The organism is Corynebacterium provencense, from assembly GCA_900049755.1.
Taxonomy (GTDB): Bacteria; Actinomycetota; Actinomycetes; order Mycobacteriales; family Mycobacteriaceae; genus Corynebacterium; species Corynebacterium neomassiliense.
The window spans coordinates 1,233,683-1,349,025 of sequence record LT160593.1 but is presented as its reverse complement, the minus strand read 5'-3'; the positions used below and the strand labels follow the sequence as shown (position 1 = coordinate 1,349,025).

101 protein-coding genes, 1 tRNA gene and 4 pseudogenes (1 of these 106 cut by a window edge) are annotated in these 115,343 nt (G+C 66.9%); 79 read left to right on the top strand and 27 right to left on the bottom strand.

Features of this window, described 5'->3' with window-relative positions:
• The 8 genes from BN3906_RS12485 to murC all read left to right on the top strand — a co-directional run.
• Positions 1-403, top strand: the 3' end of a protein-coding gene (locus BN3906_RS12485; RefSeq protein ID WP_261797016.1) for a peptidoglycan D,D-transpeptidase FtsI family protein. It extends 1,478 nt beyond the left edge of the window; 403 of the gene's 1,881 nt are visible here — the last part of the coding sequence; its start codon lies off the left edge, out of view; the stop codon is at positions 401-403.
• Entirely contained in the window at positions 400-2,127 is a 1,728-nt protein-coding gene (locus BN3906_RS12480) for a Mur ligase family protein (RefSeq protein WP_066588990.1), read from the top strand. The genes BN3906_RS12485 and BN3906_RS12480 overlap by 4 nt, the downstream gene beginning before the upstream one ends.
• A complete protein-coding gene (locus BN3906_RS12475; RefSeq protein WP_078057433.1) occupies positions 2,124-3,782 on the top strand; it encodes a UDP-N-acetylmuramoyl-tripeptide--D-alanyl-D-alanine ligase in 1,659 nt (552 codons plus the stop codon). The genes BN3906_RS12480 and BN3906_RS12475 overlap by 4 nt, the downstream gene beginning before the upstream one ends.
• Before the next feature lie 12 nt (positions 3,783-3,794).
• Complete coding sequence (mraY, locus tag BN3906_RS12470) at positions 3,795-4,895, top strand: phospho-N-acetylmuramoyl-pentapeptide-transferase (protein ID WP_066588985.1); 1,101 nt, start codon at positions 3,795-3,797, stop codon at positions 4,893-4,895.
• Between the two features lie 9 nt (positions 4,896-4,904).
• Positions 4,905-5,921 (top strand): Mur ligase family protein, encoded by a 1,017-nt coding sequence (locus BN3906_RS12465; RefSeq protein WP_261797015.1) that lies wholly within the window; start codon positions 4,905-4,907, stop codon positions 5,919-5,921.
• A gap of 119 nt (positions 5,922-6,040) precedes the next feature.
• Positions 6,041-7,669: an FtsW/RodA/SpoVE family cell cycle protein gene (locus tag BN3906_RS12460; RefSeq protein WP_066588982.1), complete on the top strand. Its 1,629-nt coding sequence runs from the start codon at positions 6,041-6,043 to the stop codon at positions 7,667-7,669.
• Positions 7,636-8,775, top strand: a complete 1,140-nt coding sequence (gene murG / locus BN3906_RS12455; RefSeq protein ID WP_390620353.1) for an undecaprenyldiphospho-muramoylpentapeptide beta-N-acetylglucosaminyltransferase — start codon at positions 7,636-7,638, stop codon at positions 8,773-8,775. Before BN3906_RS12460 ends, murG begins: the two co-directional genes overlap by 34 nt.
• Positions 8,776-8,911: 136 nt before the next feature.
• Complete coding sequence (murC, locus tag BN3906_RS12450) at positions 8,912-10,402, top strand: UDP-N-acetylmuramate--L-alanine ligase (RefSeq protein ID WP_066588978.1); 1,491 nt, start codon at positions 8,912-8,914, stop codon at positions 10,400-10,402.
• Here murC and BN3906_RS14620 read toward each other — a convergent pair.
• On the bottom strand, positions 10,386-10,571 hold the full coding sequence (locus BN3906_RS14620; protein ID WP_147592973.1) for a hypothetical protein: 186 nt from the start codon (positions 10,569-10,571) through the stop codon (positions 10,386-10,388). The two genes, murC and BN3906_RS14620, sit on opposite strands and share 17 nt — an antisense overlap.
• A gap of 89 nt (positions 10,572-10,660) precedes the next feature.
• Positions 10,661-10,963: a cell division protein FtsQ/DivIB gene (locus BN3906_RS12445; protein WP_261797014.1), complete on the bottom strand. Its 303-nt coding sequence runs from the start codon at positions 10,961-10,963 to the stop codon at positions 10,661-10,663.
• A 54-nt stretch (positions 10,964-11,017) separates the two neighbouring features.
• Here BN3906_RS12445 and BN3906_RS12440 point away from each other — a divergent pair, with 54 nt between their 5' ends.
• The 11 genes and pseudogenes from BN3906_RS12440 to BN3906_RS12395 all read left to right on the top strand — a co-directional run bounded on the left by BN3906_RS12440 (position 11,018) and on the right by BN3906_RS12395 (position 24,404).
• Positions 11,018-11,635 (top strand): cell division protein FtsQ/DivIB, encoded by a 618-nt coding sequence (locus tag BN3906_RS12440; protein ID WP_261797013.1) that lies wholly within the window; start codon positions 11,018-11,020, stop codon positions 11,633-11,635.
• 186 nt (positions 11,636-11,821) lie between these two features.
• A complete protein-coding gene (ftsZ, locus tag BN3906_RS12435) occupies positions 11,822-13,081 on the top strand; it encodes a cell division protein FtsZ (RefSeq protein WP_066588975.1) in 1,260 nt (419 codons plus the stop codon).
• Positions 13,059-13,826 carry a peptidoglycan editing factor PgeF gene (gene pgeF, locus BN3906_RS12430; RefSeq protein WP_066588972.1) on the top strand — a complete coding sequence of 256 codons (768 nt, stop codon included), beginning with the start codon at positions 13,059-13,061 and terminating at the stop codon, positions 13,824-13,826. The genes ftsZ and pgeF overlap by 23 nt, the downstream gene beginning before the upstream one ends.
• Before the next feature lie 50 nt (positions 13,827-13,876).
• A complete protein-coding gene (locus BN3906_RS12425; RefSeq protein ID WP_130839087.1) occupies positions 13,877-14,428 on the top strand; it encodes a cell division protein SepF in 552 nt (183 codons plus the stop codon).
• A 5-nt stretch (positions 14,429-14,433) separates the two neighbouring features.
• Complete coding sequence (locus BN3906_RS12420; RefSeq protein WP_066588961.1) at positions 14,434-14,733, top strand: YggT family protein; 300 nt, start codon at positions 14,434-14,436, stop codon at positions 14,731-14,733.
• 424 nt (positions 14,734-15,157) lie between these two features.
• A pseudogene (locus tag BN3906_RS12415) lies at positions 15,158-16,238 on the top strand (DivIVA domain-containing protein).
• 21 nt (positions 16,239-16,259) lie between these two features.
• Positions 16,260-16,418 carry a hypothetical protein gene (locus BN3906_RS14860; RefSeq protein WP_174217110.1) on the top strand — a complete coding sequence of 53 codons (159 nt, stop codon included), beginning with the start codon at positions 16,260-16,262 and terminating at the stop codon, positions 16,416-16,418.
• 289 nt (positions 16,419-16,707) lie between these two features.
• Positions 16,708-19,923, top strand: a complete 3,216-nt coding sequence (ileS, locus tag BN3906_RS12410; protein ID WP_066588959.1) for an isoleucine--tRNA ligase — start codon at positions 16,708-16,710, stop codon at positions 19,921-19,923.
• 187 nt (positions 19,924-20,110) lie between these two features.
• On the top strand, positions 20,111-21,574 hold the full coding sequence (locus BN3906_RS12405; RefSeq protein ID WP_066588953.1) for an amino acid permease: 1,464 nt from the start codon (positions 20,111-20,113) through the stop codon (positions 21,572-21,574).
• A 14-nt stretch (positions 21,575-21,588) separates the two neighbouring features.
• A pseudogene (locus BN3906_RS12400) lies at positions 21,589-22,713 on the top strand (amino acid permease); the annotation flags it as partial.
• A gap of 86 nt (positions 22,714-22,799) precedes the next feature.
• The gene (locus tag BN3906_RS12395) at positions 22,800-24,404 is read left to right on the top strand and encodes a DNA polymerase IV (protein ID WP_315969049.1); all 1,605 of its coding nucleotides are present in this window, start codon (positions 22,800-22,802) and stop codon (positions 24,402-24,404) included.
• Here the strand turns inward: BN3906_RS12395 and BN3906_RS12390 are convergent.
• Both BN3906_RS12390 and BN3906_RS12385 read right to left on the bottom strand, forming a co-directional pair.
• Positions 24,337-24,807 carry an L-asparaginase family protein gene (locus BN3906_RS12390; RefSeq protein ID WP_261797012.1) on the bottom strand — a complete coding sequence of 157 codons (471 nt, stop codon included), beginning with the start codon at positions 24,805-24,807 and terminating at the stop codon, positions 24,337-24,339. The genes BN3906_RS12395 and BN3906_RS12390 overlap by 68 nt on opposite strands.
• Positions 24,804-25,763, bottom strand: coding sequence for a hypothetical protein (locus BN3906_RS12385; RefSeq protein ID WP_227870983.1), 960 nt, complete (start codon positions 25,761-25,763; stop codon positions 24,804-24,806). Before BN3906_RS12385 ends, BN3906_RS12390 begins: the two co-directional genes overlap by 4 nt.
• A gap of 50 nt (positions 25,764-25,813) precedes the next feature.
• Here BN3906_RS12385 and lspA point away from each other — a divergent pair, with 50 nt between their 5' ends.
• From lspA to rarD, 4 genes are read left to right on the top strand one after another with little or no spacing between them, the layout of a single operon-like run.
• Complete coding sequence (gene lspA, locus BN3906_RS12380) at positions 25,814-26,407, top strand: signal peptidase II (RefSeq protein ID WP_078057431.1); 594 nt, start codon at positions 25,814-25,816, stop codon at positions 26,405-26,407.
• Positions 26,404-27,339: an RluA family pseudouridine synthase gene (locus BN3906_RS12375; RefSeq protein WP_130839092.1), complete on the top strand. Its 936-nt coding sequence runs from the start codon at positions 26,404-26,406 to the stop codon at positions 27,337-27,339. The genes lspA and BN3906_RS12375 overlap by 4 nt, the downstream gene beginning before the upstream one ends.
• Positions 27,339-28,082 carry a hypothetical protein gene (locus BN3906_RS12370; protein ID WP_066588943.1) on the top strand — a complete coding sequence of 248 codons (744 nt, stop codon included), beginning with the start codon at positions 27,339-27,341 and terminating at the stop codon, positions 28,080-28,082. Before BN3906_RS12375 ends, BN3906_RS12370 begins: the two co-directional genes overlap by 1 nt.
• Positions 28,079-29,008, top strand: coding sequence for an EamA family transporter RarD (gene rarD / locus BN3906_RS12365; protein ID WP_066588940.1), 930 nt, complete (start codon positions 28,079-28,081; stop codon positions 29,006-29,008). Before BN3906_RS12370 ends, rarD begins: the two co-directional genes overlap by 4 nt.
• Before the next feature lie 26 nt (positions 29,009-29,034).
• On the opposite strand, the gene BN3906_RS12360 is transcribed toward rarD, so the two are convergent.
• Together BN3906_RS12360 and BN3906_RS12355 are read right to left on the bottom strand one after the other, a co-directional pair.
• Positions 29,035-30,387, bottom strand: a complete 1,353-nt coding sequence (locus BN3906_RS12360; protein WP_436834823.1) for a D-arabinono-1,4-lactone oxidase — start codon at positions 30,385-30,387, stop codon at positions 29,035-29,037.
• An 8-nt stretch (positions 30,388-30,395) separates the two neighbouring features.
• Entirely contained in the window at positions 30,396-31,610 is a 1,215-nt protein-coding gene (locus BN3906_RS12355; RefSeq protein WP_066588938.1) for an alanine racemase, read from the bottom strand.
• Positions 31,611-31,671: 61 nt separating this feature from the next.
• Between BN3906_RS12355 and nadA the strand changes: the two genes are divergently transcribed.
• The 3 genes from nadA to BN3906_RS12340 all read left to right on the top strand — a co-directional run bounded on the left by nadA (position 31,672) and on the right by BN3906_RS12340 (position 34,358).
• On the top strand, positions 31,672-32,790 hold the full coding sequence (gene nadA / locus BN3906_RS12350) for a quinolinate synthase NadA (RefSeq protein ID WP_187119935.1): 1,119 nt from the start codon (positions 31,672-31,674) through the stop codon (positions 32,788-32,790).
• A gap of 41 nt (positions 32,791-32,831) precedes the next feature.
• Positions 32,832-33,767, top strand: a complete 936-nt coding sequence (nadC, locus tag BN3906_RS12345) for a carboxylating nicotinate-nucleotide diphosphorylase (RefSeq protein ID WP_066588935.1) — start codon at positions 32,832-32,834, stop codon at positions 33,765-33,767.
• Positions 33,768-33,833: 66 nt separating this feature from the next.
• Positions 33,834-34,358 carry a hypothetical protein gene (locus tag BN3906_RS12340; protein ID WP_147592968.1) on the top strand — a complete coding sequence of 175 codons (525 nt, stop codon included), beginning with the start codon at positions 33,834-33,836 and terminating at the stop codon, positions 34,356-34,358.
• Here the strand turns inward: BN3906_RS12340 and BN3906_RS12335 are convergent.
• Positions 34,343-35,518 (bottom strand): ATP-binding protein, encoded by a 1,176-nt coding sequence (locus BN3906_RS12335; RefSeq protein ID WP_066588929.1) that lies wholly within the window; start codon positions 35,516-35,518, stop codon positions 34,343-34,345. The genes BN3906_RS12340 and BN3906_RS12335 overlap by 16 nt on opposite strands.
• 124 nt (positions 35,519-35,642) lie before the next feature.
• On the opposite strand from BN3906_RS12335, the gene dnaE reads away from it, so the two are divergent.
• From dnaE to BN3906_RS12315, 4 genes are read left to right on the top strand one after another with little or no spacing between them, the layout of a single operon-like run.
• Complete coding sequence (gene dnaE, locus BN3906_RS12330; RefSeq protein WP_066588926.1) at positions 35,643-39,209, top strand: DNA polymerase III subunit alpha; 3,567 nt, start codon at positions 35,643-35,645, stop codon at positions 39,207-39,209.
• Positions 39,210-39,875: an IMPACT family protein gene (locus tag BN3906_RS12325; protein WP_066588922.1), complete on the top strand. Its 666-nt coding sequence runs from the start codon at positions 39,210-39,212 to the stop codon at positions 39,873-39,875.
• Positions 39,876-39,890: 15 nt separating this feature from the next.
• Entirely contained in the window at positions 39,891-40,115 is a 225-nt protein-coding gene (locus BN3906_RS12320) for a hypothetical protein (RefSeq protein WP_066588919.1), read from the top strand.
• Positions 40,116-40,121: 6 nt separating this feature from the next.
• Positions 40,122-40,490 (top strand): RNA-binding S4 domain-containing protein, encoded by a 369-nt coding sequence (locus BN3906_RS12315; RefSeq protein ID WP_066588917.1) that lies wholly within the window; start codon positions 40,122-40,124, stop codon positions 40,488-40,490.
• A gap of 70 nt (positions 40,491-40,560) precedes the next feature.
• Here BN3906_RS12315 and BN3906_RS12310 read toward each other — a convergent pair whose 3' ends face one another.
• The 5 genes from BN3906_RS12310 to BN3906_RS12295 are packed head-to-tail and all read right to left on the bottom strand — an operon-like array spanning position 40,561 to position 43,897.
• A complete protein-coding gene (locus BN3906_RS12310; protein WP_066588913.1) occupies positions 40,561-41,550 on the bottom strand; it encodes a GTP pyrophosphokinase in 990 nt (329 codons plus the stop codon).
• Positions 41,551-41,555: 5 nt separating this feature from the next.
• The gene (locus BN3906_RS12305) at positions 41,556-42,128 is read right to left on the bottom strand and encodes a hypothetical protein (protein ID WP_227870980.1); all 573 of its coding nucleotides are present in this window, start codon (positions 42,126-42,128) and stop codon (positions 41,556-41,558) included.
• A gap of 46 nt (positions 42,129-42,174) precedes the next feature.
• Positions 42,175-42,402, bottom strand: coding sequence for a BRCT domain-containing protein (locus tag BN3906_RS15250; protein WP_261797010.1), 228 nt, complete (start codon positions 42,400-42,402; stop codon positions 42,175-42,177).
• A complete protein-coding gene (locus BN3906_RS15245; protein WP_261797009.1) occupies positions 42,399-43,187 on the bottom strand; it encodes a hypothetical protein in 789 nt (262 codons plus the stop codon). The genes BN3906_RS15250 and BN3906_RS15245 overlap by 4 nt, the downstream gene beginning before the upstream one ends.
• Complete coding sequence (locus BN3906_RS12295) at positions 43,184-43,897, bottom strand: TetR/AcrR family transcriptional regulator (protein ID WP_147592964.1); 714 nt, start codon at positions 43,895-43,897, stop codon at positions 43,184-43,186. The genes BN3906_RS15245 and BN3906_RS12295 overlap by 4 nt, the downstream gene beginning before the upstream one ends.
• A 118-nt stretch (positions 43,898-44,015) precedes the next feature.
• Here BN3906_RS12295 and BN3906_RS12290 point away from each other — a divergent pair, with 118 nt between their 5' ends.
• The 3 genes from BN3906_RS12290 (at position 44,016) to BN3906_RS12280 (ending at position 45,233) form a co-directional block, all read left to right on the top strand.
• On the top strand, positions 44,016-44,333 hold the full coding sequence (locus BN3906_RS12290; protein ID WP_066588898.1) for a hypothetical protein: 318 nt from the start codon (positions 44,016-44,018) through the stop codon (positions 44,331-44,333).
• An 88-nt stretch (positions 44,334-44,421) separates the two neighbouring features.
• The gene (locus tag BN3906_RS12285) at positions 44,422-44,730 is read left to right on the top strand and encodes a hypothetical protein (RefSeq protein WP_066588895.1); all 309 of its coding nucleotides are present in this window, start codon (positions 44,422-44,424) and stop codon (positions 44,728-44,730) included.
• Complete coding sequence (locus tag BN3906_RS12280) at positions 44,727-45,233, top strand: hypothetical protein (protein ID WP_066588892.1); 507 nt, start codon at positions 44,727-44,729, stop codon at positions 45,231-45,233. Before BN3906_RS12285 ends, BN3906_RS12280 begins: the two co-directional genes overlap by 4 nt.
• Positions 45,234-45,308: 75 nt before the next feature.
• On the opposite strand, the gene BN3906_RS12275 is transcribed toward BN3906_RS12280, so the two are convergent.
• Entirely contained in the window at positions 45,309-47,057 is a 1,749-nt protein-coding gene (locus BN3906_RS12275) for a hypothetical protein (RefSeq protein WP_066588889.1), read from the bottom strand.
• A gap of 94 nt (positions 47,058-47,151) precedes the next feature.
• On the opposite strand from BN3906_RS12275, the gene hisD reads away from it, so the two are divergent.
• The 17 genes from hisD (at position 47,152) to BN3906_RS12190 (ending at position 64,008) form a co-directional block, all read left to right on the top strand.
• Complete coding sequence (gene hisD / locus BN3906_RS12270) at positions 47,152-48,504, top strand: histidinol dehydrogenase (protein WP_066588887.1); 1,353 nt, start codon at positions 47,152-47,154, stop codon at positions 48,502-48,504.
• A gap of 9 nt (positions 48,505-48,513) precedes the next feature.
• Complete coding sequence (locus tag BN3906_RS12265; RefSeq protein WP_066588885.1) at positions 48,514-49,713, top strand: histidinol-phosphate transaminase; 1,200 nt, start codon at positions 48,514-48,516, stop codon at positions 49,711-49,713.
• Positions 49,710-50,315 carry an imidazoleglycerol-phosphate dehydratase HisB gene (gene hisB / locus BN3906_RS12260; protein WP_066588881.1) on the top strand — a complete coding sequence of 202 codons (606 nt, stop codon included), beginning with the start codon at positions 49,710-49,712 and terminating at the stop codon, positions 50,313-50,315. Before BN3906_RS12265 ends, hisB begins: the two co-directional genes overlap by 4 nt.
• Entirely contained in the window at positions 50,312-51,625 is a 1,314-nt protein-coding gene (locus tag BN3906_RS12255; RefSeq protein WP_066588878.1) for an MFS transporter, read from the top strand. The genes hisB and BN3906_RS12255 overlap by 4 nt, the downstream gene beginning before the upstream one ends.
• Positions 51,626-51,671: 46 nt before the next feature.
• Positions 51,672-52,322 (top strand): imidazole glycerol phosphate synthase subunit HisH, encoded by a 651-nt coding sequence (gene hisH, locus BN3906_RS12250; RefSeq protein ID WP_066588875.1) that lies wholly within the window; start codon positions 51,672-51,674, stop codon positions 52,320-52,322.
• A 93-nt stretch (positions 52,323-52,415) separates the two neighbouring features.
• Complete coding sequence (priA, locus tag BN3906_RS12245) at positions 52,416-53,171, top strand: bifunctional 1-(5-phosphoribosyl)-5-((5-phosphoribosylamino)methylideneamino)imidazole-4-carboxamide isomerase/phosphoribosylanthranilate isomerase PriA (RefSeq protein WP_066588864.1); 756 nt, start codon at positions 52,416-52,418, stop codon at positions 53,169-53,171.
• Entirely contained in the window at positions 53,168-54,190 is a 1,023-nt protein-coding gene (locus BN3906_RS12240) for an inositol monophosphatase family protein (RefSeq protein ID WP_078057427.1), read from the top strand. The genes priA and BN3906_RS12240 overlap by 4 nt, the downstream gene beginning before the upstream one ends.
• The gene (gene hisF, locus BN3906_RS12235; protein WP_066588862.1) at positions 54,187-54,963 is read left to right on the top strand and encodes an imidazole glycerol phosphate synthase subunit HisF; all 777 of its coding nucleotides are present in this window, start codon (positions 54,187-54,189) and stop codon (positions 54,961-54,963) included. The genes BN3906_RS12240 and hisF overlap by 4 nt, the downstream gene beginning before the upstream one ends.
• Complete coding sequence (hisI, locus tag BN3906_RS12230; protein WP_066588860.1) at positions 54,960-55,322, top strand: phosphoribosyl-AMP cyclohydrolase; 363 nt, start codon at positions 54,960-54,962, stop codon at positions 55,320-55,322. The genes hisF and hisI overlap by 4 nt, the downstream gene beginning before the upstream one ends.
• A gap of 1 nt (position 55,323) precedes the next feature.
• Positions 55,324-56,871 carry an anthranilate synthase component I gene (locus tag BN3906_RS12225; protein WP_066588858.1) on the top strand — a complete coding sequence of 516 codons (1,548 nt, stop codon included), beginning with the start codon at positions 55,324-55,326 and terminating at the stop codon, positions 56,869-56,871.
• 101 nt (positions 56,872-56,972) lie between these two features.
• Positions 56,973-57,599 (top strand): TIGR02234 family membrane protein, encoded by a 627-nt coding sequence (locus tag BN3906_RS12220; protein ID WP_066589956.1) that lies wholly within the window; start codon positions 56,973-56,975, stop codon positions 57,597-57,599.
• 33 nt (positions 57,600-57,632) lie between these two features.
• Positions 57,633-58,436 carry an indole-3-glycerol phosphate synthase TrpC gene (gene trpC, locus BN3906_RS12215; protein WP_066588855.1) on the top strand — a complete coding sequence of 268 codons (804 nt, stop codon included), beginning with the start codon at positions 57,633-57,635 and terminating at the stop codon, positions 58,434-58,436.
• Positions 58,437-58,521: 85 nt separating this feature from the next.
• On the top strand, positions 58,522-59,826 hold the full coding sequence (gene trpB / locus BN3906_RS12210) for a tryptophan synthase subunit beta (protein WP_066588844.1): 1,305 nt from the start codon (positions 58,522-58,524) through the stop codon (positions 59,824-59,826).
• Complete coding sequence (trpA, locus tag BN3906_RS12205) at positions 59,823-60,596, top strand: tryptophan synthase subunit alpha (RefSeq protein WP_066588841.1); 774 nt, start codon at positions 59,823-59,825, stop codon at positions 60,594-60,596. Before trpB ends, trpA begins: the two co-directional genes overlap by 4 nt.
• A 24-nt stretch (positions 60,597-60,620) precedes the next feature.
• The gene (gene lgt, locus BN3906_RS12200) at positions 60,621-61,613 is read left to right on the top strand and encodes a prolipoprotein diacylglyceryl transferase (RefSeq protein ID WP_078057425.1); all 993 of its coding nucleotides are present in this window, start codon (positions 60,621-60,623) and stop codon (positions 61,611-61,613) included.
• A 49-nt stretch (positions 61,614-61,662) separates the two neighbouring features.
• Positions 61,663-63,093: a pyruvate kinase gene (gene pyk, locus BN3906_RS12195; protein WP_066589952.1), complete on the top strand. Its 1,431-nt coding sequence runs from the start codon at positions 61,663-61,665 to the stop codon at positions 63,091-63,093.
• 6 nt (positions 63,094-63,099) lie between these two features.
• Positions 63,100-64,008: a patatin-like phospholipase family protein gene (locus BN3906_RS12190; protein WP_066588836.1), complete on the top strand. Its 909-nt coding sequence runs from the start codon at positions 63,100-63,102 to the stop codon at positions 64,006-64,008.
• Here the strand turns inward: BN3906_RS12190 and BN3906_RS12185 are convergent.
• Both BN3906_RS12185 and BN3906_RS12180 read right to left on the bottom strand, forming a co-directional pair.
• On the bottom strand, positions 63,990-65,225 hold the full coding sequence (locus tag BN3906_RS12185; protein WP_066589954.1) for an amidohydrolase: 1,236 nt from the start codon (positions 65,223-65,225) through the stop codon (positions 63,990-63,992). The two genes, BN3906_RS12190 and BN3906_RS12185, sit on opposite strands and share 19 nt — an antisense overlap.
• Before the next feature lie 16 nt (positions 65,226-65,241).
• Positions 65,242-66,606 (bottom strand): DUF4921 family protein, encoded by a 1,365-nt coding sequence (locus BN3906_RS12180; protein WP_066588833.1) that lies wholly within the window; start codon positions 66,604-66,606, stop codon positions 65,242-65,244.
• A gap of 72 nt (positions 66,607-66,678) precedes the next feature.
• Between BN3906_RS12180 and BN3906_RS12175 the strand changes: the two genes are divergently transcribed.
• Together BN3906_RS12175 and BN3906_RS12170 are read left to right on the top strand one after the other, a co-directional pair.
• The gene (locus BN3906_RS12175; protein WP_066588831.1) at positions 66,679-67,056 is read left to right on the top strand and encodes a hypothetical protein; all 378 of its coding nucleotides are present in this window, start codon (positions 66,679-66,681) and stop codon (positions 67,054-67,056) included.
• 179 nt (positions 67,057-67,235) lie between these two features.
• A complete protein-coding gene (locus BN3906_RS12170; RefSeq protein WP_066588826.1) occupies positions 67,236-67,430 on the top strand; it encodes a DUF8730 family Cys-rich protein in 195 nt (64 codons plus the stop codon).
• 96 nt (positions 67,431-67,526) lie between these two features.
• Here the strand turns inward: BN3906_RS12170 and ehuA are convergent, their stop codons facing one another.
• From ehuA to BN3906_RS12155, 3 genes are all read right to left on the bottom strand, one after another.
• Positions 67,527-68,306, bottom strand: a complete 780-nt coding sequence (ehuA, locus tag BN3906_RS12165) for an ectoine/hydroxyectoine ABC transporter ATP-binding protein EhuA (RefSeq protein WP_066588823.1) — start codon at positions 68,304-68,306, stop codon at positions 67,527-67,529.
• Entirely contained in the window at positions 68,306-69,277 is a 972-nt protein-coding gene (locus BN3906_RS12160; RefSeq protein WP_066588820.1) for an amino acid ABC transporter permease, read from the bottom strand. Before BN3906_RS12160 ends, ehuA begins: the two co-directional genes overlap by 1 nt.
• Before the next feature lie 67 nt (positions 69,278-69,344).
• Positions 69,345-70,382, bottom strand: coding sequence for an ABC transporter substrate-binding protein (locus tag BN3906_RS12155; protein WP_078057424.1), 1,038 nt, complete (start codon positions 70,380-70,382; stop codon positions 69,345-69,347).
• Between the two features lie 322 nt (positions 70,383-70,704).
• Between BN3906_RS12155 and BN3906_RS12150 the strand changes: the two genes are divergently transcribed.
• Both BN3906_RS12150 and BN3906_RS14270 read left to right on the top strand, forming a co-directional pair.
• Complete coding sequence (locus tag BN3906_RS12150) at positions 70,705-71,835, top strand: Cj0069 family protein (protein WP_390620349.1); 1,131 nt, start codon at positions 70,705-70,707, stop codon at positions 71,833-71,835.
• A 116-nt stretch (positions 71,836-71,951) separates the two neighbouring features.
• Complete coding sequence (locus BN3906_RS14270) at positions 71,952-72,656, top strand: tyrosine-protein phosphatase (protein ID WP_187119934.1); 705 nt, start codon at positions 71,952-71,954, stop codon at positions 72,654-72,656.
• Here the strand turns inward: BN3906_RS14270 and BN3906_RS12145 are convergent.
• On the bottom strand, positions 72,573-73,886 hold the full coding sequence (locus tag BN3906_RS12145) for an ISL3 family transposase (protein WP_025253818.1): 1,314 nt from the start codon (positions 73,884-73,886) through the stop codon (positions 72,573-72,575). The genes BN3906_RS14270 and BN3906_RS12145 overlap by 84 nt on opposite strands.
• Positions 73,887-74,023: 137 nt before the next feature.
• Between BN3906_RS12145 and BN3906_RS12140 the strand changes: the two are divergent.
• Together BN3906_RS12140 and BN3906_RS15535 are read left to right on the top strand one after the other, a co-directional pair.
• A pseudogene (locus BN3906_RS12140) lies at positions 74,024-74,338 on the top strand (tyrosine-protein phosphatase); the annotation flags it as partial.
• Positions 74,339-74,645: 307 nt separating this feature from the next.
• A complete protein-coding gene (locus BN3906_RS15535; protein WP_066588814.1) occupies positions 74,646-75,089 on the top strand; it encodes a DUF6968 family protein in 444 nt (147 codons plus the stop codon).
• Positions 75,090-75,172: 83 nt separating this feature from the next.
• Here BN3906_RS15535 and BN3906_RS14265 read toward each other — a convergent pair whose 3' ends face one another.
• The 3 genes from BN3906_RS14265 to BN3906_RS12125 form a co-directional block, all read right to left on the bottom strand.
• Positions 75,173-75,574, bottom strand: coding sequence for a DUF805 domain-containing protein (locus BN3906_RS14265; protein WP_187119933.1), 402 nt, complete (start codon positions 75,572-75,574; stop codon positions 75,173-75,175).
• Between the two features lie 200 nt (positions 75,575-75,774).
• Positions 75,775-75,851 (bottom strand) — tRNA-Leu (locus BN3906_RS12130).
• A gap of 46 nt (positions 75,852-75,897) precedes the next feature.
• Complete coding sequence (locus tag BN3906_RS12125) at positions 75,898-76,572, bottom strand: TetR/AcrR family transcriptional regulator (RefSeq protein WP_261797008.1); 675 nt, start codon at positions 76,570-76,572, stop codon at positions 75,898-75,900.
• A gap of 155 nt (positions 76,573-76,727) precedes the next feature.
• On the opposite strand from BN3906_RS12125, the gene polA reads away from it, so the two are divergent.
• From polA to BN3906_RS12105, 4 genes are all read left to right on the top strand, one after another.
• Positions 76,728-79,460, top strand: coding sequence for a DNA polymerase I (gene polA, locus BN3906_RS12120; protein ID WP_066588811.1), 2,733 nt, complete (start codon positions 76,728-76,730; stop codon positions 79,458-79,460).
• Positions 79,461-79,493: 33 nt separating this feature from the next.
• A complete protein-coding gene (locus tag BN3906_RS12115) occupies positions 79,494-80,657 on the top strand; it encodes an isocitrate/isopropylmalate family dehydrogenase (RefSeq protein ID WP_078057420.1) in 1,164 nt (387 codons plus the stop codon).
• Between the two features lie 299 nt (positions 80,658-80,956).
• Complete coding sequence (rpsA, locus tag BN3906_RS12110) at positions 80,957-82,417, top strand: 30S ribosomal protein S1 (RefSeq protein WP_066588808.1); 1,461 nt, start codon at positions 80,957-80,959, stop codon at positions 82,415-82,417.
• Positions 82,418-82,590: 173 nt separating this feature from the next.
• A complete protein-coding gene (locus BN3906_RS12105; RefSeq protein ID WP_066588805.1) occupies positions 82,591-84,591 on the top strand; it encodes a glucose PTS transporter subunit IIA in 2,001 nt (666 codons plus the stop codon).
• A 92-nt stretch (positions 84,592-84,683) separates the two neighbouring features.
• On the opposite strand, the gene BN3906_RS12100 is transcribed toward BN3906_RS12105, so the two are convergent.
• Together BN3906_RS12100 and BN3906_RS12095 are read right to left on the bottom strand one after the other, a co-directional pair.
• A complete protein-coding gene (locus tag BN3906_RS12100; protein WP_187119932.1) occupies positions 84,684-85,625 on the bottom strand; it encodes a MaoC family dehydratase in 942 nt (313 codons plus the stop codon).
• Positions 85,626-85,633: 8 nt separating this feature from the next.
• Positions 85,634-86,999: pseudogene (locus BN3906_RS12095) on the bottom strand (3-oxoacyl-ACP reductase).
• A gap of 282 nt (positions 87,000-87,281) precedes the next feature.
• Between BN3906_RS12095 and BN3906_RS12090 the strand changes: the two are divergent.
• The 4 genes from BN3906_RS12090 (at position 87,282) to BN3906_RS12075 (ending at position 91,988) form a co-directional block, all read left to right on the top strand.
• The gene (locus BN3906_RS12090; RefSeq protein ID WP_066588795.1) at positions 87,282-88,598 is read left to right on the top strand and encodes an acetyl-CoA C-acetyltransferase; all 1,317 of its coding nucleotides are present in this window, start codon (positions 87,282-87,284) and stop codon (positions 88,596-88,598) included.
• Positions 88,599-88,650: 52 nt separating this feature from the next.
• Positions 88,651-89,244 (top strand): dephospho-CoA kinase, encoded by a 594-nt coding sequence (coaE, locus tag BN3906_RS12085; protein WP_066588791.1) that lies wholly within the window; start codon positions 88,651-88,653, stop codon positions 89,242-89,244.
• Between the two features lie 76 nt (positions 89,245-89,320).
• Positions 89,321-91,474, top strand: coding sequence for an excinuclease ABC subunit UvrB (gene uvrB, locus BN3906_RS12080; RefSeq protein WP_066588788.1), 2,154 nt, complete (start codon positions 89,321-89,323; stop codon positions 91,472-91,474).
• A gap of 79 nt (positions 91,475-91,553) precedes the next feature.
• A complete protein-coding gene (locus tag BN3906_RS12075; RefSeq protein WP_066588784.1) occupies positions 91,554-91,988 on the top strand; it encodes a universal stress protein in 435 nt (144 codons plus the stop codon).
• Positions 91,989-92,031: 43 nt separating this feature from the next.
• Here BN3906_RS12075 and BN3906_RS12070 read toward each other — a convergent pair whose 3' ends face one another.
• The gene (locus BN3906_RS12070; protein WP_078057419.1) at positions 92,032-94,482 is read right to left on the bottom strand and encodes a HelD family protein; all 2,451 of its coding nucleotides are present in this window, start codon (positions 94,480-94,482) and stop codon (positions 92,032-92,034) included.
• 34 nt (positions 94,483-94,516) lie between these two features.
• Positions 94,517-95,266: an MBL fold metallo-hydrolase gene (locus BN3906_RS12065; protein ID WP_066588782.1), complete on the bottom strand. Its 750-nt coding sequence runs from the start codon at positions 95,264-95,266 to the stop codon at positions 94,517-94,519.
• A gap of 286 nt (positions 95,267-95,552) precedes the next feature.
• Here BN3906_RS12065 and uvrA point away from each other — a divergent pair, with 286 nt between their 5' ends.
• A complete protein-coding gene (uvrA, locus tag BN3906_RS12060) occupies positions 95,553-98,417 on the top strand; it encodes an excinuclease ABC subunit UvrA (protein ID WP_066588780.1) in 2,865 nt (954 codons plus the stop codon).
• 35 nt (positions 98,418-98,452) lie between these two features.
• On the opposite strand, the gene BN3906_RS12055 is transcribed toward uvrA, so the two are convergent.
• On the bottom strand, positions 98,453-100,393 hold the full coding sequence (locus BN3906_RS12055; RefSeq protein ID WP_066588778.1) for a hypothetical protein: 1,941 nt from the start codon (positions 100,391-100,393) through the stop codon (positions 98,453-98,455).
• Positions 100,394-100,763: 370 nt separating this feature from the next.
• Between BN3906_RS12055 and infC the strand changes: the two genes are divergently transcribed.
• The 14 genes from infC to argH all read left to right on the top strand — a co-directional run.
• Positions 100,764-101,285 (top strand): translation initiation factor IF-3, encoded by a 522-nt coding sequence (gene infC / locus BN3906_RS12050; protein WP_078057418.1) that lies wholly within the window; start codon positions 100,764-100,766, stop codon positions 101,283-101,285.
• A gap of 60 nt (positions 101,286-101,345) precedes the next feature.
• Positions 101,346-101,540 (top strand): 50S ribosomal protein L35, encoded by a 195-nt coding sequence (gene rpmI, locus BN3906_RS12045; protein WP_066588773.1) that lies wholly within the window; start codon positions 101,346-101,348, stop codon positions 101,538-101,540.
• Between the two features lie 58 nt (positions 101,541-101,598).
• Complete coding sequence (rplT, locus tag BN3906_RS12040; RefSeq protein ID WP_066588769.1) at positions 101,599-101,982, top strand: 50S ribosomal protein L20; 384 nt, start codon at positions 101,599-101,601, stop codon at positions 101,980-101,982.
• A 102-nt stretch (positions 101,983-102,084) separates the two neighbouring features.
• Positions 102,085-103,020 (top strand): TrmH family RNA methyltransferase, encoded by a 936-nt coding sequence (locus BN3906_RS12035; RefSeq protein ID WP_078057417.1) that lies wholly within the window; start codon positions 102,085-102,087, stop codon positions 103,018-103,020.
• A 100-nt stretch (positions 103,021-103,120) separates the two neighbouring features.
• On the top strand, positions 103,121-104,143 hold the full coding sequence (gene pheS, locus BN3906_RS12030; protein ID WP_066589942.1) for a phenylalanine--tRNA ligase subunit alpha: 1,023 nt from the start codon (positions 103,121-103,123) through the stop codon (positions 104,141-104,143).
• Positions 104,144-104,253: 110 nt separating this feature from the next.
• Positions 104,254-106,830 (top strand): phenylalanine--tRNA ligase subunit beta, encoded by a 2,577-nt coding sequence (gene pheT / locus BN3906_RS12025; protein WP_066588765.1) that lies wholly within the window; start codon positions 104,254-104,256, stop codon positions 106,828-106,830.
• A 71-nt stretch (positions 106,831-106,901) separates the two neighbouring features.
• Positions 106,902-107,924: an N-acetyl-gamma-glutamyl-phosphate reductase gene (gene argC / locus BN3906_RS12020; RefSeq protein ID WP_066588761.1), complete on the top strand. Its 1,023-nt coding sequence runs from the start codon at positions 106,902-106,904 to the stop codon at positions 107,922-107,924.
• A 47-nt stretch (positions 107,925-107,971) separates the two neighbouring features.
• Complete coding sequence (gene argJ, locus BN3906_RS12015) at positions 107,972-109,150, top strand: bifunctional glutamate N-acetyltransferase/amino-acid acetyltransferase ArgJ (protein WP_066589940.1); 1,179 nt, start codon at positions 107,972-107,974, stop codon at positions 109,148-109,150.
• Positions 109,151-109,168: 18 nt separating this feature from the next.
• The gene (gene argB, locus BN3906_RS12010) at positions 109,169-110,104 is read left to right on the top strand and encodes an acetylglutamate kinase (RefSeq protein WP_066588753.1); all 936 of its coding nucleotides are present in this window, start codon (positions 109,169-109,171) and stop codon (positions 110,102-110,104) included.
• On the top strand, positions 110,097-111,269 hold the full coding sequence (locus tag BN3906_RS12005) for an acetylornithine transaminase (protein WP_066588750.1): 1,173 nt from the start codon (positions 110,097-110,099) through the stop codon (positions 111,267-111,269). Before argB ends, BN3906_RS12005 begins: the two co-directional genes overlap by 8 nt.
• Positions 111,270-111,277: 8 nt before the next feature.
• The gene (argF, locus tag BN3906_RS12000) at positions 111,278-112,186 is read left to right on the top strand and encodes an ornithine carbamoyltransferase (protein ID WP_066589938.1); all 909 of its coding nucleotides are present in this window, start codon (positions 111,278-111,280) and stop codon (positions 112,184-112,186) included.
• Positions 112,171-112,701, top strand: coding sequence for an arginine repressor (gene argR / locus BN3906_RS11995; RefSeq protein WP_066588747.1), 531 nt, complete (start codon positions 112,171-112,173; stop codon positions 112,699-112,701). The genes argF and argR overlap by 16 nt, the downstream gene beginning before the upstream one ends.
• Before the next feature lie 41 nt (positions 112,702-112,742).
• Positions 112,743-113,945, top strand: coding sequence for an argininosuccinate synthase (locus BN3906_RS11990; protein ID WP_066588744.1), 1,203 nt, complete (start codon positions 112,743-112,745; stop codon positions 113,943-113,945).
• A gap of 17 nt (positions 113,946-113,962) precedes the next feature.
• Positions 113,963-115,343 (top strand): argininosuccinate lyase (argH, locus tag BN3906_RS11985; RefSeq protein WP_066588742.1); only part of this gene is annotated, 1,381 nt, incomplete at its 3' end.

Below are 115,343 nucleotides of genomic sequence, written 5' to 3'. Positions count from 1 at the left end.
GGAGACCAGGGTCGTGTCCCCGGCGACCGCCCGTTCTGTCGTGGACATGTTCCGGGCCGTGAACCAGAGTGACCCGACCGGGGTACAGCAGGGAACCGCCCCCAGCGCGGGCATCGAGGGCTACCAGACAGCAGGAAAGACCGGCACCGCCCAGCAGATCGATCCGGAGACGAAGGCGTACTCCAACTCGAACTACTGGATCACCTACGCCGGCATCGCCCCCGCCGACGACCCCCGGTTCGTCGTCGGGATCATGCTCGACAACCCCAGGCGCAGCTCGGACGGCAGCGGTGGTCAGTCCGCGGCACCGCTGTTCCACGACATCGGGTCCTGGATGCTGGACCACTACAATGTGCCGCTGTCCGCTACCGCGGCACCCCGACTCATCCTGGAGGCACAGTGACGGACAGTTACCCCACACCGACACTCGGAAGGCTGGCAGAGCTCACCGGGGGACGCCTGGTGCATCCCGACGGGACCCCGGTCACCGGGGAGGACACCCGGCAGACAGTGACCACGGCGGCGATTGACGCCCGTGACGTCCCCACCGGCGGAATGTTCATGGCAGTGCCCGGCACACGGGATCACGGTGCCCGCTTCGCCTCCCAGTCGGCGGGGAACAGTGTCCTCACCGACGCGGAGGGACTCGGCGTCCTCAGGGACCGGGGGTCAGGCACAGTGACACTGGTCGTCGACGACTGCCGTCGCTGGCTGGGACCGGTGGCCGCGGAGATCCACGGTCACCCTTCCCGGTCCATGACGGTCATCGGGGTCACCGGCACCAGCGGCAAGACGACGACGACGTACATGATGGAGAGTGCGCTGCTGGACCACCGGCAGGTCGGACTCATCGGAACCACCGGTACACGTATCAACGGCCGGAGCATTCCGACGTCACTCACCACACCCGAAGCTCCCACACTGCAGGCACTGTTCGCACGCATGCGTGACGAGGGCGTGACCCACGTGGTCATGGAGGTCTCCTCCCACGCACTCGTCCTCGGGCGGGTCAGGGGCGTCGACTTCGATGTCGCCGTGTTCACCAACCTGTCGCAGGACCACCTCGACTTCCACCCGACGATGGAGGACTACTTCCGGGCGAAGGCGATGCTGTTCACCGAGCCCCAGGACCCGGCGGGACACCTGCCCACCCCGGTCGTCTGTGTCGACGACAGGTGGGGCCGGCGCCTGGCGGACCAGCTCAGCGCAACTCCGGGGCCTGCCGGCTCCACTTCCGGAACACCGGCCGGAGAACCCGCCGGAGGTCCTGTCACCGTCTCCACGGACGGCGGGAACGCCGACTGGAGGGTCGACGGTATCAGTATCGGCGTCGACGGTACCCAGCACGTGGAGGTGACTCATGCCGGTGACACCACGCTTGCCTTCGACCTGTCCGTCCCCGGTGCCTTCAATGTCGCGAACGCCACCCTCGCCCTGGCGGGACTGGTTGCGGCCGGGGAGGACGCTTCGATCGCCCGGAGGTTGGCTGACGTACAGGTTCCCGGGAGGATGCAGAGAGTCACGGGGCACCGCGGCCACGGTTTCCTGGCCCTGGTGGACTACGCGCACAAACCGGGCGCCGTCACGGCGGTGCTGGAGACACTGAACGGCCAGCTGGACCGGGCTGCGGTCGTCACCGGCGCGTCCCCGGGTGACGACGGTTCACCGACCCGGGAGCGGGTGCGTGGCAGCCGGGGACGCCTGGGAATCGTCATCGGGGCCGGCGGAAACCGTGACCATGAGAAGCGACCGAAGATGGGTGCCGCAGCAGCACTCGGTGCAGACCTGGTCATCGTCACCGACGACAACCCGCGGGACGAGGATCCCGCGACCATCCGCGCCGCGGTACTCGCCGGTGCGGAGGAGGCTGCAGAGCAGCTGGACATCTCGCGCCGGCCCGACATCCGGGAGATCGGTGACCGTGCCGAGGCCATCCGGGCGGCCGTGCGGTGGGCACACCCCGGTGATGTCGTTGTGGTCGCGGGGAAAGGCCACGAGACCGGTCAGATCATCGGTGACCGGGTCCTCGAGTTCGATGACCGGACAGTTCTCGCCGCCGCACTTGACGATCTGTCCGACACAACACCTGACACACTTTCCGGTGACGATGAGGAGCCTGACGCATGATCGAGATGACAGCAGCCGAGATCGCGACCGTGACGGGTGGCGAACTTGTCGACGGAGCGGAACCGGGGACGCCGGTGACGGGACCGGTGGAGTTCGACTCCCGTCGTGTCACACCGGGTTCCGTGTACATGGCCCTGCCCGGGGCCAGGGTCGACGGACACGACTTCATTCCCTCGGCCCTGCAGGCGGGGGCCGCCCTCGTCTTCGAAGGCCGCCCTACCGGAAGTCCCGCTCTGCTGTGCCCTGAGGTCGACGACGAGCCCGGGACCCAGCGCAACTCCTCCTACCTTGAGCACGACCCTGACGGACTGGGTGAACGGGTGGTGGCCGCAGTGTCCCGTCTCGCCCGTCACAACACGGACGTCCTCGTCTCGGACAACGGACTCACCGTGGTCGGAGTGACGGGTTCAGCCGGAAAGACCTCCACGAAGGACCTTCTCGGCGCTGTGCTGTCGGCGGCGGGGGAGACTGTCGCGCCCCCCGGCAGCCTGAACAACGAGATCGGTCACCCCTACACCGTGCTCAAGGCGGGACGGTCGACCAGGTACCTGGTCGCCGAGATGTCCGCCCGGGGCAGGGGGCATATCGCCCACCTTGCCCGCATCGCACCCCCACGTATCGGGGTCGTGCTCAACGTCGGCACCGCACACCTCGGCGAGTTCGGTTCCCGCGAGGGGATCGCCCGGGCGAAGGGGGAGCTCGTGGAGGCCCTTCCCACCGCCGACAGAGGCGGAATCGCCGTCCTCAACGCCGACGACGACCTCGTCTCCGGCATGGCCTCCCGTACCACCGCGCGGATCGTCCGCTTCTCCGCCGACCAGGGAGCTGACGGGGACGCCGACTACCGTGCATCACAGGTGACGCTCGACGACATGGCCAGGGCATCTTTTCTGCTGCACCATCCCAAGGGAGATCCGGTGCGGGTCAGCCTCGGGGTCTTCGGCGCCCACAATGTGGGCAATGCCCTGGCAGCCGCAGCAGTGGGTATCGAGTGCGGACTTGACCCGGCCGTGGTCGCGGCGTCCCTCACCGGTCACACCGCCGACAGTGTCAACCGGATGGACGTGTGGACCAGGAATGACGGCGTCACCGTCATCAACGACTCCTACAACGCCAACCCGGACTCCGTGCGCGCCGGCGTCGACGCCCTGGTCCAGACGGCCTCCCGAAGGGGACGGGCGCGGTCCTGGGCGGTCCTCGGTCACATGGCCGAACTGGGTGACGACACCGTACGCGCCCACTCGGCGACGGGTGACTATCTCGCCGACCATGGGGTGTCCAGGGTCGTCGTGGTCGGGGATGGCCCCGGTCAGCGGGCGTTGGCCGGGGCGGCACAGGGCCGTGGGCTGTGGACGCGAACCGTACCCGACGTCACCGCCGCCGTGGAACTGCTCACCGGTGCCGACTCCGGAGTACACCCCGGGGATGTGGTCCTGGTCAAGGCGTCCTATTCTGACGGTCTGTGGCGGGTGTCCCAGGGTCTCGACCGGGGACTCCCGCAGACTCTCCCGGAACGTGGCCCGGAACGTGGTCCGGTACGTGGTCCGGACCCGGTTCCTGTACCGGGGGCGGAGGCCACAGGCAGAACCACGATCGAGACCCCCGACAAGACCTCCACCGAGACCTCCACCGAGACCCCCACCCAGACAAGGTAACCGGCACATCCCATGATGCAGATCATCATCGCGGCGGCAGTATCCTTCTTCGTCGCCATCTTCCTCACACCGGTTCTGATCCGACGGTTCTCCGCGGAGGGGCTCGGCCAGGAGATCCGTGAAGAGGGACCGAAATCACACCTCCGCAAACGCGGCACCCCGACCATGGGCGGTATCGCCATCCTCGCCGGAATCACCGTCGGCTACCTGGCGGCGGTCCTCGTGGGAGTGGCGACCAACGGTACAGGACCCGGAGTGTCCGGCTGGCTGGTACTCGGACTCACCCTGTCACTCGGCGCGGTAGGTTTCGCCGACGACTACATCAAACTGGTCATGGGGAGGAACCTGGGTCTGAACGCCCGGGCGAAGCTGGCGCTGCAGCTGGTGATAGCGGTCGTCTTCGGCGTCCTGGTGCTCCAGTTCCCGAACTCCGCCGATCTCACACCGGCGTCGACCAAACTGTCTTTCATCCGTGACATGAACACCTTCGACCTGAAGATCGGCGGCGCCGTCATCGGGATGCTGATCTTCCTGCTGTTCATCTACCTGGTGATCTCAGCCTGGTCGAACGCCGTCAACCTCACCGACGGGCTCGACGGGCTGGCAGCCGGGGTGACCGCCCTGGTGATGTCCGCCTACGTGGTGATGACCTTCTGGCAGTTCCGCAACTCCTGCTCCGCGGCGGCGTCAGTCAACTGCTATGCGGTTCGTGACCCCCTCGACCTCGCGCTTCTCTCGGCCGCCGGTCTCGGTGGCTGTCTCGGGTTCCTCTGGTGGAATGCGGCTCCGGCGAAGATCTTCATGGGGGACACCGGTTCGCTGGCGCTCGGCGGACTTGTCGCCGGCCTGTCGGTGACCTCCCGGACAGAGCTGCTGATGATCTTCGTGGGCCTGCTCTTCGTCATGGAGGCCGCCAGTGTCGTCATCCAGGTGGTCTCCTTCAAGACCACCGGACGACGGGTGTTCAGGATGGCACCCTTCCACCACCACTTCGAGCAGGGAGGATGGGCGGAGACTACTGTCGTCGTCAGATTCTGGCTGCTCTCCGCACTCTTCGCCATGGGCGGGGTCGCGCTGTTCTACAGCGAGTGGCTCCGCGGCGCCGGCCTCTAGGAGCACACAGTGACCACAGATCCCGCAGAAGTCGCAGGGGCCGCAGGACCCGCCACGGCAGCTTCCGGCACGGCAGTTTCCGGCACGGCAGAGACGACCCGGGCGCTCCGGTCCGGACGGGTACTGGTCGCTGGCGCAGGTGTCGCCGGGGCTGGCGCGGCCCGTATGCTGGCTGCACTGGACTGCACCGTCACCGTCGCCGACGACGCCGGGGACAGGGCGCGGACCCTCGCCGCACAGACCGGAGCGACACCGGTCGGTGTCACCGTTGCGCGGCAGTCACTGGAACAGTTCGACCTCGTGGTGACTTCACCGGGATGGAGGCCCGACACCCCCCTGCTGGTCGAGGCGGCCGACGCCGGAATCCCGGTCATCGGCGACGTCGAGGCCGCATGGCTGGCGGACCGGGCAGGATTCTTCGGTGAACCCCGGACCTGGCTGGCGGTGACGGGAACCAACGGCAAAACGACCACGACCGCCATGCTCGCCGCCGTTCTCGCCGAGGACGGCAGATCCGTCGCTGCGGTGGGGAACATCGGTACGCCCCCCGGCGACGCGCTCCTGGCTGACCCGCGTGTCGACGTCCTCGCCGCCGAAGTGTCGAGCTTCCAGCTCCACTGGGCGCCCGGATTTGCCCCGGACGCCGGGTGTGTGCTCAATCTCGCCGACGACCACCTCGACTGGCACGGCTCCTTCGCCGCCTACGCCTCCGACAAGGCACGGTGTCTGCGGGGAGCGAACCCAGTCCTCGCCGTCGACGAGCCTGCGGTGCTCGCCGCGGCAGGGGACGCCGGCGCCACCGTCCGTCCGCACCGAGCGGTCACCCTCGCCGACCCGACGGAGACGCCTGACCCTGACCGCACCGGGGCGACGGTGGTCACCGGCGTCCACGGTGGACGGATCGTGGAGTTCGACAGGGCCACCGGGACGGTCACCGACCTTGCCGCGGCGACCGGGATCTCCCCGGCCGGTCCCGCGGGTGTGTCGGACGCGGTCGCCGCTGCGGCACTGGCACGCNGTCTCTGAGACCGAGCTGAAGGAGGATGAGAGCCGGACACCGCCCCGGGCGGCAGGGACACCGTGATCGGCGACGGGCGAGACGGGCGACTCGGTCGAGACGGGAGATACCGGAGATGAGGTCCACGATGAGGAGTGACCGGACCACGGACATGCGGGGCGGCACGGGCGGTCAGGGGCGGCGTCCTGCCGGAACTGTCACCGCCCGCGGGACCTCCGAGGTGTCACCCTGGGCGGGCCTGCGGGAGAAGTGGCAGCGGTTGCTGGCGTCCCCCCAGCTCGACTACAAGGTGATTCTCCTGGTCACCGGCGTCCTCGTCGCCCTCGGCCTCATTGTCGCACTGTCGTCGTCCATGGTCTCCTCCCGCTCACAGGAGGGCGGGACGGTGTTCACCGAGTTCTTCAAGCAGGCCCGGATGGTCCTGGTCGGTCTGGTCGTGATGTGGGCGGCCCTGTGGATCCGCCCGGCGAAGGTCCGGGCCTGGGCACCGGTCCTCCTGTTCATCGCACTGCTGTTCCTGGTGCTCGTCCTGTTCATCGGTTCGGGTGACGAGATCGGCTCCAAGTCCTGGATATCTCTCGGTCCGCTGTCGTTCCAGCCGTCCGAGATAGCCAAGCTTGCGCTCGCGGTGTGGGGTTCAGCAGCCGTGGCGATGCACTCGCGGCGCAGTCCGACCGTCAGGGGTGGCCTGGGTGCCTTCCTCATCGTGTCCGGACTGGTCCTGGCACTGGTGCTGGCGCAGAAGGACCTGGGGATGATGTTCTCCCTCGCCCTCGTGATGCTGTCACTGCTGTTGTTCAGCGGCGTGGCGGGATCCGTGCTCGGGCTCATCGTCGGAGCGGTCGCGGTGCTCGGTGCGCTGTCCATCGCGGCGCTGAGCTACCGGTCCGACCGGATCAGCACCTGGCTGAGCGCGCTGCGTCTCCGGTTCGACGGGACCTCCGCCCAGGACGCCGCATTCCAGGCGAAACAGGGAATGTACTCCCTCGCTGACGGCGGGCTGACCGGTCAGGGTCTGGGCCAGTCCCGCGCCAAGTGGAACTACCTGCCCGAGGCGACCAACGACTTCGTCTTCGCCATCATCGGCGAGGAGCTCGGTCTCATCGGTGCCGGTGCGGTGATAGCACTGTTCGCGTTGCTCGGCTGGTTCGGTATCCGTACCGCCACGAAGCAGTCCGACCCCTTCCTCCGTCTGCTCGCCGCGACCCTCACCGCCGGAATCGTCGGCCAGGCCTTCTACAACATCGGGTATGTCGTCGGGCTTCTGCCGGTCACCGGTGTCCAGTTACCCCTGTTGTCGGCAGGGGGCACCTCGGCGGTGATCACCCTGGGTACCCTCGGTCTACTGGCCAACTGTGCCAGACATGAGCCGGAGACGGTTTCCTCGATGCAGCATGAGGGGCGTCCGTTCATCGACAGGCTGCTCATGCTGCGGGAACCCGATGTCCCCGACGCCGGTTCCGAACACCGTGAACAGGTCCGTCCCCGCCCCCGCAGGTACGGCACCCCGGTGACCCACCGTCCGGCGCCCCGGTCATCTGACCTGCGCGGAGATCCGGTGCTGCCGGGTGACCGGCCACGGTTCCGGCGCAGTACCGACAGCTACCGGGAGGGTCCGGACTCCGGCTACCCGGGTGACCTGGACCGACGGAGATCGGTCCGGTCGGAGCACCGGGCCGGTGCCCGGACAGAAGCCGGAGAAAACCCCGGAAGAAACCCCAGATCTGCCCAGCGCAGGAGGCGCTACAACCCGTGAACCAGTCACCTGAGACTCTGTCGGTCGTCCTCGCAGGAGGAGGCACCGCAGGACACATCGAGCCAGCTCTCGCCGTCGCCGAGGCACTGACCGCCCGCGATCCCGGGATCCGGGTCACTGCGCTGGGCACGGAACGCGGCCTGGAGACCAGACTGGTCCCGGCCCGTGGAGTGGCACTGTCACTCATCCCTCCGGTGCCGGTCCCGCGCAAGTTGGACAGGGCACTGTTCACCTTCCCGTTCCGGCTGGTCCGGGCTCTGCTGCGGACCCGTGCGACGTTAAAGGATCTGGACGCGGACGTGGTCGTCGGCTTCGGCGGCTATGTCTCCGGCCCCGCCTACCTGGCGGCGAAGTCCGCGGGGATTCCGGTGGTCATCCATGAGGCCAATGCCCGTTCCGGTCTGGCGAACCGCCTCGGTGCATTCCTCGGTGCCCGGGTACTCGCGGCGGTGCCCGGCTCGGGTCTGAAGGACGCGGAGGTCGTCGGCGTCCCGGTCCGCAGGTCGCTGCTGGAGCTGGACCGTCCTGCACTGCGGGCGGAGGCCCGGAAGTTCTTCGGGCTCGACCCCGACGCGCCTGTGCTTCTCGTCACCGGGGGCAGTCAGGGGGCGGCCTCGATCAACGACGCCGTGAGCGGGGCCGCCCGCACCCTGGGAGACGCCGGTATCGGCGTCCTCCACGCCTACGGGCGCAGGAACAGTGTCGAGGTGGAGCAGCAGGAGGGTGCGCCCGCCTATGTCGCGGTGCCGTACATCGACCGGATGGATCTCGCGCTCTCTGCGGCGGACATGGTCCTGTGCAGGGCCGGTGCCATGACCGTGGCGGAGATCTCGTCCTGCGGTCTGCCCGCGGTGTACGTCCCTCTTCCTCACGGCAACGGGGAGCAGGAGCTCAACGCCCGGCCGGTTGTCGAGGCCGGTGGCGGGGTGATCGTGCCGGATGCTGAACTGGACCCGGGCAGGGTTGTCCGGGAGGTGGTTCCACTGCTGCGGGACAGAGCCAGGCTCGATGCCGCAGGTGCCGCAGCCCGTGGTGCCGGTCACCGGGACGCCGCGGCCCGGATCGCCGAGGTTGTCGTCGAGACGGCGCGCCAAGCAGGCCGGTGATGACGGCGAGGGACACGGAGAAGGTGGCACCCGGGTACTGCTGGAGCGGCAGGGACGGCAGGGACGGCAGGGACGTCCGGGGCAGACGCCACGACCGAGCCGGAGAAACAGGGACCGGAGAACAGAAGGACTGAAAATGAGTGACGTCACAATCAGCTCGGCTGCACAGCTGCACCGGGTACACATGGTGGGAATCGGCGGTGCCGGGATGTCCGGCATCGCCCGGATACTCCTCGACCGTGGTGTGAAGGTCAGCGGTTCCGACATGAAGGAGTCCAGGGTGGTCCTGGCCCTGCGGGCTGCCGGGGCCCGGATCGAGGTCGGGCACCGGGCAGGGAACCTCACGCTCTCCGGTGGCACGCCGGACGCCGTGGTCACCTCGTTCGCGGCGATCCCCGAAGACAATCCGGAGCTGGTCGCGGCACGCGAGCAGGGTATTCCCCTGCTGCGCCGCAGTGATGTGCTGGCACTGCTCATGGTGGACCGGCGGGCGGTTCTCCTGGCAGGCACCCACGGCAAGACCTCGACGACCTCGATGACGGTCGTCGGGCTCCAGTCAGCCGGGCTGGACCCCTCCTTCGCGATCGGAGGCCAGCTCAACCGGGCGGGAACCAATGCCCATCACGGCACGGGGGACGTTTTCGTCGCGGAGGCCGATGAATCGGACGGGTCGTTCCTGTCGTATTCGCCGGAGGTCGCCGTGGTGACGAACATCGAGGCGGACCATCTCGACTTCTACGGGACCGAGGAGGCCTACCACCGGGTCTTCTCAGAGTTTGCCGGCCGCGTCGTGCCGGGCGGGGCCCTGGTGCTGTGCCTGGAGGACCCGGGGGCGGCAGCTCTCGCCGAGGGTGCTGTCGACGGGTCTGTCGAGCTTGCCGGGGGAGTCAGGGTCCTGGGGTACGGCACCCCGGAGGCTCTGGCGGCGCACCCCGGCGTCCCTGTCGGCGCAGAGATCCTGTCTTTTGCCGCTGATCCGGAGGGGGGGTCCCGTGCACGGGTACGTTTCGCGGGTCTGCCGGAGGCACCGGTGGAGACCGTCGTCGTGAGGACGCCGGGACGTCACATGCTGCTCAACGGGACTGCGGCAGTTCTGGCCGGCTGTCTTGTCGGCGCCGACCCTGACGGGATGACCGCAGGGGTGGCGGACTTCGACGGCGTGCGTCGCCGGTTCGAGTACCACGGCACCGCGGCGGGGGTGGAGGTCTACGACGACTACGCCCACCATCCCACCGAGGTCAGGGCTGTGATCACCGCGGCGAGGGAGAAGGTCGCGGCGAGGGCGGAGGCGACCGGGCGGTCCGGGCGTGTCATCGCGGTGTTCCAGCCCCATCTCTATTCGCGGACCATGAGGTTTGCGGGCGAGTTCGCCGGCGCACTGTCCCTGGCGGATGCTGCCGTGGTCCTCGACATCTACGGTGCCAGGGAGGATCCGGTCGAGGGCGTGGACAGCAGGATCATCACCGGGAGGATGACGGTTCCGGTCGTCTACGAACCACGTTTCAGTGACGTCCCCGACCGCGTCGCCGAGCTTGCCGGCCCGGGTGACCTGGTCCTGACCCTGGGGGCGGGTACGGTCACGATGCTGGCGGACGAGATCCTGCACCGTCTCAGTGAGCCCCGCTGAACATCGGCGGGGGAGTTTTCCGCACAGGCAGAGTCATTGACAGGGAGGTGAGCCGGGTGGGCAGGACGGACAGTACCGGTACAGGCAGGTCGGGGCAGACGCCCGCGTCTCCGGCGTCGGCGGGGCCGACGTCGGGGACGCGTGCGGGCAGGGCCCGGCTCTTATACACATCTGGGTGTGTATAAGAGAAAGGTCTGGGCCCGTCCCCCGCCCAGTGGGACTACCTGCCCGAGGCGACCAACGACTTCCGCTTTGCCCTCATTGGAGGTCGGGAGGGAGGCGCGTGGGGNCGTCGGTATCGACCACGACCGGGGTATCCCCGTCGTCGAGCACCCCGACCGGAGTGTGCTCGGTCACCGTGATCTTCACCGTCGTCGGCCATCCCCTCGACACAGTCACGGTCTTCACCCACGGAAGGACGGACACCGAGGATGCCGCGGCCCCGGTGTCGACCGTCACCATGCGGTCTCCCTCGGAGACACCCGACGCGGTACGGACCTCCCCGGGATCCTGGTTGACCGTCCCGGAGACCTCGACACTGCTGACGGTGAGAAACTGCACCGCAGCCGGTCCGGCCGTCGTCGGCGCCCTTCGCGGCTCACCGTGGTCCTGGGGGTGCTTCTTGTGCTCGTGGTGGCGGGAGCGGCTGTGGTGCAGTTTCTCACCGTCAGCAGTGTCGAGGTCTCCGGGACGGTCAACCAGGATCCCGGGGAGGTCCGTACCGCGTCGGGTGTCTCCGAGGGAGACCGCATGGTGACGGTCGACACCGGGGCCGCGGCATCCTCGGTGTCCGTCCTTCCGTGGGTGAAGACCGTGACTGTGTCGAGGGGATGGCCGACGACGGTGAAGATCACGGTGACCGAGCACACTCCGGTCGGGGTGCTCGACGACGGGGATACCCCGGTCGTGGTCGATACCGACGGTGTGCAGTTCCTCCGGGATGTCAGGCCGGACGGTCTCACCCCCATGAAGGTGGCGTCCTCGGATGATGCGGCGGTCAGGGCCGCGGCAGCGGTGCTCGCGGCACTTTCCCCGGAGGTGAAAGGTCAGGTGCGTGAGATCTCCGCTCCAGCGGCAGACAGCGTGACTCTCCGATTCGACGGGGACCGGGAGGTTTTCTGGGGTACGGCGGACCGGGCAGCGGAGAAGGCGGAGGCCACCCGGGTGGTGCTGACGCGTGACGGTGCGCGGTGGAATGTGTCGAATCCTGCACTGCCGTCGGTCCGGGGCTGACCCCGGTCCGGCGACTGCCGGGAATCAGACAGGCATCATGCCGGCCGTGCCCGCAACCCTCAACCTCACCTTGAGACATACGACACGCCACGGAAAATGTTCCGTGAATTTGCGGCGCCGTCCTCCAAGATTGGATGCACGAGCGACCGCCTTGAACAGCCGAAGAGCACAGGGAGAACATGCAACATGAGCGACTTTGACAACCACATCGCCAAGATCACCGTTGTCGGTGTGGGTGGCGGCGGCGTCAACGCCGTCAACCGCATGATCGAGGCGAATCTCCAGGGGGTGGAGTTCGTCGCGATCAACACGGACGCACAGGCGCTGATGTTCACTGACGCGGACGCCAAGCTCGACATCGGCCGGGACGAGACCCGTGGTCTGGGAGCGGGGGCGAATCCAGAGGTCGGGAAGAAGGCGGCGGAGGACAGCCGGGACCAGATAGAGGAAATGCTCGAGGGTTCCGACATGGTCTTCGTGACCTGCGGTGAGGGCGGCGGCACCGGAACCGGCGCAGCACCTGTGGTCGCCCAGGTCGCCAAGAAGCAGGGCGCGCTGACCGTCGGCATTGTGACCCGCCCGTTTAGCTTCGAGGGGCGTAAGCGGACCAAGCAGGCACTCGAGGGAATTGAGGCGCTCAAGGACGTCTGTGACACGCTCATCGTCATCCCCAATGACAGTCTCCTGAAGTCAAGTGATCCTGACCTGCAGCTCATGGAGGCGTTCCGGCTCGCGGACGAGGTGCTCCACTCCGGTGTCGAGGGAATCACGAAGCTGATCACCACCCCGGGCATGATCAACGTCGACTTCGCCGACGTCCGCTCCGTCATGACCGACGCAGGGTCTGCGCTGATGGGCGTCGGTGTCGCCCGCGGTGAGAACCGTGCCAAGGAAGCGGCCCAGGCGGCGATCAATTCTCCGTTGCTCGAATCCACGATGGAGGGGGCGACGGGGGTCCTGCTGTCCTTCGCCGGTGGAGGAGATCTCGGACTGTTCGAGGTCAACGAAGCGGCGTCGCTGGTGGAGAGCCTTGCCGACGAGGACGCCAACATCATCTTCGGCACCATCGTGGATGACTCGCTCGGTGACGAGGTCAGGGTCACCGTGATCGCCACAGGTTTCGACGATTCGGCGAATGTCGCGGCCGTTCCCAGCCGGGGTGCGCACCGTGCTCCGGAACCCGTTCCCGCCGAGCAGACCGTCGAGCAGCCGTCCGTGCCTTCCGCGGCTGAGCCCCCCTCAGCGGACCGTCAGGCCGCCCCCACCCCCTCCTACCAGGGAATTTTCGGTGAGGATGCCGCTCCCAGACGTGCCCGTCCGGTCCGCGACCTTCCCCAGGATTCCCGTACCGGCGCCCGCGACGGGCTGTTCACCAGCTCGCGCGAGGAGTCCCGGGACCGTCGGCGTGAGGAGGACGACGACCTTGAGCTCCCCGACTTCTTCTGATCCGACCCCTGCGCAGTCAGCCACCACCCGACGTGTGCGCAAGGTCGTGACCGACCGTAACGGCGGCGTCTCCGTCGGCCCCTACGGGTCCTTCAATCTCGGGGACCATGTCGGGGACGACCCCGACGCAGTCGCGGCCAACCGGGCACGGCTGGCGGGGCTGCTCGGTCTTCCGGCGGAGCACATGGTCTACATGGAGCAGATCCATTCCCCGAACGTCACCGTTGTGACAGGGGAACTCCTGGACGAGCTTCGTGGAGCTCCCGTGGAGACCACCGACGCCCTGGTGACCACCCTGCCTGAGGTCGCGCTCGTCGTACTCACCGCTGACTGTGTGCCGGTGCTGCTCTCCGACGGGGAGGCGGGGATCGTCGCCGCGGTCCACGCCGGTCGTGTCGGCGCCCGCAACGGCATCGTGGCGCGGACGGTGGAGAAGATGGTGGAGCTCGGGGCGTCCCCGGCGAGAATCCATGCTCTGCTGGGGGCGGCCGCAGCAGGTGAGGACTACGAGGTTCCGGCGGCGATGGCGGCGGACGTGGAGTCGCGACTCCCCGGCTCCCGGACCACGACCCGGACCGGCACCCCCGGGCTGGACATCCGGGCCGGAATCACCCGGCAGCTGCTGGGGCTCGGTGTGCGCTCGATCGACGCCGATCCGCGCAGCACGGTCAGCGAACCCTCGTTCTTCTCCTACCGCAGGGAGGGGACCACCGGACGGCAGGCCTCGGTGGTCTGGATGTCCTGACACCGGTATCTTTGAGCCGGGACCGAAGAGCAACGAAAGTGAGAGAGACCATGGCAGAGGGATTCATCGAGAAGACCAAGGACTTCTTCGGTTTCGGTGCCGTCGAGAGCTACGATGACGCCGCCTACGACCGGGACGAGTTCAACGACTACCGGGCGGACGACGACCGCCGGACCGGTGGTGAAACGGCCACCGGGCGTCACAGTCACAGTCGTTACGCCGCGGACAACCCCGTCGACCGCCGGTCGACCGCAGTCCCGCCGGTCGAGGACCGTCGCCCCTCCTCCTACAGCCGCCCGGCGGTGGAGAGGGAGCCGGAACTGGTCGTCGTGAGCGTCGACTCCTACCGGGACGCAGGCAAGGTGACCCCCGAGGCCAGGCGTGGTGACATCGTCGCCTTCAACCTGGGAAACCTTGACAAGGCTGACGGCAACCGATTCCTCGCTTTCGTCATGGGGGTCGCGTCCGCTCTCGACGCCCGGGTCGAGAAACTTGACGGTGTGCGCAACTTCGTCCTGCTGCCCGAGGGCACCCGTCTGACCATGGACATCCGGGACGCCCTGTCCGCGCGACTGTCCGGGCGACTGTCCGGGGAGCGGTAGCACCCGTGGCAACTGCGCTCTACGTTGTCGCCCTGGTCCTGCGTGTCTACTGGTTCGTTCTCCTCGGCCGGGTGATCATCGAGATGATCCGTTCGTTCTCCCGCCGGTGGTCCCCACCCCGGTGGTTCGCGGTGGCCGCCGAGCCGCTGTTCGTCCTCACCGACATCGCGGTCAAGCCTCTGCGCAGGCTGATCCCGCCGCTCCGGCTCGGGGGAGTGGCACTGGACATTTCGGTGCTGGTGCTCTTCTTCGGACTGTCCCTGTTGAGCACCATCGTGCTGTCGGTCGCCAGCGGTGTCGGCTGAGGACCCGGGCTTCACCGCCCCGAAACGCCTGTGTCCGTTGTGCGGAAGACTTTCGGCAGTTACACTTGACGGGTCTTCGTGGCACTGAGTCCACGGAGATGTCGTGTGTAGTGACTGAGACCGTCGTCTCGTCCGGAATGTGGGTCTGGGCGGGTCGGCGGTCTCTTCACGCTCCGGGTACAGGGGCAGATGCGGGAGAAGTGGCGCCGGGGGAGCAGCGGGGCCGGCAAGGTAACTGCCCGACACCGGGGTGCAGGATGTTGCTGCTGTTGCCCATGAGGTTGAAGTTGCGGTATAACTTTGCTGATAGATTGCACTTGAGGTTGAGTTTGAAACTCTCGTTTGCGGTCCCTGCTAGGATCTGACCTGAAGTGGCACTGGTGACATCCAGTGGTACATACACCGACTGTGAAGGGAACTACCGATGCCGTTGACTCCCGCTGACGTTCACAACGTGGCCTTCAGCAAGCCGCCGATCGGCAAGCGAGGCTACAACGAGGACGAGGTTGACCAGTTCCTCGATCTCGTCGAGGACACGCTGGCTGAGCTTGAGGACGAGAAGGAAGAGCTCCGGGCGAGGCTCGAGTCCGGCGCAGCTGCCCCGGCCACCGGTGCCGCGCCTGCCGTCGACCTGTCTCTTTTTCACATCTAGGTGTGTTTCAGAGACAGGTCTAGGTGCCGCACTCGACCGGGCCACCGCCGCCGCCCGTGCCGCTGAAGAGGCGAAGAACCGTGCCGAGGCACGGGTGAAGGAACTTGAGCAGGAGCTCAAGAACGCCCAGATCGCCGTCCGCACCGCCGAGGACCGCGCCACCAAGGCGGAGCACGTCGCAGCAGAGGCAGAGAAGAAGGCGGCCGCGGCCACCGTCGCCCCGGCGTCCTCCACCCCCCAGCAGGTGGCTTCGACCGGGAGCACCAGCTCCTCCGCAGCGGAGAACTCCATGCAGGCCGCACGCGTTCTGGCGCTGGCACAGGAGACCGCCGACCGTCTCACAGGGGACGCCAGGCAGGAATCCCAGACCATGCTGGAGGAGGCCCGCGCCGAGGCGAAGAAGACACTCGACTCCGCGAACACCACCTCCCGCAACCAGCTCGCGGACGCCAAGCAGCGTGCCGAGACCCAGCTGACCGAGGCCAGGCAGACCTCCGAGAAGCTTGTCGCCGACGCCCGCCAGAAGGCGGACACCCTCGTCGCCGACGCCCGCCAGAAGTCGGACACCATGCTCGCCGACGCCACCGCCCAGTCCGAGGCCCAGGTCCGTGCAGCGCAGGAGAAGGCTAACGCCCTGGAGCAGGACGCCGAGCGCAAGCACTCCGAGATCATGGCGACGATCAAGAAGCAGCAGACCACCCTTGAGGCGCGGATCGACGAACTCCGCACCTACGAGCGTGAGTACCGCACCCGCCTGAAGACCTTCCTCGAATCCCAGCTCGAGGAACTCAACAGCCGCAGCACTGCCGCTCCCTCGGGCAACGGCAACATCGGTTTCAACGGCGGCAAGTAGCCCGGGACGGTCTGACCCGACATGCTCGCACTCGCGCTCGTACTGTCCCTCATAGGGTTCATCGCACTGCTGGTGGCCCTGTATCTGGGGTCAGTGCTGTGGGCGTGGGTGTGCGTCGGAATCGCAGCAGCAGGGATCATCCTCTTCGTCACTGACCTGGTCGTGTCGAAGAGAAGATAGGGGTCTATACTTGACCCGCAGTGGACCCCGTACCGCCGTACGGGGTCGTCACGTGCAGTGATCCGGCCATCACCGGGGAGCACTTCCGGAAGAAAAGGACACCGCCGACCGTCACCGGTCGCCCGGTGTCCCCGGTAGAACCGGACGGGCGCGCGGCACGATACGCCGCAAGAGGAGTGGACCACTCCGGAACCGGCGGTCGGGGTGGTCAAGCGGGGTGGTACCGCGTGACCGGTCGACGGGAGCGTCCCCGCGGACTTGAGACGTATCAACCTTCAAGGAGTCCGCGATGACCACCCCAGCCGGCGGCGCATACCCCCGCACCGACATGACCGACGGGTCCAGTTCCTTCCCCGTGATGGAGGAGAACGTCCTGAAGTACTGGGAGGAGGACGGGACCTTCCGCGCCTCCCTGCAGAACCGGGACGGTGCTCCGGAGTACATCTTCTACGACGGGCCGCCCTTCGCCAACGGACTGCCGCACTACGGTCACCTCCTCACCGGGTACGTGAAGGACATCGTGCCGCGCTACAAGACCATGCGCGGTTACAAGGTTCCCCGGGTCTTCGGCTGGGACACCCACGGCCTTCCCGCCGAGCTTGAGGCGGAGAAACAGCTGGGGATCAAGGACAAGGGCCAGATCGAGGAGATGGGCCTGGCGGCCTTCAACGACTACTGCGCGAAGTCGGTGCTGCGGTACGCCGGTGAGTGGAAGGACTACGTCACCCGGCAGGCCAGGTGGGTGGACTTCGAACACGGGTACAAGACCATGGACCTGACCTACATGGAGTCCGTGATCTGGGCCTTCAAGACCCTCTACGACAAGGGCCTCATCTACCAGGGATTCCGGGTGCTCCCGTACTCCTGGGCCGAGCACACACCCCTGTCCAACCAGGAGACACGCCTCGACGACTCCTACAAGATGCGCCAGGACCCGACACTCACCGTGACCTTCCCGGTGACCGGTGCCTTCCCCGGGACACCGGCCGTGGACACCGTGTCCGCGCACCCGGAACTCCTCGACGCTGCCGCTCTGGCCTGGACCACGACGCCGTGGACCCTGCCGTCGAACCTGGCGCTCGCCGTCAACCCCTCGGTGAACTACGTGCTGGTCAGTGTCTCCGACGACGGGGCGGACGCGATCGCGGGGAAGAAGGTGCTCCTCGCCGAGGACCTGCAGGGCAGCTACGCCAGAGAGCTGGGCGAGGACGCCACCGTCACCTCGACATTCACCGGTGCGCAGCTCGTCGGTCTGACCTATGAGCCGGTCTTCGGCTACTTCGCTGAGCGGGGTGACGCCCGGGTCCACGGTGAACACACCGCTTTCCGCGTCCTCGGTGCCGACTATGTCACCACCGAGGACGGCACGGGTATCGTCCACCAGGCCCCGGCCTTCGGTGAGGACGACATGGCCACCTGCCGGGAGGCGGGTATCGACCTGGTGATCCCGGTGGACATGGACGGCAGGTTCACCTCTCTGGTGCCCGACTACGAAGGCCAGCTGGTCTTCGACGCGAACAAGGACATCATCCGTGACCTCAAGGCGGCGGGAAGAGTTGTGCGTCACCAGACCATGGAGCACTCCTACCCGCACTCGTGGCGCTCCGGTCAGCCGCTGATCTACATGGCACTGCCCAGCTGGTTCGTCTCGGTGGCGAAGTTCCGGGACCGGATGGTCGAACTCAACCACAACGAGATCGAGTGGATCCCCGAGCACATCCGCGACGGGCAGTTCGGGAAGTGGCTGGAAGGTGCCAGAGACTGGAACATCTCCAGGTCCCGCTACTTCGGTTCTCCGATCCCCGTCTGGGTCTCCGACGACGACAACTACCCGCGTATCGATGTCTACGGCTCGTTGGACGAGCTGGAGGCAGATTTCGGCGTCCGTCCGACGAACCTCCACCGCCCCTACATAGACGAGCTCACCCGCCCGAATCCGGACGATCCGACAGGTCGTTCCACCATGCGTCGGGTACCCGACGTGCTCGACGTGTGGTTCGACTCCGGGTCGATGCCGTTCGCCCAGGTCCACTACCCCTTCGAGAACAAGGACTGGTTCGAGACCCACAGTCCGGCGGACTTCATCGTCGAGTACATCGGGCAGACCCGCGGCTGGTTCTACCTGCTCCACGTGCTGTCCACCGCGCTGTTCGACCGCCCTGCGTTCAAGAAGGTCGTCTCCCACGGCATCGTCCTGGGCGACGATGGTCTGAAGATGTCGAAGTCGAAAGGCAACTACCCCGACGTCAACGGGGTGTTCGACCGCGACGGTTCCGACGCCATGCGCTGGTTCCTCATGAGTTCCCCCATCCTGCGCGGGGGCAACCTCATCGTCACCGAGAAGGGCATCCGTGAGGGCGTCCGCCAGGCGATGCTTCCGATGTGGAACGCATACTCGTTCCTGCGCCTGTACGCGCACACTCCCGCGGAGAGGTCGACCTCCTCGACGAATGTGCTGGACCGCTACATCCTGGCGAAGCTCCACGACACCGTCACCGAAGTGACCGCCTCACTGGACGAGACGAACATCGCCGCCGCGACCGACGAGATCCGCCAGTTCTGTGACGCACTGACCAACTGGTATGTCCGTCGTTCCCGTGACCGGTTCTGGGCAGGGGACGGCGAGTACCCTGAGGCGTTCAACACGCTCTACACGGTTCTGGAGACCCTCTGCAGGATCGCCGCACCGCTGCTGCCCATGACCACCGAGGTGATCTGGAGGGGACTGACCGGGGAACGGTCGGTCCACCTGACCGACTGGCCGGACGCCGCGGAATTCCCGGCGGACCCGGATCTGGTCGCGGCCATGGACGAGGTCCGCAGTGTCTGTTCCGCGGCGTCCTCCCTGCGCAAGGCACACAAGCTGCGCAACCGTCTGCCGCTTCCGTCTCTGACGGTGGCCCTGCCGGGCTCGGGCAGACTCTCCGGATTCACCGGAATCATCGGTGACGAGGTGAATGTCAAGGAAGTTGTCCTGACCGATGACGTGAAGTCGGTGGGCAGATTCGAGGTGGTGGTCAACGCCCGCGTCGCCGGTCCACGTCTTGGCGGGGACGTCCAGAAGGCCATCAGAGCGGTGAAGGCGGGGGAGTACACCGTCAACCCCGACGGCACGGTGAGCGCCGGAGGGGTCACCCTCACCGACGGTGAGTTCTCCCGCCGGCTCGTCGCTGTCGACCCGGACCGTACCGCCGAAATCCCGGGCACCGAGGGACTGGTCGTGCTGGACATGACCCTGACCGAGGAACTGGAGTCGGAGGGGTGGGCCGCCGACCGTATCCGGGGGATCCAGGACGCCCGCCGGGCCGAGGACTTCGATGTCTCCGATCGCATCAGCCTGGTCCTGTCTGTCCCGGCCGAGCGCCGGGGGTGGGCTGAAGAACACATTGACACAGTTGCCCGGGAAGTTCTCGCCACTTCCGCTAAGGTCATCACCGGCGAAGTGCTCACCCATGACACCGGTGACGGTTGCACTGTCGACGTGACCCGGGTCTCCGGGGTCTGACGGGTACCAGCCTTCCCGGACAATTCAAGAGGGATAGTTCAGGAGAACGTACGCACACCGACGGAAGACCGCCGGGACTGCGCCGGGAGGTCCACCGGGCCGGCCCGGCGCAGCCCCGGCGGGGGCTTCTGAAGGGCCCGGTGAGCCGAGATTTCACCGGGTTGACGATGAAGGAAGGTCGCCCACGGTGACAGAGAACAACCAGACCCAGGAGTCGGCGTCATTCCTGACAGCTGACCAGCAGGGGTACCGCAAGGGCCTCAAACACCGTCACATACAGATGATGGCCATCGGCTCCGCGATCGGAACCGGCCTCTTCCTCGGCGCAGGCGGTCGACTGCATGATGCGGGACCGTCCCTGTTCATCGCATACGCGGTGTGCGGATTCTTCGGATTCCTGGTCCTCCGGGCCATCGGAGAACTGGTCATGCACCGGCCGAGCTCCGGCGGAGTGGTGTCCTACGCCCGGGAGTTCTTCGGCGAGCGTGCCGCCTACCTCATCGGATGGAACTACTTCCTCCAGTGGGCCATCACCGGTATCGCGGACGTGACCGCCTTCGCCCTCTACCTGAAGTTCTGGCCGCTCTTCGACGACGTACCGCAGTGGGTCCTGGCGCTGGTGGCGCTGGTGGTGGTCGTGGCCTTCAATGTCATCGGTGTCGCCGTCTTCGGCGAGCTGGAGTTCTGGTTCAGCTTCATCAAGGTCGCGGCAATCGTGATCTTCCTGGTGACCGGCATCATCTTCATCCTCACCGGTCACCAGCTCGACGGGGTGACTCCGGGCTGGTCGAACATCGCCGACCACGGGGGAATCTTCCCCGAGGGCGTCGTCCCGCTCGCCGTCGTCACCTCCGGCGTGTTCTTCGCCTACCTCGGAATCGAGGTCATCGCGACCGCCGCAGGAGAGACCGAGAACGCCCGCAGGGAGATGCCGCGTGCAGTGAACAACGTCGTGTGGCGCATCCTGGTCCTGTACTGCGGTTCAGTCCTCGTCATGTCCCTGCTGCTGCCGTACACCGACTATGACAAGGACACCAGCCCGTTCGTGACCGTGTTCTCCAAGGTCGGAATCTCCCAGATGGGCGACATCATGAACCTCGTCGTCATCACCGCGGTGCTGTCCTCCCTGAACGCCGGTCTGTACTCCACGGGCCGGGTGGTGCGCACCATGGCCCACGCCGGTTCCGCACCGCACTCGCTCGGTGAGCTCAACAACCGTGGCGTCCCCTTCGGCGGCATCGCCCTGACCAGTGTGGTCATCATCATCGGTGTGGTCATCAACTATGTCGCCCCCGGCCGTGCCTTCGACATCGCCATGAACCTCACCGCCGTGACCCTGGTTCTGACCTGGGGTTCGATGATCATCGCCCAGATGAAGCTGCAGAAGCGGGCTGAGGCGGGGGAGTTCGAGCGTCCCTCCTTCCGTATGCCCCTGGCACCGTACTCGAACTGGCTGACCCTGGCCTTCCTGCTGCTGGTGGTCATCCTCGTCGCCTCAGGTGACTCGATCGGTTTCTGGACCATCGTCATCTCTGTCCCCCTCATCCTCATCGCCTGGTTCTCCTGGCGCTGGGTTGAGCCGAGTGTGGAACGTCGTCGGGCGGAGTACGAGCTGAAGGTCGACCGCGCACACGTGGATCCTGCCAGGTAAGGGCAGACAGGACCTCAGACACCACCGCCATCGCGATGTACCTGAAGTTCTGGGGACTGTTCGAGTCAGTCCCCCAGTGGGTGCTCGCACTGGTCTCACTCATCGTGGTCCCGGCGCTCAACACCATCTCGGTGAAAGTCTTCGGTGAGATGGAGTTCTGGTTCTGTCTCATCAAGATCGCGGCGATCTGCGCCTTCCTCGTCGTCGGCATCGTCTTCATTGTCACAGGCCACGAGGTCGGTGGTCAGTCGCCGGGAATCTCGAGCATCGTCGACCACGGTGGACTGTTCCCCGAGGGGACCATGCAGCTGGCCCTGGTGACCTCCGGCGTCATCTTCGCCTACTTCGGCATCGAGATGGTGGCCACCGCCGCGGGCGAGACAGAGAACGCCCGAAAGGAAATGCCGCGTGCGGTGAACAACGTCGTGTGGCGCATCATCGTCTTCTACTGCGGTTCGGTGCTCCTGCTCAGCCTGCTTCTCCCGTACACCGCATACTCGGCGGACGAGAGCCCCTTCGTGACGTTCTTCTCTGCGGTCGGGGTGGACCACATGGGTGACATCATGAATCTCGTGGTCATCACCGCCGCACTGTCCTCCCTGAACGCCGGGCTCTACTCCACCGGCAGGATCGTCCGCACCATGTCCCTGGCAGGCTCCGCTCCGCTGCGTCTCGGCGTCCTCAACTCCCGGGGTGTTCCCTTCGGAGGGATCCTACTGACCAGTGCCATCATCGTCGTCGGCGTGGTGATCAACTACGTGAGCCCCGGAAGGGCCTTCGATATCGCGATGAACCTCGTCGCCATCACCATCGTCCTGGTCTGGGGCTTCCTCGTGGTCTGCCAGATGAAGCTGAAGGCGAAGGCCGACCGGGGAGAGCTGCAGCGCCCGGGATTCCGGATGCCTCTGGCACCGTGGTCGAACTGGCTGACCCTGGTGTTCCTCGCCTCTGTCGTGGTGCTCATGACCTACGGTGACGACCTCGGCTTCTGGACGGTCATGGCCGCGATTCCGGTGCTCGCGCTGATCGCCGCCGGCTGGTACCTGGTCAAGCCTGCCACTGAACGGCGCAGGGCCGAGCACGCGGTCACCGCGGAGACCGGCAGACAGAACCTGCGGGTCGACGTGACCGAACGCTGAGATCGTCCGGGTGGGGCGGGCCGGGCCGGGTGGGCCCGGCTGCCCCGGCTCCCGGACGGTTCCCCGGCACCCTATGATGAGGGACCGTGGAAGAGACGGCGACAGGTTCCGGACGCCGATGGGTGGTTCATGTCGACATGGACGCTTTCTTCGCCTCTGTCGAACAGCTCACCAGGCCGACCCTGCGTGGCCGTCCCGTCCTCGTCGGGGGAATGTCCGGCAGGGGAGTGGTAGCCGGGGCGTCCTACGAGGCCCGGGTGTACGGGGCCAGGTCGGCGATGCCGATGGTCAGGGCCGTCCGGTTGTGCCGGGGGCGGGCGGTCGTCGTCCGTCCCCGTTTCGAGGTGTACAGCGCAGCCTCGGAGCGTATCTTCGGCGTCCTGGAGAGGGAGGCCGGGTTCATCGAGAAGCTCAGTGTGGACGAGGGGTTCGCGGAGCCGGTGGAACTGGTCGGCGCGACCGCGGAGAAGGCCGGACAGTGGGCGTTGCGGATCCAGGACGCCGTGATGGAGGAGACCGGTCTGGTGTGCTCTGTCGGGGTGTCGGTCGGCAAGTTGCACGCGAAGATGGCGTCTGACCTCAACAAACCCCACGGTGTCGCGGTGGTGGGGGCCGAAGACCTCGACCGGATCTTCGGACCGCGTCCTGTCGGTGAGATCGGGGGGATCGGGCCGGTCGCGGTGTCACGGCTGGCATCGGCGGGCGTGACCACCATCGGGCAGTTCACACAGATGGACGAGTTCGACCTGAAGAGTCTCCTCGGCTCGGTCGGAGTCCAGCTGCAGCACTATGCCAGAGGTGACGACCCGCGTCCCGTCGCCCCACGCTCCCGGGCCAAGCAGGTTTCCGCGGAGCGGACCCTGCAGGTGGACGCCGTGACGACGGCGGAGGTCGACCCGGTCCTCGTGGCCACCGCGACTGCCGCACACACCCGGCTCCGCCGGGACGGGCGCGCCGCGAGGACGGTGACGGTGAAGACGCGGACCTCTGATTTCCGGTCGCACACCAGGTCTGTGACCCTTGCGGTGCCCACCGACGACCTTGACGAGATCATCGCGGCCTCGCGGTCGGTGATGCCGCACCCTGAGCGCTCCGGTGCAGTCCGCCTGGTCGGGGTCAGCCTGTCGGGACTGACGGCGGAACGTCAGGTCGCACTCTTCCCGGAACCCGGTGCGGATCCGGTGGGCGGCCACGGCCGGGTCGAGGGCCCGGGCGCCGACATGGCTGGAGACGGTGACGGTGACATTGCGGGTGACATTGCGGGTGACGGTGCCGGTGACGGGGTGGAGTCCGACCTGGTCGGCGACACTGCGGACGGCGGGGCAGAAGACCCCGGAACCGAGGACGCCGGGGAAGTTGCGGCCCAGGGAGAGACAGCAACCGCGCGGGGCCACGGCCCCTGGCTGCCCACACAGGATGTCCACCACCGTGAACTGGGGCACGGGTGGGTGCAGGGCACTGGGGCGGGGGTGGTCAGTGTGAGATTCGAGACCCGGGCCACCGGCCCCGGCAGGACGCGCACCTTCGACGTCGACGACCCTGACCTCAGCCCGGCTGACCCCCTGGACTCCCTTGCCTGGCAACCTGATACGTCACCTGACGGGCCACCCGACGGTCAGGCCCTCACCGGTCGGCCTGACGGGACACCGCCAGCTGACACAGAAGTTCCGTCCGGGCCTGGGCCGGGCTGAGGGTTCCCCCGGACCTGACACCGAGGGAGGCGAGGGTCGCTCCACCACCCGGACCGCCGTAGACGGGGCTCACCGGACCTGAAGGCACCCTGGTGCACATGACCACCGGAATACCGGACTGTCTTGCCCGGTGAATCCCGGGTGCCAGACCTCCGGCATTGCCCGAGCCGAAGGCGGCGATCACTAGACCGTCGGCCCCCGCCGAGAGCGCGGCGTCCACCAGGGTGCTGTCTGCCCCCTGGTAGGCGGTGACGATGTCCACCCTCAGCCCCTCCAGCGGTGCGGGTGCCGCACCTTCCCGGCTCAGGCACGCCGGGCGCAGGGCGGTCACGGCCCCGGACGACAACAACAGGCAGGAGGCCCGACCCGGGCCTGCCCCGGCCAGGGTGGACGCCGGGCTCACTGCCCGGCGGCGTCCTCCCCGCTCCAGGTCAGGGTGGTCTTCGATTCCTGCACCACGCTGACCGGGGAACCCGGCTGACCGTAGGTCACCACCGTCCGAGTCCTCACCGAACCCCCCACCGGAACGGGACGCCGCAGATCCAGGGTGAGGGAACCGCCGGACTCGCTGGTCGAGTCCATCACCTGGAGCTCCGTCCCGGCCATCTGCCTCACCGCCGGTGTGCGCGAAATGTCCACACCCAGGCTGATCACCGAATCACTGCGCGACGTGAGTGTGTAGGTCACCACCTGCTTCATGGACGCACCGGCGGCGACGTCGTCGATCTGACCGGTGACGGTCCACCGGGCACCCGCCCCGACCGGTTCAGCCGGGAACACGAGAGGAAGGTCGGTCATCAGTCCGAAACCCTGCTCCACGCTGGCGCGGGCCGAATCCGTCGCAGATTCGGGGGATGAGAAGCTGCGCGTGGCGACCTTCCCGTCGTCGCTGTACTTCTGGACCATGCGGAAACCCTCCGCAGTGGCGATGTCGGAGTTCCGGGCCTCATTGTCACCGGTCGGCGTACCCGCCGTGACCGTGGACTCGAGATCCTCTCCGTCCGTGGAGACTGTCGCGCTCAGGGGAATCTCCATGGTGACCTCCGAGTAGGGGAGTTCCCCCTCGGCGGTACCTTCGGCGTCCCCGCCCTCGGTGTGCTGGCCAAGCCCTGTCGTCACCCGGAACTTCCCGGACTGGGTCCCCTCATCACTGAACCACGCCAGAGGGGCAGTCGGGGCGGCACCGACCTCGAGGAGCTTCACGGCGACGCCGTCGACCGTGGTCTCGACCGGGTCCGACATGGTCCGGCCCTCCGTGGAACCTGACGAGGAGCACCCTCCCAGACCCAGGGCCGCTGCCAGAGTCACGGTGGTGAGGAGAACGGCCACTGCCGGGGGAAGGGTACGTCGTCTGTGCACGACTGCCAGGTTACCAACCCGCCCCGGTGCACCCGCTAGGATGGACCTCCGTGACTCCGGACCACGCCTCCCCGACAACTTCCCGCCCCTCGGGCGACAGCCGCACTGCCGTCGGAAAGCGGGCAGTTCCGTGGGCCCTGGTCGTGCTCGCGGCGGTGGTGGGCCTGGACCAGCTGACCAAGTGGCTGGTAGTGGAGAATCTCCGACCGGCGACGCCGTACCCGGTGATCGGTGACGTCGCACGCCTCTACCTCATCCGGAACCCGGGAGCCGCCTTCTCCATGGGGGAGGAGGCCACACCCTTCTTCGCGGTGATCCAGCTGGCGGCGGCCCTCCTGTGCATCTACCTGGCTTTCCGCACCACCAGTCCGTGGGCCTTCACCGCCGTGGGGCTGATCGGAGGTGGTGCCGCCGGAAACTTCATCGACCGGGTGTTCCGAGACCCGGGCGGACTGCACGGCCATGTCGTCGACTTCATCTCGGTGGGTGACTTCGCGATCTTCAACATCGCGGATTCCGGGATCACCGTCGGCGTGGTCGTCTACCTCTTCTACGCACTGTTCATCGAACCGCGGCAGTCCCGTGACAGTGCAGGTGACAGTGCCCGTGACATTGCCGGTGACAGAAACGGGGAGGTCCGGTGAGCGGGCGCGAATCGAGGATGCTGCCGGTACCGGGAGGACTCGCCGGAATGCGGGTGGACGCCGGCCTGTCGCGACTGCTCGGCCTGTCCCGCACCGTCGTCGCCGAACTCGCGGAGGCCGGCGACATCGTCCAGGACGGGCGCACGGTCGGCAAGTCCGACCGCCTGGTCGACGGAGCCTGGATCGACGTCACTCTCCCGGAACCTCCCCGGGACCTTGCCGCGGAACCTCCCCGCGCCGTTGAGGGGATGGAGATCCTCTACTCCGACGATGACGTCATCGTGGTGGACAAACCGGTCGGAGTGGCGGCACACCCCACCATCGGGTGGGAGGGGCCGACCGTCACCTCAGGACTGGCCGCGGCCGGGTTCCGGATCTCCACCTCGGGCCCCCCGGAGAGGAAAGGTATCGTGCACCGGCTGGATGTCGGTACCTCAGGAGTCATGGTGGTCGCGGCGTCGGAACGTGCGTACACGGTACTCAAGCGTGCCTTCCGTGACCGCACGGTGGACAAGACCTACCACGCTCTCGTCCAGGGGCATCCGGACCCGACCGACGGCACCATCGACGCACCTGTCGCCAGGCATCCCGGCCACGGGTGGAAGTTCACCGTCCGGGAGGACGGCCGCCGGGCGGTCACCCACTACGAGACCATCGAGGCGTTCCGTGAGGCGACACTGGTCCGGGTGCATCTGGAGACCGGCCGGACCCACCAGATCCGGGTGCACTTCTCTGCACTGCACCATCCTTGTGCCGGCGACCCCATGTACGGGTCCGATCCCGCCCTTTCCCGGCGGCTGGGACTGTCCCGACAGTGGCTCCATGCCGTCCACCTCGGTTTCCCACATCCCGACGGACGGTGGATGGACATCGATTCGCCCTACCCGGCCGATCTGCAGGCGGCCCTGGACCGGCTGCGTGAGACGAACTGATGCCCGCGCTGCCCACCCCCGAGAGGATTCCGGAGGACCGACGGACCAGGCGCAGGCTCGAGTGGCAGGACACCCGCCGACCTGCGTGGGTCATGTGGTTGTCCGTCGCCTGTGTCATTCTGATGGGTGTCGCGCTGGTCGCCCTGTCGAACTCGGAGCGGATGTCCCGACCCACGGCGGTCAACGGGGATTCTCTCGGCCCGGAGTCCGGTGAGAGTCTGCCGGCATATGCGGTTCGGGCGTCTGAGACCCTGACCGACGGTGAAGCAGGTCCGGCCGATTCTGTGAGGTGGGCACTCGTCACACCGGAGGAACCTCTCGACGTCGCCGGACTGACCACGTTGTTCCGCCCTTTCGCCGGGGTGGCGGACCTGCGGGTCAGCACCCTGCTGGTCGGTGGAGTGCAGTGGCCGGTACCGGAACCTGCGGTGGGCCACCGGCGCGAGGATGTCTTCATCGCCGTCCGTGACCGGGCCGCGGCCTCCGCGGGCGTGGGTGTGGAGGATCCGTCGCTGAGGGTGACAGGTGTGATCGTGCACGCCCGGGTGCCGGTCCTGCAGGACCTCGCTGCGGCCCGTGGCGTCCTCGCCGTGGAAGCTCTGCCGGCCGACGCCGTGTTCGGACGTTTCGGCGTCCGCCCCGCGCACACCGACGGGCACACCGACGGGGACACCGGGCGCACCGGTGGCACCGTCGGCACAGACGGTGCAGAGCGTGCCGGCGGCACGGGCGGTGCCGCATGATCTGGGGTGTCGCCTGCTACCTGATGTGGGGGTTCTTCCCCGCCTACTTTCCGCTGCTCGAACCGGCGGCACCCCTGGAGATCCTCGCCCACCGGTTCGTGTGGACCCTCCTGTTCGTCCTCGCGGTGCTCATGGTCCCGTTCCCGGGACGCGGACGCGGTGGACTGGGGTGGCTGCGTGACATCGGCGCAGCCCAGTGGTGCAGGATCGCCGCAGCGGCTGTTCTCGTCGCCGGGAACTGGGGACTGTACATCTACGCGGTGAACAACGGCCACGTCGCTGACGCCGCACTCGGGTACTTCATCAACCCGCTGGTCAGCGTGCTCCTCGGCGTCATCGTCCTGAGGGAGAGACTGCGGACACTGCAGTGGCTCAGCGTAGGCGTGGCAGCGGCGGCCGTCGTGGTGCTCACGGTGGCACTGGGATCTCCGCCGGTGGTGTCACTGGCACTGGCGGTCACCTTCGCGCTCTACGGTCTGATGAAGAAGAAGGTGACGCTCTCACCGGTACGGTCGTTGACCGCAGAGACTCTGGTGCTCGCCCCGGTCGGTGTCCTGTACCTGGCGTGGCTGCAGGTCCAGGGGACGAACACGATGCTGCAGGGAGGGCACGGCACCGGCCACGTGCTGCTGCTGGTGCTCTCCGGCGTGGTGACGGCCCTGCCGCTGCTGTGTTTCGCCCGTGCCGCCCACGAGCTTTCCCTGACGACCCTGGGGATGCTGCAGTACATCACCCCGGTCCTCCAGATGCTCTGGGCGGTCTTCGTCGCCCACGAACACATCGCTCCGGCACGGTGGTTCGGATTCGCCCTGATCTGGCTGGCGGTGACCGTGTTCACGGCCGACACACTGCTGAACTCGTCCCGCCGTCAGCGGCTCACCCGTCCGCGGCTCACCCGCCCCGCCCCGCCTGCAGGCGACGCCTGACAGGGCCGCCCCGATACACCGGACACTCAGGCGGTGCCGAAGATTCTGTCGGTGTAGGGGTTGCGGAACATCCCCTCCGGGTCCACGGTCGCGCGTAACGCTCCCACGGCGTCCAGGTCCGGGTGCACGGCGGCGAGCCGGTCATGGCCGAGACTGTGCAGTTTTCCCCAGTGCGGGCGACCCCCGGCTGCCACGAGTACCGGTTCGACCACCGAGAAGAGCTCACGCCAGTCGTCCCGGTGGTACCGGTGGACGGCGACATAGCAGGAGGGTCGTCCTTTCGCGGTGGACAGGGGAACGTCGTCGGCGGCAGCGGTCCTCACCTCGACGGGGAAGCCCACCGGTATCCCGCTGGAGTCGATGACCCTACGGACCTCGGCGAGCACCTCCCCGGCATCGGGGAAGGGAACCGCGTACTCCATCTCGTTGAACCGGACCCGTCGGGGGGAGACGAAGACACGGTCGGCGGTGTCGGCGTACCTGCGTTGCGCAAGCGCCGCGGCGGACACCCGGTTGACCGCCGGGGTTGTCCCGGGAACAGCGTGCATCACCTCGCACATGGCCTCGAAGGCGACATTGTTGACCAGTTCGTCCTCGATGAACGACCGCCACCGGGGCACCGGGCCGGGAAGACCGGACCTGTCGGACAGGGGGTGACGGGTGTTGAGTTTGACATGCGCGGTGTCGGTCCCGGGGAACCAGTAGTACTCGAAATGGTCCGTCTGCCGGGCCAGCTGTCCGAAACCCGCGACCACCGTGTCCAGCGGCTCCGCCCGTTCCACGGCAGACAGCAGGAAGCCCTCCACGACAGACATGGTCACCTCGGTGAGGACGCCGAGAGCCCCGACAGCGACCCTCCCGTACCGGAACAACGGGTCACCGGGGCCGGCGTCGTGCACCGTCGCGTCGGCGGTGACGATACGCAGGTGCCGGACCATGCCCGCCAGACCGGTGAAGCCTAGTCCGGTGCCGTGGGTCGAGGTCGACACCGCCCCGGCCAGGGACTGCGGGTCGACGTCGCCCTGGTTCGCCAACGCCAGTCCGTGGGGGCGCAGCAGGGCCGGGATGTCCCTCAGCCGGGTACCGGCGAGGAAGGTGACCTCCATGGCGTCCTTGTCGACGTTCACCACACCGGACAAGCGGTCAAGGTTGACCAGGACGCCGTCTGTCACCGCCGCCCCTGTGAAGGAGTGGCCGGCCCCGACGGTCCTGACCCGCAGGCCACGGTCTGCGGCGTCCCTGATGACGGCGATCACCTCCTCCTCGGTGGCGGGCTGCACGACAGCCACAGGCTGTGCGGTCTGCACCCCCGACCAGTTGCGCCATGAGCTTCCGCGCAACCTCTGCACCGGTCCCCGGAGCGCGGTCCGGGACCTCACCCAGCTGTTCACACGAACACCTTCCCTTCTCCACGGTAGGTCGGCCACCGGCCGACGACACCTGTCCCGCCGACACCGTCCGCACCGGCGGTGCGGGCCACGACGACAACCTCGTCAGTCCATTCCGCCTGTTCGCCGGCCTTGGCGTGCCGGAACCACACCTGGTCGCCCGGCCTGAGCCGCCGCGCAGCCTCCCCGCGCAGCGGAGTCTGCACCTCCCCGGCCCCTTCCGTCGACATGAAGGAAAGTCCGGCGGGATAGTCCACCACCGGAAGCCTGTCGGCACCGGGACTGCCGGAGGCCACCCGTCCACCACCGGCGACGGTGACGATGTCCGGTGCCGGTCTGCGCACCACGGGAAGGACGAACCACCCGGCCGCGGTCGGCCGGAACCTCCGGTAGTGGTCGAACAGTCCCGGTCCCATGATCCCCGAGCCGGCGCCGATCTCGGTGACCGCGGCTTCCGCCGCCGTGGTCTCGACGGATCCGGTGCCTCCGCCGTTGACGAACTCGAGGTGTCGCCCCCGGGCGGCCAGGACGTCACTGACCGCGGTGACGACTGCGGCGCGCCGGGCCGCCAGCTCCCGGACGGACACGGCCTTGACTGCGGCCACCGCAGGGGAGGTGTCCGTGGTGCCGGCGATCTGACCCTCGTAGGCCATGATCCCGACGAGGTCCACGCCGGGCCGGTCGCAGATCTGTGCGGCGAGTGCGGCAGCGTCCGCGACCGTGTGCACGGGCGAACGGCGGGCGCCCAGGTGCACCGGTCCGAGAACCAGGGAGGCGTCGACGTCGAGGCATACGCGCACCCGTCCGGCGCGCGTGTCCGGTGGGCTGACGGCGTCGATCAGGTCGAGGTGGGTGGTGCTGTCGACCGTCAGGGTCACGGTGTCCAGGTGGCGGGTGTCGGAGGTCAGATGTCGCAGCAGTGACGCCGAGACGCACGGGTAGGCGACGAGGATGTCGTCGCACACGCCTTCGTCGGCCAGCCAGAGGGCTTCCCCCAGGTCGTAGGCCAGCAGTCCGCGTATGCCGTCGACCCGGAGCAGGCGGGAGATCAGTTCCCGGATGCGGACGGATTTGGTGGCCAACCTCACCGGGGTGCCGCTGGCGCGGTCGACGAGGTCTGCGGCGTTGGCGAGGGCGGCGTCCAGGTCAAGGACACTGAACGGCGGTTCAAGGCCGGCGACGGCCGTACGGACCGCCGGACGTGGGATTCCCATGTCCGGATAATTCCACATCCGGCACTGTGCTGCCGGGCAACCGCCGTTATGATTGTCCGACATGACTGTGACGAAGACCACCGTGCCGGTAGACGAGCCGGCGGGGCGCTCGCTCGACCCCCTGGACAGCCCACTCCTGTCCACGGTATTCCGCGCACCCGGACACCAGGGACCCGAGGGACCGGTCGGCCGCTGGGAAGGGGTGCCCGGTGACGACACCTGGGCCGCGGAGATCCGACGCCTCAAAGAAGCCCGCAACGCCGTCATCCTCGCCCACAACTACGAACTTCCCGAGATCCAGGACATCGCCGACCACACCGGAGACTCACTGGCACTGTCCAGGATCGCCGCCGAAACCGACGCCGACGTCATCGTCTTCTGCGGAGTGCACTTCATGGCCGAGACGGCGAAGATCCTGTCCCCCGCGAAGACTGTCCTCATCCCGGACGCTGCGGCCGGCTGCTCACTCGCAGACTCCCTCACCGCCGACGAACTGGCGGAATGGAAAAGTGAACACCCCGACGCCCTCGTCGTCAGCTACATCAACACCTCGGCCGCGGTCAAAGGTCTCACCGACGTCTGCTGCACCAGCTCCAATGCCGTCGACGTGGTCGCCGGACTGCCCGGGGACCGTGAGATCCTCTTCGGCCCCGACCAGTTCCTCGGCGCCCATGTCCGTCGCAGGACAGGACGGGACAACATCCACGTCTGGGCGGGCGAATGCCACGTCCACGCAGGGATCTCCGGGCCGGAGCTCGCCCGGCGCGCCGAGGAGAACCCGGACGCCGACCTGTTCATCCACCCGGAGTGCGGTTGCGCGAACTCGGCGATCTACCTCGCCGGAGAAGGAGTCATCGACCCGGCCCGGGTCCACATGCTCTCCACCGGTGAGATGCTCACCTCGGCCCGGGAGGCGTCACGCTCAGGCAGGGGCAGGGTTCTCGTCGCGACGGAGGTGGGCATGCTGCACCAGCTCAGGGGGGTGGCCCCGGACGTTGACTTCGCCCCCGTCAACGAGCGTGCCTCCTGCCCGTACATGAAGATGATCACACCGGCGGCACTGCTGCGCTGTCTCGCCCTGGGCACCGACGAGGTTGACGTGGCCCCGGAGGTCGCGGAGAAGGCCCGGAACGCCGTGGAACGCATGATCGCTGTCGGGACGCCCGGCGGCGGGGAGTAACTTGATCCGCCGTGACTGCTTCCAGGACTGCACTGCCGCAGATGTTCCCAGGTGACCCGCGTTTCCCCTACACCTCACCGTTGGGACAGGACTGCGTACCCTCGTCGTTCACCGCACTGGCCCGCGCCGCACTGGCCGAGGACCTCGCCGACGGGGACGCCACGACCCTGGCCACCGTTCCGCGGGGAGCCACCGGTCGTGGCGTCCTCGTCGCCAGGGCAGGGGGAGTGGTCTCCGGTGTCGACGCAGCCCGCGCGGTACTGGTCGAGGCCGCGGAACCGGCGTTCGCAGCCGTGCTGGGAGGCACAGTGGCACTGACCGGGACGGTGTCCAACGGCACCGTTGTCGCGCCGGGCGACGTGGTCGGTGAACTCACCGGACCGGTTCGTGCGGTACTGCAGCTGGAACGCACGGTGCTCAACATGCTCACCCACGCGTCCGGGGTCGCGACACTGACGGCGGCGTGGGTTGCGGCCGTGGACGCCGCGGCACCGGAGGGACACCACGTCGCCGTGCGGGACTCCCGGAAGACACTTCCGGGGCTGAGACTGCTGGAGAAGCGTGCGGTGGTCCACGGCGGTGGAGTTCCCCACCGCTACAACCTGTCGGACCAGGCGATGGTCAAGGACAACCATGTGACCGCCGGAGGCGGCGTGGTGGACGCCTACCGTGCCCTGCGGGCCGCCCGCCCGGAACTGTGGTGCGAGGTGGAGGTGGATGACCTGGCGCAGCTGCGGGCGGTGCTCGCGGTGAAGAATCCCCCGCAGCAGGTGCTGCTGGACAACTTCACGGTGGAGGACACCGCGGAGGCGGTGGCGTTGCGCGGTGCACAGGCACCGGGGGTGCTGCTGGAGTCCTCCGGCGGTCTGACCCTGGATGTGGTCGGTTCCTTTGCATCCACCGGGGTGGATTCGGTCGCGGTGGGGGGTCTGACCCACTCCGCTGCGGCACTGGACATCGGACTCGACCTGGTCTGAGGGTCGGAGCCGTCCGGGTGTTCCGGGGCCGACTGCCGGCAGCGGTTCCTCGTGTATCCTGAGAGAATGGGAAGAGGCGGGGGAAGCGGCACGGTGAACGGCGGGGAGGAGTCCGCGGTGTTCGTGGTCAACGTACCGGGCGACATGCGTGTCATCCCGTTCGTCGTGATGCTGCCGTTGTGGGTGATGGTTCTCGCGGTACGTGAGTGGTCTCTGGTCCTGGTGGCTGCGGTGGTACTGGTGTGCCTGATCGGGTTGTTGTTCTTCGCCGTTGTCCGCGTCCGTGTCGGTGGTGGGACGGTGGAGATCACCGGCCCGTTCTACCGGCGCCGGATTCCGGTGGACCACATCGGGTCCGTGACCGTCGCCCCCGATGACGGCATGAACCACGGCCTGGTCAACTGGCCGGTCATCGGTAGGGCGACGTCGCCGGAGGGGGTCCGGCTCAACCTCGGGGGCAGTGCGGCAGTGCGGGTCACGACGGTGACAGGGGAGAGGTACACGGTCGTCTTCCCGACCGACGCGGATGCCCTGGCCTGCCGGGACGCTGTGGCCGGGATGACGGCGAACCCGTCTCATCCGGTCGTGTGACGTCTCACCCACGTGCCCATGCCGGGCGTGATGAAGTGCAGGCCACCCGCCCCGCTCCGGTAGATCGTCCCCTTCTTTATCAGTCGGTCGCGCAGGTAGGAGACCTTCCGGGTCTCCTCGCCCATCGCCTGTGCCACCTGCCCTCCGTTCGGTTCCCTGACGGTGGACTGCACGGCTGCCAGTGCGGTGAGGTACTCGCGTTCACGGCCGCTGGCGTCCTCCCAGCGGCCGAGGAACAGCTGTTCCAGGTCGGCGGTGATCCGGGGGAGTGCGTCCCCGGCGTGTCCGGCGGTGATGCGGTCACTGCCGTGGGAGGCACGCCATGCGAAGTGCCCGGCGACCTGGATCGCGTAGGGGTAGCCACCGGTCCGGGTGAGGAGGAGGTCGGCGGCGTCAGGATCCATCGGACGTCCGGACTGCCCGGCGGGTCCGGTCAGTGCTTCCCTGGCGTCGTGGACCGGGAGGGACTCCAGAGGGTGCCATTCCGCCCGTTCGAGGTAGGTCGGCAGTTGACTTCCGCGCTTCCCGCGCAGGGAGGGGAGAGCGGCGACGGCGATGACCAGCGGCCAGTTCTCGGGCACCGTCTCCTGGAGGACGCCACCGAGTTCATGCATCTCTGCAGGGGTGGAGTTCTGCAGTTCATCGAGGGTGACGAGGAGCCCGGAGCCCCGGGCCGCGGCAGCTGTCATCGTCGAGCGGAGTGTGTCGCCCAGCGACTGCGGTGAACTGTCCTCTCCCCGCGACACTTCGACACCTCCGCCGATCCCGAGTACCGACGCCTGGATCCTGGCTCCGGTCAGCCGCGTCCGCCTCCCCGTTCCGGGGCCGCCGGGAGTGGTCCCGTCGAACAGGGCTCGTGCCGCGCGGAGCCTGGTGGTCAGCTCCCCGACCAGGTCAGACCTTCTGGCCTCGACGTGCACGGTCGGCCATGAATGCTGTTCGGCCGCGGCACGGGAGATCTCCCCGAGAGTCACCGTCTTCCCCACTCCCCGTGGGCCGACGAGGATCAGGGGGCGTGGCGTCCTCCCGTCGAAGGCGGCGACCTCGAGTGCCTCGTTGGCGGCGTCCAGTACATCGGTGCGGCCGGCGAACACCAGGGGTGCCTGGTTGAAACCCGGACGGTAGGGGTTCGGCTGGCGGGCGGGGTGTCCGGTGTCCATGTGCGAAGTATAGCGCGTATAGCAGATACGGACACGTATGGCGAAAAAGGCAACATAGAGCACCGTATAGCAGGACATGCGTCGCGTGTCGGGGAGATCCTGTGCCAACGGTAGACTGTCCGCCATGAAGAAGTCCTCCTTCGTCCACCTGCACAACCACACCGAGTACTCCATGCTCGACGGCATGGCGAAAGTGGACCTGCTCGCCCGGGAGGTGACCCGGCTGGGAATGCCGGCCGTGGGAATGACCGACCACGGCAACATGTTCGGATCGGACGCCTTCTACCACGCGATGACCAAGGCAGGGGTCAAGCCGATCATCGGGATCGAGACCTACATGGCCCCCGAGTCCCGGCTGTTCAAAGACCGGATCCGCTGGGGCGAGCCGGGGCAGAAACGTGACGACGTCGCCGGCGGCGGCTACTACCTGCACCAGACGATGATGGCGGAGAACGCCACCGGACTCCACAACCTCTTCCGCCTGTCCTCCCTCGCCTCCTATGAAGGCCAGGTGTCGAAATACCCGAGGATGGACGCCGAAATTGTCGCCGAACATTCCGAAGGCATCATCGCCACCACCGGCTGCCCCTCCGGGGACGTGCAGACCAGGCTCCGCCTGGGCCAGTTCGACAAGGCCCTGGAGGCCGCGGCGATGTGGCAGGACATCTACGGCAAAGACAACTACTTCCTCGAGCTCATGGACCACGGACTCGACATCGAGAAAAGGGTCCGCGACGATCTGCTCGAGATCGGCCGCCGTCTCGAGCTCCCTCCGCTGGTCACCAACGACTGCCACTATGTTCTCCAGAAACAGGCCAAGCCCCACGAAGTGATGCTCTGCGTGCAGACCGGTGCCACCCTCGACGAGCCCACACTCGACGAAGGCGGCAAGCGGTTCGCCTTCTCCGGCGACGGCTACTACGTGAAACCCGCGGAAGTGCTGCGCGAATACTGGGACCCGATCGTCCCCGACGGCTGTGACAACACCCTGTGGATCGCCGAACGGGTACAGGACTACGGGGAACTCTGGGAGGAGCACCCCCTCGACCGGATGCCGAGATACGACGTGCCCGAAGGCCACACCCCCGTGTCCTGGCTGCGGCATGAGGTGGCTGAAGGTCTCAAGGCGCGCTTCCCCGGCAGGGAGGTCCCCCAGGAGTACCTGGACCGTGCGGAATATGAGATCGGTGTCATCGACATGAAGGGATACCCCTCCTACTTCCTCGTCGTCGCCGACCTGATCAGGCATGCCCGTTCCATCGGGATCTCCGTGGGACCGGGCCGTGGCTCCGCCGCCGGGGCACTGGTGGCCTACGCCCTGACGATCACCAACATCGACCCCATCGAGCACGGGCTCATGTTCGAGAGGTTCCTCAACCCGGAACGCCCCTCCGCCCCCGACATCGACATCGACTTCGCCGACGACCGTCGCGGGGAGATGATCCGCTATGCGGCGGAGAACTGGGGGGAGGACAAGGTCGCCCAGGTGATCACCTTCGGCACGGTGAAGACCAAGCAGGCCATCAAGGACGCCGCCCGTGCCCACCACGGTCAGCCCGGGTTCCAGATCGCCGACCGGATCACCAAGGCCCTCCCGCCGGCGCAGGCGGCCAAGGACATCCCCCTGTCAGGGATCATGGACCCGGAGCACCCCCGTTACGCCGAGGCCGCGGAGATCAGGACCCTCATCGAGACCGACCCGGTGGTCAAGGAGATCTACGACGACGCCCTGGGCCTGGAGGGCGTCGTCCGGCAGGCCGGGGTGCACGCATGTGCGGTGATCATGGCGTCCGTCCCGCTGATGGACCACATCCCGATGTGGAAACGCCCCCAGGACGGTGCCTACATCACCGGCTGGCCCTACCCCGCCTGTGAGGCGATCGGGCTCCTGAAGATGGACTTCCTGGGACTGCGCAACCTCACCGTCATCGCCGACTGCATCGAGAACATCCGGCGCAACAGGGGTGAGGACGTCGACCTGGAGAACCTCTCCACCGACGACCCGGCCTCCTACGAGCTCCTGGCACGCGGGGAGACCCTGGGGATCTTCCAGCTGGACTCCGGCGGCATGCAGGAGCTGCTCAAGCGGATGAAACCTACGGGCTTCAACGACATTGTGGCGTCGCTGGCACTGTACCGTCCGGGCCCGATGGGGGTCGGCGCGCACTGGGACTACGCAGACCGCAAGAACGGCCGCAAACCCATCGAGCCGATCCACCCCGAACTCGCGGAGTCCATCAGGGACATCCTGGAGGAGACCTACGGTCTGATCGTCTACCAGGAGCAGATCATGAGGATCTCGCAGAAGGTGGCCAACTACACCGCAGGCGAGGCAGACGGGTTCCGTAAGGCCATGGGCAAGAAGAAGCCCGAGGTGCTTGCCAAGGAGTTCGACAAGTTCTCCGCGGGCATGAAGACCAACGGCTACTCCGACGATGCCGTCAAGGCGCTGTGGGACACGATCCTGCCGTTCGCCGGGTACGCGTTCAACAAGTCCCACGCTGCCGGCTACGGTCTGGTGAGTTTCTGGACCGCCTACCTGAAGGCCCACTACACCGCCGAGTACATGGCGGCCCTGCTGACCTCTGTGGCCGACAAGAAGGACAAGTCCGCCATCTACCTCGCAGACTGCCGGCACCTCGGAGTGAAGGTGCTGAGTCCGGACGTCAACGAATCCGCCTACACCTTCCAGTCCGTCGGTGAGGACATCCGATTCGGGCTGGGTGCGGTCCGCAACGTCGGCGAAGATGTCGTCGAGTCGATCATCCGTGCCCGCGAGGAGAAGGGGAAGTTCCGCGACTTCTCCGACTACCTCGACAAGATCGACGCCACCGCCTGTAACAAACGGGTCACCGACTCCCTGATCAAGGCAGGGGCCTTCGACTCTCTCGGCCACCCCAGGAAAGGCCTGCAGCTCATCCACGAGGACGCCGTGGACGCCGTCAGCTCCACCAAGAAGGCAGCAGCCAGAGGGCAGTTCGACCTGTTCGCCGGACTGTCGGAGGAGGACACCGGCGACGCGTTCCGGGTGGATGTCCCCGACCAGCACTGGGACCGCAAGCACGAGCTGTCGCTGGAGCGGGAGATGCTGGGGCTGTACGTCTCGGGCCACCCCCTCGACGGGTTCGAGGCGTCCCTCGACGCCCAGATCGACACCCCTCTGACCACCGTCATCTCCGGGGAACTCCCGGACAAGAAGATGGTCAAGGTCGGCGGAATCATCTCCTCGGTCGACCGCAGGGTCGACAAGAAGGGCAACCCGTGGGCGATCGTGACCATCGAGGACCAGCATTCCGCCCAGGCCGAACTGCTCGTGTTCTCCAGGGTGTACAGCATGGTCGCCCCGGTGATCGCGGAGGACAACATCATCCTCGCCCAGGCCGAGGTCAGCATCCGGGACGACAGGATGAGCCTGTTCTGTGTCGACCTGAAACCGGCGGAGCTCAGCATCGGCGCGGGGTCCGGGGTACCGCTGCGACTGCGTATGCGCATCGACCAGTGCACCCCGGAGAACATCTCCCGGCTCCGGGACGTCCTGAGCAGCAACAGCGGAGACTCCGACGTCTATCTCACTCTCGCCGACGGTGACGAGGAACTGCAGTACATGCTCCCCCCGGAACTGAGGGTGAACCGCACCTCGTCGCTGATGGGTGACCTGAAGGCGTCCACCTGGGCCGGGATTCTCGGCTGAGTGGGGGAGAACAGGCAGCCGGCCCCGTTCCTGCGGCCGGCAGAGGCGGAGGAGCCCTGGCAGGCACTGACCGAGGTGAAACGGTCCCGGTTCCTGGCACTGGTGTCCCGGGCCACCGGTGAGGACGAGGCGCGGGCCTTCATCGCCCGGGTCCGGGCCGACCACCCGGACGCCCGTCACCACTGCAGCGCCTTCATTCTCCACGTCGGTTCGGCGAACCCTGTCGAGCGCTCCAGCGATGACGGTGAACCTTCCGGCACCGCCGGACAGCCCATCCTGGAGGTGCTCCGCGGTTCGGGTATGGAGGATGTCGTCGCCGTCGTCGTCCGGTGGTTCGGCGGAGTCAAACTCGGTACCGGGGGACTCGCCCGCGCCTACCGGGACGTGGTGAAGGAAGCGGTGGACAAGGTGCGGGTCGTACGGCGGGAGCCGCGGGCACTGTGGGTCCTGACAGTTCCGTACGCTGCGGCAGGACGCCTAGAAGCCGACCTGCGCAACCGGGGCTGCCAGGTCACTGCGTCGTACTCGTCCACGTCGGTGGAGCTGACCCTCGCCGTCGACGCGGGTGACGATCCCACCGGGACCGTCGCCGGCCTCACAGGAGGTGAGGTCCCTGTGCACCGGGCCGGTGAACAGTGGTGTGACGTGCAGGTGTCCTCCACCTGACGGTAACCTTGAGCCATGAGCATGGACAACTACCAGGGCAACACGGTGGCCCGGCGCAAAGCCGAGGTCCGACGACGGTCGCGGACACTGCAGATCTCCGGCGGGGTGGCGGTGGCAGGCGTCGTGCTGGGGGTCGTCACGACAAACTTCTTCTATCTGGTCGCAGTGGTGGCGCTGGTGGTCTTCGTGGCGAACGCCTGGAAGATCCGGGAGGTAGTCAACCAGAAGGACCAGTGGTGAGATCCGGTGAGCTCCGCCACCAGGATTGACGCGTGGGTCTGGTCGGTCAGGCTGTTCCGTACCAGATCGGCCGCCGCCGAAGCCTGCCGTGCAGGTCACGTCAAGCTCAACGACGAAACGGTGAAGCCCGCCCAGCCGGTGGCGGTCGGGGACCGGGTGCGGGTGTGGAACAACCACCGTGAGTACATCTACGAGGTCACCGGTCTGGTCAGCAAACGGGTCGGGGCGTCAGTGGCACGACAGTGCTACATCGACCACTCCCCGCCGCCACCGTCGAAGGAACTGCTGGACTCCCAGCCCCGTCGGGACAGGGGGGCGGGACGTCCGACGAAGAAGGAGCGGCGGGAGACCGACCGTCTCCGCGGCAGGCGCTGACCGGGGAGCCCCGGCTGTACCCGGGCCCGGTTGCCCCGGCGCTTTCTCCTACGGTCGTCACCTGCTGTCGTCACCTGCGGTCGGCACCGGTGAGTCGCTGCCACCGGTTACCCAGTCTTCCCGGCCGTGACCCGGGATTGTCGCCGATGTGGACTGTCCTGCGGATGTGGTCGCGACCGTAGGTGAGCAGGAGGAGGTCGTCGACAAGCCTCACCTGGCCCGGCGCGTAACCGTAGTCCATCGCGTCCATCAACCGTGCCAGATTCTCCGGACTGCACAGGGCACCGAGTTCCCCGATGGTGGTGATCCCGTGTGCTGCGAGCATGTCGACGGCGAACCCGTAGTAGTCGGCCTTCGAAGTGGGGTAGGCGGAACCGAGGATCATGGTGAGCACCCCGGGCAGTGTCGTTGCGGTGAGTTCGGCGTCCTCAGGGGCGTTGACCGCGGAGGAGACGATCCTCTGGATCTCGTCGAACTGACCGTCTGCGAGTTCGATGAGGCCCGCCGCCAGGGTGAACGCCCGGTGGACCTCGACGGGCAGGTCCTCGTCCGGATTCTTGTAGCGGATGTCGTGCTCGAACTCCGCCCAGGCATGCTGGAGCACTGTCCTGAGCTGGATCTCCACCAGTCGCCCGTCCAGGTCGGTGTGGTTGCCCAGACCGGGAAGGCGACGGTGATCCACCCGGGCGATCACGTGGCGGGAAGCATAGCCGAAGCTGCCTTCCGCCCTGGCCTTCTCCGCCTTGTCGACGACATCCTCGACGGCGAAGAGATTCCTCATCACCCCGACGAGCAACGGGATTCCTGACGTGGTGAACACGGTGACCCTGATGCCTATCACATCGTGGGCGGAGGCGAAGTCACGGTACTCGGGGAACGCGGGGTTCCGCAGCTTCGTGAGGAAGCTCCTCCTGTCCTTGATCCTCACCGACACCTGGTCGTAGGAGATGCCGGCGTCGTTGAGCTCATCGGAGAGCACCCGCCGGATGTCGTCCGTGACCGTGGGGTGGTCGGCCAGCCAGACGTCGTAGTCGTGGAGCGCGGAATCGTACGAACCCATGGCCTTTACAGTAGGGCACCGGCGGTCAACCTCAGGGCCGGACCGCAGGCTTCACCACCGAGTAGAGCGCTGAGCTGCCCCGACGGAGGAAGTTGACACCCGGGTTCCGCGACGAGCAGGCGCCCTGACTCCGTCGTGGTGACCACGGGTCCTCCACGGAGTACCCGCAGCGTCGGTCGAAGGAGCAGCGGATGTGCTATCAACCCGGCGGCAGGGAAGAGGTCGTCGATGACGCCGACCTCGTGGAAGCCCGCTCCGAGGCGTCGCCTACGCAGGGACGTTCCGTGAGCTGCGGTCAGCCTCCCCAGGGCAGCGAGCATCTCCAGCGCGGCATCGGCCCACAGGCCACCGACCGTGGTGTCTCTCACGACAAGGTCATCGGTGGTGAGGCAGCGGGTGCCGTCCGCTCCGGACTGTCGTATTCCGGTGACGAGACCTGCACCGAGGGGGATGAGCAGCGCCGTTCCCGTGGAGTAGATGTCACAGGGTCCGGGGACGGGGCCGGTGATCGGCAGCAGGTGCAGGCAGGAGTCCATGCTCCAGTAGGACTCCGCGGACCCCCCGGAGGTTCCCTTCATGTCCCCGCACCTCCACCCCCGCACACACCGTACCGGGTCCGGCCCGTCAGAACGGCGCGTCGGTGTCCCTGACCTCGGAGAAGTCCGGACGCCGTGGTCTGCCGATCTTGTCCAGGAACTCGTCGAAGCTCCAGATCTCGATCCCCTGGCCCTTCTCGTTGAGCTCCCTGGCACGTTTCTCCTTGCTGGTGACGGACTCCCAGGTGCCCACGACAAGTACGGTGGTCTTCTTCGTGACGTTCTTTCCCACCGTCCCTCCTGCCGCGGCAATCATGTCCCAGACCTCGCCTTTGCTGTACGGGTCGAAGTCACCGGTGACAGTGACGTTCTGCCCGAACACGGGACTGTCGGCGTCCGCGGTGAGATCCGGTTCCGGGACGACGTCCGGTGTGGACACCCGTTTCCAGTCGCCCCCGCCACTGTGCCGTGCCCCCTGACGTCCACCGCGGTCCGGGCGCCCGGTACCGGGGGACGTCGGACTGCCGGATGATCGGTCCCCGCCGGAGTCGCCGACCCCGGCAGTGGTCGCGCCACCGCCGGAGGCAGGCGCAGTGCTGTCAGCGTCCCCGACCGCAGTGGCCGGGAGGGGGCCGGGCTGTCAGCGTCCCCGACCGCAGTGGCCGGGAGGGGGCCGGCGTCCCCGGGGAGGGCGAGGGTGGCGTCCTCCGGCCGGAGGCCGCTCTGCAACGCGGTGAGGGCGGCATGCACTGCAGTGAACTCGCTGTCCTGTCCGGGGGCGAAAGCCACCACGGTGGACACCCCGTGCGTCGCCGGGTATCCGCGCAGCGGACGGGCCACGCCGAACTCCGGGATGTCCTGCAGGGAGAACTGGATCCACCCGGGTGATGCGGCGGTGGGGGCATGGTGGTACCACCCTCTCAGCTGGTCGCGCCGGACCGTGAGCTCGGGGGGAAGAAGAGTCCGTCCCATCGGCGTCCTGTGGACGTGCACCCCGTCTGACGCGACAGTGACCACGGCACCGTGGGCGGTCACGGTGACGGCGTCGTCGGGGGTTTCAGAAGAACTCTGTGCCGCACTGTGGCGCGAGTCGTCGGTCATGACTGTGAACCTTCCGCTTCCTGGTGATCCGCTTCCTGGTGATTCGGCTGACTGCCGCGGGACGCCGGCGGGGCTGCCGTGTCCGGTCCTGAAATGCCGTGTTCTGACGGGCCCTGACCCGGGGAACCTGAGGGAGCTGCGACGCCGTCAAGGATGAGACCTGCACCGGCGAGAATCCGCGTGACAGACCCGTCACCGGCTCCGTCCGATTCCGCTCCGGCGGAACGGGCGGTCTGCAGTTCCGTCACCGCTCCGAGGAGATAACGTACGGTCACCCACGCCGCCAGCCCCACGTCACGGGCCGGGGCCCCCCGGAGGGCCGCCGAGACCTGTTCGACGGGATCGACCCCGAGAGCACCGGTGGCCAGAGAGGCTGCGACGATCTCGGCACCGTCCCGGGTGGACAGCAGTCTGTGGACGAGATGGTCCACCTCCGCGAGAGTCCGGGCCCTCCAGTCAGGGGACCCGGCCTCCGGACCGGCGTCCCGGACCCCGGACTCCCCGACGTCGGCGGTGCTGCCGGAAGGGCCCTCCAGGATCCTGTCGGCCACTGCGCCGAGCAGGGCCTGCTTTCCGGAGAAATGCCAGTACAGGGCGCCCGGCGCCACGTCCAGGTTACGTGCCAGCCGACGCATGCTGAGGTCACCGAGCCCGTAGGCGTCGAGGATGTCGAAAGCGGCGTCAAGAATGACTTCCCGGTTGAGCTGCACGCTGACCGAGTCTAGCCGGGATAACGGATCGCGGTCACCGTCGATGTAACCTCGGACAGGAATGTCATTCTGCAGCGTCCCGTTGCAGGATCTCCGGGACTGAAGGGATTTCAACGACATGGCTTTCGGACGCACAGGGCTCAGATCCGGGCTCAGGCGCGGGCCCGGCGCGGTGACGGCAGTGGTGCTCGCAGGAGTCCTCGCCCTCACCGCCTGTGGATCAGATGACGGAGACCCGGCATCGGACAGTGCCGCAGCAGCCGCATCCGGAGCCTCGTCCGGGGCGTCGGGAGCATCGTCGGCCGCCCCGGCCGACAACGGAGACGGTCAGGCCTCAACTTCCGGCGATCCTTCCGCTCCTGCCGACCCCGCGGCACCGGGATCCCCCGACGGCCAGGGCCCCGACGGGGCGGGCGCCGCCCCGGGTGAGCGCTAGATGTGAAAAAGAGCCAGCCCCGGGAGCACCCGCCCCTGCAGCAGGTCAGCCCGCAGGCGACGACAGCCGGCAGATCACTGACCTGATCATGGGGCTCAACGGTGACATCCCCGTGGCGGATGCCATGCAGTACACCGTGGACCACTCCTGCAGTGCCTATCTCGCTTCACGGGGTGGTCGGGATGTACTCCAGCAGCAGGTCGACGCCCTGCGCCAGACCAGTGGCGGGGCCACTCAGGGGCAGTTGGCCAACCAGGTCACCGAAGTCAGGGATATCCGCGTCGACGGTGACCGGGCCACCGCCACCGCCGTCGGGACGGTCCAGGGACAGGACAGTATCCAGGAGGTGCCCCTCCAGAGGGAGAACGGGGCCTGGACGCTCTGTCCTTCAGCATGAACAGGAGAGCACTCGGAGAATGGGGCAGGGTGACCGCCCTGGCACTCATCGTCTTCGCTGTCGCCGGTGCCGCCTGGGGCTGGTGGCAGCCGGTGACCACCGGTGAGGTGACCGACGACCTCACCGCCGTGACCGGTCTCTCCGGGGAGGACGCCCCGGTCACCGCATTCGGCATGTACGTGATCGTGACGGGCATACTGGGTGCCGCACTTGCCGGGTGGATGTTCGCCGCCGCCCGCAGTCTGCGGGGACCGGTGGCACTGCTGGGGGCCAGCGTCCTGTCCTTCCTGGGTTCCGGCGTGTTCCTGCTGTTCGGGGGCTACGTCACCTCCCATTTCAGGGCAACCGACCTGGACGGGGACCTCGTCGCAGGACAGCAGGTCACCCTCGTCGCCGATGTCGGTGCCGGGGTGGGGTTCCTGGTCGCTCCGGCGGCAGCGGTTCTGGTGTACTGGGCCTGTGCCCTCTTCTCCTCCGACCGGGCGTTCGAGCGATCACTCTAGGCAGCTGTCCGGTGACCGTGCGGGGTGGCCGCGGCAGGTGACTGTGCAGGGGGACCGGGTCGTAGGGGGCCCGGTCTAGCCCTGGCGCAGGTTCCTCAGTGCGAGGTAGCCCTCCCAGGCGGCGTTCTCACCGGTGTCGGCAGGCTCCCCGCCCCCGGCCGGGCCGGGGAGCCTGGTGAGCTCACTGTGTGCCAGGTCCAGGGCGCGGTCACAGGAGTCGCCGTCGCCCTGGTCCAGGTACATTTCTGCGGCACTGACCCAGTTGAGAGCGGCGCCGGAGTGGTCCCTGGCCTCACGGAAAAGTCTGGCGGCGCGTTCGGCGTAACCGACGGCGAGGTCCGGGCGGTCAGCCATCTCCCACACTGAGGACATGTCCTCGTTCCAGTCGGCGACATGCCAGGTCAGCATGTCGGAACCGTCGTCACCGGGCACGGTCGCCGGAACCTGGGCGGGTGTCGCGGGATCCTCGAGGACACGCAGTGCCCTCTCCATCAGTTCGACTGCCCGGGAGAACTCCCCGGAGGAACACCGCTCGCGGGCGGCTGTGCGCAGCATCCGGGCGGCGTCGACCGGCTCTCCCCGGTCGAGGTGGAGTGCGGCGGCACGCTCCAGCAGGGCGACAACCGTCTCACCCGAGTTCGATGACCCGGAGGTGCCTGCCTCGCCCGCGTCCTCCGCCGCCATCGCGGCGATGGACAGGCAGGCGAGGGTCCGCTCGTCGTCACCGGTGAGTGCCGACCAGTCCGCTGTGGACGCCGCGAGTGCGAAAGCTTCATAGGGGAGGTCTGCTCCCAGAGCGGAGCGTGCACGAACCGCGCGGAGGTTGAGCAGGGCGGGGCCCACCGGGGCACCGTCGAGGGCTGCGTCATAGCGTCGCGCCAGCTCATAGGCGGAGTCGTAGTCGCCTTCGGCGTTGAGCAGCTGACAGACCTGTTCGGCACGGTGGAGTCCTTCCAGCGGTGCCCCGGTCTCCAGCGCAAGATCGGCGCAGACCCGCCAGTGCCGTAGTACGCCCTCGGCGTCCATGTCGCCTGCGGTGTCACCGGCGGTGAGGGCGAAGAATCCCAGCATGTCATGGGCTTCGTAGACCTGTGTCGGGGACGTCGCGACGTCCAGTCGGGCGCGGTATGCCGAGACCGTGTCCACCGCGTCGGCGGTGCGGCCGTCGGCGTGCAGCTGCTGGGCACGGGTGAGGATCCGGTCGCCCTCCTGGCCTGCCAGGGTGGTGAACCGGTCGACGTATTCGCGGAAGATCCCCCGCATCGCAGTGTGTTCAGTCGAGGTCGCGCAGGTGAGGCCGGCACCTGCGGCAAGAGACAGGCACACGCGTTCTTCCGCGGTCAGGTCGCTGTCCGGCCGGGCTCCGAGCCCGGAGATCTCACCGGCCAGGTCATGGAGCAGGGCGGCTGACGGGGGCAGGGTGGTGGTGAGCACGGCGTCGTCGCACTCCACCGTCATCGCCACGAGGGTCAGCGACGCCAGTGCCAGGAGCGCCGGACCTGCGGCACCGGTGGACTGTGCAGCCGTACGCCAGGCCCGGATCTCGGCGACGGCTTCGTCGTGAAGGTCCATGCGGTCGGCTGCCGCGGCGCGGAGGACGTGGAACTCGGTCCGTTCGGGTCCGGTCAGCCCGTCGGGCAGGTCGTCAGGGGACGCCAGCCAGAACTCGGTGGCGAAACGGCTCGTCAACGACCAGCTTTCCGCGTGGTCGCCGCGCGCTGATGCGGCGAGCGACTCCCGGAGGAGTCCGGTGAGTTCCCGGATCTTCCTGTCGTCACTGTTCCGGGAACCTTCAGGATCCGGACCCTGCCCCGGTTCTGCCATCGTGCTCAAGACCCTCCGTCCCGTCGGCTGTGTGCTCTACGTCTAGAATCTGCAGACGATACCCGACCATCACCTGAGGAGACGATCCCAGCTCATGCTTTCGCGTCTGGATCTGAGGGGAAAGACCCCCTCGACCGCCGAACTCCGCCGCATCCTGCCCCGCGGAGGTGTCGACATCGACCATGTGCTGCCGGCGGTGACACCGGTGGTCACCGCAGTGCGTGACGGCGGTGCGGCCGCTGCCCTGGACTACGGCGAAAAGTTCGACCATGTCCGGCCCGCCGCAGTCCGCGTGCCGGATTCTGTGGTCGCCGATGCCGCCGCGAACCTCGACCCGAAGATCACCGACGCCCTCACCGAGGCGATCTCCCGCGTCCGCGCCTTCCACGCCACCCAGGTTCCCGCGGACGCGACCGTGGAGATCGCCCCCGGAGGCCTCGTCGGAGAGCGGTGGATCCCGGTCAACCGCGTGGGCCTCTACGTTCCCGGTGGTAAGGCCGTGTACCCCTCTTCTGTGATCATGAACGTCGTTCCTGCCCAGGAGGCCGGTGTCGGTTCACTGGTGGTCTGCTCTCCGCCGCAGGCGGACTGCGGCGGCTGGCCGCACCCGACCGTCCTCGCCGCCTGTTCACTGCTCGGGGTGGACGAGATCTGGGCGGTCGGGGGTGCCCAGGCGGTCGCACTGTTGGCCTACGGTGACGACGCGGAGGGGCTCGACCCCGTCGACCTCATCACCGGGCCGGGGAACATCTTCGTCACCGCGGCGAAGCGCCTGTGCCGCTCGGTCGTCGGGATCGACTCGGAGGCGGGGCCGACCGAGATCGCTGTACTGGCGGACGCGGAGGCAGACCCGGTGGCGGTCGCCTACGATCTCATCAGCCAGGCGGAACATGATCCGATGGCGGCGTCCGTGCTCATCACGGACTCCGAGGAACTGGCGGACGCCGTGGACCGGGAGATCACGCAGCGTTACCGGGTCACTCTCAACCACGACCGGGTCAGTGAGGCACTGACCGGTGTCCAGTCCGGGATCATCCTCACCGACGACCTGGACGCCTCCGTCCGGGTCGCTGACGCCTACGCCGCCGAGCACCTGGAGGTCCAGACCGTGGACGCCGACGCCGTGGCGGCGCGGATCACGAATGCCGGGGCGGTCTTCATCGGCCCGTACTCCCCGGTTCCGTTGGGTGACTACGCCGCGGGGTCCAACCATGTGCTGCCGACCTCCGGTACCGCACGGCACTCCTCGGGACTGTCCACGCACACTTTCCTGAAGCATGTCGACGTCATCCGGTACGACCGCAACGCCCTCAAGGAGGTCGCGGACACGGTCGTCACCCTCGCCGACGCTGAGCGGCTGCCCGCGCACGGTGAAGCGGTCAGGGCACGGTTCGGTGACACCGCGACAGGCGCTGCAGCAGGCACCGCGACGGACTCAGAGAGCTGAGGAGCTGACATGACCGGTCTCAACGACCTTCCACTTCGACCTGAGCTCCGCGGGAAGTCCGCCTACGGTGCGCCCCAGCTCAGCGTGACCAACCAGCTGAACACCAATGAGAACCCCTACCCGCCCTCCCCGGGGCTCGTCGGAGAGCTCGTGGAGGAGGTGCGCAGGCTCGCCACCACCCTGAACCGTTACCCTGAACGGGACGCCACCGAGCTGCGTGACGACCTGGCGTCCTACGTCTCCACACGGACCGGTGTCCGGGTGACCCGTGACCAGGTGTGGGCGGCCAACGGATCCAACGAGATCCTCCAGCAGCTGCTCCAGGCGTTCGGCGGGCCCGGACGCCAGGTGATGGGATTCACTCCGAGCTACTCCATGCACCCGATCCTCGCCTCCGGTACCCAGACGGAGTTCACCGCGGTGCCGCGGACCGGGGAGAACTTCGACATCGACGTCGATGCCGCGGTCGCCGAGATCCGCTCACGGCGTCCCGACATCGTCTTCGTCACGACCCCGAACAATCCGACCGGGGGGGTGACCCCCCTGGAGGATCTGCGCCGCATCATCGCGGCAGAAGAGGAGGTCGGGGGAATCGTCATCGTCGACGAGGCCTACGCGGAGTTCTCCGACGGACCCAGTGCCGTGACACTGCTGGCCGACCACCGGAAGTCCCTGGTCGTGTCGAGGACGATGTCGAAAGCCTTCGACTTCGCGGGAGGCAGGCTCGGCTACTTCGTCGCCGACCCGGCGTTCATCGAGGCGGTCATGCTGGTACGGCTGCCGTACCACCTTTCCACCCTGTCCCAGGCGGCGGCGAGGGTCGCACTCAGGCACGCCGGTGAAACGCTGGCCACTGTCGCCGCGATCCGTGACGAGAGGATCCGGGTCGAGGCAGCTCTGGTGGACATGGGTTACCGGGTGGTGCCGAGCGAGTCGAACTTCATCTTCTTCCGGGTGCCTTTCGCCGGCACAGAGACGGGTACAGGGACGGGTACAGTCGCCGACGCCGCAGGGCCCGCCGGGGAGCCGGGGGTCTCCTCCGGTGAGGTGGAACCTGACGCGCACGAGGTCTGGCAGAAGTTCCTCGACTACGACGTCCTCATCCGCGACGTGGGTGTGCCGGGTCATCTCCGGGTGACTGTCGGCCTGCCCGCGGAGAACGACGCCTTCCTGACCGCCGCAGACAAGATCATCGGAGAGTACAAGTGAGCACACCGCGCATCGGCCGTATTGAGCGGGTCACCCGGGAATCATCCGTCACAGTCGAGATCAACCTCGACGGCACCGGAGTGACCGAGGTGGACACCGGTCTGCCCTTCTTCGACCACATGCTCACCGCTTTCGGCACCCACGGGAGTTTCGACCTCACCGTGCATGCGGACGGGGACACCGAGGTGGACGCCCACCACACCGTGGAGGACACCGCGATCGTCCTCGGAAGTGCGCTGGCCCGGGCGCTCGGGGACAAGCGCGGTATCCGGCGCTTCGCCGACTCCTGGATCCCCATGGACGAGACCCTGGTGCAGGCGGTCGTGGACGTGTCGGGCCGTCCCTACTACGTGGGCACGGGTGAGCCGGACACCATGCTCACCACCGTCATCGGCGGGCACTACGCCACCGTGATCAACCAGCACTTCTTCGAGTCGCTGGCGTTCAACGCGAAGATCGCCCTGCACGTGCGGTGCATCTACGGCCGTGACCCCCACCATGTCACGGAGGCGGAGTTCAAGGCGGTGGCGCGCGCTCTACGGGCCGCGACCGAGTCCGACCCGCGGGTCACGGGGGTCCCGTCCACCAAGGGAACACTGTGACGACTGGGGGCACTGCACTGGCGGTACTCAAAGTCAAGGGTCTTCCCCTGACACTGCTCAGTGTCTTCTGCGCTTTCCTCGGCTGGTCCCTTCTGCTGCCGGTGATTCCGGTGGCGATGCTCGACGACGGTTACGGCGACACCCTCGCCGGACTGTCCACCGGCGTCTTCATGGCAGCCACGGTGGTCACACAGTTCTTCGTCCCCCGCCTTCTGCGGTCGGTGGGCTATGTGCCGGTGATGATCGCCGCCTCGGTGCTGCTGGGGGTTCCCTCGGCGTTCTACCTCATCGACGGAGGACCCTGGCTGGTTCTCGTGGTCTCCGCTGTGCGGGGAACCGGTTTCGGTGCCGTCACCGTCGCACAGTCCGCACTGCTCGCAGAGCTGGTGCCGCCCCGCCAGCTGGGCCGGGCGAACGCCTTTTTCGGTGCGGCCATCGGTGTGGGGGAGATACTCGGCTTCAGTATCGGGCTGACCCTGTACACCCGTGCCGGTGACAGCGTCTTCCTCGTTGCCGTCCTGTGCGGTGTCGTCGGTGCGGTCGGTGCCGTCGGCGTCCCCCCGCTGCGCGCCGAACCGGGGAAGAAGAGGACGCCGCAGACAGGTGACGACGCAGACGCTCCGGTCAGTGCCGGGACAGGTCCGGGAGCCGGACACGCCCCGCTGTGGAAACTGGCGTTCGTACCGGTGGTCGGGTTGTGCACCGGTGCGATGGGCTTCGGTGCCCTGTCCGCCTTCGCAGCCCCCGCGGTCGACGGTATCGACCCTGCGGCTGCCGCGACGGTGGCCGGGTCCGCGCTGGCGGTCACCGGAGGGGCGCAGATCCTCGGCCGCGTCATCTCGGGTTCGTGGGCCGACCGTATCGGGGAGCCGGGAAGGCTCGTCGTCTGGGCGTCCCTCTGTGCGGTCGGGGGGATGCTGGCGATGGCGGCCGTGATCCATGCCGCCCCCACGGGGCCGGGCCTTGTCGTCGGTGCGCTGGCGTCGGCGGCGTTGTTCGGGCTGGGATTCGGAGGGGTCCAGTCGGAGACCCTGCTGATGATGTTCGACAGGATGCCCAGGGACCGGGTCTCTGAGGCGTCCGCCACATGGAACATGTCCTTCGACTCCGGGACCGGGACCGGCTCGGCAGTTCTGGGCGTCGTCGCAGCCTCCTCCGGCTACGGCGGAGTGTTCCTCGCCGGCGCAGGACTGGTGGGGCTGGGGACGGTCACCCTGGGCGCCGACCGTTTCCTCGGCAGGCACCGGGTGGTCGAGGAGCACAACATCCGGACCCGGCTGCGCCGTCTGACCACGGGCTTCCGTCGGTGAGCCCTGACGCTGTGGCGGTGCGTCGCGGAGGCTAGAATCGACGGTCATGGCAACTCCTTCGGTCGCACTGCTCGACTACGGCTCCGGTAACCTCCGTTCGGCCCAACGGGCTCTGGAACATGTGGGCGCGGAGGTCACGGTCACCGCTGATCCGGACACGGTGCTCAACGCAGACGGGCTTCTCGTGCCCGGGGTCGGCAACTTCGGTGCCTGTATGACCGGGCTGCGGGCGGTCCACGGGGACCGTCTCATCGACCTGCGTCTTTCAGGGGGACGCCCCGTGTTCGGTATCTGCGTCGGTATGCAGGTCCTCTTCTCCTTCGGGACCGAGGGCTCCGACGGCGACGGTCCGGGTACCGACGGCTGCGGCCAGTGGCCCGGCACGGTGACGAAACTGGAGGCGGAGGTTCTGCCGCACATGGGCTGGAACACAGTCCGGGTTCCCGCCGACAGTCAGCTGTTCGCCGGTGCCCGACCGGAGGAGAGGTACTACTTCGTGCACTCGTATGCGGCCCGGGAGTGGGAGCTGGAGACGGACGGTCATACGGAGGCACCCAAGGTCACCTGGGCGCAGCACGAGGACTGCCGCTTCGTCGCCGCGGTCGAGAACGGTCCGTTGTGGGCGACCCAGTTCCATCCTGAGAAATCGGGGGAGGCCGGTGCGCTGCTGCTGCGCAACTGGCTGGCCACCCTCTGACCTCCACCCCTGTACCCGACCATGTATCCACACTGTGGGATACTCGGTCCCACCATACGACTTCCCCGTCTGTCCCCGCGTTAGGATGTTCCCATGACTCTCACACTGCTTCCCGCCGTCGACGTCCGTGACGGACAGGCCGTCCGTCTGGTCCAGGGAGCCTCCGGCTCCGAGACAGGTTACGGTGCGCCCCTGGATGCCGCATTGGCCTGGCAGGACGCCGGGGCACAGTGGGTGCACCTGGTCGACCTGGACGCCGCCTTCGGCACCGGCAGCAACTTCGAGCAGCTCAGCGAGGTCATCGGGCGTCTCGACGTCGACGTCGAACTGTCCGGCGGTATCCGGGACGACGCCTCCCTCGAACGCGCGCTGTCCACCGGCTGCCGCCGGGTGAACGTCGGGACCGCGGCCCTCGAGAACCCGGAGTGGTGCCGCCGGGTCATCGGAGAGTACGGGGACCGGGTCGCCGTGGGCCTGGACACCCGTGAGATCGACGGTGAGTGGAGGCTGCGGGGCCGGGGCTGGGTCTCCGACGGCGGCGACCTGTGGGAGGTCCTCGAGCGGCTGGACTCCGAAGGTTGCTCACGGTTCGTGGTCACCGACGTCTCCCGTGACGGCATGCTCTCCGGTCCGAACATCGAACTGCTGCGCGAGGTCGCCGCGGCGACCTCGGCACCGGTGGTCGCCTCCGGCGGCATCTCTGAGCTCCGGGACATCGCCGCCCTCGCCGCCGTCGTCGACGAAGGGGTTGACTCGGCCATCGTGGGCAAGGCCCTCTACGCCGGACGGTTCACCCTCGAAGAGGCACTCGCCGTCGCCCGCGGCGGGTCGCAGGAGCAGATCCGATGACCGATTCGCCCGACAGCAGCCTGTCCACCGGTGCGGAGAATGCACCGGAGCTCCGCGCCACCGAGATCGTCGAGCACGAGATCGACACCCGTTCCCTCCTCGCGATCGCCGAAGCCGCCGTCGACGAGGCGGAGACCACCTTCACCGCAGCCGTGGGAGCCGACCCTTCGGTGATGAAGAGTCCCGGAGACTTCGCCACCGAGGCGGACCTGTCCGTGGAACGGCAGCTGCGCTCACTGCTCACCCGGTACACCGGACTACCGGTGCACGGGGAGGAGTACGGGGTCGTCCGTCCCGGGGAACAGGTCGAGGTCAACCCCAACGACGAGTATGCCGACGAGTTCGACGGCCCCCGCAGTCCCTCCCATGAGCCGTCGAACCCCGGTCTCAACGAACTCCCGGAGACCTGCTGGGTCGTCGACCCCATAGACGGGACCGCGAACTACGCTGTCGGCAACCCGCTGTGCTGCATCCTGGTCTCCCTCGTGCACAAAGGGGAGGCCGTGGTCGCCGTCTGCGAGATGCCGCTGCTGGGCAGCCGCATCACCGCGAGGAAGGGGCACGGACTCTTCGTCGACGGGCACCCCGCCCGTCCCATGCCGCCGTCGGACCCCGGTCTGACCCAGATCGGTTTCGGTTCGATCCTGTCCCAGCGGCGGGGCAATCTTCCGGTGTCGTACCGTCAGGACATGCTCAATGCCATCGGCCGGACCTATCCACGGATGCGGGTCACCGGATCCTGCGGGATAGACCTCGCCTTCACCGCGGCCGGAGTTTTCGGAGGCACCGTGACCTTCAGCCCGAATCTGTGGGACAACTGCGCCGGCATCCTGATGATCCGCGAGAACGGGGGAGAGGTCACGGACTTCGCCGGCAACAGGTGGGTCCCCGGTGTCTCCGGCATCGTCGCCGGAGAGCCGGAGGTCCACGCCAACCTGCTCAGACACATCCAGTCGGTGTCGATCGGCTCCGCCGCCCGCACCGCCCAGGACGTCAAGGACCGTGGAGGTATCCGATGAGTGTCGCAGTACGTGTCATCCCCTGTCTGGACGTCGACGAAGGCCGCGTCGTCAAAGGGGTCAACTTCGGGAACCTGCGTGACGCCGGTGACCCGGTCGAACTCGCCGCGCGCTATGACGCCGAAGGCGCCGACGAACTGACCTTCCTCGACGTCTCGGCGTCGAAGGAGGGGCGGGGAACGATGCTGGACGTGGTGCGCCGCACCGCGGACCAGGTCTTCATCCCGCTGACTGTCGGTGGCGGGGTGCGCAGCGAGGACGACGTCGACCAGCTGCTCCGCGCCGGTGCGGACAAGGTGTCGGTGAACACCTCGGCGATACGGCGTCCCGAACTGCTCAGTGAGCTTTCCGCGCGCTTCGGCGCGCAGTGCATCGTGCTCTCGGTCGACGCCCGCCGTGTGCCCGAGGGAGGACGCCCGCAACCCTCCGGATTCGAGGTCACCACCCACGGAGGAACCAGATCTGCGGAGCTTGACGCCGTCGGGTGGGCACGGCGCGGGCAGGAGCTCGGCGTCGGCGAGATCCTGCTGAACTCCATGGACGGCGACGGTACCCGCGAAGGCTTCGACCTGGAACTGATCCGCCTGGTGCGTGCGGCAGTCACCATTCCGGTCATCGCCTCAGGCGGTGCAGGTAAGGCGGAGGACTTCCCTCCTGCCGTCAGGGCCGGGGCAGACGCCGTCCTCGCGGCCTCCGTCTTCCACTTCGGTGACATCACCGTCGGAGAGGTCAAGGACGCGATGGCGCAGGCCGGAATCGAGGTCCGGAGGTGACCGGCCGTACCGACCCCGCAGACTTCGACCTCGACCCGGCCATCGCCGCACGGCTGAAGAGGGACGCCGCGGGTCTGGTTCCCGCGGTCGTCCAGGAACTGTCCAGCGGTGACGTCCTCATGCTCGCCTGGATGGACGACCACGCCCTGGCCCACACCCTCGCCACCCGCAAGGGCACCTACTGGTCACGGTCCCGCCGCAGCTACTGGGTCAAGGGGGAGACCTCCGGACACACCCAGTACGTCCACGAGGTCCGCCTGGACTGCGACGGTGACACGGTACTGCTCAAGGTCGACCAGACCGGCGGGGCCTGCCACACAGGAGACCACAGCTGCTTCGACGCAGACCGACTGGCCTAGGATGGCAGCGATGACTACAGACCCGTACCAGATCACTTCTCTGGACACCTTCCGCCGACTCGGCGCCCGCCACCGGGTGGTTCCCGTGGTGCGCAAAGTCCTCGCCGACGGCGAGAGTGCCCTGAGCGCCTACATGAAACTCGCGGGGGACCGGCCGGGGACCTTCCTCCTGGAGTCCGCCGCCCCCGGACAGTCCTGGTCCCGCCACTCCTTCATCGGCACCGGTGCCCGGTGTGCCCTGGTGGCCAGGGACGGGCAGGCGCACTGGACCGGTAACGCCCCGTCCGACCTGGTCGACGGCCCCACCGACCCGGTGGAGGCCGTGCGTCACACCCTCGATGTCCTGCACACCGAGCCTCTGCCGGGGTTACCGACCCTGAGCTCGGGCCTGGTCGGCTACATGGGCCATGACATGGTCCGCTACATCGAGGATCTCCCCGACACCTGTGTCGACGACCTCCATGTCCCGGACATGGTCCAGCTTCTCGTCGACACCCTCGCCGTCGTCGACCACCACGAGGGCACCATCTGGCTCATCGCCAACGCCGTGAACTGGGACGGTTCGGATGACCGGATCGAACAGGCCTACGAGGACGCCGTCGCCCGGGTGGAGGAGATGGAACGGCGGCTCGCCACCCCGTCAGAGCTGCCGGCCGTGACGTTCTCGACCCCCGACCCCGAGTTCCGGCGCCAGCGGACGAGGGAGGAGCACATCCGGCGGATCGGACTGTGCAAGGAGCACATCCTCGCCGGGGACGCCTTCCAGATCGTGCTGTCACAACGCTTCGAGATGGACACGCAGGTGCCGGGGACGGACATCTACCGCATGCTGCGCGTGGCGAACCCGAGTCCCTACATGTTCCTCGTAAACATTCCCTCCGACGACTTCTCGCGGACGGACTTCCAGATCATCGGCTCGTCACCGGAGTCACTGGTGCAGGTGCAGGACGGCAGGGTGACGACGTTCCCGATCGCGGGTTCGCGTCCCCGTGGGGCGAACTTCGAGGAGGACCAGCTGCTGGAGAAAGAGCTGCTCGCCGACGAGAAGGAGAACTCCGAGCATCTCATGCTGGTCGATCTGGGACGCAACGACCTCGGCAGAGTCTGTGAGCCGGGGACCGTCACCGTCCACGACTTCCGTCACGTGGAGCGGTATTCCGCGATCATGCACCTTGTCTCCGGGGTGTCAGGAAGGCTGGCCCCGGGGAAGACGGCGCTCGACGCCTTCACCGCCACCTTTCCGGCAGGGACACTGTCGGGTGCTCCGAAGCCGTCGGCCCTGGCCATCATCGACGAGCTGGAGGACACACGCCGGGGAGTCTACGGGGGTACGGTCGGGTACTTCGACTTCTCGGGGAACACCGACCAGGCCATCGCCATCCGTACCGGGCTCTACCGCGACGGTACGGTGTTCGTCCAGGCAGGTGGTGGAATCGTCGCGGACTCCGACCCCGAGGCTGAGGACCTGGAGACCAGGAACAAGGCTCTCGCAGTTCTCCGTGCGGTAGCCGCGGCGGAGACGGTCCGCCCGGTGGGGGTGGACCGGTGAGCGACGCGACCCGTGACACGACCGGGGCAGAGGACCGGAACGACGGCGCGGCCCGGAACAGTACCGGAGGCAGGGTACGCAGGAAGCTTGACGGCCGGAGCCTGGCTCTGGGGCTCACCGTGCTCAGCGCGGCCGGGTTGTGGGGTACCGGTCAGATGACCTGGCTGACCGCCACCGTGTCCGACGACAAGACCGGGGAGTCCACCAAGGAGATCATCGGTCGGGTGTGGGATGCTGCCGGGACTCCCCTGGCCCTGGCGATGCTCGCGGCGATGATCCTCTCCTTCGCGCTGCCTCCGGTGGCCCGGCGCGTCCTGGGGGGTTTCAGTGCCGCCCTGGCGGCGGTCGCCGGTTTCGCGGCGGTGGCCCTGCTCGGCGGTGATCCCGACCTGGATCGGGCGCAGCAGCTTCTGACCAGCGGTGCCGCCACCCAGCGGCAGTCCTCACCGGTACAGATCTCCGAATGGGCGGTGGTGACCGACGCCAGCGTCCACACCTTCCCTGTGATCCTCGCCCTCGCCGCCGCGGCGTGCGGAATTGTCGGTGGTGTCCTGCTGGCCATGAAGCCGGGGCAGGCCCGCCACGGGCACAGCCGTTACGAGACCCCGGAGGCGCGTCGCGAAGGGGTGGTCGAGGATCTCCGGGAGGATCCGGGGTCGGGGAGGGTGATCTGGGACGCACTCGACGCCGGGGTCGATCCGACGGAGCGGGACAGTCGGGCTGATTGAGACCCGGGGTGTCCCGGCGGCTACCATGGGCGCATGACTGTTCTCGACGAGATCATCGCAGGTGTCCTGGAGGACACCGCCCGCCGCGAAGCTGAGGTCCCGCTCGCGGAGATCAAGGCCCGTGCCCTGGACGCCCCCGCTCCCCGGGATGCCCTGTCCGCCCTGTCGGCGCCCTCCGTCAGTGTCATCGCCGAGGTCAAACGGGCCAGCCCTTCGAAGGGGCATCTCGCCGAGATTCCCGAGCCGGAGATCCTCGCCAGGGCCTACGAGGCCAACGGTGCGGCGGTGATCAGCTGTCTGACGGAGGAGCGTCGCTTCCACGGCTCCCTGGCGGACTTCGACAGGGTCCGGGCAGCTGTGGACGTCCCCCTGCTCCGTAAGGACTTCACCACGACCCCGTACCAGATTCACGAGGCACGGGCCCACGGGGCCGATGTCATCCTCCTCATCGTCGCCGCCCTCGAGCAGGACCGGCTGGAGTCACTGCTGGAGAGGACCGAGTCCCTGGGCATGACGGCGCTGGTGGAGGTGCACACCGAGCAGGAGTGCGAGAGGGCACTGTCCGTGGGTGCGAAGGTGGTGGGTGTCAACGCCAGGAACCTCCGGACCCTGGAGGTGGACACCACGGTGTTCGGGAGGATCGCCCCGATGATTCCGGAGGGGGTCGTCAAGGTCGCCGAGTCCGGGGTCCGCAGCAAGACCGACCTGCAGACCTACGCGGCCGCGGGGGCGGATGCGATTCTCGTGGGAGAGGGACTGGTCACTGCACCGAATCCGGGGCAGGCGTGCCGGTCGCTGGTGGCGGCTGGCCAGCATCCTGCGTTCCCGCGCTTCTGAGCGGGAGAGGAGCGGGGCGTCCGGGCTGTACGTTTGACGGACTGTCGCAGGAACGGCGGGAGGGCGCAGGGTACAGTCGGAGCCCGTGAGTACTGATTCCGCGAAGAACCCTCTTGGTCTCCCGACGGCAGGTGAGGTCATTGCGACCCCGACCGCCCACGACGCCGACGAGCTCGGCCACTGGGGCGACTACGGAGGCCGCTACATTCCCGAGGCCCTCATGGCCGTCGTCACGGAGATCGAGGACGCCTGGGGTAAGGCCCGCGTCGACCCCTCCTTCCTGGAGACCCTCGATGACCTGCACCGGAACTACACCGGGCGTCCGTCGCCCCTGTACTACGGCCCGAACTTCTCGGAGAAGGTCGGGGCGAAGGTGTACTTCAAGCGTGAGGACCTCAACCACACCGGCTCCCACAAGATCAACAATGTGCTGGGACAGGTCCTCCTCGCCAAGCGGATGGGCAAGGCCAACGTCATCGCGGAGACGGGCGCGGGTCAGCACGGTGTCGCCACCGCCACGGCGTGTGCGCTGCTGGGGCTGAACTGCCGGATCTACATGGGGGAGGTCGACGCGAAACGGCAGGCCCTCAACATCGCCCGGATGCGTCTGCTCGGTGCCGAGGTTGTCGAGGTGACCGCAGGTTCCGCCACCCTGAAGGACGCCATCAACGAGGCGATGCGCTTCTGGGTCTCCCACGCCGACGACACCTACTACGCCTTCGGCACCGCCGCTGGCCCGCACCCGTTCCCTGAGATGGTCCGTGACCTGCAGAGGATCATCGGGGTTGAGGCGCGCGGCCAGATCCTCGCCGCCGAGGGGAGGCTCCCTGACGCGGTGCTGGCCTGCGTCGGCGGCGGGTCGAACGCCATCGGGCTGTTCCACCGCTTCATCGACGATGAGGGTGTCGCCCTCCTCGGGGCGGAGGCGGGGGGTGACGGGGTGGAGACAGGCCGTCATGCGGCACCGATCACCGTGGGCCGCGAGGGGGTCTTCCAGGGATCCTTCGCTGCGCTGATGGAGAACGAGGACGGTCAGATCATCGAGTCCCACTCCATTTCGGCGGGGCTGGACTACCCGGGGGTCGGCCCGGAGCACTCCTATCTGGCCCATATCGGACGGGCCGAGTACCGGCCGGTGACCGACACCGAAGCCATGGAGGCGTTCCGGCTGCTCACGCGGACCGAGGGGATCATCCCGGCAATTGAGTCGTCCCACGCAGTTGCTCTCGCCGTGAAGACCGCCGCCGAATACGCCGACGGCACCAGGACAACCGCTGACGGCGGACAGCCGCTGTTCATCGTGAACATTTCCGGGCGGGGAGACAAGGACGTCGACACGGCCGCTTCCTGGTTCAACCTGCACCCCGCCGATTCCGAGGAGAACCGATGAGCGCCCTGTCCGAGATCTTCACCGCTGCTGTCGCCGAAGGGCGTTCCGCCTTCGTCGGCTACCTGCCCGCCGGCTATCCGACGCTCGAAGACTCTGTGGAGCTGGTCACAGTACTGGCCCGGTACGCCGATCTTGTCGAGGTGGGTATCCCTTTCAGTGACCCGATGATGGACGGTCCGACGATCCAGGCGGCCGGAACCGAGGCGTTGAGGAACGGTTTCCGGGTCCGTGACACTTTCCGGGTTGTTGAGGCCGTCGTCGCGGCGGGCAGTGCCGCGGTGATCATGAGCTACTGGAACCCCGTCCTGCAGTACGGTCCGGAGAAGTTCGCCCGGGAGCTCGCCGCCGCAGGAGGCCTCGGGGCCATCATCCCGGACCTGCTTCCGGAGGAGTCCGCACGCTGGAGCGAGGCCTGCCGGGCCAACGGGCTCGACAACGTCTACCTCGTCGCACCGTCGACGACCCCCGAGCGCCTCGACATGACCGTGCACGCCGGCGGCGGGTTCATCTACGCCCAGTCGCACATGGGTGTCACCGGTGCGCAGGAGGACGTCTCCTCCGATGCACGCGAGGTCGTCGCCCGGGTGCGCGCCGCCACCGACCTGCCGGTCGCCGTGGGGCTCGGGGTGAAGTCGGGAGACCAGGCTGCCGCCATCGCCGACTTCGCTGACGGCGTCATCGTCGGTTCCGCCCTGATCACGGCGGCGGGCAGGGGAGCCGGTGCGCTCCGGGACCTGGCCTCCGACCTCCACGACGGTGTCCGGAGGTAGCGGGCGATGTTGACGGGGAGTTCCATGGTTCTGGCGTCCATTCCTTCCCCGCCCCGCGGGGTGTGGCACCTCGGGCCGCTGACCTTGCGCGCCTATGCGCTGTGTATCCTCACCGGGATCGTCATCGCAGTGTGGTGGACCGTCCGGCGCTACACCGCCCGCGGTGGCAGTGGAGACACCGTCATCGACTGTGCGATCGCTGCGGTGCCCGCCGGCATCGTCGGCGGCAGGGTCTACCACGTCATCACCGACCATGACCGCTACTTCGGGGAGGGCAGGCAGTGGACAGACGCCCTGAACATCACCAACGGTGGTCTGGGCATCTGGGGTGCGGTCCTGTTCGGCGGTCTGGCGGTCTGGGCGGTGCTGCGGTACAAGAAGCTGCCCCTGGCACCGTTCGCTGATGCCGTGGCCCCTCCCATTCTCCTCGCCCAGGCGGTGGGACGACTCGGCAACTGGTTCAACCAGGAACTCTACGGTGGTCCCTCCGACGCTCCCTGGGCGCTGGAGATCTACCGGAGGGTGAACTCCAGCGGTCAGACAGACAACATGGACGGAATCTCCACCGGCGTGGTGGAGAAGCTCGTCCAACCGACCTTCCTCTATGAACTGCTGTGGAACCTGCTCGTCGTCGTACTGCTCGTCTGGGCGGACCGCAGGTTCCGCCTCGGTGGTGGACGCGTGTTCATGCTGTACGTCGCCGGATACACTTTCGGTCGGTTCTTCATCGAGCTGCTGAGGACCGATGAGGCGACGACTGTGTTCGGGGACGTGAGGATCAACTCGGTGACCTCCGCGGTGGTCTTCGTGTGCGCGGCGGTCCTGTTCGTCGCCACCCGCCACCGCACCAGGGAGACGCCGGAGCAGGTTGCCGGTACATCCGGTACATCCGGGGATGGACAGCCGGTGGATGCGGAGGAAACCGCAGGTGAAGGCCGGGACCCGGCGGAAGATTCCGACGGGTCCGGGGTTGCGGGACCTCAGTCTCCGGACGGTCCCCGCGCTGCGGGCCGGTGACCGGCCCCGCGGTAGCGGCGTCCCGGATGCAGGTCTATCCTCGGGAACCGTGAGTAGACGCACCAAGATCGTATGCACCCTCGGCCCCGCCGTAGCCTCCCGGGAGAAGATCCGGGAGCTCGTCGACGCCGGGATGAATGTCGCCCGGCTCAACTTCTCCCACGGGGAGCATGCGGACCACCAGCAGAACTACGAATGGGTCCGGGAAGCGTCCGCTGCCGCGGGGAAACCGGTCGGCGTTCTCGCCGACCTTCAGGGGCCTAAGATCCGCCTGGGCAGGTTCATCGACGGTAAGACCTACTGGGCTGACGGTGAAGAGGTGCGTATCACCGTCGACGACGTCCCCGGTACCCACGACAGGGTCTCCACCACCTACCGTGAACTGGCACGCGACGCCCGCCCGGGGGACCGGCTCCTCGTCGACGACGGCAAGGTCGGTCTCGTGTGCAAGGCCGTCGAAGGTAACGACGTGATCTGTGAGGTTGTCGAGGGCGGTCCGGTGTCCAACAACAAGGGCGTCTCCCTGCCCGGTATGGACATCTCCGTGCCCGCCCTGTCCGAGAAGGACATCGACGACCTGCGCTTCGCACTGAAGATGGGGGCGGATGTCATCGCCCTGTCCTTCGTCCGGTCCCCGGCCGACGTCGAACTGGTCCACGCGATCATGGACGAGGAGGGTCGTCGTGTCCCGGTCATCGCGAAGCTGGAGAAGCCTGAGGCCGTCGACGCCCTCGAACCGATCATCCTGGCCTTCGACGCGGTGATGGTCGCCCGCGGTGACCTCGGCGTGGAGGTTCCCCTGGAAGAGGTACCGCTGGTGCAGAAGCGGGCGATCCAGATCGCCCGTGAAAACGCCAAACCGGTCATCGTGGCGACCCAGATGCTGGACTCGATGATCGAGAATTCCCGTCCGACCCGTGCCGAAGCATCCGACGTCGCCAACGCCGTCCTCGACGGCGCCGATGCGGTGATGCTCTCCGGTGAGACCTCGGTCGGCAAGTACCCGGTGCAGACCGTTCAGACCATGTCCCGGATTGTCGTCGCCGCCGAGACGGACGGGGAGGTCCCCCCGCTGAGCCACCTGCCCCGCACGAAGCGCGGTGTGATCAGTTTCGCCGCGAAGGAGGTCGGCGAGCGTCTCAACGCCAGGGCACTGATCGCCTTCACCGCCTCGGGTGACACGGCGCGCAGGATCGCCCGTCTCCGTTCCCGCCTGCCGCTGCTGGTCTTCACCCCTTCGGAGGACGTGCGCAACCAGCTGTCGCTGACCTGGGGTGCACGGACCTTCCTCACCCGCAGGGTGCACACGACCGACGAGATCATGCAGGAGGTCGACCGTCTCCTGCTCGCGGACCCCGACTACGGCCGTGACGACCTGGTGGTCATCGCCGCCGGGTCACCTCCCGGGGTCAGGGGAAACACCAACATGATCCACGTCCACCTGCTGGGCGAGGATCTCACCGTGGCTCCAGAGGAGTAGGTCACCGTGATCGCCGCCCGTGACACTGCCCTGCTGCTCGAGGGTGGGGGAATGCGCGCGGCGTACTCCGCGGGGGTCGTGGACGTGCTCATGGCCCGGGGTGTGGAGTTCGGCTGGGTGGGAGGGATCTCGGCCGGGGCCAGCCACATGGTCAGCTACCTTTCCGGGGAGCGGGACCGGCTGCGCAGCAACTTCGTCGACTTCGCCGCAGAGCGGGAGTTCGGCGGGTGGAGTCATCTTCTGAGGGGACGCGGCTACTTCAACGCCGAGTACATCTACGGGAAGGCTCCCGCCCTCAACCTGCCGCGACCGTTCGAGGCGGACCGTGTCCTGTCCGGTGACACTCCGTTCCGCATCGGGGCGACCCGTGCGGACACCGGGGAGAGCGTCTACTGGGGACGCCGTGACGTGGAAGATGTCGGCGCCCTGATGCTCCGGGTCAGGGCGTCCTCCTCCATTCCTCTGGCGATGCCGATCCCCACCGTCGACGGGGTGCCGTACGCGGACGGGGCGTTCGGCTCCTCCGGCGGTGTGCCGCTGGATGCTGCCGAGGCCGACGGTTTCGGACGGTTCTTCGCCGTGCTCACCCACCCGCGGGGCTATGTCAAGGAAGGGGTGTCACGACCCCGGCTCACCCGGACGGTCCTGCGCCGCTGGCCGGCGCTGGCGGAGGCCACGCTGACCCGGCACGTGCGCTACAACGCGACGATGGAGCGCCTCTACCGTCTGGAGTCGGAGGGACGCGCCGTCCTGGTTTTCCCGGGGGACGCCTCGCCGCTGGTGAGCTCGACGAACAGGAACATTCCCGAACTGCGGCGGTCACTGTCCTACGGCGTGGCGGACGCACTGCGCCAGTGGCCGGCCTGGGAGGAGTTCCTCACCGCTGGCTCCGCGGCTCACTCCTCCCAGAGGTAGGCCAGAAGTGCGGCTGTGGCGGCGTCCGCGGCCGTGCGCACGGACTCTTTCGTCGGCAGGAAGTTCCCCGAATGGTTGGTGGGAACATCCTCGTTGACCCGGTCGGCCTCCACCGCGGCGTCCCACACGGACCGGTCGGTGCATCCGATGAGCAGGAACTCGTAGGGGACGCCGAAGTGCCGGGGAATCTCGGAGAAGTCCTCCGAGGCTGTCCACCGTGGGGCGTCCGCGGAATCCTCCCCGAACACTTCGTCGAGCACCGGCCGGACGACCTTGTGGACCTCGGCGTCATTGTCGGTGAGCTCTCCGTGGGCGGAGTAGACGATGTCCGCGGGAGCGGGGGTTCCGGAGGCCAGGCACTCGGCCCGGATGACCCGTTCGACGGCGGCATAGGTCCGGTCCCGGACTTTCGTGTCGTAGAAGCGGCAGTTGAGCACCAGGGTGGCGGTGTCCGGGATGGTGTTGTTCGTGTGACCTGAGCTCAGGGTCCCGACCGAGATGACCCCGAAGTCCTCCGCCGCGATCTCCCTGCCGACGATGCCCTGGAGCCGGACGACGATCATCGCCGCCAGGAATGTCGGGTCGACCGAGTTGTGGGGGGAGGACGCGTGGGCGGAGATCCCGTGGAGGGTCACGGTGATCGTGTCGCAGGCGGCCATCACCGGGCCGGGGGCCGAGTACACCGTGCCCGACGGTCCCGGATACACGTGGGCGCCCAGGCAGACGTCCGGGGCGGGGATCTTCTCCGCCAGCCCGTCGGCGATCATCGCCGAGGCTCCCCGGGTGACCTCCTCGGCCGGCTGGAACAGGGCGATGAAGGTACCCGACCATACGTCCCGGCGGCTGTCGAGGATCTCACAGGCCGCCATCAGTGCGGTGGTGTGGACGTCATGGCCGCAGGCGTGCATGACCCCCGGGTTCTTCGAGGCGTAGGACACGCCCGTGGTCTCGGTGACGGGAAGTGCGTCGAAGTCCGCGCGGTACAGCACCGTCGGGCCGTCGCCGTTCCGCCACACGGCGGTGATGCCGTGACCACCGATGTCGTGGGTGACTTCACAGTCCATCAGTGCCAGCCGCGACAGGATGTGTCCTGCGGTCCGCTCCTCGTGTTCGGACAGCTCCGGGTGTTCGTGCATCCAGGTGTAGAAGCTGTCCGTCCAGGACTGGTCGACGCCCGGTGCGGCGATGAATTCGGCGATGTCGGCTTCTCGGGTCATGTCCCTGCGCATCCCCTCACTGTATCGCCGGATTGTACTTCAGTGAATTGCGCTGGAACACACACTCGTTGCCGAGGCGGATGCCCGGGGCGAGGCGTCCTTCCTCCCTTGCCGTGAGCAGTGAGGCCAGGACCTGCTCCTTGAGGTCCTTCGGCGAGACGGTGTTGATGAAGATCTTGGTTCCGCCCTCGAAACCGGCGAGCGTGGACGTCCTCCACTTGATCACGATGCGCCACGGCATCGGCACGTCCACGTCCAGAGGCCGGTGCAGCCACTCCTCGTTCGAGGGGACGGCCGGTCCGGCGGCGACATGACAGGCGTGGACGAGGTCGGAGACGGCGTCACGCTCCTCGTCACGCATCAGCCAGGGCTCGGTGGTCGCGGACCGGGAGAAGACCTCCAGGGTCGGCCCGCGGTGGCCGAATCCGGCGAAGGCGACCGCGTGGTCGTTCTCCGCGAAAATGAGGTTGTGGTGGCCTGCATAGTCCACCGCCCACTCGTTGTACATGTTGGGGTTCGACCTGACCTGGGCGATCTCCGTCTCATTCTGCAGGCCGTGTTCGTCGATCGCCACCAGCTGCTTGTGGAGGTGGTCGACACTGGCTCCGGCGGGGGCGAGCCAATTCTGGAAGACCGCGACGTAGCGGACGTAGGGGTTGGCCCGGTAGAGCCGGTCCATGGCGTCCACGGTGAAAGCGATGTAGAGACGGTGCACCTGCCAGCTCAGCTCCCCGGAGCCGCACAACTGGTCACTGCGGGTGGCGCCGGGGATGAAGTGGTTCCGCGCGAGGATGAGGTCGTGGCCCCCGCCGAACAGTGAGGCGCCCTGCTCCTGCACGGTCCGGAACCTGTTGTCCCCGTCCAGGGCCTCGTCGATCTGTGCTGCGGGGACGCCGGCCCGTTCCATTTTCGTGCGCAGCAGGGAGGCGACATGGTCGACCCCGGCGTCTTCGGCAAGGTACTCGGCCATGTGACGGGCGGCTGAGGCGTCCATCCGGTACCCGTAGTTGACGGCCCAGTAGTTGTAGGTGAGGATCTCGTAGAGGTTGGCCACCCGCCGGAACAGGGGGTCGGTGTCATGCAGCCGGGAGACGGTGAGACCGCGGAGGATCCGGGGTTCGCCGTTGTCGTCGATGACCAGCCGTGCCTTCTCCGGGGTGGTCCGCAGCATATTGCCGATGCCGAAGTCGGTGGCGGTGTCCCGGTTGGCGTCCGTGACCTCGTACGGGGCGGGCCCGTGTACCGGGACAGGACGGTGTGCCCGGCCGGGAACAGTCCAGACCTCGGTCCCCGAAAAGGGGTTCACCTGCTTGATCGTGCCGTCGGGCAGGGTGGTGAGAGGGGGGACGGGTGCCGGGTTCATCGGGGAGTGACCAATCACACGTCAAGGGTAACCCCTGGATGTGTCAGCTGCCCCTGGATGTGTGTAACAACCGGTGCTTTACTGGACCGCATGCCAAAGATCGTGTTCAGCGTCCTGTCCACCCCGGAACAACGTTCGGAGATCGGCGAGGAGTTCCGCCGTCTGCTCGCCGCCAACGCCGACGTGCTCACCGCGGACCTGGAGGTCCGGACCGATGTCGCCGCCGACCCCAGTCTGGAAGGGGTGTGGAGGGACTACGGGTTCCTCGACCTCACGTCCGAGGCTCCGGAGCCCGCGGCGTTCGTCTTTGACGTGCAGAAGTACGAGGGCAGCATCAGCGGGTTGTCCATGCGTCTGTCAGAGGTGCTCACCGAAAGGGAGAAGCAGCCGGCGGAGCAGCTCTTCCAGCAGATCCTGGATGATCCGGGCAGGCCCCGGGTGCCCTGGCACGTCGACGTGCGTCCGTAAGGGACAGCGCAGGAATCTCGGGAACGTCTGCCCCGGGCGTTATCCGGCCGTTTCCGTCCCTGTGGACGGTGTGGTCGGATCGTCCGGGGCTATTTTTGCGCGTCTGCATACCCCATGGGGTATCGTCAGGGGCGAAGATACCCCGGAGGGTATCGGAGGTTTACCGAACAGGAGTGAACATGTGTCGTGCAGTGAAGTGCCGGGTCTGCGGCAAGACCACCTGGGCCGGGTGCGGCCAGCACATTGCGGCGGTGAAGGCCACAGTGCCGGCCGGCCAGTGGTGTGACGGCAGCCATACCGGAGAAGAAACCGCAGCAGCAGAGGCGGCGCGGAAGTCCGGCGGCAGTTTCCTCTCACGACTGTTCGGCAACTGAGGACCCTGCCCCCGGAACCCTGCCCCCGGAACCCCGCCCCGGGTGAAACCCGGGTGAGCCCCCATTGAGCCCCCGTTGAGCTCCGGGCGGGGCCCGTCAGTCCAGAATGCTGGACAGGAAGGTGCGGGTGCGCTCCTCCTTCGGGGAGGAGATGAGTTCCCTGCCCGGGCCCTGTTCCACGATCCGGCCGTCGGCCATGAACGCCACCTGGTCCGCTACCTCACGTGCGAAACCCATCTCATGTGTGACGACCAGCATCGTCATCCCCTCATCGGCCAACCGGCGCATCACGCTGAGTACTTCGCCGACCAGTTCCGGATCCAGTGCGGAGGTCGGCTCGTCGAAGAGCATCAGCTTCGGCTTCATCGCCAGAGCCCGTGCGATGGCGACCCGCTGCTGCTGACCGCCTGACAGCTGCACCGGCCAGGCGTCGGCCTTGTCCGCCAGACCCACCTGGTCCAGCAGGTCACGGGCGGTGGCCTCGGCCTGCTCCCGGGACTCACCCTTGACTTTCACCGGGGCCTCGATGATGTTGCCGAGGACCGTCCGGTGGGGGAACAGGTTGAACTGCTGGAAGACCATGCCGACATCGGCACGCTGGCGGGCAGCCTCCCGCTCCGAGATCTCGTGGAGTCTGCCGTCCTTCTCCCGGTATCCGATGAGTTCACCTGCGACCTCGATCCGGCCGGCGTCGATCTTCTCGAGATGGTTGACGCAGCGAAGCAGGGTGGACTTTCCACCGCCTGAAGGGCCGATGAGGCAGGTGACCGAGCCGGTCGGGACGTCCAGGTCGATCCCGCGGAGCACGTCGAGGGAGCCGTAGCGCTTCCACACGTTGCGGAAGGAGATCATCGTCGGTGTGTCTCCGGAGGTCATCAGCGGTTCTCCTTGTTGTCGATGTCAGTGGTGCCGGGAGTGCCGGGGCCCACGACCTTCACATTCGCCGGAGGCACCCCCTCGGCGTCCGTCACGGCGGCCAGCTGTCGGCTCGTCAGGGTCCGGGAGGAACCCCGGGAGTAGTACTTCTCCAGGTAGTGCTGTCCGACCATGAGCACCGAGGTGATCACCAGGTACCACGTCGCAGCGACCAGCAGCATCGGAACCGGTTCGAACATCGCGTAGGCGATGTCTGTGGAACGGCCGTAGATCTCGCCCGCGTAGGGGACCGCGATGACCAGGGAAGTGGTCTTGAGCATGCTGATCAGTTCATTGCCGGTCGGGGGGATGATGATGCGCATCGCCTGGGGCAGGACGGTCCGGCGCATGGTCTGCCACCACGTCATGCCCAGGGCCTTGGACGCCTCGGTCTGTCCTTCGGGAACCGACTGCAGTCCTGCCCTGACGATCTCTGCCATGTATGCGGACTCGTTGAGACCCAGTCCCACGAAGGCGAGGACGAAGAAGTTCTTCAGGGCGTCCGTCAGGTCAATCTCGGCGAAACCGACGTTGATCGTCTTGTAGATCGCTCCGAGGAGTCCCCAGAACACCAGCTGGACGTACACCGGTGTCCCGCGGAATATCCACAGGTAGAACCATGAGAATCCCCTCATCACCGGGTTGGGCGACATCCTCAGGACCGCCATCACCGCCCCGAGAACGATTCCGATGGCCATGGCGAGCACGGTCAGTGCGACCGTGTGCAGGGCGGCTTCCGCGATCCTCTTGTCGAGCAGGTACTTCAGGTAGGTGGACCAGCCGTAGGCACTGTTCGTCAGGGCACCGATGACGAACCAGGCCGCGAGCGCCAGCAGGATGACTGCGGCGACGATCCGTCCCGGATGTTTCAGAGGAACGACGTCGTTGTCGACCGGCCGGGTTCCGGCGGCGGTGGTTTCAGGGGTGGTCACTGGTCAGTCTCCTTGTTCGCGGGAGGTGCACCGGCTCTGCCCGGAGTGCACCGGCGTTCACGGTCATTCACTGGTCTTCACTGTCGGTCGTCGGTCCGGCGCCGGAGGTGTTCCCGGTGCTGCTGTCGTCGTCCCCGAGCGTCGGCGTGGTTTCCGCGGACCGTTCCGGAGGAGCTGTGTTCACCGTGACAGTCTGGATCATGCCGTCGGTCAGCCCCCACGGAGTGAGGATCCTCCGGTATTCGCCCGAGTCTATGAGTTTCTGGAGTGCGGCGGCGAAGGCCGGGACGAGGTCCGAGCCCTTGCCGAAGGCCCATCCGAACGGGGTGGTGTCGAAGGCGTCCCCGGCGGGGACAAGTTTCCCTTTCGACCGTCCGATGGCGTAGTCCGTGACGGCGGAGTCGGAGCTCATGGCGTCCGCCCGTCCCAGCGCCGTGGCGGTGGACGCCGCATTCGCGGACTCGTAGACGAGTTTGGTCAGTGCAGGTTTTCCCGCGGCCGCACATTCGTCGGCCTTGACCTGGACGTCATCGGTGTCGGAGTAGGTCCCTTTCTGCACGGCCACGGTGAGTCCGCACGCGTTCTGAGGGTCAACCTCCCTGCCGGGGGTGGTGGCCCAGGAAATGCCGGAGGTGTAGAAGTCCACGAAATCGTAGCTCTTCTGCCGTTCCTCGGTGTCCGAGAATCCGGAGGCGCCGATGTCGACGGTACCCCCGTCGATCGAGGGGAGGATGAGGTTGAAGTCCTGCTGGCGGAACTCCACCTTCAGCCCGAGCAGGGCTGCGGTGGCGTTGACGAGGTCGACCTCGAAGCCGATGATCCGGCCGTCAGGTGCCTTGAACTGGTTGGGCGGGAACGTGGGGTTCGTGCCTGCGGTGAGGGTGCCGCCGTTCCGGTACCCGGCGGGGAGGAGCTCTCGGAGGGCGGGGTCCGGTGCGGGCAGGGTGGAGACCCAGCCTTCAGGATTCGCCGATTCCGTGTTTGTCACGCAGGCGGTGAGCCCCACCGCGGACGCCACAGCGACGACAGCGGCGAAGACCGCCCGGACTGGCCGGCCGCTCCTCCGCCCCGCCGGACTTCTCGGAGGGTGGGTGGGGGATGTCATGGGGAAGATCTTAGGGGACGCCGTATGCGGCCCGGACGGGTGCACGCGCAACGGGGACGGGAAGTTACCTGTCTGTCACACCACGGCCCGGTTGTGCCCGGGTGAACGCATGGCCGGTGCAGGGGCGGAACCGCTGTGAAACATGTGTGTGGCATTCACCGGGACCTCATGTGGGCGTCGGCCCGGTGTTTCCTTCATCCCGTAGCTTCCGCATCACCGGGCCCCGACCGTTGCGGCAATGCTGCGGCACTGCTGTGGCACTACTGCAGCTCTGGCGTGGCGCCCGGAACAGACAGTCACGTACAAGTCAGGAGTGAGCCCCATGACCACTGTGATTCAGGATGACCGTGCCGGTGCGCGACTGCGCAGAGCCATCGCCGTGTTCGAGACCGAGGGCGGGGGAGACAAGGACTTCACCGGACACCGCAGAGACACGATGCCGATAGTGCAGTCGATCCGGGACCTCGGATGGAGATGCGAGGTCATCTACTACCGTCCCGAATGGGAGGAGGAGCTGTTCGCCCATGTCTCCGGGAGTTTCGACGCCTATATTTCGCGGGTGAACCCGGGGACTGTTCCGGGCGGGGAAGCCGGCTATCTCCGTCTGCTCGGGCGACTCTCCGGTGCCGGCCTCGTGGGTATGCCCACCCCGCAGGACATGCTCGCCTTCGGCGCGAAAGACGCCCTGGTCCGGCTTGTCGGCACGCCGCTGGTTCCACCGGACACGGCCGCGTACTACGACACCGACACCTTCCACCGGACCTTCCCGACTTCCCTGTCCTTCGGTGAGCGTGTGCTCAAGCAGAACCGGGGTTCCGCAGGCTCGGGAATCTGGCGGGTCAGGGTCGACGATGACGAGGTGGCGGCGGCGTCCCGCCCGGGTACCGCGCTGCCCGCGGACACTGTGCTGCGGTGTACTGAAGCTGCGGACAACCATACCGAGATCAGACGGCTCGACGAGTTCATGCGGTTCTGCGACAGCTACATCCACGGCGACAACGGGATGATCGTCGACATGCGCTTCATGCCGAGGATTGTCGAGGGGGAGATCAGGATACTCATGGTCGGCGATGAACCGGTGTTCGTCGTCCACAAGAAGCCTGCTGAGGGCGGGGAGAACTTCTCGGCGACCCTGTTCTCAGGTGCCCGGTACACCTACGGCTCACCCGGAGAATGGCCTGAACTGGTCGGAATGTTCGGAGAAGCGATGCCTTTCATCGCGGAGCGGCTGGGCGCGGGGGGAAGCGGACACGGTGACGTCCCCCTGCTGTGGTCGGCTGACTTCATGCTGGACACCGCCGACGACGGATCTGACAGTTATGTGCTCGGCGAGATCAACTGCTCCTGTGTCGGATTCACATCCGAGCTGGACATGGGGATCCAGGAGAAGGTCGCCGCCGAGGCGGTGCGCAAGGTCCTGGCCCGCCATGCCGGTCTACCCGTACCCGCCTGAGTGCAGGTCGGCTCGGCGGGGCCGGGAAACGGAGAGTTCCCGGATACGGCCGTGTACTGACAATGTTCATCCGGCGGATGAACACTGTCCATTTTATCCGGATACGGGGTAAGTTCGTGATTGAGAAAAAGTACACGCTCGGAACAGTTGCACTTGCTTCAGTGATTATTCTGTCGACAACTGCCTGCTCTGAAAACCATGATTCCCATGCTGCCACCACCGCGGCAAGCTCTGAAGAATCAAAATCAACCGATGTAACAGAGATTCGCGATGCGGTACAGGTAACTCCCAGGCTAGAATCTGCTGATAATTTCCGAGATGTGGCAGGTGACGGTGACGGTTACGAAACTGCGGATGGCCGACATATTTCCCGGGGCGTAGTCTACCGTTCGAATGTACTCACCTTGTCCGAAAAAGACCTGAAGACTGTAGAGTCACTGAATATATCCACCATCATCGACCTGCGTACTCCTTCCGAGATTCGTGAATCGCCTGACGTGACGGTGCCCGGGGCCAAATGGATCAACAGAAACATTCTCGGTACCGAGTCCACCGACCCCTCGGTATCGGCATCGACCACCCCTGAAAGTGCGACAAGAATGATGGAGGACACTGAAAGATCAATGGTCACGGATTCCGGTCTGCGCAAGCAGATTGCGGCGACACTGCGCGACGTGATCGATTCATCCGGGTCGGTGATCGTGCACTGCAGTGCAGGTAAAGAGGCTCTTCTCGATTTAGAGTGCGTTGATCCGGTCCTGCAGCTGGCCGGAGTGGATCAGCGACCGCAAGATGTAGTGGTCGAGGTTCCTGAACCCTAGGGCGATGCCGCGTAGATGCTCCAGCCTGCCGTTGATGGCCTCGACCGGACCGTTGGATGCGCCGATATCGAAGTACGCCAGGATGTCGTGCCGTCGGCGCCACAGGGTCCGGCCGAGTTGCGCCAGCTCCTCCAGCCCCGTCGGTAGGCCCTTGCGCAGGGTGCCGATCACCCTGCCCATCAACTTCTTGCCCCGCGCTCTGTCCGGCTGACCATAGGCACTGACCAGGTCCTGGTAGAACTCCCAGGTCACCTGCAACGCGACGTAGTCATCGTCGGTGTCCCACAGCCGATCCAGGCGCTGGCGCTGCCGGTCGGTGAGGAAATCGGTCCTGGTCAGCAGCGCCCGGCGGTGCTTGTACAGCGGATCGTCTTTCTGCCCCCGACGTCCGGTGGTTTCTCGCTGCAGGCGTTGCCGACACCCGCTGAGCTTCTCTGCAGCCAGGTGGACGACGTGGAACGGGTCCATGACTTTGCGCGCCGCAGGGAGAGAGTGGTCGACGGCGGTGGCGTAGCCGGTGAACCCGTCCATCGTCACGACCTGCACCCCGGCCCGGAAGTCCGGGTCCCGCTCACCCAGCCAGGTTTTCAGGACGTCTGCGGACCGCCCCGGGCGCATGTCGATCAGACGTGCCGGGCCTGCCCCGTCGGTCAGCGGGGTCAGGTCCACCAGCACGGTGACCATCGAAGACGGCTCGCCGGGTCGGCGGGTGTGTTTCCAGACGTGCTCATCGACGCCGAGGACCCGGACCCCAGCCAGGTGGGAGGGGTCAGCGTAGACCATGCTCCGGGCCGCGGTGACGGCGACGGTATTGACCAACTCCCAGCCGATTCCGAGAGCCTTCGCCGTGGCGGCCACGCTCATACGGTCGATGGCGAGGCGTTGGAGGATCCAGCGGGTCACCCGGTGGGTGAGTTTCGCCCCGTCGTCAGCGCAGGCCAGTGAGGTCTGGAAGATCTTCCTGCTGCAGGTGGGGTTGGTGCATGTGAAGCGGGGTACCCGGACGTTCAGGCGGGTGGGGAACCCCACGACCGGTAGGTCGACGAGTCGACGTCGGATGTGGTCCCGCTTCACCCCAGGCATCGCGCAGTCCGGGCAGGTGTCGGCTACGTCCACCGGCTCGGCGTTGATGATGGTGAGGGTGCCGGCGTCGGCGGCATCGGTGATCGTCAGACCGAGTTCTGCGGTGCGGCAGATGGTGTCGGCGACGAGGTTGCCAGTAGGGTGCACGGTAGGGTCCTGGTTCGGTCAGATGGAAGCTTCGCAACTCTCATCTTGTACCGGCCAGGGCCTCTGTATGTTGTACCACCCCGCGTCCCGCCCTTCAGCTATCTACGCACTCCGAACCGCGAAGAGCCGGTAAAGACCGCACGGGATGGATTTCGGCAGTACTGCTGAAAGCTGCCGGTGTATCGGACAGTGACGTGATGAACAACTACCTTCTCACCAATGACTATACGAAGGACCGTATAGGGAAATACTATGACGCCATGGTGGAGAAGAACGGTCAGACTGCGGCCGACACCATGAAGCCACTGCTGGGGGTCCAGAGTTCATATCTCCAGGCGGGTCTGGACGAGGTCAACGAGAAATACGGTTCATTTGACTCCTACATCACCGACGGGTTGGGGCTTTCCGACAGTGAGCTGAACGATCTTCGTGGGAAACTGGTGGAAGGCTGATCCGTACAGCTGTTCCTGTGAGGTCGTCCCCGTCCAGTTGTCGGGCAGGAAGACCTGCGGGACGGTTGACCCCGTGTCTACCCTCCGATGCCCCGGTCGTCATCGTGTCCGGCGACGCGATCTGTCAGGTGTCACGCCGGTCTGCGGTTCTGCCTGTCCAGTTTCGGTGAGGTATATTGGCGGCCAACTCGACGATGTGTGAGGCGGAAAGTGGAATGGCAGCGTCTCTGGCAGGAAATATGGTGGTGTCCCCCGGTGCGGTGGCTGCAGACCGCGCCACCTGCCCGGCAGATTGTCGGACCGTAAGATGACCGCGGCGGAGGTGCCGGTGGTGTCCCGTACTCTCCAGCGGGAAAACGGCGGAGCGGTGCGGATCCGTGTGTGGGCCCCGTACAGTGACGGGCAGGACTGGTTCGTCCGGTGGTCGATACACGGTCTCGACAGCGGGGAAGTTGAGATGGTTTCCGGAGGTGTCGACTCCATGCAGGCGATGATTCTCGCGTTGTCCGCGGTAGGTGACAGGATGGGCAGCGAGGCCGGCACATTCACTTTTCAGCAGGGGCCGGGCAGCCAGTTGTTGCACACTGTCTGGAACGGAATTCAGGACGAATGGACGGCAGCGGTGAGTATGCCTACTGTCCCTGCTGGTCAGATCACACTTCCCGGAACCAGCACGAGTGAGGCGGGAGGTCGGGAAAACGGACGAGGCAAGGTCACGGGTGACAGTCCTGATTCGCCGACTGCCAGCTGATGTCGCACAGCCGCAGGAATTTCTGTGGTCCTTGTACAGTTCGCGCGATGCAGCTGTCCCGATCCGGGCCATTTCCGTGCACCTCAGATATCGGCAGGCTCGCTCCATTTCTTCTTCTGCTTTGTCCTGTCGGTCGGTAAGAGTGTCATCACGATAAAGACAAGCCAGCCGACGAAGGGGACGGCATTGATGAGGAACCAGGGACCTGCGAACCCTGCATCGTGCAGACGACGCCAACTCAGGGAAAGGGAAGGAACTATGAATGCGGCGAAACAGAATTTGCTGAGTACATTTGAAACTGACTCTCCTGCGAGAACTCCGACCATCGTCAAAGCCGACGATACCATGAGCAGATACAGCTGTACCCACCAGAACTCTTCACGCGATGCAAATCCTTTGAAACACCAGTAGTTCTTGAAATAACGGGTGACTGATCGCCTGAACGTGTCCACATCCCGGGGGAGGGGCTGCTCAGCCGCAGGCATTGGCGCAGTGCCCCCGTCGGTGGAATGCTGAGCCGGCCTCATTCTCCCATTGGTACCATATAAGAACTGATCATGTGGCGCGCCTGATGTCTCAGGAATGAGTGGGAGTGATCCAGGGGTTCACAGGGCCCGTTCTCGCCGCCGCGATGTGGTACCGGACCGGTACCCGCATCATCGCTGCTTCTCTGGTGCCCTTTCTCTGGTGCCCCAGGTGAGACTCGAACTCACACTGGACGGGTTTTGAATCCGTTGCCTCTGCCAATTGGGCTACTGGGGCGGTTTCAGCGGCGGGCTCTCGCACCCCCGGCTGTCGGTGGACGATACTACTGCACCTGACCGGGGCGCCCGTCCAGGGCCCCCTGGATCAGGGAGCCGTAGTAGCTGATGAATGTCTCCACCCGCTCAGAGACGAAGAAGTCCTCGGTGACGAGCCTGCGCATCAGGGACAGTCCCGCCAGCATTGACATGGCGGCTTCGGCGCGGGTCTCGGCGTCCATGGAGTCCTCTGTGGAATCGTTCCCGTTCTCCGGGGACTCCTCGGCGATCTTCTTCACCAGCCAGTCCACGACCTGCTCGCGGTAGGCGCGGCCGATGGCGTCCACGATGTGCCTGTTGCCTCCGGAATCCGCCAGGCGGTGGACGATCGAGTTGGGGGAGTCCGGTGCCGAGGTCACGGCCAGGCGGGTCAGATAGACCCCAAGGTCGGAAAAGGGGACCTCCTCGATACGCGCCGCCGCGGCCGAGAAGTCCAGCTGGGACTCGAACAGGTTCTCCTTGGTGCGGAAGTACTTGATGATCAGCGGTGCGCTGACACCCACTTCGGCGGCGATCTCCTTGAGGGAGACCTCTGAGTACGGGCGTTCGGAGAACACCCGGCGTGCGGCGATGAGAATCTCACGGCGCGTGTCCTCGGACCGGCGGCGCGGGGACATGCTGTCCCGGGTGTCAGCGCCGTCAGGGCGGAATGCTCCCACAGGCCTCGGGGTCTGATCTGTCATGGCGACTAGGATAGCCCGCAGTACACTCGGTGAGCTGTTTCGCCGCCCCGTGTCCGGGCACATGCCGGTCCAGGCCGACCCGGATGCCGGCACATCTGCCCCGACGACAACCCCCGACGACATTTCCCCAGAACCCGTTCCCGCAGGAAGGCCCCATGACCGACGTCGCGCCCCCGAAGACCCGGAGTGACAGTACCGACAAGGCGACTGCCGGGCAGTCCACCCTTCTTCTCCTCGACGGACACTCCCTGGCTTTCCGTGCCTTCTACGCCCTGCCCGTCCAGAACTTCTCCACGACCGGTGGACAGCACACCAATGCCGTCTACGGGTTCCTCGGTATGCTTCTGGGGCTTGTCGAGACGGAGAAGCCGACCCATGTTGCGGCGGCCTTCGACCTGGCCGGACCGACGTTCCGCTCGGAACAGTTCCCCGCCTACAAGGCGCAGCGTCCCTCGACCCCGCCCGAGTTCCACGGCCAGGTGGAGCTCATCCGGCGTACGCTGCAGGCTCTCGGTGTCACCACCCTGTCGAAGGAGTCCTACGAGGCTGACGACATCATCGCGACCCTGGCCACCCGGGGCAGGGAGGCGGGGATGCGGGTGCTGGTGTGCACCGGGGACCGGGACAGTTTCCAGCTCGTCTCAGATGACGTGACTGTCCTGTACACGCTCAGGGGAGTGTCCGAGCTGGACCGGTTCACCCCCGGCCGGGTTCTCGAGAAGTACGGGGTCACCCCCGCGCAGTACCCGGACCTGGCCGCGCTGCGCGGAGACACCTCCGACAACATGCCCGGCGTTCCCGGGGTGGGGCCGAAGACCGCGCAGAAGTGGATCACGACCTACGGCAGTCTCGACGGCGTGGTCGAACACATCGACGAGATCGGCGGAAAGGTGGGCCAGGCTCTGCGCGACCATCTCGACGATGTGCTGCTGGCGCGCAACATCACCGAGATGGTCCGCGACCTCGACCTCGGCGAGGAGGGTTCTCTCGATGCGCTCGTCCCCGGCAACCCGGACCCGGCCGCCGCGTTGGCGGTGTTCGAGGCGTTGCAGTTCGGCACGACCCTGCGCAACAGGGCGTTCCGCACTTTCGGCGTGGAGTTCGAGGACGGGGGGACCACGGAACTCACCCTCGATGCACCCGGGAACGGGAAACTCGCGAAATGGCTCGCGGCCCACACCGCCTGGAAGGTGGACCGGCCGGCAGGGGACGCCACGGTGAACAGGCCGCTCGCCGTGGTCGTCACCGGCCTGGGCACCCCCTATGGTGGACGCGCCGACCGGATCGCCCTGCTCGACCCCGTGCCGGGGGAGGACGCCGCGGTGCATGTGGTCGACATCGACCTGTCCGACCAGGACCCTGCGGACGAGGCCACGTTGCGCGACTGGCTTGCTGACCGGGGCGCACCGAAGTGGGTCCACGACGCCAAGACCGAGTGGCACAAGCTCAACGGCTCCGGGCTCCGGCTGGACGGGGTGGAGCATGACACCGCCCTTGCCGCCTACCTGCTGCGGCCGGACCTGAGGACCGGTGATCTCGCCGACGTGGTCCAGCGTCATGTCGGTCATGAACTCCCCGCCGACGCCCCGGGCCCGTCGCGTGCACAGGCGGTCACGGAGCTTGTCGTCGCACTGACCCCTGAACTGGCGGACATCGGTGCCATGGAGCTCTACCTCGACCTCGAGGTTCCGCTCTCCACTGTCCTGGCGAGGATGGAGGCCACCGGGATCGCGGTGGACCGGGCGGAGCTGACCGCGTTGGCCGGGGACTACGAGGGGAAGATCGCCACCGAGGTCGCTGCGGCACGCCGGATCGCCGGTGACCCGGAGCTGAATCTGTCCAGCCCGAAGCAGCTGCAGAGGGTGCTCTTCGAGCAGCTGGGCCTGCCGACGACGAAGAAGACGAAGACAGGGTTCTCCACCGCCGCCGGTGAGCTGGAGAAACTCGCGGCGTCCCACCCCCACCCGTTCCTCGGGCACCTGATGGCCCACCGTGAGTACCAGAAGATGAAGTCGACGATTGACGGGCTCATCGAGTCTGTCGCCGACGACGGCCGGATCCACACCACCTTCAACCAGCGGGGTGCGGCCACCGGGCGACTGTCGTCCTCGGACCCGAACCTCCAGAACATTCCGGTGCGCACCGGGGCGGGACGGCGGATCCGTGAGGCGTTCCGGGTGGGCAGCGGCTACGAGACCCTGGTCACCGCCGACTACTCGCAGATCGAGATGAGGGTGATGGCGCACCTGTCGGGGGACCCGGGCCTCACCGAGGCCTACCGTAACGGGGAGGACCTGCACAACTACGTGGGTTCGCGGGTCTTCGACGTCCCCGTCGACCAGGTCACCCCGGAACTCCGGCGCAGGGTGAAGGCGATGAGCTACGGGCTGGTCTACGGGCTGTCCCCGTACGGACTCTCCCAGCAGCTGAGGATTTCGGCGGGTGAGGCGAAGCAGATCACGGAGAACTACTTCGAACGCTTCGGCGGGGTGAAGCGCTACCTGGACGAGGTGGTGGCCCGTGCCCGCGAGACCGGGTACACGGAGACCCTGTACGGGAGGCGTCGTTATCTTCCGGAGCTGAACTCGAGTAACCGTGTCGCTGCCGAGGCTGCGGGGAGGGCCGCCCTCAACGCCCCTATCCAGGGGACGGCGGCCGACATCATCAAGCGGGCGATGCTCCGGGTGGACCGGGAGTTCACCCGCCGTGACCTGGCGTCGAGAGTGCTGCTCCAGGTCCACGACGAACTGGTCGTGGAGGTCGCCGACGGGGAGAAAGACGTGGTCACCGAAATCCTGGGTGAGCAGATGGACGCGGCGGCTGAACTGAACGTCCCTCTTGACGTCTCCACCGGTGAGGGGGAGACCTGGGACGCCGCGGGGCACTGACCGGGTCACTGGCCGGGTCGCTAGGATGGCCGCATGGCACAACCGTCGACGACCACCGCCCCTCGGCCGGACAGTCACAGTGGCGGGCACGTGGTGCTCGGCTACTGGGACGGGGAGGGGATCGGCCCGGAGATCACCCCTCCGACCCGTAGGGCGGTGGAGCTGGCGCTGGAGCCGTCCGGGGTGACGGTCACCTGGACCCGCCTGGAGCTCGGAGCCGCGGCTTTCGCCGCGACGGGGCAGGTGGTTCCGGACGCCACGCTCGCCACTGTCCTGGGCTCCGGGGAGGACGCCGGGCTCGACGGGTGGGTCCTCGGACCCCACGACAACGCGTCCTATCCTCCGGAGGCCAGGGAGCAGCTCAATCCCTCGGCCGCTCTGCGGTCGGCCGCCGATCTCTGGGCCAATGTCCGCCCGGTCCTGGCACTGCCGGGTGCACCGGCCCCGGACCTGGATGTGGTCGTCGTCCGGGAGAACACCGAGGGGATGTACGCGGACCGGAACATGGTCACCGGTTCAGGCGACCTGCGGGTGACGAGGGACGTCGCACTGGCGGTCGGGGTGTTCACCAGGGAGAAGATTCGGCGGATCACCGGGTATGCGGCGAAGGTGGCACAGGGGCGCGGTGGCGTCCTCACGGTGGCGCACAAGTCCAATGTGCTGGCCCGAACGTCCGGGATGTACCTGGAGGAGGCGGAGAGGGTGTCGGCGGCCACCGGGGTCGAGATCCGCCCCGTGCACATCGACGCCCTGTGCGCTGAACTGGTCAGCCATCCAGGGCGGCACCGTACCATCGTGGCCGAGAACATGTTCGGGGACATTCTGTCCGACCTCACGGCCGCTCTCGGCGGGTCGTTGGGCACGGCGGGCAGTGTCAACGCCGGGGACCGTCACGCCATGGCGCAGGCGGCGCACGGTTCGGCACCGGATATCGCGGGGCTCGGCACGGCGAACCCGGCGGGGGTGATGAATTCCGCTGCACAGCTGCTCTCCCACCTCGGTTACGTGCTGTCTTTTATAACCACCTCGGTGTGGATTAGAGACAGGGGCGGTGGTCGGGCCCTGCCGGGGCGGGAAAGAGGCGATTCTGGGCTTCGGGGGCGGGGGTGTCATGGCGGGAGGACGCCCGGCCGGTCTCACGGCGGGGGGATCCGCCGCGCAGGTGGCGGGGACGGGGAGGACCCCTGTGGAAAGTGACGGTGCAGGGCCCGGTGGTGCAGGCGGGAACAGTGGCTGTACCGGGGTCCGTCCGGCGTCCACCGCGGAGTACTCCGGGGAAGTGTTTGCACTGCTAGCGGGGCACAGTGTACGGTATTGACCGTTAAGCGCCTTTTGAGTTCGATGGGTCTGTTCATTGAGCTCACCGGGGTCGCGAAGCCACGTCGGGGAAGTCGTGCGACCGTGTGAGCAGCTGGGAACAGCCGGGATCGCGGTGCGGTGGAACCGGCGGAGTCCTGTCCACAACGATAACTATCCGTTTCGGAGCACCTTCACCTATGCCCACCAACAACGTTCCTCAGGTTGCCATCAATGACATCGGCACCGCTGAGGATTTCCTCGCCGCCGTCGACTCGACCATCAAGTACTTCAACGACGGTGACATCGTCGAAGGTACCGTCGTCAAGGTCGACCATGACGAGGTTCTCCTGGACATCGGCTACAAGACGGAGGGCGTCATCCCCTCCCGTGAGCTGTCCATCAAGCACGACGTCGATCCGGGGGAGGTTGTCGAGGTCGGCGATGAGGTCGACGCTCTCGTCCTCACCAAGGAGGACAAGGACGGACGTCTGATCCTCTCCAAGAAGCGTGCCCAGTACGAGCGCGCCTGGGGCACCATCGAGGAGCTCAAGGAGAAGGACGAGCCGGTCACCGGTACCGTCATCGAGGTTGTCAAGGGCGGCCTCATCCTCGACATCGGTCTGCGTGGCTTCCTGCCCGCCTCCCTCGTCGAGATGCGCCGGGTCCGCGACCTGCAGCCCTACATCGGCCAGGAGCTCGAGGCGAAGATCATCGAGCTGGACAAGCAGCGCAACAACGTTGTCCTGTCTCGCCGTGCATGGCTCGAGCAGACCCAGTCCGAGGTCCGTTCCGAGTTCCTGCACCAGCTGCAGAAGGGGCAGGTCCGCAAGGGCGTCGTCTCCTCCATCGTCAACTTCGGCGCCTTCGTCGATCTCGGCGGTGTCGACGGACTCGTCCACGTCTCCGAGCTGTCCTGGAAGCACATCGACCACCCGTCCGAGGTTGTCGCCGTCGGCGACGAGGTCACTGTCGAGGTTCTCGACGTCGACCTCGACCGCGAGCGCGTGTCCCTGTCCCTGAAGGCCACCCAGGAGGATCCGTGGCGCGTCTTCGCCCGGACCCACGCGATCGGTCAGATCGTCCCGGGCAAGGTCACCAAGCTCGTCCCGTTCGGCGCTTTCGTCCGCGTCGAAGAGGGCATCGAGGGCCTGGTCCACATCTCCGAGCTGGCCGAGCGTCACATCGACGTCCCCGACCAGATCGTCACCGTCGGTCAGGACCTCATGGTCAAGGTCATCGACATCGACCTCGAGCGTCGCCGCATCTCCCTGTCCCTCAAGCAGGCTGACGAGGACTACTCCGAAGAGTTCGACCCGTCCAAGTACGGTATGGCCGACTCCTACGATGAGCAGGGCAACTACATCTTCCCGGAGGGCTTCGACCCGGAGACCAACGAGTGGATGGAAGGCTTCGACGCCCAGCGCGAGGCCTGGGAGGCCCGCTACGCCGAGTCCGAGCGCAGGCACAAGCTGCACACCGCCCAGATCGAGCGCCACCGTGCCCAGGCTGCGGAAGCTGCCGAGGCCGGCGAGTCCGGATACTCCTCCTCCAGCTCCGAAGGTGCGGAGGCAGTCGCTGAGAAGCCCGCGTCCGACGCAGGTTCCCTCGCCTCCGACGAGCAGCTCGCTGCTCTGCGCGAGAAGCTCGCCGGCAACTAGTCACCGGCTCAGGCAGTTTTCTGCCGCGACAGTTCTGCCGTGACAGTGCAGGAAGCCCCGTGGAATCTTCCACGGGGCTTTTCTCCGTCACCGGGGGTTCCACGGGAGCTGCCCAGGCAATAGGGTGGACCGGAGCATCCCTGAACTGCCCCGGACCGACGAGGAGACCACCCATGGCGTCCACCACCGACACCTCGAAACTGATACTCAGGGAGGTGGGAGGGGCAGAGAACGTCGCCGACCTCACCTACTGTGCCACCCGCCTGCGCTTCAGGCTCCGGGACCGCTCCGCCGCAGATCTCAGTGCACTGGAGGCGACACCGTCCGTCCTCGGGGTGGTACCCCAGGGAGGCGACGGCGTCCAGGTCGTCATGGGTGGGGGAGTCGCAGACTACTACAACGCGATCGTGAAGGAACCCGGCATGGGGTCGGACGCCCCCGCGCCGGCGTCCGGGGCGGCGAAGGAGTACGGCGGCGTCCGCGGCAGGTACGGGTGGGTGAACTACTGTTTCGAGTTCCTCTCGGACTCGTTCCGTCCCATCCTGTGGGCACTGCTCGGCGCGTCCCTGATTATCACCGTTGTCGTCATCGCCGACACCCTCGGATGGCAGGACTCCAGGGCACCCATGGAAGAACAGCCGACCGGGTACGTGCTGCTGCACGCCATGTACCAGTCCGTGTTCTACTTCCTGCCGATCATGATCGGGGCGACCGCCGCCCGGAAACTGGGTGCGAACGAGTGGGTGGGTGCGGCGATTCCGGCGGCCCTGCTGACACCTGAGTTCCTGTCGCTCGGTGAGCAGGGGGACACTGTCCACGTCTTCGGTATTCCCCTGGTCCTGAACTCCTATGCGTCCCAGGTGTTCCCGCCGCTCATCGCAGCAGTGGGACTGTACTGGGTGGAGAAGGGTCTGAAGAAGATCATCCCCGCCACCGTGCAGATGGTCTTCGTCCCCTTCTTCTCCATGGTGATCATGATTCCGGCGACCGCGTTCCTTCTCGGTCCGTTCGGCATCGGCATCGGCGACGCCATCTCGGATTCACTGCTGTGGCTCAACGGGGTCTCCCCGTTCATCCTCGCCGTCGTCATCCCGGTGATCTACCCGTTCCTTGTGCCACTGGGCCTGCACTGGCCACTGAACGCCATCATGATCCAGAACATCGCGGTCCTCGGCTACGACTTCATCCAGGGACCCATGGGTGCCTGGAACTTCGCGTGCTTCGGCGTTGTTGCCGGGGTGTTCCTCATCTCGGTGAGGGAGAAGAACTCGGGAATGCGGCAGCTGTCCCTCGGCGGGCTCATGGCAGGGCTGTTCGGTGGCATATCCGAACCGTCGCTCTACGGGGTGCTGCTCCGCTTCAGGAAGACCTACTACCGTCTGCTTCCGGGGTGTCTGGTCGGCGGGATCATCGCCGGGTTCTTCAACATCAAGGCCAGTGCATTCGTGTACACCTCCCTGCTGACATTCCCGGCGATGGACCCGTGGGGCGGTTACCTGCTCTCCATCGGTGCGGCGTTCTTCACGTCGATGCTGCTGGTGATCTTCTTCGACTACCGCAGCAGTGACGAGAAGGCGACCGTGTTGGCCCAGCTGGCCGCGGAGAGGGAGACGGCGGACGCCACCGGTGAAGCTGCCGCTACGGCAGACACCGGGGAGAGCACGGATGTTGTGAAGCCGGCGCTGCGCCCCGGGGCCGTCACGGTGGTCACGGCCCCGGTGGAGGGCAGGGTACTGCCTCTGTCTGAAACGCCGGACGCCGCGTTCGCCGGCGGGGCGCTGGGTGGCGGGGTGTGTATCGACCCGACCGGTGGCACCGTCGTCGCACCCGCGGACGCCACCGTGCTGACGGTGCAGAAGACCGGTCATGCGATCGGACTGCGACTGGACTCCGGCATCGAACTGTTGATCCACATCGGAATTGACACTGTGAAGATGGGCGGGGACGGGTTTGAGAATCTGGTGGACAAGAGGCAGAAAGTGTCCGCAGGGACCCCTCTGGTGCGCTTCGACCGCGCAAAGATCGAGGAGGCGGGCTACTCCCCGCTGACCCCGGTGGTCGTGGTGAATTCGCGGAAGTTCGGCACAGTCGAGGGAATGCCAGCACCTGTCGCCGCCCCCGGCGACGACATCATCACCGTCACCGCGAAAGCCGTGGACCAGGTGGCAGGCTGACCGGGACTGTCCGGACTGGCCGGGCTGGCCGGGCTGTCCGGGCGACGCAGTGATGCGACAGTGTATCGGTGCGCCCCTGGTACCGTTCCGGTCTACAGAGAACCGATCTCGCCCACGGCGTGCAGGGTCTCGAGCTTCGAGTAGCTGCGCACCTGGAGCTTCCACGTGCCCGTGGCGTCCTTCTCCGAGAAGAAGGCGAGCTTGCAGGGGAGAACCACCGGCTTGGCGAACTCGACGGCGAACCGGAGTCCGTCCGGGTGGATCTCGCCCTCCAGTCCGCTGACCATCCGGGCAGCCGACCACATGCCGTGGGCGATGCGGGCGGGGAAGCCGAAGGCCTTCGCGCCCAGGGCGGAGACGTGGATGGGATTCCTGTCACCGGAGGCGTCAGCGTAGATGCGTGTGAGCGAGGGCGTGGCGGTCCAGACGGCACTGGGTGTGGGGTCGTCCGGGACACCCGGCCGGCCGAACAGTGAGCCGGAGTCCTCGGGGCGGGCCTTCACCTCAGCGGAGGCGGAACCGGAGAGCTTCGCACCCTTGGCCAGGAACGCGGAGGTCTGGGTCCACACCGGCCCATTTCCGGTGGAGCCGTCGGCGTCCTCCACGTAGATTTCGGTGACCATGTCGATGAGCAGGCCTTTGCGGTGGGGCCGCAGGTTCTCCGCGTGGGTACGGACAGTGAGGACGTCGTCGACAGTCAGTGCCCGCTTCTGTTCGATCACGTTGGTGAGGTGGACCGACCCGACCGCGTTGAACGGGAAGTCCGGGGTGGTCATCACCTTCATCGCCAACGGGAAAGACAGCACATAGGGGTAGGTGACGGGCAGTTCACTGTCGAGACGCAGTCCGGTGGAGGCGCAGTAGGCCGCGAGGTGGCTGATGCTGATGCGCACTCCGGTGACCTCGAACCCCGTCGCAGGGTCCTCACTGGCGGACCGCTTCACCCCGAGGGCGGGGACAAGGTCCTTCGCCGCGGACTTGTACTCGTCCATCAGCTCCGGGATGGAGGGCAGGGTCGTGTAGGTGACAGTCACGGTGCCCCCTATGCGCCCATCAGGTGCTGACCGCACACCCGCAGGTACTGTCCGGTGACCGCACCGGAGGCGTTGCCGGCGAAGAAGGCCACCCCTTCGGCGACGTCGAGCGGCAGACCGCCCTGGTTCAGGGAGTTGAGCCGACGACCGACCTCGCGGGTCCCCGTGGGGATTTCGGCGGTCATCGCCGTCTCGATGAATCCCGGTGCGATCGCGTTGACGGTGATGCCCCGGTCGGCGACCTTCGGGGCCAGTGCCTCGGCCAGGCCGATCATGCCGGCCTTGGACATGGCGTAGTTCGTCTGGCCGCGCTGTCCGGCCAGTCCGTCCATCGACGACAGTGTGATGACGCGTCCGCCGTCGTTGAGCCCGCCGTTGTCGAGCAGTGCCTCGGTGATACGGACGGGAGCGACGAAGTTGATCGCCTGGACGAGGTTCCATTTTCCCTCGTCCATGTTGGCGAGCAGCTTGTCGCGGGTGACTCCGGCGTTGTGGACGATGATGTCGACTCCCTGTCCCCACTTCTCCAGCGCGTGGGCGCGGATCTTGTCCGCGGCGTCGGCTGCGGTGACGTCGAGGGGGAGTGCGGACCCCTTGACCTCGTTGGTGACCGCGGCGAGGGCCTCGCCGGCGGCGGGGACGTCGACGATGATCACCTTGGCCCCGTCACGGGCGAGGACGCGGGCGATGTCGGCGCCGATACCGCGGGCGGCACCGGTGACGAGGGCCACCTCCGCGGGCGGCACCGGTGACGAGGGCCACCTTGCCGGCGGCGGGGGCGTCCCAGGACTCCGGGAGGTCGACGTGGGTGGCGTCCACGCGGATGACCTGGCCGTCGACGTAGGCGGACTTTCCGGAGAGGATGAAGCGGACCGGTGCCTCAAGCCCTGACAGGTCTTCGGTGACAGCGGGGTCGACGTAGATCAGCTGGGCGGTGGCTCCGCGCAGCAGTTCCTTGGCCAGGGAGCGGGTGAAGCCTTCGATGGAGCGCTGGACGATTCGCTCGTCGGCGTCCTCGATGAGCTCCGGGGTGGTACCGATGACGAGGAAGCGGGCGCAGGGACGGACCTTGCGCATCTGGGGGTGGAAGAACTCGTAGAGTTTCCGGATGTCCTCGGGGGTTCTGATCCCGGTGGCGTCGAAGATGACGGCGGCTTTCTTGATGTCGGTGTCAGCGCCGACGAACTGGAAGTCCGGGTCGAGGAACTCGCGGACTCCCTGTGCCAGGCGTCCTTCACCGCCGATGACGACCGGACCGTCGAGGGCTGGTTCACCCTTCCTGTAGCGGCGCAGCTTCTCACCCTGGGGGACGCCGAGCTTGCCGGCGAAACTGGAGTTGATGATCTGCTCCAGCAGGCCCTTCTTGGAAGACATGTACTGATCTCCTTGGTTTAAGTGGTCGGTCGTGATGGTCGGTTGTTCTGGACTGTGCCGGCGGTGATCCGCCTGTGTCAGCCGTGTTAGCCGAAATCGTACCTTGCGGCCCCGTGAACAATGTATGTTCTCATTCGTACCCTAGCGTGTGACCCGGTACGCTGTCCCGCATTTCCGTGACAGAGACAACAGTTCCAGTACCACCCCGGATCCGGCGTCCGGACCACCCCCGACGGGTAGGCTGGCCGCCAGACACGACAGACAACGGAGCGAATCACGATCATGACCTCTACCACCCCGCGCAAGGTCGCCATCCTCGGCGGCAACCGCATCCCCTTCGCACGGTCCAACAAGGAGTACGCGAACGCCTCCAACCAGGACATGCTGACCTCCACCATCGACGGTCTCATCGCCCGCTTCGGTCTCCAGGACGAGAAGCTCGGGATGGTCGCCGCAGGTGCGGTCCTCAAGCACGCCCGCGACTTCAACCTCACCAGGGAAGTCGTCCTCGGTTCCGCGCTGAGCAACGAGACCCCCGCCTTCGACCTTCAGCAGGCGTGCGGCACCGGTCTCGCCGCAGCCGTCCAGGTGGCCGACGCCATCGCCCTCGGCAGAATCGACTCCGGCATCGCCGGCGGCACCGACACCACCTCGGACGCCCCGCTCGCCGTGAACGACGAACTCCGCAAGACCCTCATCAAGGTCAACAACGCGCGGACCACCGCGGATCGGCTGAAGCTCCTCGGATCGGTGAGACCCTCCCAGTTCGCACCGGAGCAGCCCCAGAACGGTGAGCCCCGCACCGGGCTGTCCATGGGCGACCACGCGGCAATCACCGCCCGGGAGCTCGGCATCTCCCGCGAAGACCAGGACCAGCTGGCCGTCGAATCGCACCGGAAGCTCGCGGCAGCGTATGAAGAGGGCTTCTTCGACGACCTGGTCACCCCCTACCTGGGAGTGCAGCGGGACACGAACCTGCGCCCCGACTCCAGCCTGGAGAAACTCGCCAAGCTCAAGCCCGTCTTCGGCAGGAAGGACGCCGCGGCCCACGGAACCCAGGCCACCATGACCGCCGGCAACTCCACCCCCCTGACCGACGGCGCGTCAGCGGTGCTCCTTGCCAGCGAAGACTGGGCGGCGGAACACAATCTCCCCGTACGCGCCTACCTGACCGACTCCGAGACCGCGGCAGTGGACTTCCTCCACGGTCATGACGGGTTGACCCCTGACGGGCTGCTCATGGCTCCGACCTACGCGGTCCCGCGTCTGCTGGAGCGCAACGGCCTGACCCTCCAGGACTTCGACTTCTACGAGATCCACGAGGCTTTCGCCTCCCAGACCCTCGCGACCCTGAAGGCGTGGGAGTCCGAGGAGTACTGCCGGGAGCGTCTCGGCCTGGACAAGCCGCTGGGCGCGATCGACCGGTCGAAGCTCAATGTCAAGGGTTCGTCGCTGGCTGCGGGCCACCCCTTCGCCGCCACCGGTGGCAGGATCATCGCCACTGCGGCGAAGCTGCTCGAGCAGAACGGCGGCGGCCGCGTCCTGGTGTCCATCTGCGCCGCAGGTGGACAGGGCGTCACCGCCATCATCGAACGGTGACCGCCCTACGGTGACACCCACGTTCCGGACCCGCCCGCGCTAACCTGGCCGCATGTACATCATCGGTCTCACCGGCGGCATCGGGTCCGGAAAATCGACGGTGGCGTCCAGGCTCGCGGAACTCGGCGCCACCGTCGTCGACGCTGACCGCATCGCCCGTGACGTGGTCGAACCCGGGGAACCCGCGCTCAAGGAGCTGGAAGAGCAGTTCCCCGGCGTCATCCGTCCCGACGGGACCCTGGACAGGGCAGGCCTCGCCCGGGTCGCCTTCGCCACTCCAGAGGCCACCGCCCGACTCAACGCCGTCACCCATCCGCGTATCCGCGAACGTACGGCGGAACAGTTCGCCCGGGCACGGGCCGCCGGCGTCCCCGTACTCGTCTATGACATGCCGCTGCTCATCGAGACGGGCCAGACCGACCTGGTGGACACGGTTCTCGTCGTCGACGCCCCCGACGACATCCGTGTCGACCGGCTGGTGCGCCTGCGCGGCCTCGATGAAGCGGACGCGCGGCGCCGGATCGCGGCGCAGGCGGACAGGGAGACCCGGCTTGCCGCTGCGGACACGGTCCTCGACAATTCCGGGGACACGGCGTCACTGATCAGGCAGGTCGACGACTACTGGAACTCCCTGCGTGCAGGCTGACCGTGGCGGACAGTCACGGGAGGACAGGGAACGGAACAACGGCACAGAGGACGCCGCGGCGTCCTAGAATCGAGCCATGGCCTTCGCAGCTGAGCATCCTGTCCTGTCCGAGTCCGAGTTCCGCCCGGTCGGGGAGGTCGAGCGCACTGACGCTCCCTTCAAGGTCGTCAGCGACTACCAGCCGGCCGGGGACCAGCCGGCGGCGATCAGGGAACTCGATGAACGGCTGAACCGAGGTGAACGCGACATCGTGCTGATGGGAGCCACCGGCACTGGAAAATCCGCCACAGCGGCCTGGCTCATCGAGAAACAGCAGCGCCCCACCCTGGTCATGGCCCCGAACAAGACCCTCGCCGCCCAGCTCGCCAACGAGCTGCGCAGCCTGCTCCCCGACAATGCCGTCGAGTACTTCGTCAGCTACTACGACTACTACCAGCCGGAGGCGTACATCGCCCAGACCGACACCTACATCGAGAAAGACTCCTCGATCAATGACGATGTCGAACGGCTCCGGCACTCCGCCACCTCGAACCTGCTGTCGCGTCGTGACGTTGTGGTCGTCTCCTCGGTCTCGTGCATCTACGGTCTGGGCACACCCCAGTCCTACCTGGACAGGTCAGTTGTCCTGAAAGTGTGCGAAGAGGTGGAACGGGACAGGTTCCTGCGACTTCTCGTCGACATCCAGTACGACCGAAACGACATCTCGTTCACACGGGGAGCCTTCCGGGTCAAAGGGGACACCGTCGACATCATCCCCGCCTACGAAGAGCTCGCCGTGAGAGTGGAGTTCTTCGGCGACGAGATCGACAGTCTCTACTACATTCACCCGCTCACCGGGGACGTCGTCCGTGAGGTCGACGAGGTCCGCATCTTCCCCGCCACCCACTACGTCGCCGGTCCCGAACGCATGGAGAAGGCCATGCAGGACATCCGGGCCGAGCTGGAGCAGCGCGTCGCCGAGCTGGAGAACCGTGGAAAGCTGCTGGAGGCGCAGAGACTGCGGATGCGCACCGAGTACGACCTGGAGATGATCCAGCAGGTCGGCTACTGCTCGGGGATCGAGAACTACTCCCGGCACATCGACCAGCGCGCACCGGGTTCCGCCCCCGCCACACTCATCGACTATTTCCCGGAGGACTTCCTCACCATCATCGACGAGTCCCATGTCACGGTCCCGCAGATCGGGGGCATGTTCGAGGGGGACATGTCCCGCAAGAGGAACCTCGTCGACTTCGGGTTCCGGCTCCCCAGCGCCCTCGACAACAGGCCGTTGACCTGGGAGGAGTTCGACGACCGGAAGGGGCAGTGCGTGTACATGTCCGCCACACCGGGTGACTACGAGATGGCGGCGGCGGGAGGAGAGTTCGTCGAACAGGTCATCCGTCCGACCGGGCTCGTGGACCCGAAGGTGGAGGTGCGCCCCACAGAAGGGCAGATCGACGATCTCATCGAACAGATCCGGCTCCGGGTCGAGAGGAAGGAACGCGTCCTCGTCACGACACTCACCAAGCGGATGGCGGAGGATCTCACCGACTACCTCCTCGAACACGGTGTCAAAGTGCGCTACATGCACTCGGACATCGACACGCTCAAGCGGGTGGAACTGCTCCGGCAGCTGAGACTGGGCGACTACGACGTCCTGGTCGGCATCAACCTTCTGCGAGAGGGGCTGGACCTGCCCGAGGTGTCCCTGGTGGCCATCCTCGACGCGGACAAGGAAGGGTTCCTCCGGTCGGAGCGTTCCCTGATCCAGACCATCGGCCGTGCCGCCAGGAATGTCTCGGGCGAGGTCATCATGTACGCGGACAAGATCACCGACTCCATGGGGCACGCCATCGACGAGACGGAACGACGCCGCGAGAAGCAGATCGCCTACAACCGGGAGCACGGCGTGGATCCGCAGCCACTGCGCAAGAAGATCGCCGACATTCTCGACCAGGTCTACGAGAACAGGGGAGTGGACGGTCCCGACGACGGTTCCACGGGGACAGGGTCCACCGGATTCGGTGCAGACGTCGACGTCGCCGCAGGTACCTCGACCGTCTCCGCGGTGACCGACCGGAGCACCGCAGGTCTGGCCCGGCCGGAACTGGAGAAGCTCATCACCGATCTGACCACCCAGATGCAGGACGCCGCGCGTGAGCTGAAGTTCGAGCTGGCAGGACGCCTCCGTGACGAGATCGTCGACCTGAAGAAGGAGCTGCGGGGAATGGTCGAGGCCGGGTTGTGATGGGGTAACCTGGGGGCCGGTCACTCACCGGGAAAAAATACCCTGGTGCGTGTGAACGGGATTCAGTGAAGGGACGGGCATGAGCTACAGCACCATCGTTGTCGGGACCGACGGTTCAGAGTCCTCTCTTCTGGCGGTGAGGCGTGCAGCATCTCTGGCAGCGGCGTTCGACGCCACACTGGTGGTCGGTTGTGCCTACTATCCTGACCAGGACGCGGCCGTCCAGGCCGTCCGGATGGACTCCAAGACCGTTGTCGGTGACACCCCGGCCCAGAAGAACCTCGAGTCGGCCGTCGCTGCCGCGGAGGAGGCCGGGTGCGCCGACGTCAGAACTGTAATCAAGGCAGGGTCGCCGGTGGAGGCACTCATGGGGATAGTCACCGATGTGGATGCGGATCTGCTCGTCGTCGGCAATCGGGGGATCAATTCGCTGACCGGAAGGCTCCTCGGGTCAGTTCCCGCAGACGTCGCACGTCAGTCCGACTGCGATGTCATGATCGTGCACACCGTGTAGCGGTCACCGCCGGCGCATGTCCCGGAGGCCTGCCTGCTCCCGCTCACCAGGGAAGCTCCAGGTCATGGACCAGTGTCAGCCCCTGGGTGGCACGGGTCACAGCGACATAGACATCGTTGAGTCCCTGGGGCGAGGCCGCGGCAATCTCTGCAGGCTCCACGAGTACGACTTCGTCAAACTCAAGTCCCTTGGCCCCGCTGACATCGGTGACGACCACCTCGCCGTGGTTTCCGGAGGGTTGTGCGGTGTCCTCGTCCGTCCCCCGGTCCCGCGGTCGGGTGGAGGCGGTACTGTCGGCCAGGCTGCGCAGTCCGGGGAGCCGCCCTGCGGTGGCGATCACACCGGTGAGGCCGGGCCCCGCCGCCTCCACGGCGTCCTCCAGGGCACGCGGAAGGTCACGGAGAACCGCCTCCCGCACACCGGTTCCGGTCTCCCTGAGACAGGACGGGGTCCTCTGCCCGGGAGCGACCACCGACTGTATCTGCGTGGCGATCTCCGCGATATCCGCCGGAGTGCGGTAGTTCACGGTGAGTTCGTGGAGTTTCCACCGGTCACTGACGAACGGGCCGAGTGCGTCCGCCCAGCTGTCCACTCCGGCGGGGCTGCCGGTCTGCGCCGGATCACCGACGAGAGTCATCCACCGGTTCGGGGACCGGCGGAACACCATCCGCCAGGCCATCTCCGACAGCTCCTGGGCCTCGTCGACGATGACGTGACCGAAGGCCCAGGTACGGTCAGCGGCCGCACGCTCAGCGGTGGACATGGTCTCCCGGACCCGCTGCCTCTCGGCGAGCTGTTCGGCGTCGATGACGTCGTAGGCCATGAGGATTTCGGCGTCGGTACCGTCGTCGAGGTCCTGGTAGGCGGAACCGGTGAGGATGTCGAGGGCCTCCTGTGCCTCGGCAACCTGCTCCTTCCACTTCTTCCGCTCCGTGGCCTCAGCTTCCTCGGCTCCGGCGATGCCCAGGATCTCCGCCAGCTCGTCGAGGAGCGGGGCGTCAGCCTCCGTCCAGTCATCGGGGGCCACGGTTCCGTCGCAGCGCAGCAGGGCGTCCCGGGTCAGATCGTCGTAGTCGGACGCTGCGGAGTCCACGGCGTCCCGCGACCCGTAGAGTCCGGCGAGCACCTCCTCGGGGGTCAGCAGTGGCCAGAGTTCGTCCAGGACGTCGAGTATCTGCTGCTCCGTGCCGAGATCCTCCCTCAGCTGCCGGAGATCGGCGGCGGAGAGGAGGTTCCGGCCTCCCAGAGGGTCCGCGCCGATCTTCTCGGCCATGGCGTCCCTGAGACGGTCGAGTGCACTGTCCCGGAACCTGTCCCTGGCCTGGTTGTGCGGCTTCCTGGACCTGCGGGCGGTGGTACGTGCGGCCCGGGCCATGGCCGGGGTGAGGTACAGGGTCACACCGTCGACAAGGAACTCGACCGGCTCTTCCGGCACCGTCTCCCTGTCACGCACCGCGTACCTGAGAATGTCCACCATCTCGACGGAACCCTTGACCTCCTGGGAGAGCAGAGGTTCTGCGCTCATGGGTCGGGTCGTGACCCCCGGATAGAGGGTTCCGGGTGTGGCGAGGACGACTCCGGTCTCTCCGAGACTCGGGAGAACCTGGGAGATGTAGTCGAGGAACCGGCGGTTGGGTCCGATGATGAGGACACCGGTCCTCTCCAGCTGTTCGCGCCAGGTGTACAGGAGGTAGGCGGTGCGGTGGAGTGCGACCGCGGTCTTCCCGGTGCCCGGACCACCCTGGACCACGGTGACGCCGCGGTGAGTCTCACGGATGATCCGGTCCTGCTCCGCCACGATCGTGTCCACGATATCGGTCATGTGGCGGGACCTGGCACGGTTCACCGCGTGGAGCAGGGCGCCCTCCCTGGCCACAGATCCTTCGCCCCGGTCGGTGGCGTCGAATCCGGTGTCACCGGACAGTCGTTCGTCGGTGACGTCGGTGACGGTCCGTCCCGAGGTCCGGATGTGACGCCTGACATGCACACCCTCGGGGTGGAGTGTGGTGGCGAGATAGAAGGGCCTGGCCATCGGGGCCCGCCAGTCCATGAGAAGGGTCCGCATCTGCTCGTCGTCGGCGTGCAGGCCGATCCGGCCGATGTAGCGGCGGTCGAGGACACTGCCGTCTCCGCCGGGACCGTCGTCGGTCTCCGGATTCTCGGGGTCGTCGTCCTCGACGTCGATGCGTCCGAAGAACAGACCTATCTCTGCGGCGGAGTACTCGGAGAGGCGCCGGGATATCTCGTAGGTCTCGTGGTCGCGTTCCAGCAGTGCCTGGGGGTGGTCGATGTCTGCGGTGCGTCGTTGGACGGCGCGGACACGGTCGGTGAGACGTTGCCGGGCAGAGTCCACGAGCGCCAGCAGTTCGTCGAGCCGGTGCTGTTCCTCAGCTACCCCGGCCGGTGTCTTCTCCGGTGCGGCCGGTCGTGGTGACCCGGGGTCACCGGGGGAGGAGGTGCCGGTGGTGATGGGAGAGTCTTGCAGGTCGGACATGATCTCCTGGTCTGTGTGGGTGTGTTCCGGGGCGTCACCATCCCCGGTCGCGCCACTCGTCCAGGTGTGGACGTTCGGCGCCGAGGGTGGTGTCGTCTCCGTGGCCGGGGTGGACCGCGGTGGTGTCCGGGTATCGGAAGCATCGCGAGGTCACATCACCGAGCAGGAGTCTGAAGTCCTCCGGGGAGGCGGTGTTGCCCACGCCACCGGGGAAGAGACTGTCTCCGGTGAACAGATGGGCGGGACCGTCATCGGTCGGCAGGTACAGGGCCAGCCCGCCGGGGGTGTGTCCGCGCAACAGGACGACCAGCATACCCAGTTCGCCGAGCGCCGGCGACGCCGGGGCGAGGGGTTCTCCGGCGTCGCCCTCCGGTGAACGGGGGTCTCCCCAGGTGCGGTCCGACGGTGAAGGCAGGGCGGGCGCGTCGGGTCCGGCGGAGTGGTGGCGCGCCCCGGTCGCCGCGAGAACCTCCGCAAGCGCCCTGACATGGTCGGAGTGCCGGTGGGTCGTCAGGACGTCGGTGATCGTCACCCCGAGTTGCTCTGCGAGGGAGAGGAGATGGGTGGCGTCATCGGCGGCGTCGATGAGCAGGGCGTCCCCGCCGGCGGTGATGAGGTAGCAGTTGTTGTCCATGTCGCCGACCGTGGTCTTGACGAGGGTGACGGGAATCTCCCCGACACTCCCGGAGCAGGTCACGGACAGGCTGTGGGCCTCGCGGGGCCCGGAGAGGTGGCTGAAAGTTCCGGTCCCCGGGCGGGCGGTGGCGTCATCTGAGGTGATCATGGTTCCACCCTAAGCGACTGCCGGGACTGCAGTGTCCGGGGAGGACGCCGCACCCGGGAGACGCCGGAGGACTTCCGGTGACGTCAGGGGGGACAGTTGTCGAGTAGGTGTTCGATATCGGGGACGGAAATGACGTAGACTTCACGAAGAACACGACTGCACCGGTCGGTTGAGGGGCTGTGCGAACAGTCACCGCCGCTACCGGAGGCGCGGGGCGGTGCGGACACCCGCAGACACGTCCCGGGCATGACGACGACTGGAAACCGAGAAGATCAGGAGTTCACCGGTGGCTGAGATCCTCACCGTGCGCGGTGCCCGCGAGCACAACCTCAAAGGTGTCGACATTGACCTGCCCCGCGACCGGATGATCGTCTTCACCGGTCTGTCAGGCTCAGGGAAGTCCTCCCTCGCGTTCGACACCATCTTCGCCGAGGGACAACGCCGGTACGTGGAGTCATTGTCCTCCTACGCGCGCCAGTTCCTCGGCCAGATGGACAAGCCGGACGTGGATCTCATCGAGGGCCTGTCCCCGGCGGTGTCGATCGACCAGAAGTCGACGAACCGTAACCCGCGTTCGACGGTCGGCACGATCACCGAGATCCACGACTACCTCCGGCTCCTTTTCGCCAGGACCGGCGTGGCACACTGCCCCGAGTGCGGCGCCAGGATCGAACGACAGACGCCGCAGCAGATCGTCGACCAGGTCCTGGACATGGAGGAGGGGCTGAAGTTCCAGGTGCTCGCGCCGGTGGTCCGGACCCGGAAAGGGGAGTTCGTCGACCTGTTCGAGGATCTTGCCTCCCAGGGGTACGCAAGGGTCCTCGTGGACGGGGAAACCTACCGTCTGACTGACCCCCCGCAGCTGGAGAAACAGGTCAAGCATGACATCGACGTCATCGTCGACCGGCTCCAGGTCAAGGCCTCCCAGAAACAGCGGCTCACCGAGTCGGTGGAGACCGCCCTCGGGCTGGCGGACGGCCGGGTCATCATCGATTTCGTGGGGCTCCCGGAGGACGACAGCAACAGGCGGCGGAGATTCTCCGAGAATATGGCCTGCCCCAACGGGCACGCCTTGGCCATCGATGAGCTGGAACCCAGAAGTTTCTCCTTCAACAGTCCCTACGGTGCCTGCCCGGCATGTGACGGTCTCGGCACGAAACTGGAGGTGGACGAGGAGCTGGTCATACCGGACACGGACGCTCCCCTGGTCGGTGCAGTCGCGCCGTGGGCCTCCAGCCCGAACCACAGGTACTTCGACAAACTGTTGACCGCGTTGGCGGACAATCTCGGGATATCTCCGCAGACGAAGTGGTCTGAGCTGGGGAAAAAAGAAAAGAAGGCGGTCCTGGAGGGACATCCGCAGGAGATCACCGTGCGTTACCGGAACCGGTACGGCCGGTCGCGGCAGTATTCGGCACCGTTCGAGGGCGTCCTCCCGTACCTCCACCGCAAGATCGATCAGGCGGAGAGTGAAAACCAGAAGGAGCGGTACCTCGGCTACATGCGCGAGGTTCCGTGCCCGGCATGTGGAGGTACCCGCCTGCGGCCCGAGATCCTGCGGGTCACCGTGGATTCCGCGCAGGGGGAGAAGTCGATCGCCGATGTGTCGGCGATGAGCATCGAGGACGCCAGTTCATTCCTCGACAGTCTCACCCTCAACGCCAGGGACGAGATGATCGCCGGGCGGGTGCTCAAGGAGATCCAGGCCAGACTGAGGTTCCTCATCGATGTCGGTCTGAACTACCTGTCGATGTCCCGGGCTGCGGGCACCCTGTCCGGCGGAGAGGCCCAGAGAATCCGGCTCGCCACACAGATCGGTTCGGGGCTGGCCGGGGTGCTCTACGTGCTCGATGAACCGTCGATCGGTCTGCACCAGCGGGACAACACCCGCCTGATCGCCACTCTGGAACACCTCCGTGACATCGGCAACACCCTGATCGTCGTCGAGCATGACGAGGAGACGATCCGGAACGCTGACTGGCTGGTCGACATCGGCCCCCGCGCCGGCGAATACGGTGGTCATGTCGTCTACCAGGGGAAACCCGCCGGAATTCTGGACTGTGAGGAGTCGATAACCGGGCAGTACCTGTCGGGGCGACGGGTCCTCGCCGTGCCTGACCACCGCAGGGAAGTCGACCCGGAGCGGGTGATCACAGTTCACGGGGCCACCGAGAACAATCTGGCGGACATCACCGTTGATTTCCCCCTCGGCGTCCTGACCTGCGTCACCGGGGTCTCCGGTTCGGGCAAGTCCAGTCTCGTCAACGGTGTGCTGGCCCGGGTGCTGGCCAACCGGCTCAACGGTGCACGTCAGGTCCCCGGCCACCACCGTAAGGTGACGGGGCTGGAGCAGCTCGACAAACTGGTCCGCGTCGACCAGAGTCCCATCGGAAGGACGCCACGGTCCAACCCCGCGACATACACCGGAGTCTTCGACAAGATCCGGGCCCTTTTCGCCGAGACGGCGGAGGCGAAGGTCCGAGGTTACAAGGCCGGAAGGTTCAGCTTCAATGTCAAGGGCGGCCGGTGCGAGGCATGCCACGGTGACGGGACGCTGAAGATCGAGATGAACTTCCTCCCCGACGTCTACGTCCCCTGCGAGGTCTGTCACGGTGCCCGGTACAACCGGGAGACACTCGAGGTCAGGTACAAGGGGAAGACCATCGCGGAGGTCCTCGACATGCCCATCAGCGAGGCCGCCGATTTTTTCGCGCCGGTCACCTCGATTTCCCGGTATCTCGACACCCTCGTCGACGTGGGACTGGGCTATGTCCGGCTGGGGCAGGCGGCGACGACCCTGTCCGGTGGTGAGGCGCAGAGAGTGAAACTTGCCAGTGAGCTGCAGAAGCGGTCCAACGGCAGGACAATCTACATCCTCGACGAGCCGACCACCGGACTGCATTTCGAGGACATCCGCAAGCTCATGCTTGTCATCCAGGGACTGGTTGCCAAAGGCAACACCGTCCTGGTCATCGAACACAACCTGGACGTCATCAAGGCGGCGGACTGGGTGATCGACATGGGCCCGGAGGGTGGTGCCGGTGGTGGCACTGTGGTGGCGCAGGGGACACCCGAAGATGTCGCCGGGGTGGAAGAGTCCCACACGGGAAGGTACCTGAGGGACCTGCTCCCGGCCCTGCACACCGCCTGAAACCGGATCGACAGGGGACGGGACTCAGATCGGGTTCAGCTCGCCGGTGATGCCGGAGGAGTGTGTTCCTGTTCTGCCCGCCGCCCGCCGCGTTCCCGGAACGCGGCGCAGACGAGGAGTATCAGGCCGCAGAGGATGAATGCCGCCACCTGGATCAGACCGTCGAGTGTGGAGAGATCGAAGAGGACGAGTTTCGCCGTCGCCAGGGCGGTCACCCCCAGGCCGGCGGTGGCGTCCACCCGGGTCAGCAGGTACACCCCGGTGAGCATCCACAGGACGGACACTGTGAGGTGGCCGACCATGAACGATGTTCCGGTGTCGGTGAGGGTGCGTGCGATGAGGGGAAGTGCAGAGGACCCGGCGACAAGCAGAACACCGGCGACGACGGCAGCGGACGTCTGTGTCAGGTGCAGCGGAATCGCCCGGCCGAGTACCAACCCCGCGAGGGGAAGGTAGAGCAGGGCGGGGAGCCACGTGAACTCCCCGACGTAGCCGGCGGCAGGGTCCCAGGCGGGGATCAGGAGGGGGACAGACACGAGGAGTGTCCACACACCGAGGACCCTGTAGAGGGCGGACGGAAGAGGTGGGGTGAACCACATCATCGCCGCAAGCAGAGCAATGAGCAGCAGTGGCCACCAGAACTGCGCGGTACTGACGTAGAGGACCGTCAGTGCCAGCGTGGTCGCCGCTGTCCCTGTGCAGAAACCGGTTCTCATGCTGTCGGCGACAGCAGCGGGAACCTGGGGCAGGGGAGGTGGAGGCCAGCCGGGATACGGTGGGAGCCCCGGCGTCGCGGGGGCGGGCGCAGGAGGGGGAGCCGGCGTACCGACTGCGGGGGCGGGCAGGTAGGCAGGTGGGTGGCCCTGTGCGTTGTCTCGTGAGCGGCCGGGTGTCGGTGCGGGCAGCCGTCCGCTCAGGTCAGCAGGGGCCTGCGAAGGTGGGTAGCCGGGGTAGAAGACGGGAACGCCCGGGGCGCGGCGAGCGGGCCCGACAGGGCGGGCGGGGGCAGTGAGTGCATCCCGGTGGGTGAGCTCCCGGGCGACAGGCACCGCGCAGGTGAGGACGGCGACCCCGAGCGCACACCAGGCTGCGGCCGGAATCCCGCCGGTCCCCCTGCCGACGGGGTCCGGGTCCGGGTACAGCAGCAGGGCGGCGACCGGAACCGCCGAAGCCGGGATCCAGCGCGTGAGGAGAGAAGCGACGACGGCCGTGGACGCCGAACCGTACTTTCCTGTCACCCCGGCCAGTGCGACGACACCGACCCCCGTGATCGCCGCCGCAGTCGTGACAACCGTCGCACCGGTGAGCGAAATACCCAGCGGGGCATAAGAGATCCCCGTCATGAAGACCACTGCAGCGACGGCATCGACGGCGATCCACGCGCGACGTAGAGCACTTGTCCATCCGGCCAGTCCAAGCAGGAGGAGACCTCCGGCGCCCGCGACGGAGTGACTGCCTTCCAGGGCGATCACGGATGTGAGGATGGTGAGGGACGGGACACCTGCGGCGAGCAGGACGGCGGCGAGCCACTGACGGTCCCACACGCGGGCGATTCCGAGTGCCAGAACGGCAGCTGCTGTCGTCAACGAAGCGGCGGTACCTGTGCTGAACCACTGGAGCCCGAGGGCCATGATCATGATGACCGCGTAGAGCCCCAGCACACCGGCGGTCAGCACGGCAGGGGCCACGGGGCCCTGCGGAGCCCTGACGTGGACTGCGAGGGCGGCACCGGTGAGTGTCAGTGACAGAACCGTGACCATGACCACGGCGACATCTGCCTCGATCCACTGCTGGTCGACTGCCTGGACAGTGAGGAAAACCAGGCCGATCACGAGAAAGGTCGCGCCCAGCCAGGAGATGGCCCCGGTGACGGCGTCTCTGGTGGCAGGGGGCTCGGGCGGAGATCCGGGTTCTCTGTCACGATCTCTGTCCCCGGGCCCCCCGGGCCGTCCCCGGGTGCCGTCGTTTGAGTTCATGAGGCAAAGTTACCTGAAAGACAGGTAAGCGGTCCATGGTCCGTCGTGTCGTCCCGCCCACACCGTCCATGCGGGGGAAGTCGGGGAGACGGGGGCGGTTTGGTCTGTCCTGATACGGCTGCTACACTCCTGGTTACTACCGCCTGTCATCTCTGGCAGGCTGCAAGTGGAGCATCTCCCACCTGGAACCGCCGCGAGGAAGGGTCCGGGTCATATCAGCTGTTGCTCCGTCGTCTGTGGTGGACGGCGGACCACAACTGTCTGACGTGCGGCGTCGGTGACACCGTGGGGGATCCATGGGGACGTGTCACGTCCGCACACACTCGCAGTACGCGGTACACGTTTCTACCACTGCTACTGAGGAGTTCTCATCAGCGCTCAAGCTCGCATCAACGACCGGATTCGCGTTCCCGAGGTTCGGCTCGTCGGACCGGGTGGCGAACAGGTCGGTATCGTCCGAATCGACGATGCACGCAAGCTGGCCTATGACGCCGACCTTGACCTCGTCGAAGTTGCCCCGAACGCCAAGCCGCCCGTGTGCAAGATCATGGACTACGGCAAGTTCAAGTACGAACAGGACCAGAAGGCCCGCGAGGCCCGTAAGAACCAGCAGCAGACCGTGGTCAAGGAACAGAAGTTCCGCCCGAAGATCAGCGACAACGACTACGAGACCAAGAAGGGTAACGTCGTCAGGTTCCTGGAGAAGGGGTCCAAGGTCAAGGTGACCATCATGTTCCGTGGTCGGGAGCAGTCCCGTCCGGAACTCGGTTTCCGGCTGCTGGAACGTCTGGCCGAGGACGTCAAGGACTACGGCGTCATCGAGACCCGAGCAAAGCAGGACGGACGCAACATGACGATGGTGCTGGGCCCGGTCCGCAAGGGCAAGAAGTAGCCTTCCGCCACGCCACCCGTGCCCAACGGTACGGGCGCAACGAGAATTTAAGGATCCACGATGAAGCAGAAGACCCACAAGGGCACCGCCAAGCGCATCAAGGTCACCGGTTCCGGCAAGCTCCGTCGCGAGCAGGCCAACCGCCGCCACCTTCTCGAGGGCAAGCCCTCCACCCGCACCCGTCGCCTGAAGGGCACCACCGACGTGTCCGGTGACGACACCAAGCGCATCAAGCGACTTCTGGGCAAGGCCTGAGAGCGCCTGCACCCCCTGAACCCGACTACCGTCAATTAGTTTGTAAAGGACGTCCATCATGGCACGTGTCAAGCGCTCTGTGAACGCTAAGAAGAAGCGCCGCGAAATCCTCAACGAGGCTTCCGGCTACCGGGGCCAGCGTTCCCGCCTCTACCGCAAGGCCAAGGAGCAGGTCCTCCACTCGAAGACCTACGCCTTCCGCGACCGTCGCGCCCGCAAGGGTGAATTCCGTAAGCTCTGGATCCAGCGCATCAACGCCGCCGCCCGGGCCAACGACATCACCTACAACCGTCTCATCCAGGGTCTGCGACTCGCCGGCATCGAAGTTGACCGGAAGAACCTTGCGGAGCTCGCAGTCTCCGACCAGGCCGCTTTCGCCGCTCTCGTCGCCGCCGCGAAGGCAGCCCTCCCCGAGGACGTCAACGCTGCAGTCGCCAAGTAGCGACTCAGAGACGTCCGCACCCGGACGCCACGCCCGACCGCACCGGCCCGTTCCCACGGGCGGTGCGGTTTTCGCGTCCGGGGGCCCGATAGACTCGAGCACATGACCGACAGCCCGTCCTCACCCTCGTCCGCGACCCGCCCTCCGGTTCCGGGGTCCCCGGCGTCCCCCCTCTGCCGGGACTGGCGCAGCCGCACCGGTGACGAACCGTTCACGGAGCGCACCCCCCGGATCGTCTCCGCAGCCAAGCTCCACCGGGCGGCGGCACGCCGGAAGGCCGGAAGGTTCCTCGCCGAGGGGTCGAATGCCGTGACCTCGGCCCTGAGCTACGGAACAGTGGTCGAGGTCTTCGCCACGGAAGACGCACTCGCGTCCTTCGGGGAGGAACTCGACAGCTTCGAGGGCGACGGAGACGGAGGCGTCCGCGTGCATCTCATCACTGACCGGGCAGCCCACGCCCTCAGCGAGTCGGTGACGACCACCGGCCTGTTCGCACTGTGCGCGTCACAGCTTGTCGACCTCGGGGAGGTCCTGGACCGCGGCGACCGGGCCGGTGACGGGAGCGTCCTCGCGGTCGCGGTGGAGACATCCGAGCCGGGGAACGCAGGTGCCCTCATCCGGGTCGCGGACGCCACCGGTGCCGTGGGCGTCATTTTCGCGGGGGAGACCGTGGACCCGCAGGGGGGTAAGGCGGTCCGGTCATCGGCGGGCTCCCTCTTCCACCTTCCTGTGGCGAGGTCCACCGGCGTGCCGGAAGTCATCGACAGGCTCCACGACCACGGTTACCTGGTCCTGGCGACCTCGGGGGACGGCGATGTGACCCTGGACGAGGCTTCGGTTTCGACGGACGGCGCGCAGCCTCTTCTCCGGCAGAAGATCGCCTGGCTGTTCGGCAACGAGGCCCACGGTCTGGGGGACTGGCAGGACCTGGCCGACATCCGGGTGCAGATCCCCATGCACGGCCGGGCAGAGTCCTTCAACCTCGTCACCGCCGCGGCTGTCTGTCTCTACGAGACCGGACGTGTCGCCCGGGTGTGAACGGCCGGCCTCCGGGTTGCTAGGATTGTCTTCCGGCTGTTGACCATTTTCAAGGACTATCGACGAGCGTGAGGTGCAGCAGGTGGCTGACGGGGTAGACATGAGCGAAGCAGGCCTGGCGGCCGCAGCGGACGCGGCGGTCCAGGCATTCGCCGGGGCGACCGACCTGGACCAGCTTCCTGAACTGCGGCGGGCACACCTGGGGGACGACGCACCCGTGCCGGCGGCGCGCCGCAGTCTCGGCAGTCTGCCCAAAGAGGAGAGGAAGGACGCGGGAAGGCTGGTCAACCAGGCCCGCGGCCGGATCGAGAAAGCCTACAACCAGGCGAAGATCCGCCTCGAGGAGAAGCGCAACGCCGAAGTGCTCGCAGCGGAGCGCATCGACGTGACGATGCCGACGACCCGTGGTCAGCGGGGCGCCCAGCATCCGATCACGATCCTCTCGGAGCAGATCGCCGACATCTTCACCGGGATGGGCTGGGAGATCGCCGACGGACCGGAGATCGAGGCTGAGTACTACAATTTCGATTCCCTCAACTTCCTGCCGGACCACCCGGCGCGTACGCTCCAGGACACTTTCCATGTCGCACCGGAGAACTCCCGTCAGGTCCTCCGCACCCACACTTCACCAGTGCAGATGCGGACCATGCTCTCCCGTGAGGTGCCCATCTACATCGCGTGCCCCGGCAGGGTCTTCCGCACCGATGAACTGGACGCCACCCACACCCCGGTCTTCCACCAGGTCGAGGGTCTGGCCGTCGACCGGGGGCTCACCATGGCCCATCTGAAAGGCACCCTGGACCATCTCGCCCGAGTGCTGTTCGGTGAGGACGCCAGGACCCGTATCCGGCCCAACTACTTCCCGTTCACCGAGCCCTCGGCTGAGGTTGACGTGTGGTTCCCCGACAAGAAGGGGGGAGCTGGTTGGATTGAATGGGGTGGTTGCGGAATGGTGAACCCGAATGTCCTCACCGCAGCGGGAATTGACCCGGAGGAGTACTCCGGGTTCGCGTTCGGGATGGGCATCGAGCGCACCCTGCAGTTCCGTAACGGGCTTCCGGACATGCGTGACATGGTGGAAGGTGACGTGAGGTTCACCGAGCCTTTCGGCATACGGGGCTGAGAGGCGGTCTCCTCCCTGACCGCCCCTCCACCGCCATCCACCTCCCGTTGTTCCCCGACTGTTTTTCTCCCGCCCCTTCCCCCATTTCTCAAGGAACCGAGTAACACCCCATGCTGATTTCCCAGGACTGGCTCACCCGTCTGCTCCGGACCTCCACCGCGCCTTTCTCCGTCACGAGCGAGGAGATGGACGCCGGATTCGTCCGGGTCGGTTTCGAGACCGAGGGTTTCAGGCACATCGAGAGATCCACCGGGCCCGTCGTCTTCGGCAGGGTCGTGGACTTCGAGGAGCTGGAAGGTTTCAAGAAGCCGATCCGGTACTGCGAGGTCGACGTCGCTGACGCGAACGGTACCGGCGAGCCGCAGCACATCATCTGCGGTGCGAGGAACTTCCGGAAGGGGGACACTGTCGTGGTGTCCCTGCCGGGGGCTGTACTGCCGGGTGGTTTCGAGATCGCGGCCAGGAAGACCTACGGCAAGGTGTCCGAGGGGATGATGTGCTCTGCCGCGGAGCTGGGGCTGGCCTCGGTGCAGACGGCGGGGATCATCGCTCTGCGGGGTGCGGAGGCCGCTGACCCCCGGATCGTGGTCGGGCAGGACGCCCGGGGCTTCCTCGGTCTCGATGACACGGTGTTCGAGGTCAACATCACCCCGGACCGGGGATATGCGCTGTCCGCCCGTGGGCTCGCCAGGGAGCTTGCCAGCTCTTTCGGCCTGACCTACCGGGATCCGGCCCTGGATCCGGCGGCGGCGGCACTGCCGACAGATCTTCTCGCGGGACTGCCATCGTCGTCGGCCCCCGGTGCCCTTCCTGCCGTGACGGTGGACCCGGACACGAAGGCGTCGCGGTTCGGCATCCGTGGGGTCACGGGCATCGATCCGACGGTGGAGTCCCCGTACTGGATGCAGCGTGAACTGCTCCTGTGCGGTCAGCGTCCGGTCAATGCAGCCACCGACGTCACCAACTACGTGATGTTCCTCCTCGGGCAGCCCATGCACGCGTTCGACGCCGGGCGGATCACCGGTGACCTCCACCTCCGTCGTGCCGCGGCGGGAGAGAAGCTCACCACCCTGGACGGGGTGGAGCGGACCTTGTCGCAGGAGGATGTCGTCATCTGCGACGCGACCGGTATCCAGTCGCTCGCCGGTGTGATGGGAGGGTCCACCTCGGAGATCACACCGGACACCACCGACGTCTACTTCGAGGCCGCGCACTTCGACCAGATCACCGTGGCGAGGACGTCACGGCGTCACAGGCTGTCGTCGGAGGCGTCCCGCAGGTTCGAGCGCGGGACTGATCCCGCTACGGTGGAGGCTGCACTGGATTTCGCGGTCGCCCTGCTCAGCCGTATCGCCGGCGGGACGGTGATGCCCGGGTCGACGATCGTCGGCGGTGTTCCGGAGATGCCCGTCATTGCGATGCACACCTCGGCACCCGGACGGACCGCGGGGATGGTCTACCCCTCCGGCACCACGGTCGGGCGTCTCACCGAAGTCGGCTGCTCCGTGACCGCCACCGGCGAGCGGGACTCCAACGGTGCGATGGCGATCGAGGTGACGCCCCCGACGTGGAGACCCGATCTGACGATGCCGGCGGACCTGGTCGAGGAGGTCCTCCGGCTGGAGGGGCTCGACAAGATTCCTTCTGTGATCCCCACGGCCCCTGCGGGCAGGGGACTGACCCCCAGGCAGAGGATGCGCCGGGCGGTCGGGCATGCCCTGGCGTGGAACGGCTGGCTGGAGATCCTTCCGGGGCCCTTCATCCCCGACAACACCTTCGACGTGTGGGGGTTGGACGCCGATGACCCCCGCCGCAACGCGGTACGGGTCCTCAATCCCCTGGAGAGCGACGTCTCAACCATCGGGACGACTCTTCTGCCGTCGATGATCGACTCGCTGCGCCGTAACATCACCCGGGGACAGAAGGACCTCGGACTGTTCGGTGTGGAGCAGGTGACTCTGCCCACGGAGACCTCGGGTGTGTCTCCGATGCCGTCGACGTCGGGTCGTCCGTCCGAGGAGGAGATCGCGGCCCTGGCGGCGTCCCTTCCCCGGCAGCCGTTGCACGTGTCCGTCATCGCCGCCGGTGCCCGTGAACTCCAGGGAACCTGGGGCCCGGCCCGGCCCTACACCGCTGCGGACGCCTTTGAAGCGGCCAGGGTCATCGGCCGGGCGGCAGGGGTCGACGTCAGTCTGCGCAATGCCGCGTACCTGCCGTGGCATCCCGGTCGGTGCGCCGAGATCCTTGTCGAGGGCGATGACGGTCCCGTGGTCGTCGGACATGCCGGTGAGCTGCATCCCCAGGTGTGTGAACGGGCGGATCTTCCGCCGCGGACTGTCGCGCTGGAGATCGACCTGGATGCCGTACCTACGCGTCCCCGGTTCCCCCGGCCGGTTCTGTCACCGTTCCCTGCCCTCTACCAGGATGTCGCGGTGGTCGTCGACGAGACGACTCCGGCGGCAGATGTGGAGGCTGCTCTGGCGGAAGGCGCGGGAAGCCTGCTCGAGTCCCTCAGGCTGTTCGACGAGTACCGTTCCGACACCCTCGGTGAGGGTAAGCGATCCTTGACCTATTCGCTGCGGTTCCGGGCGCCGGACCGGACCCTTACCGAGGACGAGGCGTCCAGGGCGAGGGAGGCAGCTGTCGCCTCGGCGGCGCAGAAGGTCGGCGCGGTACTGCGGGCCTGACCCGCAGATTGCATAAAACTCGGAATAGTGCATAACTTGCGCTCTGCGGCCGCCGGGGGCATACTGACACGATGATTTCGATCGCAGTGGCCGGCGCCAGTGGATACGCCGGCGGAGAGGCACTCCGCCTGCTCCTCAGTCACCCCGGGTACAACCGGGACTTCACCATCGGAGCACTCACCGGGGCATCGAACTCCGGGGAACGCTTCGGTTCCCTGGTCCCCGGACTTCCGCAGCTCGCGGACCGCATCGTCGGAGACACGACCGCCGAAGTGCTGGCCGACCATGATGTCGCCGTCCTCGCACTTCCGCACGGGGTCTCCTCCTCCCTCGATCTGGGGGACACGAAGGTCCTCGACTGCGGGGCAGACCGCAGACTGGTCTCCAGGGAGGACTGGGACGCCTACTACGGCGGTCCCTGGCCGGGCAGCTGGCCCTACGGGATCCCCGAGCTTCCCGGTAACAGGGACATCCTGGCCCGCGCGACCGGCGTCGCCGTGCCCGGATGCTTCCCCACCGGGGCGACACTCGCGCTGCTGCCCGCCATGCACGCCGGACTGATGAGCCCGGCGGTCTCGGTCGTCTCCGTCACCGGCGTGACAGGGGCGGGAAAGAAGGCGACCGTGAGCATGCTCGGCGGCGAGACCATGTCCAACCTGCGGGCCTACAAGGTCGGCACCCACCGCCACACCCCCGAGATGGCGCAGAACATCCGTCGGGTGCTTCCCGAAGGCATGCACAGCGGTGACGTTCACGTGACCTTCACCCCGGTCCTCGCCCCCCTGCGACGGGGAATCCTCACCACCGTCACCGCCCGGGCACGCGGCACCGACACGGAGATCCGCGAAGCCTACCGGGACTTCTGCGCGGCCGAACCCTTCCTGCTGCTGCTCCCGGAGGGAGAGCAGCCGGAGGTCCGTAACGTGGTCGGGACGAACATGTGCCACCTGCAGGTCACCGTCACCGACGGGGTGGTGGTGGCCACCAGTGCGATCGACAACCTCACCAAGGGGACCGCGGGAGCTGCAGTGCAGTGCCTCAACATCATGCAGGGCTGGGACGAGACCGCAGGTCTTCCCATGTCAGGTCTGTGACCGGACAGGTGACCGACATGACAACCGCAACAGACGGAGCAGAGACAATGACAGAACAGACCACCGGAGTGACCGCAGCGTCGGGATTCCGGGCAGCAGCGACGACCGCGGGAATCAAGCCGTCCGGTAAACCGGACCTGGCCCTGGTCGTCAACGAAGGGCCCGAGTACACCGCAGCTGCAGTGTTCACCCGGAACAAGGTCTTCGCCTCACCGGTGAAGTACACCCGCGCGCACAACGACGGCACCTTCCGTGCCGTGATCCTCAATTCGGGCAACGCCAACGCCTGCAACGGTGCACAGGGTGACCGTGACGCCGAAGCCACCGCCGCGGCGGTGGGGGAGGCGCTCGGCGTCCCGGCGTCCGAGGTCGCGGTGTGTTCCACAGGTCTCATCGGAGACACACTCCCGATGGACAAGCTGCTGGCCGGGGTCGCCACGGTCACCACCGCGGTGAAGGAGCCTTCGGCGGGTTCCCGGGAGGCGGGTCTTGCGGCGGCGACCGCGATCATGACCACTGACACTGTCGTCAAGCAGGCGGTGTACCACGGTGACGGCTGGACGCTGGGAGGCATGGGCAAGGGTGTGGGCATGATGGCCCCGTCCCTGGCCACCATGCTGGTGGTGCTCACCACCGATGCGCATGTCGATGATCCGGCGCCCTACCTCAGCTCGGCGGTAGAGGTCACCTTCGACTGCATCGACATCGACGGTTCCACGTCCACGAATGACACCGTGATCCTCATGGCCAACGGGGCGTCGGGGGTCACCCCGTCGGAGGGGGAGTTCCGGGACGCGGTCCATCAGGTCTGCCTCGATCTCGCCCGCCAGCTCCAGGGGGACGCCGAGGGCGTGACCAAGCGCGTCACCGTGACCGTCACCGGCACAGCCACCGACGGGGACGCCAAGACAGCGGCACGTGTCCTGGGTCGTGACAACCTCTTCAAGTGCGCCATGTTCGGTTCGGACCCGAACTGGGGGAGGACGCTCGCAGCCGTGGGTATGGCCCCGGTGCCCATGGACGCGGAGAAGATCTCCGTCAGCTTCAACGGGCACCCCGTCTGCGTCGACGCCACCGGTGCACCGGGGGCACGTGACGTAGACCTCTCAGGACCGGACATCGACGTCCACGTGGACCTGGGCACCGGAGGTCCGGGGCATGCCACGGTCTGGACCACGGACCTCTCCCACGAGTACGTCCACATCAATTCCGCGTACAGCTCCTGAGCGGAAGGACAGGACCCCATGACTGAAACCGCACCAGAGAAGGTCGTCTACCGCGGCGTCACCGAGCTTTCGCCGGCGATCCGCGCAGACGTCCTCGCCGAAGCTCTGCCCTGGCTGCTGCACTACCGCGGGAAGATCGTCGTCGTGAAGTACGGCGGAAATGCGATGGTGGACGACGACCTCAAGGCCGCCTTCGCCGCCGACATGGCGTTTCTCCGCACCGTGGGCGCACACCCCATTGTCGTCCACGGCGGTGGACCCCAGATCACCGAAATGCTCGACAAGGTCGGGCTCGAGGGCCGGTTCATCGGGGGGCTGCGCTACACGACCCCGGAGACCATGGAGTACGTCCGCATGGTCCTGTTCGGGAAGGTCGGCCGTGAACTGGTCAACCTGATCAACCAGCACGGTCCTTTCGCTGTCGGCACCTCGGGTGAGGACGCCGGGCTCTTCACCGCGGTGAAGAAGAACGTCGTCGTCGACGGCGAGGAGATCGACCTCGGCCGGGTGGGGGACATCGCGCAGGTGGACGCCACAGCGCTGATGGACCTCATCGACGCCGGCCGGATCCCGGTCGTCGCACCGTTCGCCCCCGACGAAGACGGCAACGTGTACAACATCAACGCCGACACCGCGGCCGGTGCCCTTGCCGCCGCCGTCGGTGCCGAAAGGCTCGTCATCCTCACCAATGTCGAGGGGCTGTACACGGACTGGCCGGACAGGGGGTCACTGGTCTCGCGTATCGCGCCTGCTGAACTGGAGAAGATCCTCCCCGGTCTCGACGCCGGCATGATCCCCAAGATGGAGGCCTGCCTGTCCGCGGTGCGCACCGGTGTCTCCGCCGCCCACGTCATCGACGGACGTGAACGGCATTCCGTGATACTCGAACTCATGACTGAAGGCGGTATCGGAACGATGATCGCCCCTGACGACTGGGAGTCGCCCAATGCCTGACAACCGGACGAATGACTGGAAGACAGCCTGGGAGGCCGCGGTCATGCCGACCTACGGCACCCCGGCGATCGAACTTGTCTCGGGAAAGGGGTCCCGGGTCACGGATTCCGAGGGAAGAGAGTACATCGACCTGCTCGCCGGTATCGCCGTCAACGCCCTCGGTCACGCGCACCCCGCGGTGGTCAGGGCGGTGTCGGAGCAGATCGCGACCCTCGGCCACACCTCCAACATTTTCGCGCACCCCCAGGTCATCGCCCTGGCCAACAAGCTCCGCGGGCTCATCTCCCCGGACGCCCACGTGTTCTTCTCGAACTCCGGAGCGGAGGCCAACGAGGCTGCGTTCAAGACCGCCCGCCTGACCGGCAGGTCACGGATCCTCGCCGCCGAGCACGGTTTCCACGGCCGGACCATGGGATCACTGGCGATGACGGGGCAGCCCGGTAAGCGGGCCCCGTTCGAGCCCATGCCGGCCGGAGTGGAGTTCTACCCCTACGGTGACCTGGACGCCCTGCGCGAGCTCATCCTCGTCGCCCCGGACGACACCGCCGCGGTCATCCTCGAGTCCGTGCAGGGGGAGACCGGTGTGGTACCGGCCCCGGACGGGTTCCTCACCGGGGTCCGCGAACTCTGCGACGAGTTCGGCGTCCTCATGATCGTCGACGAGGTCCAGGCCGGCATGGGCAGGACCGGCCGGTGGTTCGGCTACCAGGTCGAGGACGTCCTCCCGGATGTCGTCACCCTGGCCAAGGGGCTCGGCGGTGGTCTCCCGATCGGAGCCTGTGTCGCCGCCACACCCGCCGGCCAGCTGCTGTCGGCGGGCCAGCACGGGTCCACGTTCGGCGGTAACCCGGTCTCCTGCGCCGCCGGCAATGCCGTGATCGACACCGTCATCGCGGAGAACATCCTCGACAACGTCAACCGGCAGGGGGAGTACCTGCGCACCGCCCTCGGCGACCTGGACGCCGTGGACCATGTCCGCGGACGTGGCCTGATGCTGGGGGTGGTCCTGAGGGAACCTCGCCCGGGTTTCACGGCCCGTGCACTGGAGGCAGGTCTCCTGCTCAACCAGCCGGCGGAGGATGTCCTCCGGCTCGTCCCGCCCCTGAACATCACCGACACCGACGTCCGTGAGGCCGTCGCCGTACTCAAGGAGCTGCTCAAGTGAACTCCCCCGTGGAATCCGCGCCCCACCACATCTTCGCCGACGATTCCTTGTCCGTCGCGGAACAGGCAGAGGTCCTGGAACTGGGCCTGGAGATGAAGCGCAACCCGATCCGGAAGAGCCTGGAGAACAGGTCGGTGGCGATCCTGTTCGACAAGACCTCCACCCGTACCCGTTTCTCCTTCGACGTCGGCGTCCACCAGCTCGGAGGGCACCCCATTGTCGTGGACTCCGGCAAGTCCCAGATGGGCAAGAAAGAGTCCTACCAGGACACCGGAGCGGTGCTGTCACGGTTCGTCGACGCGGTGGTCTGGCGCACCGGTGCCCACCAGAACCTCCACGACATGGCGGAGACCGCCACAGTTCCGATCGTGAATGCCCTGTGCGACGACTTCCACCCCTGCCAGATCCTCGCCGACCTCCTGACGATCAAGGAGAAGAAGGGGGACCTGCGCGGTGTGAAGGCGGTGTACCTGGGTGACGGCGCCAACAACATGGCGAACTCCTACATGCTCGGCTTCACCACCGCCGGGGTCGACATCACCATCGCCGCCCCGGAGGGTTTCCAGCCGGAGCAGCGGTTCATCGACCGGGCGAAGCTCCGCGCCGACGAGACCGGTGCGACCCTGCGGGTCATCGGGGAACCGGATGTCACCGGGGCAGATGTCGTCATCACCGACACGTGGGTGTCGATGGGGATGGACGCCGACCGTGACACCACCGCCCTGCGCCGCTTCCAGGTGGACGAGGCACTGATGTCCAACGCCGCCCCGGACGCGGTGTTCATGCACTGTCTGCCCGCCTACCGTGGATCAGAGGTCACCGCCGGCGTCATCGACGGACCCCGGTCCGTGGTCTTCGACGAAGCGGAGAACCGGCTGCACGCACAGAAGGCACTGCTCGAATGGCTGTTCCGCTGACCCGTTCCGCGCGGCAGGACCTCATCGCCAGGTTGATCGAGACCCACCGCATCCCCAGCCAGCGACACCTCCTTGAACGCCTCGAGGCGGAGGGGGTGGAGACGACCCAGGCGACGCTGTCCCGTGACCTGGTCGACCTCGGGGCGAGGAAGGTCCGCTCCGGTGGCCGCGCCTTCTATGCCCTGGGTTCACAGGAGAGCGAGTTCACCGCCGATGTTCCCGCGAAGCTGCGCCGGGTGCTCGGAGAGCTTCTCGTCGGTACGGACTGGTCCGGGAACACCGCTGTCCTGAGGACACCTCCGGGTGCCGCCCAGTACCTGGCCAGTGTCGTCGACAGGTCATCGCTCCCCGAGGTCGTCGGTACGCTGGCGGGCGACGACACGGTCTTCGTGCTCGCCAGGGAGCCGGCCGACGGCAGACGGCTGGCTGAACGACTGTCCCACCTTGCCCGGCCTCCTGCCGACCGTCCCTCCGGGGACCGGCCCTCCGGAAACCGGTCCGGCCCCACTCTGTAGAATTCCCCCGACAGAACATCCCTGAAAGGATCACGAAGATCATGACCGACCGCGTCGTACTCGCGTATTCCGGTGGCCTCGACACCACCGTCGCCATCCCCTACCTCAAGAAGATGACCGGTGGTGAGGTCGTCGCGGTCTCCATCGACCTCGGCCAGGGCGGCGAGGACATGGAGTCCGTGCGTCAGCGGGCCCTCGGCGCCGGTGCCGTCGAAGCCGTCGTCGTCGACGCACGCGACGAGTTCGCCGACAACTACTGCCTGCCCACCATCAAGGCCAACGGCATGTACATGAAGCAGTACCCGCTGGTCTCCGCCATTTCACGGCCGCTGATCGTCAAGCACCTCGTCGAGGCAGCCAAGGAGCACGGCGGCACCCACGTCGCCCACGGCTGCACCGGCAAGGGCAATGACCAGGTCCGGTTCGAGGTCGGATTCATGGACAACGCTCCCGACCTGAAGATCATCGCACCGGCCCGCGACTACGCGTGGACCCGCGACAAGGCCATCGCCTTCGCCGAGGAGAACAACGTCCCGATCGAGCAGTCGGCGTCCTCCCCGTTCTCCATCGACCAGAACGTCTGGGGCCGTGCCATCGAGACCGGCTACCTCGAGGACCTGTGGAACGCTCCGACGAAGGACATCTACGCCTACACGGAGGAGCCCTCCCTGGGCCAGGCCCCCGACGAGGTCGTGATCTCCTTCAGGGCCGGCAGGCCGGTGGCCATTGACGGACGTGAGGTCACAGTCCTCCAGGCCATCGAGGAGCTCAACCGCAGGGCGGGGGCACAGGGTGTCGGGCGCCTCGACATGGTCGAGGACCGGCTGGTCGGCATCAAGTCCCGTGAGATCTACGAGGCGCCCGGTGCGATCACCCTCATCACCGCCCATGAGGCGCTGGAGGACGTGACCCTTGAACGGGAGCTCGCCCGGTACAAGCGGGGCGTGGACGCGGAGTGGTCCAACCAGGTCTACGACGGTCTCTGGTTCTCCCCGCTGAAACGTTCGCTGGACGCCTTCATCGAGTCCACCCAGGAACACGTCACCGGTGACATCCGTCTGGTCCTCCACAACGGTTCGATCCAGGTCAACGGCCGGCGTTCGGAGGAGTCCCTGTACGACTTCAACCTCGCCACCTACGACACCGGTGACACCTTCGACCAGACCCTGTCCAAGGGCTTCGTGCAGCTTCACGGCCTGTCCTCGAAGATCGCGAACTCCCGCGACCGTCGCTTCAGCAAGTAAGGGAGCGGGACGGCAACATGACGGAGATCCAGAAGCACGCCACCAACCAGGGGGCCCTCTGGGGCGGCCGGTTCGCCGGCGGTCCCGCCGAGGCCATGGCGGCCCTGAGCAGGTCGACCCAGTTCGACTGGGTGCTCGCCCCGTACGATGTGCTGGCCTCGAAGGCGCACGCCAGGGTGCTGCACCGGGCCGGTCTGCTCACTGACGAGGACCTCGCGACCATGCTCGACGGGCTCACCCGCCTGGGTGAGGACGTGGCTTCCGGTGCTTTCGTCCCCGACCCGGATGACGAGGACGTCCACGGTGCAATGGAACGCGGACTGATCGAGAGGGTCGGGCCGGAGGTCGGCGGCCGACTGCGGGCCGGCCGGTCACGCAACGACCAGGTCGCCACGTTGTTCCGGATGTGGGTCCGGGACGCGGTCCGGGAAGTGACCGACGGGGTGCTCGACGTGGTCGACGCCCTGGTGTCGCAGGCCAGGTCGCACCCGGACACGATCATGCCGGGAAAGACCCACTTCCAGGCGGCGCAGCCGGTGCTGCTCCCGCATCAGCTGCTGGCTCACGCCCAGCCCCTGCTGCGTGACGTGCAACGGTTCAGGGATCTGGACCGTCGGCTGGCGGTGTCACCCTACGGTTCCGGTGCACTGGCGGGTTCCTCTCTCGCGCTCGACCCGGAGGCCATCGCCGCGGAGCTGGGCTTCGACTCCGCCGCCGACAATTCGATTGACGCGACGAGTTCCCGGGACTTCGCCGCGGAGACTTCCTATGTTCTCGCGCAGGTGGCCATCGACCTGTCCCGTCTCGCCGAGGAGATCATCGCCTGGGCGACCCCCGAGTTCGGGTACGTGACACTGGCGGATGAGTGGTCGACCGGATCGTCGATCATGCCGCAGAAAAAGAACCCCGATGTCGCCGAACTGATGAGGGGCAAGACCGGCCGGCTCATCGGTGACCACACGGGGCTGCTGGCCACCCTGAAGGCCCTGCCGTTGGCGTATGACCGTGATCTTCAGGAGGACAAGGAGCCGATTCTCGACGCCGTGACACAGCTGCACCTCCTGCTGCCTGCGATGAGCGGCCTGGTCTCAACCCTCACCTTCCACCCTGAGCGTCTGCGTGAGCTGGCCCCGGCCGGCTACACGCTGGCCACCGATCTGGCCGAGTGGATGGTCCGTCAGGGGGTGCCGTTCCGCGAGGCGCACGAGGCCTCGGGGCAGTGTGTCCGCATCGCCGAGACCAGGGGGGTCGGTCTGGCGGATCTCACGGACGAGGAGCTCGCAGGGGTGGATCCGCGGCTGACGCCCGAGGTCCGCTCCGTGCTCACTGTCGAGGGCGCGGTGGCGTCCCGGTCGACCCGCGGGGGGACCGCCGGTGTGAGGGTCGCCGAGCAGCTCG

What these genes read in the sequence shown, in the direction of transcription:
- polA (WP_066588811.1), top strand. Translation starts at nt 76,728, where the DNA reads ATGACCGACGTCGCGCCCCCGAAGACCCGGAGTGACAGTACCGACAAG.
- BN3906_RS12115 (WP_078057420.1), top strand. Translation starts at nt 79,494, where the DNA reads ATGGCACAACCGTCGACGACCACCGCCCCTCGGCCGGACAGTCACAGT.
- BN3906_RS14860 (WP_174217110.1), top strand. Translation starts at nt 16,260, where the DNA reads ATGCTCGCACTCGCGCTCGTACTGTCCCTCATAGGGTTCATCGCACTG.
- BN3906_RS12290 (WP_066588898.1), top strand. Translation starts at nt 44,016, where the DNA reads ATGGCTTTCGGACGCACAGGGCTCAGATCCGGGCTCAGGCGCGGGCCC.
- BN3906_RS12280 (WP_066588892.1), top strand. Translation starts at nt 44,727, where the DNA reads ATGAACAGGAGAGCACTCGGAGAATGGGGCAGGGTGACCGCCCTGGCA.
- argJ (WP_066589940.1), top strand. Translation starts at nt 107,972, where the DNA reads ATGACAGAACAGACCACCGGAGTGACCGCAGCGTCGGGATTCCGGGCA.
- pheT (WP_066588765.1), top strand. Translation starts at nt 104,254, where the DNA reads ATGCTGATTTCCCAGGACTGGCTCACCCGTCTGCTCCGGACCTCCACC.
- argC (WP_066588761.1), top strand. Translation starts at nt 106,902, where the DNA reads ATGATTTCGATCGCAGTGGCCGGCGCCAGTGGATACGCCGGCGGAGAG.
- BN3906_RS12355 (WP_066588938.1), bottom strand. Translation starts at nt 31,610, where the DNA reads ATGGGAATCCCACGTCCGGCGGTCCGTACGGCCGTCGCCGGCCTTGAA.
- pheS (WP_066589942.1), top strand. Translation starts at nt 103,121, where the DNA reads ATGAGCGAAGCAGGCCTGGCGGCCGCAGCGGACGCGGCGGTCCAGGCA.
- BN3906_RS15245 (WP_261797009.1), bottom strand. Translation starts at nt 43,187, where the DNA reads ATGACCGACGACTCGCGCCACAGTGCGGCACAGAGTTCTTCTGAAACC.
- BN3906_RS12175 (WP_066588831.1), top strand. Translation starts at nt 66,679, where the DNA reads ATGCCAAAGATCGTGTTCAGCGTCCTGTCCACCCCGGAACAACGTTCG.
- BN3906_RS12105 (WP_066588805.1), top strand. Translation starts at nt 82,591, where the DNA reads ATGGCGTCCACCACCGACACCTCGAAACTGATACTCAGGGAGGTGGGA.
- BN3906_RS12370 (WP_066588943.1), top strand. Translation starts at nt 27,339, where the DNA reads ATGCCCGCGCTGCCCACCCCCGAGAGGATTCCGGAGGACCGACGGACC.
- BN3906_RS12150 (WP_390620349.1), top strand. Translation starts at nt 70,705, where the DNA reads ATGACCACTGTGATTCAGGATGACCGTGCCGGTGCGCGACTGCGCAGA.
- BN3906_RS12460 (WP_066588982.1), top strand. Translation starts at nt 6,041, where the DNA reads ATGAGGAGTGACCGGACCACGGACATGCGGGGCGGCACGGGCGGTCAG.
- BN3906_RS12125 (WP_261797008.1), bottom strand. Translation starts at nt 76,572, where the DNA reads ATGACAGATCAGACCCCGAGGCCTGTGGGAGCATTCCGCCCTGACGGC.
- lgt (WP_078057425.1), top strand. Translation starts at nt 60,621, where the DNA reads ATGGTTCTGGCGTCCATTCCTTCCCCGCCCCGCGGGGTGTGGCACCTC.
- BN3906_RS12305 (WP_227870980.1), bottom strand. Translation starts at nt 42,128, where the DNA reads ATGAAGGGAACCTCCGGGGGGTCCGCGGAGTCCTACTGGAGCATGGAC.
- BN3906_RS12090 (WP_066588795.1), top strand. Translation starts at nt 87,282, where the DNA reads ATGACCTCTACCACCCCGCGCAAGGTCGCCATCCTCGGCGGCAACCGC.
- murC (WP_066588978.1), top strand. Translation starts at nt 8,912, where the DNA reads ATGAGTGACGTCACAATCAGCTCGGCTGCACAGCTGCACCGGGTACAC.
- BN3906_RS14265 (WP_187119933.1), bottom strand. Translation starts at nt 75,574, where the DNA reads ATGCCTGCGGCTGAGCAGCCCCTCCCCCGGGATGTGGACACGTTCAGG.
- nadC (WP_066588935.1), top strand. Translation starts at nt 32,832, where the DNA reads ATGTTCCCAGGTGACCCGCGTTTCCCCTACACCTCACCGTTGGGACAG.
- hisF (WP_066588862.1), top strand. Translation starts at nt 54,187, where the DNA reads ATGAGTGTCGCAGTACGTGTCATCCCCTGTCTGGACGTCGACGAAGGC.
- dnaE (WP_066588926.1), top strand. Translation starts at nt 35,643, where the DNA reads ATGAAGAAGTCCTCCTTCGTCCACCTGCACAACCACACCGAGTACTCC.
- ehuA (WP_066588823.1), bottom strand. Translation starts at nt 68,306, where the DNA reads ATGACCTCCGGAGACACACCGACGATGATCTCCTTCCGCAACGTGTGG.
- BN3906_RS12055 (WP_066588778.1), bottom strand. Translation starts at nt 100,393, where the DNA reads ATGAACTCAAACGACGGCACCCGGGGACGGCCCGGGGGGCCCGGGGAC.
- hisD (WP_066588887.1), top strand. Translation starts at nt 47,152, where the DNA reads ATGCTTTCGCGTCTGGATCTGAGGGGAAAGACCCCCTCGACCGCCGAA.
- BN3906_RS12065 (WP_066588782.1), bottom strand. Translation starts at nt 95,266, where the DNA reads ATGATCACCTCAGATGACGCCACCGCCCGCCCGGGGACCGGAACTTTC.
- coaE (WP_066588791.1), top strand. Translation starts at nt 88,651, where the DNA reads ATGTACATCATCGGTCTCACCGGCGGCATCGGGTCCGGAAAATCGACG.
- argR (WP_066588747.1), top strand. Translation starts at nt 112,171, where the DNA reads ATGGCTGTTCCGCTGACCCGTTCCGCGCGGCAGGACCTCATCGCCAGG.
- BN3906_RS12240 (WP_078057427.1), top strand. Translation starts at nt 53,168, where the DNA reads ATGACCGATTCGCCCGACAGCAGCCTGTCCACCGGTGCGGAGAATGCA.
- nadA (WP_187119935.1), top strand. Translation starts at nt 31,672, where the DNA reads ATGACTGTGACGAAGACCACCGTGCCGGTAGACGAGCCGGCGGGGCGC.
- rpmI (WP_066588773.1), top strand. Translation starts at nt 101,346, where the DNA reads ATGAAGCAGAAGACCCACAAGGGCACCGCCAAGCGCATCAAGGTCACC.
- BN3906_RS11990 (WP_066588744.1), top strand. Translation starts at nt 112,743, where the DNA reads ATGACCGACCGCGTCGTACTCGCGTATTCCGGTGGCCTCGACACCACC.
- BN3906_RS12075 (WP_066588784.1), top strand. Translation starts at nt 91,554, where the DNA reads ATGAGCTACAGCACCATCGTTGTCGGGACCGACGGTTCAGAGTCCTCT.
- BN3906_RS12425 (WP_130839087.1), top strand. Translation starts at nt 13,877, where the DNA reads ATGGCAGAGGGATTCATCGAGAAGACCAAGGACTTCTTCGGTTTCGGT.
- uvrB (WP_066588788.1), top strand. Translation starts at nt 89,321, where the DNA reads ATGGCCTTCGCAGCTGAGCATCCTGTCCTGTCCGAGTCCGAGTTCCGC.
- BN3906_RS12320 (WP_066588919.1), top strand. Translation starts at nt 39,891, where the DNA reads ATGAGCATGGACAACTACCAGGGCAACACGGTGGCCCGGCGCAAAGCC.
- BN3906_RS12005 (WP_066588750.1), top strand. Translation starts at nt 110,097, where the DNA reads ATGCCTGACAACCGGACGAATGACTGGAAGACAGCCTGGGAGGCCGCG.
- mraY (WP_066588985.1), top strand. Translation starts at nt 3,795, where the DNA reads ATGATGCAGATCATCATCGCGGCGGCAGTATCCTTCTTCGTCGCCATC.
- BN3906_RS12475 (WP_078057433.1), top strand. Translation starts at nt 2,124, where the DNA reads ATGATCGAGATGACAGCAGCCGAGATCGCGACCGTGACGGGTGGCGAA.
- rplT (WP_066588769.1), top strand. Translation starts at nt 101,599, where the DNA reads ATGGCACGTGTCAAGCGCTCTGTGAACGCTAAGAAGAAGCGCCGCGAA.
- priA (WP_066588864.1), top strand. Translation starts at nt 52,416, where the DNA reads ATGACTCTCACACTGCTTCCCGCCGTCGACGTCCGTGACGGACAGGCC.
- BN3906_RS12335 (WP_066588929.1), bottom strand. Translation starts at nt 35,518, where the DNA reads ATGGACACCGGACACCCCGCCCGCCAGCCGAACCCCTACCGTCCGGGT.
- BN3906_RS12265 (WP_066588885.1), top strand. Translation starts at nt 48,514, where the DNA reads ATGACCGGTCTCAACGACCTTCCACTTCGACCTGAGCTCCGCGGGAAG.
- ileS (WP_066588959.1), top strand. Translation starts at nt 16,708, where the DNA reads ATGACCACCCCAGCCGGCGGCGCATACCCCCGCACCGACATGACCGAC.
- BN3906_RS12275 (WP_066588889.1), bottom strand. Translation starts at nt 47,057, where the DNA reads ATGGCAGAACCGGGGCAGGGTCCGGATCCTGAAGGTTCCCGGAACAGT.
- BN3906_RS12070 (WP_078057419.1), bottom strand. Translation starts at nt 94,482, where the DNA reads ATGTCCGACCTGCAAGACTCTCCCATCACCACCGGCACCTCCTCCCCC.
- BN3906_RS12170 (WP_066588826.1), top strand. Translation starts at nt 67,236, where the DNA reads ATGTGTCGTGCAGTGAAGTGCCGGGTCTGCGGCAAGACCACCTGGGCC.
- BN3906_RS12225 (WP_066588858.1), top strand. Translation starts at nt 55,324, where the DNA reads ATGGCAGCGATGACTACAGACCCGTACCAGATCACTTCTCTGGACACC.
- BN3906_RS12035 (WP_078057417.1), top strand. Translation starts at nt 102,085, where the DNA reads ATGACCGACAGCCCGTCCTCACCCTCGTCCGCGACCCGCCCTCCGGTT.
- trpA (WP_066588841.1), top strand. Translation starts at nt 59,823, where the DNA reads ATGAGCGCCCTGTCCGAGATCTTCACCGCTGCTGTCGCCGAAGGGCGT.
- BN3906_RS12285 (WP_066588895.1), top strand. Translation starts at nt 44,422, where the DNA reads ATGGGGCTCAACGGTGACATCCCCGTGGCGGATGCCATGCAGTACACC.
- BN3906_RS15535 (WP_066588814.1), top strand. Translation starts at nt 74,646, where the DNA reads ATGACCGCGGCGGAGGTGCCGGTGGTGTCCCGTACTCTCCAGCGGGAA.
- argB (WP_066588753.1), top strand. Translation starts at nt 109,169, where the DNA reads ATGACTGAAACCGCACCAGAGAAGGTCGTCTACCGCGGCGTCACCGAG.
- trpC (WP_066588855.1), top strand. Translation starts at nt 57,633, where the DNA reads ATGACTGTTCTCGACGAGATCATCGCAGGTGTCCTGGAGGACACCGCC.
- hisH (WP_066588875.1), top strand. Translation starts at nt 51,672, where the DNA reads ATGGCAACTCCTTCGGTCGCACTGCTCGACTACGGCTCCGGTAACCTC.
- BN3906_RS12155 (WP_078057424.1), bottom strand. Translation starts at nt 70,382, where the DNA reads ATGACATCCCCCACCCACCCTCCGAGAAGTCCGGCGGGGCGGAGGAGC.
- BN3906_RS12310 (WP_066588913.1), bottom strand. Translation starts at nt 41,550, where the DNA reads ATGGGTTCGTACGATTCCGCGCTCCACGACTACGACGTCTGGCTGGCC.
- BN3906_RS12185 (WP_066589954.1), bottom strand. Translation starts at nt 65,225, where the DNA reads ATGACCCGAGAAGCCGACATCGCCGAATTCATCGCCGCACCGGGCGTC.
- BN3906_RS15250 (WP_261797010.1), bottom strand. Translation starts at nt 42,402, where the DNA reads ATGATTGCCGCGGCAGGAGGGACGGTGGGAAAGAACGTCACGAAGAAG.
- BN3906_RS12340 (WP_147592968.1), top strand. Translation starts at nt 33,834, where the DNA reads ATGGGAAGAGGCGGGGGAAGCGGCACGGTGAACGGCGGGGAGGAGTCC.
- ftsZ (WP_066588975.1), top strand. Translation starts at nt 11,822, where the DNA reads ATGAGCGACTTTGACAACCACATCGCCAAGATCACCGTTGTCGGTGTG.
- rpsA (WP_066588808.1), top strand. Translation starts at nt 80,957, where the DNA reads ATGCCCACCAACAACGTTCCTCAGGTTGCCATCAATGACATCGGCACC.
- rarD (WP_066588940.1), top strand. Translation starts at nt 28,079, where the DNA reads ATGATCTGGGGTGTCGCCTGCTACCTGATGTGGGGGTTCTTCCCCGCC.